Origin of the sequence: Comamonas koreensis (assembly GCF_021026195.1) — a bacterium.
GTDB lineage: Bacteria > Pseudomonadota > Gammaproteobacteria > Burkholderiales > Burkholderiaceae_C > Comamonas > Comamonas koreensis.
The window spans coordinates 57,029-151,169 of record NZ_JAJNCT010000005.1 but is presented as its reverse complement, the minus strand read 5'-3'; the positions used below and the strand labels follow the sequence as shown (position 1 = coordinate 151,169).

The 94,141-nt window shown below is 63.6% G+C and carries 80 protein-coding genes, 4 tRNA genes and 1 riboswitch (1 of these 85 only partly in view); of the genes, 58 read left to right on the top strand and 26 right to left on the bottom strand.

Going from position 1 to position 94,141, the window contains the following annotated elements; all coding sequences use genetic code 11:
- The coding region (locus tag LPW39_RS02840) for an SMP-30/gluconolactonase/LRE family protein (RefSeq protein ID WP_230771158.1) at positions 1-746 on the bottom strand (746 nt) is incomplete at its 3' end.
- 305 nt (positions 747-1,051) lie between these two features.
- Between LPW39_RS02840 and LPW39_RS02835 the strand changes: the two genes are divergently transcribed.
- The 11 genes from LPW39_RS02835 (at position 1,052) to LPW39_RS02785 (ending at position 12,650) form a co-directional block, all read left to right on the top strand.
- A complete protein-coding gene (locus LPW39_RS02835) occupies positions 1,052-1,822 on the top strand; it encodes an enoyl-CoA hydratase/isomerase family protein (RefSeq protein ID WP_230771156.1) in 771 nt (256 codons plus the stop codon).
- A gap of 2 nt (positions 1,823-1,824) precedes the next feature.
- Entirely contained in the window at positions 1,825-3,960 is a 2,136-nt protein-coding gene (locus LPW39_RS02830) for an acetate--CoA ligase family protein (RefSeq protein ID WP_230771153.1), read from the top strand.
- A gap of 37 nt (positions 3,961-3,997) precedes the next feature.
- Positions 3,998-5,197: an acyl-CoA dehydrogenase family protein gene (locus tag LPW39_RS02825; RefSeq protein WP_230771151.1), complete on the top strand. Its 1,200-nt coding sequence runs from the start codon at positions 3,998-4,000 to the stop codon at positions 5,195-5,197.
- 4 nt (positions 5,198-5,201) lie between these two features.
- Positions 5,202-6,173 carry an acyl-CoA dehydrogenase family protein gene (locus tag LPW39_RS02820; protein WP_230771149.1) on the top strand — a complete coding sequence of 324 codons (972 nt, stop codon included), beginning with the start codon at positions 5,202-5,204 and terminating at the stop codon, positions 6,171-6,173.
- A gap of 20 nt (positions 6,174-6,193) precedes the next feature.
- Entirely contained in the window at positions 6,194-6,940 is a 747-nt protein-coding gene (locus tag LPW39_RS02815) for an SDR family NAD(P)-dependent oxidoreductase (RefSeq protein WP_230771148.1), read from the top strand.
- 5 nt (positions 6,941-6,945) lie between these two features.
- The gene (locus LPW39_RS02810; RefSeq protein ID WP_230771146.1) at positions 6,946-8,226 is read left to right on the top strand and encodes an SDR family oxidoreductase; all 1,281 of its coding nucleotides are present in this window, start codon (positions 6,946-6,948) and stop codon (positions 8,224-8,226) included.
- Positions 8,219-8,917 (top strand): carboxymuconolactone decarboxylase family protein, encoded by a 699-nt coding sequence (locus tag LPW39_RS02805; RefSeq protein WP_230771144.1) that lies wholly within the window; start codon positions 8,219-8,221, stop codon positions 8,915-8,917. The genes LPW39_RS02810 and LPW39_RS02805 overlap by 8 nt, the downstream gene beginning before the upstream one ends.
- A 23-nt stretch (positions 8,918-8,940) precedes the next feature.
- On the top strand, positions 8,941-9,933 hold the full coding sequence (locus LPW39_RS02800) for a Bug family tripartite tricarboxylate transporter substrate binding protein (RefSeq protein ID WP_230771142.1): 993 nt from the start codon (positions 8,941-8,943) through the stop codon (positions 9,931-9,933).
- A gap of 119 nt (positions 9,934-10,052) precedes the next feature.
- The gene (locus tag LPW39_RS02795) at positions 10,053-11,042 is read left to right on the top strand and encodes a Bug family tripartite tricarboxylate transporter substrate binding protein (RefSeq protein ID WP_230771140.1); all 990 of its coding nucleotides are present in this window, start codon (positions 10,053-10,055) and stop codon (positions 11,040-11,042) included.
- A 134-nt stretch (positions 11,043-11,176) separates the two neighbouring features.
- Positions 11,177-12,163, top strand: a complete 987-nt coding sequence (locus LPW39_RS02790; protein ID WP_230771138.1) for a tripartite tricarboxylate transporter substrate binding protein — start codon at positions 11,177-11,179, stop codon at positions 12,161-12,163.
- 70 nt (positions 12,164-12,233) lie between these two features.
- Complete coding sequence (locus tag LPW39_RS02785) at positions 12,234-12,650, top strand: DUF4124 domain-containing protein (protein WP_230771136.1); 417 nt, start codon at positions 12,234-12,236, stop codon at positions 12,648-12,650.
- Between the two features lie 52 nt (positions 12,651-12,702).
- On the opposite strand, the gene LPW39_RS02780 is transcribed toward LPW39_RS02785, so the two are convergent.
- Positions 12,703-13,683: a thymidylate synthase gene (locus tag LPW39_RS02780; protein ID WP_230771134.1), complete on the bottom strand. Its 981-nt coding sequence runs from the start codon at positions 13,681-13,683 to the stop codon at positions 12,703-12,705.
- A 344-nt stretch (positions 13,684-14,027) separates the two neighbouring features.
- Here LPW39_RS02780 and LPW39_RS02775 point away from each other — a divergent pair, with 344 nt between their 5' ends.
- Positions 14,028-14,501: a hypothetical protein gene (locus LPW39_RS02775; protein WP_230771132.1), complete on the top strand. Its 474-nt coding sequence runs from the start codon at positions 14,028-14,030 to the stop codon at positions 14,499-14,501.
- A 69-nt stretch (positions 14,502-14,570) separates the two neighbouring features.
- Here the strand turns inward: LPW39_RS02775 and LPW39_RS02770 are convergent, their stop codons facing one another.
- Both LPW39_RS02770 and LPW39_RS02765 read right to left on the bottom strand, forming a co-directional pair.
- Positions 14,571-15,992 (bottom strand): FAD-binding oxidoreductase, encoded by a 1,422-nt coding sequence (locus LPW39_RS02770; RefSeq protein WP_230771130.1) that lies wholly within the window; start codon positions 15,990-15,992, stop codon positions 14,571-14,573.
- A 32-nt stretch (positions 15,993-16,024) separates the two neighbouring features.
- Positions 16,025-16,468, bottom strand: coding sequence for a DUF2069 domain-containing protein (locus LPW39_RS02765; protein WP_230771128.1), 444 nt, complete (start codon positions 16,466-16,468; stop codon positions 16,025-16,027).
- 20 nt (positions 16,469-16,488) lie between these two features.
- Between LPW39_RS02765 and LPW39_RS02760 the strand changes: the two genes are divergently transcribed.
- Positions 16,489-17,883 (top strand): YihY family inner membrane protein, encoded by a 1,395-nt coding sequence (locus LPW39_RS02760; protein WP_230771127.1) that lies wholly within the window; start codon positions 16,489-16,491, stop codon positions 17,881-17,883.
- A 77-nt stretch (positions 17,884-17,960) separates the two neighbouring features.
- Here the strand turns inward: LPW39_RS02760 and LPW39_RS02755 are convergent, their stop codons facing one another.
- From LPW39_RS02755 to LPW39_RS02740, 4 genes are all read right to left on the bottom strand, one after another.
- A complete protein-coding gene (locus LPW39_RS02755) occupies positions 17,961-18,746 on the bottom strand; it encodes a PoNe immunity protein domain-containing protein (RefSeq protein WP_230771125.1) in 786 nt (261 codons plus the stop codon).
- Between the two features lie 297 nt (positions 18,747-19,043).
- Positions 19,044-19,880 (bottom strand): alpha/beta fold hydrolase, encoded by an 837-nt coding sequence (locus LPW39_RS02750; RefSeq protein ID WP_230771123.1) that lies wholly within the window; start codon positions 19,878-19,880, stop codon positions 19,044-19,046.
- A gap of 17 nt (positions 19,881-19,897) precedes the next feature.
- Positions 19,898-20,320: a GNAT family acetyltransferase gene (locus tag LPW39_RS02745; RefSeq protein WP_230772870.1), complete on the bottom strand. Its 423-nt coding sequence runs from the start codon at positions 20,318-20,320 to the stop codon at positions 19,898-19,900.
- Positions 20,320-21,618, bottom strand: coding sequence for an O-acetylhomoserine aminocarboxypropyltransferase (locus LPW39_RS02740; RefSeq protein WP_230771121.1), 1,299 nt, complete (start codon positions 21,616-21,618; stop codon positions 20,320-20,322). The genes LPW39_RS02745 and LPW39_RS02740 overlap by 1 nt, the downstream gene beginning before the upstream one ends.
- Before the next feature lie 139 nt (positions 21,619-21,757).
- Between LPW39_RS02740 and LPW39_RS02735 the strand changes: the two genes are divergently transcribed.
- Positions 21,758-22,210, top strand: a complete 453-nt coding sequence (locus LPW39_RS02735; protein WP_230771119.1) for a CBS domain-containing protein — start codon at positions 21,758-21,760, stop codon at positions 22,208-22,210.
- Between the two features lie 99 nt (positions 22,211-22,309).
- On the opposite strand, the gene LPW39_RS02730 is transcribed toward LPW39_RS02735, so the two are convergent.
- Positions 22,310-23,620 carry a citrate synthase family protein gene (locus LPW39_RS02730; protein ID WP_230771118.1) on the bottom strand — a complete coding sequence of 437 codons (1,311 nt, stop codon included), beginning with the start codon at positions 23,618-23,620 and terminating at the stop codon, positions 22,310-22,312.
- A gap of 204 nt (positions 23,621-23,824) precedes the next feature.
- Between LPW39_RS02730 and LPW39_RS02725 the strand changes: the two genes are divergently transcribed.
- Both LPW39_RS02725 and aroC read left to right on the top strand, forming a co-directional pair.
- Positions 23,825-25,300 (top strand): CoA transferase, encoded by a 1,476-nt coding sequence (locus LPW39_RS02725; RefSeq protein WP_230771116.1) that lies wholly within the window; start codon positions 23,825-23,827, stop codon positions 25,298-25,300.
- Between the two features lie 48 nt (positions 25,301-25,348).
- Positions 25,349-26,452 carry a chorismate synthase gene (gene aroC / locus LPW39_RS02720; protein WP_230771115.1) on the top strand — a complete coding sequence of 368 codons (1,104 nt, stop codon included), beginning with the start codon at positions 25,349-25,351 and terminating at the stop codon, positions 26,450-26,452.
- 78 nt (positions 26,453-26,530) lie between these two features.
- On the opposite strand, the gene nrdR is transcribed toward aroC, so the two are convergent.
- The 4 genes from nrdR to LPW39_RS02700 form a co-directional block, all read right to left on the bottom strand.
- Positions 26,531-27,022, bottom strand: coding sequence for a transcriptional regulator NrdR (gene nrdR / locus LPW39_RS02715; RefSeq protein ID WP_230771114.1), 492 nt, complete (start codon positions 27,020-27,022; stop codon positions 26,531-26,533).
- Positions 27,023-27,042: 20 nt separating this feature from the next.
- Positions 27,043-28,287: a serine hydroxymethyltransferase gene (gene glyA, locus LPW39_RS02710; RefSeq protein ID WP_133855611.1), complete on the bottom strand. Its 1,245-nt coding sequence runs from the start codon at positions 28,285-28,287 to the stop codon at positions 27,043-27,045.
- A 57-nt stretch (positions 28,288-28,344) separates the two neighbouring features.
- Positions 28,345-28,507: riboswitch (ZMP/ZTP riboswitch) on the bottom strand.
- Between the two features lie 137 nt (positions 28,508-28,644).
- Positions 28,645-29,619 (bottom strand): lytic transglycosylase domain-containing protein, encoded by a 975-nt coding sequence (locus LPW39_RS02705; RefSeq protein WP_230771112.1) that lies wholly within the window; start codon positions 29,617-29,619, stop codon positions 28,645-28,647.
- A gap of 682 nt (positions 29,620-30,301) precedes the next feature.
- Positions 30,302-30,604, bottom strand: a complete 303-nt coding sequence (locus LPW39_RS02700; protein ID WP_230771111.1) for a hypothetical protein — start codon at positions 30,602-30,604, stop codon at positions 30,302-30,304.
- Positions 30,605-30,813: 209 nt separating this feature from the next.
- Here LPW39_RS02700 and LPW39_RS02695 point away from each other — a divergent pair, with 209 nt between their 5' ends.
- The gene (locus LPW39_RS02695; protein WP_230771109.1) at positions 30,814-34,788 is read left to right on the top strand and encodes a DUF748 domain-containing protein; all 3,975 of its coding nucleotides are present in this window, start codon (positions 30,814-30,816) and stop codon (positions 34,786-34,788) included.
- A 227-nt stretch (positions 34,789-35,015) separates the two neighbouring features.
- Positions 35,016-37,769 carry a DUF349 domain-containing protein gene (locus LPW39_RS02690; RefSeq protein WP_230771108.1) on the top strand — a complete coding sequence of 918 codons (2,754 nt, stop codon included), beginning with the start codon at positions 35,016-35,018 and terminating at the stop codon, positions 37,767-37,769.
- A 173-nt stretch (positions 37,770-37,942) separates the two neighbouring features.
- Here the strand turns inward: LPW39_RS02690 and LPW39_RS02685 are convergent.
- The 4 genes from LPW39_RS02685 to LPW39_RS02670 form a co-directional block, all read right to left on the bottom strand.
- Positions 37,943-38,027: transfer RNA gene (locus tag LPW39_RS02685), tRNA-Leu, on the bottom strand.
- A gap of 172 nt (positions 38,028-38,199) precedes the next feature.
- Positions 38,200-38,284 (bottom strand) — tRNA-Leu (locus LPW39_RS02680).
- A 341-nt stretch (positions 38,285-38,625) separates the two neighbouring features.
- Positions 38,626-38,710 (bottom strand) — tRNA-Leu (locus LPW39_RS02675).
- A 115-nt stretch (positions 38,711-38,825) separates the two neighbouring features.
- Positions 38,826-38,910: transfer RNA gene (locus LPW39_RS02670), tRNA-Leu, on the bottom strand.
- A gap of 19 nt (positions 38,911-38,929) precedes the next feature.
- Between LPW39_RS02670 and rnr the strand changes: the two genes are divergently transcribed.
- Together rnr and LPW39_RS02660 are read left to right on the top strand one after the other, a co-directional pair.
- Positions 38,930-41,239 (top strand): ribonuclease R, encoded by a 2,310-nt coding sequence (rnr, locus tag LPW39_RS02665; RefSeq protein ID WP_230771106.1) that lies wholly within the window; start codon positions 38,930-38,932, stop codon positions 41,237-41,239.
- Positions 41,240-41,332: 93 nt separating this feature from the next.
- On the top strand, positions 41,333-42,091 hold the full coding sequence (locus tag LPW39_RS02660) for an SDR family oxidoreductase (RefSeq protein WP_230771104.1): 759 nt from the start codon (positions 41,333-41,335) through the stop codon (positions 42,089-42,091).
- Positions 42,092-42,104: 13 nt separating this feature from the next.
- Here LPW39_RS02660 and LPW39_RS02655 read toward each other — a convergent pair whose 3' ends face one another.
- Both LPW39_RS02655 and LPW39_RS02650 read right to left on the bottom strand, forming a co-directional pair.
- Entirely contained in the window at positions 42,105-43,682 is a 1,578-nt protein-coding gene (locus tag LPW39_RS02655) for an NAD(P)H-hydrate dehydratase (protein ID WP_230771103.1), read from the bottom strand.
- A gap of 48 nt (positions 43,683-43,730) precedes the next feature.
- Positions 43,731-44,987 (bottom strand): NAD(P)/FAD-dependent oxidoreductase, encoded by a 1,257-nt coding sequence (locus LPW39_RS02650; protein ID WP_230771101.1) that lies wholly within the window; start codon positions 44,985-44,987, stop codon positions 43,731-43,733.
- 407 nt (positions 44,988-45,394) lie between these two features.
- Between LPW39_RS02650 and rpsB the strand changes: the two genes are divergently transcribed.
- The 22 genes from rpsB to LPW39_RS02540 all read left to right on the top strand — a co-directional run bounded on the left by rpsB (position 45,395) and on the right by LPW39_RS02540 (position 67,848).
- Positions 45,395-46,147, top strand: a complete 753-nt coding sequence (rpsB, locus tag LPW39_RS02645; protein WP_133855603.1) for a 30S ribosomal protein S2 — start codon at positions 45,395-45,397, stop codon at positions 46,145-46,147.
- Between the two features lie 114 nt (positions 46,148-46,261).
- On the top strand, positions 46,262-47,152 hold the full coding sequence (gene tsf / locus LPW39_RS02640) for a translation elongation factor Ts (protein WP_230771100.1): 891 nt from the start codon (positions 46,262-46,264) through the stop codon (positions 47,150-47,152).
- Between the two features lie 80 nt (positions 47,153-47,232).
- The gene (gene pyrH / locus LPW39_RS02635) at positions 47,233-47,952 is read left to right on the top strand and encodes a UMP kinase (RefSeq protein ID WP_230771098.1); all 720 of its coding nucleotides are present in this window, start codon (positions 47,233-47,235) and stop codon (positions 47,950-47,952) included.
- A 49-nt stretch (positions 47,953-48,001) separates the two neighbouring features.
- Positions 48,002-48,562 carry a ribosome recycling factor gene (frr, locus tag LPW39_RS02630; RefSeq protein ID WP_021026558.1) on the top strand — a complete coding sequence of 187 codons (561 nt, stop codon included), beginning with the start codon at positions 48,002-48,004 and terminating at the stop codon, positions 48,560-48,562.
- 27 nt (positions 48,563-48,589) lie between these two features.
- The gene (gene uppS, locus LPW39_RS02625; RefSeq protein WP_230771097.1) at positions 48,590-49,303 is read left to right on the top strand and encodes a polyprenyl diphosphate synthase; all 714 of its coding nucleotides are present in this window, start codon (positions 48,590-48,592) and stop codon (positions 49,301-49,303) included.
- Between the two features lie 61 nt (positions 49,304-49,364).
- Positions 49,365-50,219 (top strand): phosphatidate cytidylyltransferase, encoded by an 855-nt coding sequence (locus LPW39_RS02620; protein ID WP_230771095.1) that lies wholly within the window; start codon positions 49,365-49,367, stop codon positions 50,217-50,219.
- 8 nt (positions 50,220-50,227) lie between these two features.
- Complete coding sequence (ispC, locus tag LPW39_RS02615; RefSeq protein ID WP_230771094.1) at positions 50,228-51,406, top strand: 1-deoxy-D-xylulose-5-phosphate reductoisomerase; 1,179 nt, start codon at positions 50,228-50,230, stop codon at positions 51,404-51,406.
- A 55-nt stretch (positions 51,407-51,461) separates the two neighbouring features.
- Positions 51,462-52,823, top strand: coding sequence for an RIP metalloprotease RseP (gene rseP / locus LPW39_RS02610; RefSeq protein ID WP_230771092.1), 1,362 nt, complete (start codon positions 51,462-51,464; stop codon positions 52,821-52,823).
- 104 nt (positions 52,824-52,927) lie between these two features.
- The gene (gene bamA, locus LPW39_RS02605; RefSeq protein WP_407928798.1) at positions 52,928-55,168 is read left to right on the top strand and encodes an outer membrane protein assembly factor BamA; all 2,241 of its coding nucleotides are present in this window, start codon (positions 52,928-52,930) and stop codon (positions 55,166-55,168) included.
- Positions 55,168-55,689: an OmpH family outer membrane protein gene (locus tag LPW39_RS02600; protein WP_021026564.1), complete on the top strand. Its 522-nt coding sequence runs from the start codon at positions 55,168-55,170 to the stop codon at positions 55,687-55,689. The genes bamA and LPW39_RS02600 overlap by 1 nt, the downstream gene beginning before the upstream one ends.
- A 13-nt stretch (positions 55,690-55,702) precedes the next feature.
- On the top strand, positions 55,703-56,689 hold the full coding sequence (gene lpxD, locus LPW39_RS02595) for a UDP-3-O-(3-hydroxymyristoyl)glucosamine N-acyltransferase (protein WP_230771089.1): 987 nt from the start codon (positions 55,703-55,705) through the stop codon (positions 56,687-56,689).
- Positions 56,690-56,701: 12 nt separating this feature from the next.
- Positions 56,702-57,142, top strand: a complete 441-nt coding sequence (gene fabZ / locus LPW39_RS02590) for a 3-hydroxyacyl-ACP dehydratase FabZ (protein WP_021026566.1) — start codon at positions 56,702-56,704, stop codon at positions 57,140-57,142.
- 6 nt (positions 57,143-57,148) lie between these two features.
- The gene (lpxA, locus tag LPW39_RS02585) at positions 57,149-57,949 is read left to right on the top strand and encodes an acyl-ACP--UDP-N-acetylglucosamine O-acyltransferase (protein ID WP_230771085.1); all 801 of its coding nucleotides are present in this window, start codon (positions 57,149-57,151) and stop codon (positions 57,947-57,949) included.
- Between the two features lie 17 nt (positions 57,950-57,966).
- The gene (gene lpxB / locus LPW39_RS02580) at positions 57,967-59,130 is read left to right on the top strand and encodes a lipid-A-disaccharide synthase (protein WP_230771083.1); all 1,164 of its coding nucleotides are present in this window, start codon (positions 57,967-57,969) and stop codon (positions 59,128-59,130) included.
- Positions 59,102-59,737, top strand: coding sequence for a ribonuclease HII (gene rnhB / locus LPW39_RS02575; protein ID WP_133855592.1), 636 nt, complete (start codon positions 59,102-59,104; stop codon positions 59,735-59,737). The genes lpxB and rnhB overlap by 29 nt, the downstream gene beginning before the upstream one ends.
- A 50-nt stretch (positions 59,738-59,787) precedes the next feature.
- Complete coding sequence (locus tag LPW39_RS02570; protein WP_230771081.1) at positions 59,788-60,576, top strand: TrmH family RNA methyltransferase; 789 nt, start codon at positions 59,788-59,790, stop codon at positions 60,574-60,576.
- Between the two features lie 309 nt (positions 60,577-60,885).
- Positions 60,886-62,073 (top strand): glutamine-hydrolyzing carbamoyl-phosphate synthase small subunit, encoded by a 1,188-nt coding sequence (gene carA / locus LPW39_RS02565; protein ID WP_230771080.1) that lies wholly within the window; start codon positions 60,886-60,888, stop codon positions 62,071-62,073.
- A gap of 61 nt (positions 62,074-62,134) precedes the next feature.
- Complete coding sequence (locus LPW39_RS02560) at positions 62,135-62,494, top strand: hypothetical protein (RefSeq protein ID WP_133855591.1); 360 nt, start codon at positions 62,135-62,137, stop codon at positions 62,492-62,494.
- Between the two features lie 66 nt (positions 62,495-62,560).
- A complete protein-coding gene (gene carB / locus LPW39_RS02555; RefSeq protein ID WP_230771078.1) occupies positions 62,561-65,809 on the top strand; it encodes a carbamoyl-phosphate synthase large subunit in 3,249 nt (1,082 codons plus the stop codon).
- 180 nt (positions 65,810-65,989) lie between these two features.
- Complete coding sequence (gene greA / locus LPW39_RS02550; RefSeq protein ID WP_027010824.1) at positions 65,990-66,466, top strand: transcription elongation factor GreA; 477 nt, start codon at positions 65,990-65,992, stop codon at positions 66,464-66,466.
- A 31-nt stretch (positions 66,467-66,497) separates the two neighbouring features.
- Positions 66,498-66,917, top strand: coding sequence for a DUF4149 domain-containing protein (locus LPW39_RS02545; RefSeq protein ID WP_230771076.1), 420 nt, complete (start codon positions 66,498-66,500; stop codon positions 66,915-66,917).
- Between the two features lie 46 nt (positions 66,918-66,963).
- Positions 66,964-67,848 (top strand): Kdo hydroxylase family protein, encoded by an 885-nt coding sequence (locus LPW39_RS02540; RefSeq protein ID WP_230771074.1) that lies wholly within the window; start codon positions 66,964-66,966, stop codon positions 67,846-67,848.
- A gap of 86 nt (positions 67,849-67,934) precedes the next feature.
- Here LPW39_RS02540 and LPW39_RS02535 read toward each other — a convergent pair whose 3' ends face one another.
- Positions 67,935-68,654 (bottom strand): glycosyltransferase, encoded by a 720-nt coding sequence (locus tag LPW39_RS02535; protein ID WP_230771072.1) that lies wholly within the window; start codon positions 68,652-68,654, stop codon positions 67,935-67,937.
- Positions 68,655-68,679: 25 nt separating this feature from the next.
- Positions 68,680-69,153 (bottom strand): YhbY family RNA-binding protein, encoded by a 474-nt coding sequence (locus tag LPW39_RS02530; RefSeq protein ID WP_021026578.1) that lies wholly within the window; start codon positions 69,151-69,153, stop codon positions 68,680-68,682.
- Between the two features lie 32 nt (positions 69,154-69,185).
- Here LPW39_RS02530 and LPW39_RS02525 point away from each other — a divergent pair, with 32 nt between their 5' ends.
- The 6 genes from LPW39_RS02525 to LPW39_RS02500 all read left to right on the top strand — a co-directional run bounded on the left by LPW39_RS02525 (position 69,186) and on the right by LPW39_RS02500 (position 76,520).
- Entirely contained in the window at positions 69,186-69,854 is a 669-nt protein-coding gene (locus LPW39_RS02525; RefSeq protein ID WP_230771070.1) for an RlmE family RNA methyltransferase, read from the top strand.
- A gap of 189 nt (positions 69,855-70,043) precedes the next feature.
- Positions 70,044-71,966, top strand: a complete 1,923-nt coding sequence (gene ftsH / locus LPW39_RS02520) for an ATP-dependent zinc metalloprotease FtsH (protein ID WP_230771068.1) — start codon at positions 70,044-70,046, stop codon at positions 71,964-71,966.
- Between the two features lie 66 nt (positions 71,967-72,032).
- Positions 72,033-72,890 carry a dihydropteroate synthase gene (gene folP, locus LPW39_RS02515; RefSeq protein ID WP_407928775.1) on the top strand — a complete coding sequence of 286 codons (858 nt, stop codon included), beginning with the start codon at positions 72,033-72,035 and terminating at the stop codon, positions 72,888-72,890.
- A gap of 107 nt (positions 72,891-72,997) precedes the next feature.
- Positions 72,998-74,332: a phosphoglucosamine mutase gene (gene glmM / locus LPW39_RS02510; RefSeq protein ID WP_230771066.1), complete on the top strand. Its 1,335-nt coding sequence runs from the start codon at positions 72,998-73,000 to the stop codon at positions 74,330-74,332.
- Between the two features lie 188 nt (positions 74,333-74,520).
- Positions 74,521-75,351 carry a GNAT family N-acetyltransferase gene (locus LPW39_RS02505; protein WP_230771064.1) on the top strand — a complete coding sequence of 277 codons (831 nt, stop codon included), beginning with the start codon at positions 74,521-74,523 and terminating at the stop codon, positions 75,349-75,351.
- Between the two features lie 194 nt (positions 75,352-75,545).
- On the top strand, positions 75,546-76,520 hold the full coding sequence (locus LPW39_RS02500; protein WP_330166585.1) for a 2-hydroxyacid dehydrogenase: 975 nt from the start codon (positions 75,546-75,548) through the stop codon (positions 76,518-76,520).
- Positions 76,521-76,566: 46 nt separating this feature from the next.
- On the opposite strand, the gene LPW39_RS02495 is transcribed toward LPW39_RS02500, so the two are convergent.
- Positions 76,567-78,087: a Ppx/GppA phosphatase family protein gene (locus LPW39_RS02495; RefSeq protein WP_330166584.1), complete on the bottom strand. Its 1,521-nt coding sequence runs from the start codon at positions 78,085-78,087 to the stop codon at positions 76,567-76,569.
- Between the two features lie 411 nt (positions 78,088-78,498).
- On the opposite strand from LPW39_RS02495, the gene pstS reads away from it, so the two are divergent.
- The 7 genes from pstS (at position 78,499) to phoR (ending at position 85,229) form a co-directional block, all read left to right on the top strand.
- Positions 78,499-79,536: a phosphate ABC transporter substrate-binding protein PstS gene (gene pstS / locus LPW39_RS02490; protein ID WP_230771060.1), complete on the top strand. Its 1,038-nt coding sequence runs from the start codon at positions 78,499-78,501 to the stop codon at positions 79,534-79,536.
- Between the two features lie 113 nt (positions 79,537-79,649).
- On the top strand, positions 79,650-80,621 hold the full coding sequence (pstC, locus tag LPW39_RS02485) for a phosphate ABC transporter permease subunit PstC (protein WP_230771058.1): 972 nt from the start codon (positions 79,650-79,652) through the stop codon (positions 80,619-80,621).
- Positions 80,618-81,499, top strand: coding sequence for a phosphate ABC transporter permease PstA (gene pstA, locus LPW39_RS02480; protein WP_230771057.1), 882 nt, complete (start codon positions 80,618-80,620; stop codon positions 81,497-81,499). The genes pstC and pstA overlap by 4 nt, the downstream gene beginning before the upstream one ends.
- Before the next feature lie 19 nt (positions 81,500-81,518).
- Positions 81,519-82,310 (top strand): phosphate ABC transporter ATP-binding protein PstB, encoded by a 792-nt coding sequence (pstB, locus tag LPW39_RS02475; RefSeq protein WP_230771055.1) that lies wholly within the window; start codon positions 81,519-81,521, stop codon positions 82,308-82,310.
- A gap of 42 nt (positions 82,311-82,352) precedes the next feature.
- Positions 82,353-83,054 (top strand): phosphate signaling complex protein PhoU, encoded by a 702-nt coding sequence (phoU, locus tag LPW39_RS02470; RefSeq protein ID WP_230771053.1) that lies wholly within the window; start codon positions 82,353-82,355, stop codon positions 83,052-83,054.
- 10 nt (positions 83,055-83,064) lie between these two features.
- Complete coding sequence (gene phoB / locus LPW39_RS02465) at positions 83,065-83,772, top strand: phosphate regulon transcriptional regulator PhoB (RefSeq protein ID WP_021026591.1); 708 nt, start codon at positions 83,065-83,067, stop codon at positions 83,770-83,772.
- A gap of 107 nt (positions 83,773-83,879) precedes the next feature.
- The gene (phoR, locus tag LPW39_RS02460) at positions 83,880-85,229 is read left to right on the top strand and encodes a phosphate regulon sensor histidine kinase PhoR (RefSeq protein ID WP_230771050.1); all 1,350 of its coding nucleotides are present in this window, start codon (positions 83,880-83,882) and stop codon (positions 85,227-85,229) included.
- Here phoR and LPW39_RS02455 read toward each other — a convergent pair.
- The 3 genes from LPW39_RS02455 to LPW39_RS02445 all read right to left on the bottom strand — a co-directional run bounded on the left by LPW39_RS02455 (position 85,226) and on the right by LPW39_RS02445 (position 88,767).
- Positions 85,226-86,605, bottom strand: a complete 1,380-nt coding sequence (locus tag LPW39_RS02455; RefSeq protein ID WP_230771048.1) for an MATE family efflux transporter — start codon at positions 86,603-86,605, stop codon at positions 85,226-85,228. The two genes, phoR and LPW39_RS02455, sit on opposite strands and share 4 nt — an antisense overlap.
- Before the next feature lie 8 nt (positions 86,606-86,613).
- Positions 86,614-88,326 carry a hypothetical protein gene (locus tag LPW39_RS02450; protein WP_230771046.1) on the bottom strand — a complete coding sequence of 571 codons (1,713 nt, stop codon included), beginning with the start codon at positions 88,324-88,326 and terminating at the stop codon, positions 86,614-86,616.
- 195 nt (positions 88,327-88,521) lie between these two features.
- On the bottom strand, positions 88,522-88,767 hold the full coding sequence (locus LPW39_RS02445; protein WP_021026595.1) for a type B 50S ribosomal protein L31: 246 nt from the start codon (positions 88,765-88,767) through the stop codon (positions 88,522-88,524).
- A 700-nt stretch (positions 88,768-89,467) separates the two neighbouring features.
- Between LPW39_RS02445 and LPW39_RS02440 the strand changes: the two genes are divergently transcribed.
- From LPW39_RS02440 to LPW39_RS02430, 3 genes are read left to right on the top strand one after another with little or no spacing between them, the layout of a single operon-like run.
- On the top strand, positions 89,468-90,655 hold the full coding sequence (locus LPW39_RS02440) for an efflux RND transporter periplasmic adaptor subunit (RefSeq protein WP_230771044.1): 1,188 nt from the start codon (positions 89,468-89,470) through the stop codon (positions 90,653-90,655).
- A 1-nt stretch (position 90,656) separates the two neighbouring features.
- A complete protein-coding gene (locus tag LPW39_RS02435; RefSeq protein ID WP_230771043.1) occupies positions 90,657-92,606 on the top strand; it encodes a MacB family efflux pump subunit in 1,950 nt (649 codons plus the stop codon).
- A 3-nt stretch (positions 92,607-92,609) separates the two neighbouring features.
- Positions 92,610-94,010, top strand: a complete 1,401-nt coding sequence (locus LPW39_RS02430; protein WP_230771041.1) for an efflux transporter outer membrane subunit — start codon at positions 92,610-92,612, stop codon at positions 94,008-94,010.
- 54 nt (positions 94,011-94,064) lie between these two features.
- Here LPW39_RS02430 and rho read toward each other — a convergent pair whose 3' ends face one another.
- Positions 94,065-94,141, bottom strand: the end of a protein-coding gene (gene rho / locus LPW39_RS02425; protein WP_230771038.1) for a transcription termination factor Rho. 1,186 nt of this gene lie beyond the right edge of the window; only the last 77 of its 1,263 coding nucleotides appear in the window; its start codon lies off the right edge, out of view — the gene reads right to left on this strand; its stop codon occupies positions 94,065-94,067.

Here is a 94,141-nt window from a genome sequence, read left to right as displayed (position 1 = left end):
TCCGCCAGATCCGGCCCGCCAAAGCAGAGCGCGCTGGGGTGGGCCACCGGCAGGCTGATCAGCTCGCTCAGCGCCCCTTGGGCATCGTAGCGGGCGAGCTGGCCGGTACGCACCAGGGCGGTCCAGAGGCCGCCATCGCGGTCCCAGCAGCAGCCATCGGGCGCGGATTGCTGGGGCTGGGTGCTGATGAACAGCTGCTGGTCTTGTGCTTGCCCGCTGCTGATATCAAACGAATAAATGCTTTGCGCGGCGCTGTCGGCAATAAAGAGGCGGCCGTTGTGGGGGTGGAACAGCGGGCCATTGGCAGTTTTGAGGGCTGGGCCTATGCGCGCCAGCTGGCCATCCCGCTCCAACACATAGATGCCGCCCTTGGGCGCTTCGCCTGCTTCCAGATGCAGATGCATGCTGCCGACCAGAAAGCGGCCATCGGGCAGCGCGCAGCCATCGTTCAGGCGCAGATGGGGCAGGTGCTCGTCCAGCTCGGCCAGGGTGTGCAGCTGGCGGCTGGCAGGGTCGTACAAGCCAAGCGCCTCCTTCATCGCGATGACGATCCTGCCATCGGCATTCAGCGCAAAGGATCCCGTGGGCGCTGGCAGCAGGTGCAGTTCGGTCCGGCCGCTGGCCGGATCAATGTGCAGCAGCTGGCCACGCCGGCAGTCCATGGCCCAGAGCTGGCCGGTGGCGGCATCCCAGTTGGGGCATTCACCCAGGGCCAGGCGTTGCGGGATCAGGGGCTGTATATGCATGGGGTGGCTTCAGGTTGGGGCTCCGGGGATGGAGCCGCGCTGCACGTAGGTTGCTGTCCATCATAGGGTTGCCCCAGGGCGCCACTACCCCGGGGAACGCAGAACAGATTCAACCAATCGGGGGGAAATCATTTGCAGGGTTCCTTCCTAGAATCAAACACAGATTCGAAACAGGCGCTCGCCATGAGCGGCCAAGATCCAAGGAGACAACATGCAAGTGATAGCGCCTATTGCGCAGGCTGCGCCCTGCGCCGCCTTCCAGCCAACGGTTACCGCCGCTGTAACCAATGTCCGGGGAGGCCGCCATGTCTGAGCCATCCGTTTTGCTGGAAGTCGCCGATGGCGTGGCCCTGGTGACCTTGAACCGCCCACCCGTCAATGCCCTCAACCGTGCGATGCGGCGCGAGCTGGTGGCCATTTTTGATGCCATATCCGAGCGTGAGGATGTGCGCTGCGCGGTGCTGACCGGCTCCGGCTCGGTGTTCTGCGCTGGCGCTGATCTGAAGGACCGCCCCAATGCCGAGGTGGCCGGCGATTTTCTGGAACACAACCGCATCACCCGCGAAACCGGCAATGCGATCAAGGAATGCGCCAAGCCGGTGATTGCAGCGGTGAACGGCACGGCCCTGGGCGCAGGCATGGGCCTGGCTGCGGCCTGCGACATTCTCTACGCCTCGTCGAACGCGACCTTTGGCATGCCCGAGATCAATGTGGGCCTGGCCGGCGGGGCATCGATGCTCAAGACCTTGCTGGGTCGCTCGACGATGCGCCGCATGTTCTTTACCGGCCAGCGACTGACCGCCCAGGAGATGCTGCAGCGCAATGTGGTCGAAGAAGTGCTGGCGCCCGAAGCGCTGCTGCCCAAGGCCATGGAGATGGCACGCGAGATTGCGTCGAAGGCACCGCTGGCGGTGATCTACGCCAAGCGTGCCGCCAACATGGTGGACCTGATGCCCCAGCGCGATGCCTACCGCTTTGAGCAGGAGTTCACGATGGCGCTGGCCAAGACCGACGACGCCAAGGAAGCGCGCATGGCCTTCCTGGAAAAGCGCGCCCCTGTTTTCAAAGGACGCTGAGCATGCTGCAAACCACCCGCCTGCAGCCCGGTGCAGGTCTTGATCCGTTTTTCAATGCGCGCGCGATTGCCATCATTGGTGCCTCTGACGATCCCACCAAGATCGGTGGGCGGCCCGTGCATCTGCTCAAAAAGCATGGCTTTGCCGGCGCGGTGTTCCCCATCAATCCCAAGGGCGGCAGCATCCAGTCGCTGCCCGCCTATACCAGCGTGCGCGATGTGCCGCAGGTGCCTGAGCTGGCCATCATCGCGGTGCCGGCGGCCATGGCGCCCGCCGCGCTGAGCGACTGCGCCGACAAAGGGGTGCAGGCAGCGATTGTGCTGTCGTCCGGATTCATAGAAGCAGGGGAGGAGGGCGCAGCGCTGCAGCGGCAGTTGAGCCAGATTGCGCGGGAGCGCCAGATCCGCGTGCTGGGCCCTAATTGCCTGGGTGCAGTGGGTATCGAGGAGCGGGTGATTGGCTCTTTCTCGGTGGCGCTGGAAGAGAAGCTGCCAGCCGCCGGCCATGTGGGCATCGTCTCGCAGTCGGGCAACCTGGGCAGCTTCACGATGCAGTCGGTGGTGCGCCGGGGCATGGGCATCAGCCGCTTCATGGCGACCGGCAATGAGGCCGATGTGGACATTGCCGACGGCATTGCCGCGCTGGCCCGCGACAGCCAGACCCGCATCATCCTGTGCTGCATGGAAACCTGCCGCGATGGCAGCAAGCTGCTGCAGGCGCTGGAAGCAGCCCGCGCCGCCGGCAAGGTGGTGGTGGTGCTCAAGATCGGTTCGACCGAGCAAGGCCAGGCAGCTGCTGCCTCGCACACCGGCGCGCTGACCGGATCGAATGCCGTGATCGAAGCGGCGCTGACCCGCGCCGGTGCGCTAACGGTGCAGTCCATCGAAGACATGGTGGAGCTGACGGCGGCGCTGTCGGTGGTGCCGCAGGCACTGCTGCCGCGCAACCGGGGCGTGACCCTGGTGGCGGCATCGGGCGGCTTTGGCGTGATGATGGCCGATGCGATGGTGCAGGCGGTCCTGGACCTGCCCGAGCTGTCGGACGCCACCCGTGCCCGTATCCAGGAAGCCGTGCCGGTGGCCGGCACCCGCAACCCGGTGGATGCGACGGCGCAGATGTCCAGCCGGCCCGATATCTTGTACAAGCTGCTCACCGCTTTGCTGGAAGACGCATCGCGCAGCACCCTGGTGCTGCTGCTGTCGCTGTCCTTGCACAACCCGCGTTTGAGCGGTGTGTACCAGGAGGCACTGGCCCAGATCCGGCGCGACTACCCCGACCGCCTGATCGTGCTGATTGGCCAGGGCCCTGCCGATGTGACCGAGCGCATTGCCAACGCGGGCATTGCGATCTTCCCGACCATTGATGCGGCAGCCCGTGGCTTGGCCGGTATGGTGCGCCTGGGCCAGACGCTGGGCCAGCCCCCAACCGCGCCCGCTGCCGTGCAGAACTGGGAGGCGCTGGATGCCCAGGTCTTCCGCAACGAGTTCCATGCCAAGGCCTTTTTGGCGCGGGCCGGTGTGCCGGTGACGCAGGAGCAGGTGGTGCAGTCCGCCGATGCAGCGGTGGCTGCGGCCGAGCAGATCGGCTTCCCGGTGGTGTTCAAGATTGTCTCGCCCGACATTGCCCACAAGACCGAAGTCGGCGGCGTGGAGCTCAACATCCGCAGCGCCGCGCAGGCCCGCACGGCCCATGCACAGCTGTTGGCGCGGGTGGCCGAGCGCGCACCGCAGGCGCAGATCGATGGCGTGCTGGTGGCGCCGATGGTGGGTGGCGGTGTCGAGATGATCACCGGCATATCGCATGACGCGGCCTTTGGCCCGGTGGTGATGGTGGGCATGGGCGGCATCTATGCCGAGGTGCTGAAGGACGTGGCGGTGCAGGTGGCACCGGTGACGCAGGCCGAGGCGCTGCAGATGATTGCCTCGCTCAAGCTCTACCCGCTGCTGCAAGGGGTGCGCGGCCAGCCCGCTGCCGATGTGCAGGCCATGGCCGCCACGGTGGCGCGCCTGTCGGAGCTGGCGCTGGCCTATGCCGGCGAGATCGCGGAGATCGACCTGAACCCGGTGCTGGTCCAGTCCGCCGGCGAGGGCGTGATTGCGGTCGATGCACTGATGGTGGCGGCCCAGCCGCAGGCCTGATGTGCAACGCCACGGAGACTTTGATCGGAACTATGCGATGAAACAGGAAGAGAATTTCGCCCGCCCCGATGCCGCATCGGGCCCGGGTGCCTACCGGCAATATGCGCGTGAATGGCTGCACAGCCATTTGCCCGCCCATATGCGCGCCGACAGCGTGGACTACCGCACGCCCAGCCTGGACGAGTGCCGCGACTGGGAAGCGCGCATGTACCAGGCGGGCCTGGCTGGCATGACCTGGCCGACCGCCTATGGCGGCCATGGCTTGAGCCTGCGCGAGCACCTGGCGGTGAACAAGGAAGTGGGCGCGCTGGCCATGCCCGAGAGCGTCAGCTCGATCGGCAAGGAGCTGGCCGGCCCCATCATCATGGCCGTGGGCACCGAGGCGCAAAAACAGGCCTTTCTGCCCGCGATTCTGGAGATGCGCGAGTACTGGTGCCAGGGCTTTTCCGAGCCCGAGGCCGGATCGGACCTGGCGCGGCTGCGCACCAAGGCCACGCCCGATGGCGATGACTGGCTCATCCAGGGCCAGAAGATCTGGACCAGCGGCGCCGCCAAGGCCCATTACTGCCTGCTGCTGACCCGCACCGGCACGGTGGCCGACAAGCACCGGGGCCTGCTGATGTTTGCGGTGCCGATGGACACGCCCGGCATCCGCGTGGTGCCGATCCGCTCCATCGACAACAAGCAGTCCTTTGCCGAGGTGTTTTTTGACCAGGTGCGTGTGCCCGATTCGGCCCGCCTGGGCGCTGCCGATGAAGGCTGGAGCGCGGCTATCCGCGTGCTGTCGATCGAGCGCGCCACCAACCGCATGTACCGCGCCTGGCGTTTTGAGTGCGAGCTGCGCCAGTTGGTGCGGGCCTACCAGTCCGAGCCCGCACTGCGTGGCCGCCTGCAAGAGCCGGGCCTGCGCCAGGCGGTGGGCCAGGTGGTCAGCCAGATCGATGGCCACAAGGGCCTGGTCGAGCGCAGCGTGGAGCAGTTGCAGGCCGGCGAGCCGATTGGTGCGCGCGGATCGCTCACCAAGCTCTACTGGTCGGAATGCCACCAGGCCTTTGCGTCGCTGGCGCTGGCGCTGGTGGCCGATATCAACCCTGGCCACAGCGCGCTGGCGCAACGCGCCAAGGCCCATTTCACACAGGCCTACCTGTTCTCGCGCGCCGAGAGCATCTATGCCGGGACCACCGAAGTGCAGCTGGACGTCATTGCCCAGCGCATTCAACAGCTGACCAAGGACTGAGGGGATGACGATGCAAAGTGAAGAGCTGCAGCCCGAGGAGTTTGGGCAGGCGGCGCAGGCGGTCATCGCAGCGCTGCAAGGGCAAGGCCCGGCCGAAGCGGCTGCCGCCATGGCCGATGCCGGCCTGTTTGGTATCTGCGCCGATGAGGAGCAGGGCGGCCTGGGCCTGCCGCTGGCATTCGCGATGCCGGTGGTGCGGGTGGCCGGGCAGATGCAACTGTCCTACCCCCTGCCCGAGCAGATTGCCGCCAGCAAGGCGCTGCAGGGCACGCAGGCCGGTGGCCAGCTGCTGCGCGGTGAGAAATCGCTGTGCGTGGTGATGGCCGCGCAGGCCGCTGGCGACTGGAGCGGGGTGGCGCGCAATGGCCTGCAGGCCGACTATGTGCTGGTGCAGAGCGATGCCGGTTTTGCGCTCTACGACAAGGCGGCCCTGCGCTGCCAGGAAGAAGCAATGCTGGATCCGGAAGTGCCCCAGCTGTGGGTATCCACCACCGGTGCCACGCCGCTGCTGAGCCTGGACGCGCAGCAGTCGCAGGCCTTTTGTGCCGATATCAAGCTGCTTTGGGCCGAGTATGTGAACGGGCTGTGCGCCGGCGCGCTGGAGCGCACTGCCGATTACCTGCAGGCGCGCGTGCAGTTTGGCCGGCCGCTGTCGGCCAAGCAGGCGGTGCGCCACCACCTGGCGCGCATGCGCCTGCTGCTGGAGGCATCCAGCGCCCAGGCTTGGCGTGCGCTGCGCCCGGATGAGTGGGGCAATCCGCGCCAAGCGGACAGCGCCTTGGCCGCTGCCTTGAACCAGGGCGCCTGGGTGCTGGAAAAGGCCATCCACCTGCATGGCGGCATGGGCTTTACCTGGGAGCTGGGGCTGCACCGCAGCCTGCGCGAGCACAAAAAGCTCGACGCCAGCCTGGGTGCCGGTGCGCTGATGCGCGCCGTGGGAGCTGACTTTATCGACCGTTGTGAGGTGACGCAATGACAGGGGTAATCGCGAGAGATATGGAAGGCCGCGTGGCCCTGATCACCGGCGCCGGTGCCGGTATTGGCCGTGCCACGGCGCTGCAGCTGGCTGCGCGCGGTGCGGTGGTGGCGGTGAATGATTTGAAGGAGGCGCTGGTTGAAGAAACCGTGGCCGCGATCACCGCGCAAGGCGGCCAGGCCTTTGGCGTGGTGAAGAACGTGGCCACGCGGGAAGAGATGACCGCCGCCGTGGACGAGGCCTATGCCCGCCACCAGCGGCTGGACATTCTGGTCAACAACGCCGCCTGGGTGCGCTACCAATCGGTGAGCGAGATCATGCCCGAGACGGTGGATCGCATGCTGGACATCGGCTTCAAGGCCGTGCTCTGGGGCATTCAGGCCGCCGCTGCCCGCATGGATGCGGATCGCGGTGGCGCCATCATCAATGTGGCCTCGGTGGCGGCGCTGCGCTCTGCCGGCAGCTCGATGGTGTATTCGGGCATCAAGGCTGGCGTGCTGGGCATTACCCGCGCTGCGGCGGCGGAGCTGGGCGAGCGCAACATCCGCGTCAATGCGGTTTGCCCCTCGGCCGTGCCGACCGAGGGCACGCAACGCAACCGCAATGCCGAGCGCGATGCCGGCCGCGTGGCCAAGACGCCGATGGGGCGCCTGGGCACGGTGGACGACATTGCCGGCACGATCTGCTTCCTGGCCAGCGATGCTGCGCAGTTCACCACCGCGCAGGCGTTGGTGGTGGATGGCGGCATTACCTTCACCAACATCTGAAGCCTATGCCCGCTGTCTTGATCACCGGTGCTGCCTCTGGCATTGGCCGCGCTGCCGCGCTGCAGTTTGCGCAGCAGGGCTGGGACTGCCTGCTGGTCGACATCAGCCCCGCGATTGCCGAGCTGCCCCAGCACTGCCTGGCGCAAGGCGCGGCCAGCGCGCAGGCCTTTGCGCTGGACCTGACCGATGCGCAGGCGCTGGCCGAGTTGGGCCGCCAACTGGCGGAGCTGCCAGCGCTGGATGCCTTGGTCAACAACGCCGGTATCTCGGACAGCAGTGGCCGGCCGCTGTCCGGGCAGGCGCCCGCACAGTGGCAGCGCCTGCTGCGGCTGAACCTGCAGGCACCGCAGGCCTTGTTCGACACCTGCCTGCCGCGACTGAAGCCGGATGCGCGCGTTGTCAATGTGTCCTCCGGCGCGGGGCACAAGGCCATTCCCTGGCGCGGGCTCTACAGCCCCAGCAAGGCCGGGCTGATTGCCTGGTCGCACAGCCTGGCACAACGCTACCCGCAGCTGAGTGTGAGCACCTTGTGCCCCGGCTTTGTGCGTACCGAGCTGGTGCAGGGCCTGATGGACGCCGGCCGCCTGGCACTGGCCGATGCCGTTGCCAAGATCCCCCTGGGCCGCCTGGCCGAGCCCGAAGAAATGGCCGCAGCGCTGGTGTTCTTGGCGCAGCCGCAGGCGCATGTGCTGTCGGGCCAGGTCCTGTCGGTCGATGGCGGATCGGGCATTTACGGCGGCAGCAGCCGCTGCGCGCTGAGCACGGCCGTGCCTGCGCCTTTACAGACGCCGCTGCATCTGCAGCTGCAAGCAGGTCGTGATGCCGCTTGTGACGGTGCCTGGTTGCAAGCGTTGAAGGCGGATGCGCCTGCGCATGCGGCTGCAACAGGGGAGCGATGCCAAGGGGTGGTCAGCACCCAGGCGCTGGCGCCTGCTGTCGGCGATCTGCTGGAAGCGGTGCTGAACGCCGGCCAGCAGTTTGCAGCCACCCATGCGCGCGATGCCAGCCTGCTGCTCTTGCTGCCGGCTAGCGCCCCTCAGGGCGTTCCCGCCTGGCAGCACCAGACGGCGCTGGCTGCAGCGCGCATGTTGGTCGCCACCCTGGCCTGCGAATGGGCTACGCAGGGCCTGCGCATCAATGCGCTGCTGCTGTCGCCTGAACAGACCACGGGGGCGGCAGTGGCGCAACTGCTGCCGCTGGTCCGTTTTCTGACCGGTGCGCAGGCGCAGTTTGTGACCGGGCAGAGCCTGGATATCTCAGGCAGCAAGGAGAGCCAGCATGGCTGAACTGGACACCGCCGCCGTCGAGGCGCTGTACCGCCAGGAGCGTGGCTACTGGCGGCCCTGGAATGCGCAACTGCTGGCCCGCCGCCCGGCGTTTTTGCAGGCCTATGCGCACTATGCCGGCTACCCGGCGCGCAGCGGCGGCCTGAGCGAGCGCATGGTGGAGCTGGTCTATGTGGCGCTCGATGCTTCTGCCAGCCACTTGTTTGCCAGCGGCTTGAAGCTGCACATGCAAAAGGCGCTGGCCTGCGGCGCCAGCGATGAAGACTTGCTGGATGTGCTGACCTTGGTTTGCCTGCAAGGCGCAGGAGCGACAGCGGCGGCGCTGGACCAGGTAGCCCAGGTGTATGGTCTGCCACCCCAGGCCGACAGCACCGTGGACGGCCAGCAGCCCGACCTGTGGGCGCGGCTGCAGGCCATGGACCCAGCCTACTTTGGCCATCTGCAGGCGCTGGCCAGCACCGCAGAAAACGGCCAGGGCCTGAGCGCTGGCGAGCGCTGCCTGATCACCATTGCGCTGCATGCCTGCTTTACCGCCAGCCAGCCCGAGGCCTTGCGCGCAGCGCTGCAGCAGGCCCGGAGCCTGGGCGTGGCGCGCGATGCGGTGGTGCAAGTTATTCAGATGGGCGCGCACCTGGCGGTGCATGGCACGGCGCTGGGCATCACGGTGCTGGCTGAGCTGGAGGCGGCATGACATCGAACGACAAGGAGACAACCATGAACCAGTTGCGTAGCGAACGCCGCACCCTGCTGATGGCGGCCATGGCTGCCGCACTGCCTGCAGCCCTTCCGCTGGCGCGGGCGGCCGCGCCCTGGCCGAGCAAGCCGGTGCGCCTGGTGGTGACCAGCTCGCCCGGATCGGGCGGCGATGTGTTTGCCCGCTTGCTGGCGCCCGGCCTGCAGTCGGCGCTGGGCCAGCCCTTCTATGTAGAAAACAAGGTGGGTGCCAACGGCATCATCGCCAATGACTTTGTCGTCAAAAGCAATGATGCGCATACGGTGCTGTTTGCGCCGTCGTCGGCCATCGTGATCAACCCCTTTATCCAGCCCAAGCTGCCCTATGACACGCAGCGTGATCTGCTGCCGGTGGGCCAGATTGGGCTGTCGGGCATTTTTCTGGTCGCCAATCCGGAGACCGGCATTGCATCCTTGGCCGACCTGGTGCGCTATGCCAAGGCCAACCCGGGCAAGCTGTCCTGCGGCTCCTGGGGCAATGGCTCCTCGGGCCATCTGGCGCTGGAGGGCCTCAAGGCCCATTACGGCATCGACATCCACCATGTGCCCTACAAGGCGCTGTCCACCGAGCTGTCCGACATCATCGGCAACAACATTCCCATGGGCTTCATGGACATCGCGTCTCCCGTGCCGCATATCCGCAATGGCAAGCTGCTGGCCGTGGGTGTGACGGGCACACAGCGCGCACCGGCCACGCCGCAGGTGCCCACGTTCACCGATCAGGGCTTCAAGTTTGATGCGGACGGCTGGTATGGCATGTTTTTGCCCGCTGGCAGCTCCAACCCCGAGATGGTGGAGCGGCTGAACCAGGCCCTGGTGCAGGTGGCGCAGAGCGCCGATATCCGCAAAAAGTTTGAAGACCAGAACATGGCACTGCCTGCCGTCAAACCGGCGGCAGAGTTTGCCCGCTCCATCCAGTCCGACATGAAGATCTGGGGTGGCCTGGCCAAACTGGCCGATCTGAAGATGTCGTAACGAGCGCGCTGGCAGCTGCACCGGGCGCCACAAGCCCGGGCAGCGCTGACATGGCCAGCGATAGAACCAGGTGGTAGCTGCGGCAAGGGCCGGCTATCCGCAGTCAACAGGAGACAAAAATGACCGATTCATGCGCAAACTTCAACCGCCGGCAGATGCTGCTGGGCCTGCTCGCCGCAGCGGGCACCGGCACGGCCTGGGCCAATACGGCCTGGCCCAACAAGGCGATCCGGATGATTGTGCCGGGGCCGGCCGGATCGGGCGGCGACATCTTTGCGCGCATGCTGCTGCCACCGCTGCAGAGCTCGCTGAAGGAAAGCCTCTACGTCGAGAACAAGGCCGGCGCCAACGGCATCATCGGCAATGACCATGTGGCCAAGGCCCAGGCCGATGGCTATACCTTGCTGTTCTCGCCGTCGTCCTCGATTGCGATCAACCCCATCATCCAGCCCAAGATGCCCTATGACGCCATGCGCGACCTGGCGCCCGTGGCGCAGGTGGGTGCAGCGGGCGTCCTGCTGGTGGCCAACCCTGCGACCGGCTTCAAGAACCTGGCCGACATGGTGCAGTACGCCAAGGCCCACCCGGGCCGCCTGGCCTATGGCTCCTGGGGCAGTGGCTCGACCGGCCACCTGGTGATGGAAGGCATCAAGGCCCACTACGGCCTGGACATGCCCCATGTGCCCTACAAGGGCACCGCTGTGGAGCTGGGCGATCTGCTGGCCAACACGATTGGCGTGGGCTTTATGGACATTGCCTCGCCGATTCCCCATGTCCGCAGCGGCAAGCTGCGTGCGCTGGGCGCCTCCGGATCGGCGCGCGGCCCTGCATTGCAGGATGTGCCGACCCTGACCGAGCAGGGCTACACCTTCGACGCCGACGGCTGGTACGGCGTGTTCGCCCCCGCCAAGACGGACCCCAAGATCATCGACCGCCTCAATGCCGATCTGGGCCAGGCGCTGGGCAGCCCCGAGATGAAGGCCAAGTTTGCCGAGCAGAACATGCTGATCCCTGCGCACAAGTCGGCCGCCGAGTTCAGCCGGGTCGTCAAGCGCGACATGGCGCTGTGGCAACAACTGGCCAAGGTGGCCAAGCTCAAGGTCGATTGAGCGCCACCCCGGGGCATGCTGCGGGGCTGAAGGCGCTGCAGCCTGCCCAGGGACCCTCTGTGCCGCAACGGCACAGCCCACTTTTGCAATGGTCTGGCAATTGCCCGGCAGACAGGCTGGGCAAGGAAGGTCTTATGTCCATACCCATACGGATTTCTTGGCGCGCTACAGCCCTGGGGCTGGGCTTGGCTTTGTGCACGGCAGCCGCGCCGGCAGCTGAGGCGCAGGCCGCTTTCCCCCACAAACGCGTGACGATCGTGGTGCCGTATTCCGCCGGCGGCATCACCGATACGCTGGCCCGCACTTTGGCGGCCAAGCTGGCGACGCTCTGGGGCCAGCCGGTGGTGGTGGAGAACCGCGATGGCGCGGGTACCATCATAGGGACCAGCGCGGTGGCACGCACCCCGGCCGATGGCTACACGCTGCTGTTCACCAGCTATGCCTACACCTCCAACCCGGTGCTGCGCCGGCAGTTGCCCTATGGGCCCGATGCCTTCCGGCCCGTCGGCTTGATGGGCTCCAGCCACAATGTGCTGCTGGTCACCAACCGCTTGCGCGGGCAGTCGCTGCAACACTTGATCGACCGCGCCAAGGCCGAGCCCGGTTCGCTGAAGCTGGCCTCATCCGGCCCCGGGTCGAGCCCGCATCTGGGCGCCGAGCTGTTTGCGACGAAGGCGGGTATCGGCTTTACCCATGTGCCTTACAAGGGGCAAGGCCCGGCGATGACCGATCTGATGGCCGGTGTGGTCGATGGCATGTTTGACGGCATGTCGTCGTATGCACTGGTCAAGTCCGGCAAGGTGGCGGCGGTGGCCATCGCCTCCGAGCAGCGCCACCCGGACGCGCCCGAGATTCCGACCTTCAAGGAGCTGGGCATGGACTTTGTCAGCGGCAGCTGGTTTGGCATGCTGGCACCGGCCGCCACACCCGATGCGGTGGTGCAGCAGATCAATGCCGATCTGCATCGCGCGGTGGAAGACCCTGCAGTGCGCGCGCAGATTGCCAAGACCGGTTTGCTGGTAGCGCTGTCCACCCCCGAGGCCTTTGGCCAGTACCTGCAGGCCGAAACCAAAAAGCTGCAGGCCCTGGTCAAGAGCGGCGTGCGCATCGAGTTGAATTGAGGATGGGACTACAGGGCGCCGTGGTGGCCTGCCGCATAATGGGCTTTTTGCCATTTGTCTGGACTGCCCCATGCCCCATGCCCGCCCCACCTTTGCTGCCGGATTGCTTGCGGCAGCGTGCTGCTTGAGCGCACCGGCCTGGGCCATCAACAAATGCGTCGATGCCCAGGGCCGCACCAGCTTCCAGGACGAGCCCTGCGCTGCCGGGCAAAAGGCGGAGGCGATCACCGTGACGCCCTCCAGCCAGGGCATCAACCCGCGCGAGCATGACCGCCCGGTTACCAGCCGCCCGGCGGATAACCCACCGCCATCCACAGCACCGGCAGCAGCACCCGCGGATGCCCCCGAGCCCCGGCCTGCCGATTGCCCCGACCCGGAGCGCATGAAAAGCATGCAGATCGAAGCCGAGTCGATCGCGCTGCCGCTGCCAATCCGCAAGCAAAAGCGGGCGTCGTTTGAAGAACTGAAGGCGCGCTGCGGGGGCTGAAGGCCCTGTGGCTCCCACCTAAGCAAACGCCCGCGATAGCGGGCGTTTCTGTTTATACGGCCATAGGCGCCGTCAGCGGCGCATGGTGCTGGTAGCCTTCCAGCCAGAAGTCCGAAGGCTCGACCTTCTCCAGCCATTCAGGTTCGTACTGGCCGGTCACCGCATAGTCGGGGATGCGGTCGGACAGCACCAGCTTGGGGGATTCAAAGGGTTCGCGCTTGAGCTGCTCCTGCAACATGTCCAGGTGGTTCTCGTAGATGTGGGCATCACCGATGAAGTAGGTGAACCAGCGCGGCGTGTAGCCACTCAGGCGCCCCATCAGGTGCAGCAGCGCGGCGCCTTCGGTCAGGTTGAAGGGGGTGCCCAGGCCGACATCATTGCTGCGGATGTACAGGCACAGCGAGATCTCGCGCTTGCTCTGGTCGACGAGGAACTGGTAGAGCAGGTGGCAAGGTGGCAGTGCCATTTCTTCGAGCTGGGCCCAGTTCCAGCCGTGGAAGAGGATGCGGCGGCTGCCTGGGTCGGTCATGATGGTGTCCAGGCACTGGCGCAGCTGGTCGATGGCCTTGTAGAGCACGATCTGGCGCTTGCCGTCTTCGGCCACTTCGCCGATCTGGGTGTAGCCCTTGGCCAGTGCATCGGCCACCTGGGCGGCGCCTTGGGGCTGGGCCTGGTCGATGAGCTTGTAGGCCGGCCATTGGCGCCATTGCACGCCGTAGACGGGGCCCAGGTCGTCGGCCTCCAGGCGGTAGGGGTTGGCCAGCCAGGCCTGGTTTTCATTGGCGTTCTGGTCCCAGACCTTGCAGCCCAGTGCGCGGAAATCGGCGGCGCTGCGCGCGGCGCGCAGAAAACCCACCATCTCGCCGATGGCGGATTTGAAGGCCAGCTTCTTGGTGGTGACGGCCGGGAAACCTTGCTGCAGATCAAACTTGAGCATGGCGCCGGGCATGCTGAGCGTGCGGATGCCTGTGCGGTTGGACTGCCAGGAGCCTTGGTCCAGGATGTTCTGGACGAGTTGGAGGTATTGCTTCATGTTCTTCTGGGGCTGTTCGGGGGGCCTGGACGCACCGCCGCCCGGTGGAGGGCGCCTGGCCCGGCGCGGAGCATGCGCGCAAAGGCGACGGGGCAGGTGGCAAGGCCCAAAGGACGTACTGTACGACGGTCGCCTTGCTTGCGTAGGCCGTAAGGATAAGCGCCTGTGGGAGATACCTGCGATGGCCATTGCCACGCAAAAATTGGTGTAGGGTGTCGGCTTTGGCGCCCGGGCCCACCGGAGCCGGCGGCACGCCGCCGTGGCCCAAGCCGGTGGGCGCCGGGACATCGACAGTTTGCCGGGCGCAGGAGAGGGCGCTGCAAACGCAACAAGGACAGCTAACTATGTGGACGATGACGAAGAAATGGGGCCTGGCCCTGGGCGCTGCTGCGGCGCTGGCACTGGCCGGCTGCCAGACGACGCCCGCAGGCGTGGACCCCAACGGCCAACAGGCCTGGAACCAGCTGCAGGCCCAGGTGGGACAGTATCCGCACGATGCCGCTTTCCTGCAGCAGGGCGTGATGGCTGCGCGCATGCAGCATTTGCTGGGTGAGCACCGTGCAGCCTTCATGCAGAACCTGCAGGTGACCGGGCCGCTGAGCAAGCAGGGCTCCGTCTACTACATCACCGGCAACCGCCAGCACGACGGCGGCCAGAATGCCGCCGCCGTGGCGCTGGATGCCAAGAGCAACACCATGCGCATCTGGTGGCTGCAGAACGGCCAGCCGCGCGTGGTGCAGGACCCGGGCGCGGCCTTCTCCTGGCCCAAGGATGTGAACCAGATGATCAGCAACGCGGTGGGCACGCCGGCGTCCTGATCCTTTGATGCGCAAAAAACAGGGCGGCACCTCATCGAGGGCCGCCCTGTTGGGTTGTGCGCAGCTTATTTAACCGCGTGTGACCATCGCATGCGGGTTCATGATGTTCTGCGGATCGAGCGCGGCTTTGACCGCACGCATCATCGACAAGGCCACCGGCGACTGGTACTGCGGCAAGGTATCGACCTTGAGCGTGCCGATGCCGTGCTCGGCCGAGATGGAGCCGCCAAAGGCGGCGACTGCGTCATAGACGATGTGGTTGACCTCGTGCTCGCGCTCATCGAGGAACTGCTTGGCGTCGACGCCCTCGGGGGCCTGCACATTGAAGTGCAGATTGCCATCGCCCAGGTGGCCGAAATTGACCAGGCGCATGCCCGGCACCTTGTCGTTGAGCACCTGCGTGGCATGCTCGACAAACTCGGGGATGCGCGAGATGGGCACCGAGATGTCGTGCTTGATGTTGAGGCCTTCCTCGACCTGAGCGAGTGGAATGCTTTCGCGGATATGCCAGAGGTTGTGGGCCTGGCCCAGGTTCTCGGCCACGACGGCGTCCAAGACGATTTCCTGCTCGAATGCGGCTTCCATCAGCGCCTCAAAGCGACTGCGGGCATGTTCTTCCGATTCGCTGTCGGAGTTTTCCAGCACCACGGCGTAGGGGAAGGCGGGGTTGTCGATAAAGGGCACGCGCAGCTGGGGCATGTGCTTGTCCACCAGCGTCAGCGCAAAGCGGTTCATCACCTCAAAGCCGGTCAGGCCTGCGCCCAGGTACTGGTGCGCCAGTGCCAGCAGGCGCACGGCGGCATCGAACGAGGGCATCGCCGCCCAGGCGGTGAGCTGGCTGGCGGGCATCGGGTAGATCTTCATCGTCGCGGCGGTGATCACCCCCAGGGTGCCTTCGCTGCCGATGAAGAGGTTGCGCAGGTCATAGCCGGTGTTGTCCTTGCGCAGGCCCTTGAGGCCGTTCCAGATCTCGCCCTGGGCATTGACCACTTCCAGACCCAGGCAGAGTTCACGCGTATTGCCATAGCGCACGACCTGGGTGCCGCCGGCATTGGTGCCCAGGTTGCCGCCGATGGTGCAGCTGCCTTCGGCTGCCAGCGACAGCGGGAACAGGTAGCCCTGGCTTTCGCAGCGCTCCTGCAGGGTTTGCAGAATGCAGCCGGCTTCGACCGTGACGGTGAGGTTGTCCTTGTCGATCGCGCGGATGGCCTGCATTCGGCCCAGGTTCAGCACCACTTGCTGGCCCGAGGTGTCAGGCGTGGAGCCCACGACCAGGCCGGTGTTGCCGCCCTGGGGCACGATGGAGGTGCCGTTGGCCGCGCAGGCCTTGACGACGGCCGCCACTTGCTCGGTCGTGGCGGGGCGCACCACCGCCAGCGCTTTGCCGTGGACGCGGCGGCGCCAGTCCTGTTCGTAGGCTGTCAGGTCGCCATCGGTAAGCACATGGGCATCGCCCACAATCTGGCGCAAGCTCGCAATCAGGTCGGTCATTGGATGTCTCAGCAAATGAAAAGAAAAAGAATCTAGGAGGCGGCAGCGACCGGCTTGGAGGCCGGGGCCACGGCGCGCTGGCGGCCCCGGATATGCAGCACGCAGGCGGCAAACAGCAGCAGACACAGGGCGACTTCGGCCAGCGCGCACCAGCGGCTGGGCGCTGCGTCGCCCCAGGCGCGCACCACGCCTTCGACAAAATACAGCCAGACCAGAAGGCTCAGCCAGCGGTAGGTATACATGCGGTGCTTGAGCAGGCCGGCCAGCGGAAGGCACAGCGGCAAGGCCTTGAGCACCAGCCAGGAGCCGCCGGGCCGCAACGGGGCCAGCCACAGCTCCCAGGCCAGGCAGAGCAATATCAACCCCAACAAGGCCGCAACGGCCAGCCAGCGCGAATACTGCGCAGCCGCGCCCGCAGCGGCAGGCGTTACCAAATCAGGCAGATTTGCGGCGGTTTCAGGGGTAGATGCAGGCATGGAAATGGCATCATATCGGTATGTACGTAAGTGATGAGAAAAACGCGGCAACTTTGCAGGTGCATCCGCGCCAGGGGTGGGCGCTGTGGTGGCAGCAATTTGCAGCGTTTCCCTGGCGCAATACCGTCAATACCTTGCGCACGCGCTTTGGTGAGGACCGCCTGGGCCTGACGGCCAGCAGCCTGACCTTTACCACCATGCTGGCACTGGTGCCCTTTTTCACGGTGGCGCTGGCCTTGCTCACCGCCTTCCCGATGTTTGCGACGGTCGAGGCGCAGCTGCAGCGCTGGCTGATCGAGAGCCTGATCCCCAGCACCATTGCCAGCCAGGTGCTGGGCTATATCACGCAGTTTGCGTCCAAGGCCAGCCGCTTGGGCCTGGCGGGGCTGAGCTTTTTGCTGGTGACGGCGCTGGCGCTGATCCTGACGATGGACCGCACCCTGAACAATATCTGGCGCGTGCGCCAGCTGCGACCGCTGGGCCAGCGGGTGCTGATCTACTGGGCGGCCATGTCGCTGGGCCCGCTGGTGCTGGCATCCAGCCTGGTGCTGACCTCGTCGGTGGTTGCGGCATCGCGCAGCGCCTTTGGCGAGCTGCCGTACCTGATCCGCCTGGCCTTTGATTCGCTGGAGTTTGTGTTGCTGGCATCGGGCGTGACTGCGATGTACCGCTATGTGCCCAACACCCATGTGCGCTGGCGCGATGCGCTGGCCGGCGGCCTGTTCGTGGCCCTGGGCATCGAGGTGGCCAAGAAGGTGCTGACCCTGTACCTCGTGCATGTGCCGACCTATTCCACCATCTACGGCACCTTTGCCACTTTGCCGATCTTGCTGATCTGGATCTATGTGGCCTGGGTGATTGTGCTGCTAGGGGCTGTGGTGGCCGCCTACCTGCCCAGCCTGCTGGCCGGCGTGGCGCGCCTGCCGCTGGCACAGAGCTGGGATTTTCAGCTGGCGCTGGAATGCCTGCGCGCCCTCAACCTGATGCGCTACCAGCCGGAGAAGGGCCTGTACCTGCACCAGCTTGCCACCCGCCTGCAGGTGGAGGATGTGCAGCTGCACCGCGCGCTCGATGTGCTGTGCCAGCTGGACTGGGTGGGCGCCGTCGTCGATGTGGATGAGCGCCGCACCAGTACGGGTGCCCCCGAGAGCCAGCATGACATGCGCTATGTGCTGCTGATCGAGCCCGCGCAGACGCTGGCTGCCCCATTGGTCTCTGCGCTGATGTTGGACCGCAACGAGGCCACCGAGCCGCTGTGGTGGCACAGCGGCCTGGACCAGATCGCGCTGATTGCGCTGCTGGAGCGGCGCCAGTGGTTGGCGGAGGAGATGCCGGCGGAAGAGGTGGAAGCAGTAGCGCAGGAGTTGGAACCCGCGTTGGCTGATACGGTGCAGGCGGACGCAGCCAAGGCTTGAGCGCAGTTTGATCGCTGAAAGGGGCTGCCCATCCGGCGGCCTACCTGATGGCCATCCGCCGAGATCGCTGAAGCCGCTCAGTGCGCGGCGAAGCTGGCCTCATTGAACGCCAGACGCTGGCGGGCCAGCGCCACCATATCGGCGGGGTAGCAGGTGTAGGCCGTCAACGGGCTGTCGTCCAGCTCATACAGCACCACCAGGGCGGCCACTTCCCAGGCCCAGCGGGGATGGTGGTCGCCCATACCAATCAGCCGGCCAATGGCGGCCAGCGCCGGGTGCAGCTGGCGGCTGTAGTTCTCGTCCAGATAGGCTTGCAAGGGCTCGGTGCCCAGCTCGGATTGCTCAAAGAAAGCCATCAGATCGGCATAGGGCTTGGGGCAGAACACCTGGGCGGAGGCCTCGTCTTTTTCGCAGGCGACGGCGCTCAGGTAGTCGAGCAGGCAATCGCAGCGGTTGCCCAGCAGCCGCTCGACGATGCCGGGGATGAGTTCCTGGCGCTCCAGCAGCACAGGCAGTGCCAGCAGTTGCACGGCGGCCGGGTAGCTGTTGGAGGCGGGGTTGATCGGTTGCCGGCCCTGCGCCGGCACTGCCGCATCGCTGCGCATGAAGATGGCGTATTCGTTGCACCAGTGCAGCACATGCTCGAACAGGCTTTCCATCGCACGCGGCGGCAAACCACGGCTGTAGGCCAGATCCAACAGTGCCAGCGATTGCAGTGCTGCGCGGCACCAGCCGGCGCGCGCAGCGCGTTGGCTGTCAGCGTCCAGATCCTGCACGTCCAGACCATAGTAGCCATGGCTGGAGAATTCATGCAGGCTCGACAACTGGTCTGCCCAGGTCTCTGCCCATCGCTCCAGGTCCATGTCCACGCGCGGCCGCAACAAATGCCAGGGTTGCGACTGGCAGTGTTGCAGCAAACAGGGAAGGGCCTTGTATTGCATAAGTCGTATGTATCCGGTCTGCAGCTTCTCAGATGCAGCTGTCTGGGCCTCCATCGGCCTAGTGGATAGGCTAACGCATTTGCCGCCTAGATTGCGGCATTTTTTAGAGAGGCTTACGCCTGCTTACGCCAGATACATGCGTGATCTACTGCTACAAAAATTAAAGCAATATTGCAATAGCAAAGCTGATAGGCCTACCTGCTGCGCTGCAACAGCCTCTCACGCAGGGGCTGAGGCTTTGGCGGGCTGCGTCTGGAGAAAGTGGTGAATGGCAAACAAGGTGGCGTCGGGCGACTCGGTCATCTGGTTGTGGCCGCAGGGCACCATCTCGACCTGCACCTGCTTGCCGGCAGCCTTGGCGGCGTCCACCAGGCTGCGTGCGGCGCGGGCCGGGGTCATCTGGTCTTGCTCGCCCAGCACGAACAGTACCGGGCAGGCCAGCGCGGCCATGGCAGCCTGGCCGTTGCGGTAGCTGTCGCAGGCGACAAAACCGGTGTGCAGCAGGTTGGTATCGCTGTTGCTGGCCTGCACGCGGCGGGCCAGCGCCATGCCAGCGCCAAACACCCAGCTGCCGGCACCCGAAGGGGGGGCCAAGGTCGCGCGCGAGAAGGTCTGCACCATGCCAATGGCCTGGTGGGTGGCGTTCAGCGCTTGCTCCAGCAAGGCGGGCGCGACCTTCATCGGATCGGCAGTGCCGACCAGCACCAGGTGGCTGATGCGTTCGCCCAGGCGTGCGGCCGCCTCCATCGCAATCAGGCTGCCCCAGCTGTGGCCGATGAGGGCGGCGCGCTCCAGCCCGGCGGCATCGAGCAGCTGGGCGATGGTGTCGGCGGCCTGCTCCACACTCTGCGGCGCCGCGCCACCGCTCCTGCAGTGCCCCGGCAGGTCGATGGCCAGCACGTTCCAGCCATGGTTGGCCAGGTAGCGGCTTTGCAGCGCCCAGACGCTGTGGTCACACAGCACGCCGTGGATGAAGATGGCAGTGGGCTGGTGTGCATTGAGCGCCTTGCCGCCGGTGTAGGCATACAGGTCGGCACCTTGAACTTGGATTTGCATGTCGGTATTCCAATCGTCTAGAGGTCTGGAATCAAACGCTTGCCCAGGCTCACGGTCTGGTCGTCGCCATAACCCAGGCTTTCATAGAAGGCGATAACGGCCTCGTTGCCGGCGCGCACCTGCAGGTTGAGCTTGGGGCAGCCCAGCGCCGTCAGCTCGGCCTCAGCGCGCTGCATCAGCTGGCGCGCATGGCCCTGGCGCTGGTGCTTGGGGTGCACGGCCAGGTAGTTGATCCAGCCCCGGTGGCCGTCATAGCCGACCATGATGCTGGCCATCACCTCGCCCTGTTCATCGACACCGACCCAGAACAGCTCGGGCGAGACGCTCAGCTTGCGCGCAATGTCCTTGTGCGGATCGTTCCAGGGGCGGTAGAGGCCGCAGTCATGCCACAGCTGCACAACGGCTTCGGAATCCTGCAGTGCAAAGACACGGATTTTCATCATGCGGCCTTCTCTGCGGCCTTGAGCGCGCGCTTGAGGTCGTCGATCAGGTCGTCGGCGTCTTCCAGGCCGATAGACAGGCGGATCGTGCCCTGGCTGATGCCCGCCTGCGCCAGCGCATCGTCGTGCATGCGAAAGTGGGTGGTGCTGGCCGGGTGGATGACCAGCGAGCGGCAGTCGCCGACATTGGCCAGGTGGCTGAAGACCTTGAGCGTCTCGATGAACTTCTTGCCCTGGTTGCGGTTGCCGGCAATGTCAAAGCTGAACACCGAACCCGCGCCGCGCGGCAGCAGCTTTTGCGCCAGCACGTGGGAGGGGTGGCTCTCCAGCATGGGGTGGCCCACGCGGCTGACCATGGGGTGGCTGGCCAGGAACTGCACCACCTTTTCGGTGTTGCGCATATGGCGCTCCATGCGCAGCGGCAAGGTTTCGATGCCTTGCAGAATCAGCCAGGCGCTGTGCGGGCTCATGCAGGCACCAAAGTCGCGCAGGCCTTCGCGCCGTGCGCGCAGCAAGAAGGCGCCGGTCGTTGATTCCTCGCTGAACACCATGTTGTGAAAGCCGTCATAGGGCTCGGTCAGCTCGGGGAAGCGGCCGGATTTTTCCCAGTCAAAGCTGCCGCCATCGACCACGATGCCGCCGATGACGGTGCCGTGGCCGGAGAGAAACTTGGTGGCCGAGTGGTAGACGATGTCGGCGCCATGGTCAAAGGGCTTGATCAGCCAGGGCGAGGTCAAGGTGGAGTCGACCAGCAAGGGCACGCCGGCCTCATGGGCGATGGCCGAGACGGTGGGAATGTCCAGCACATCGAGGCCGGGGTTGCCGACGGTCTCGCCAAAGAACAGCTTGGTGTTGGGCCGCACCGCAGCGCGCCAGCCGTCGATATCGCCGGGTTTGACAAAGGTCGTCTCGATGCCAAAGCGGGCCAGCGTGTAGTGCAGCAGGTTCTGGCTGCCACCGTAGAGCGCGGTACTGGCGACGATATGGCTGCCTGCGCCCATCAAGGTCGCGATCGACAGGTGCAACGCGGCCTGGCCGCTGGCCACCGCGATGGCACCTACGCCCCCTTCCAGTGCGGAAACGCGCTGCTCCAGCACGGCGTTGGTAGGGTTGCTGATGCGGCTGTAGACATGGCCGGGCCGCTCCAGATTGAAGAGACTCGCCGCATGGTCGCTCGACTCGAAGACGAAGGAGGTGGTCAGGTGGATCGGGACGGCACGGGCGCCGGTGGCCGGGTCCGGCTGGGCGCCGGCGTGCAGACTCAGGGTGTCAAAGCCGGGATCGGTATAACCGGGCATGGCGTATCTCCGCGATGTTGTCGTTCTGGACGGGCATTGTCGGCTATATTTAGCAGACCCGGACTGGCAGGCCTGTCGCCGATGCGTTTGCATGCAGGCGGGTCCCACCCGCATCGGAGAACGGTACAAGGAGACACCCATGAAAGTCAGCGATATCCTCCGCCTCAAAGGCAACACCCTCTACACGGCCAGCGTCAATGACCCTCTGGGCGACGCGATCCAGACCATGGCAGAGAAGGACATTGGCTCGCTGGTGGTGATGGAGCACGGCGACGTCGTGGGCATGTTGACGTTCCGCGAGGTGATCGTCGCCATCGTCAACAACGGCGGTACCGCCGGCAGCATCCTTGTGCGCAGCGTGATGGATGACGCACCTTTGACCTGCACGATGGAGACCGACATGGACGAGGTGCGCCGCATGATGCTGGACCGCCATGCGCGCTACATGCCGGTGATGGACAAGAAGATGCTGATGGGGGTGATCAGCTTCTATGACGTGGCCAAGGCCGTCGTCGACAGCCAGAACTTCGAGAACAAGATGCTCAAGGCTTATATCCGCGACTGGCCGGTGGAAGGCGAGACGGATTCCTGATGCACCGCCGGCGCAGCATGCGGTGCGCCGGCTTTGATCAACACCCGCAACACGGGCGGCCCGCGAGGCCGCTTTTTTGCGCCTGGGCTTGGATACTGGTCAGAAACGGATGATCCGCCCGGGGATGTTGCCGACGGCGTTGTCGGTGGCGGCAGCGGCTTGAGGCTGGGAAGTGGTTTCAGCCGGCAAGCCCACATACTGCGCGCGGGGGCGGATCAGCTGGCCGCTGTCGCGCTGCTCCAGCGCATGGGCCAGCCAGCCTGCCGTACGGCCCAGCGCAAACAGCACAAAGGCGGCACCCGCTGGCAGGCCCAGGCTGCGCTGGATGGCGACCAGCGCATAGTCCAGACTGGGGTGCAGGCCGGTGTGGCGGTGGACGCTGGCCAGCAAGGCGCTGCGGGCCGCATCGGCAGGCAGCAGGCTGAGCAGGCGCTCGCTGCGCGGGTCGCCGGCCGGGTAGAGCGGGTGGCCAAAGCCTGCGCAGTAATGGGGGCTGCCGTTGATGCGGGTGTCGGCCAGCAACTGTGCGAGTGAGCGCGGCAGCGTGCCGTCGGCCTGCGGCGCCGCATGCCAGGCATCCCAATGCTGGTCGATCACCGCCGTCATCCCGCCGTGCAGCGGGCCGCTGAGTGCCGCCAGGCCGGCGCCGAGGCTGGCATGCAGGCTGGCGCCTGTGGAGGCCACCACCCGGGCCGCAAAGCTGGAGGCATTGAGCTCATGGTCGGCGCAAAGCACCAAGGCCTGGCGCAGGGTGTCTTCGCCCGCTGCATCCACTTGCCAAAGGGCTGCGAGCTGCTGGTGGATAAGCGGTCCGGCCAGGGGCTGGGCTTGATCGGTAGAGGGCAGCCCCGTCAGTACCTCCAGCATTTGCTGCAGCAACGGCCGGGGCCAGCCGGGTTGGTCCAGGTGGGGTTCGTTGGCGGGCAGACTGTGCCAGGCGCGCAGTGCCTGCTCGGGCGGGCGGGGATGTGGGATGGCTGCGGTGCTGCTTGCCCTGTGGGCGCTGTGGGCGTCTGCCGTGATGGGCTGGTCCAGCAGCAGCGCAGCCGTGTCCTCCAGGCTGGCATGCTGCGCCCATTGCAGCGCATTGCGGCCCCGGTAATACAGCTGGCCCTGGCTGACCTGGGTGATGGCCGAGCGCAGCACCGGTGCGCCCCAATCCAGCGTGGAGCGGGCCAGCTGCGCGGGGTTGCGTACCGCTTGCCGCTGGCGCGCCAGGCGCTGCACATCGATACGGGCGTAGACATGCCCGCGCGTGCCCGGTTGGCTGTGCGCCCGCAGGAGTCCCCGGCTCACATAGGCATAGAGGCTGGCGCGCTGCACGCCCAGCATCGCGGCGGCCTGCTGGCTGGTGAGCCAAGGGCTGTCGTCGTCGGCAGGCGGGGTGGGGGCGGGGTATGCGGGGACCATGGGCCATGCTACTGCAGTGCGGCGTAACTAGGGATCCTTTGCAAGACCCTCGCCGAATGGCATGGACGTGGATCGCCCGAGTCCGCGTTCAGACCACGGCAGGGCGTTTTGCAGAGGGCCCCTTATATGTACTGGCCCAATCAAGATTGACCCGAGCGGGCGCGAGGTATGCAATGGCGGCCATGTGTCCACCAGGAGAACGCCTTGCCAACCGCTGACCACAACACCGCCACCAGCCACCCTCTGGCGCAGCAGCCGCTGTATGCCGCCATCCAGGCCAGCGTGCACACGCTGTGGCAGCAAGCGGGCCTGCCACCGCAGGCCTTAGAGCCGGGCGCTTTGGCACTCAGCGGTGATGGCGCTGCCTACCCTTCCAGTTTTTGCCTGGATGTGGCAGCCCCAGCTGCAGTGGCTGCCAGCGGCCTGGCCAGCGCCTTGATCGACCAGCGCCGCCAGCAGCAGCCCATGCCCCGGGTCAACGTGGATGTGGGCCATGTGCTGGCCGAATGCAGTGGCTATTTCACGGTAGACGGTGAGCAGCCCAACCTGTGGGCTCCCATTTCGGGCCTGTATGCCTGTGGCGCCGATGTGGGCGAGCCGGGCTGGCTGCGCATCCATGCCAATTTTGCGCACCACCGTGATGGCGTGCTGCGGCTGCTGGGCCTGCCCACGGGCGAGGCGACCCCGCGCCAGGCAGTGGCGGATGCGCTCAAAGGCTGGACAGCGCAGACGGTGGAGGCGCGCGCTGCCGAACTCGGACTGGTGGTCGCAGCCGCCCGCAGCCCGCAGGCCTGGCAGGGCCACCCCCAAAGTGCGGCAGTGGCAGCGCAGCCCTTGGTCGCCATCACACAGCTGGACAGCGACCAGCCCGCCGCCGCCCGCGATTGGCCGGCGCCGGCCCAGCACCGGCCGCTGAATGGCCTGCATGTGCTGGACCTGACCCGCATTCTGGCCGGGCCCGTGGCCGCCCGCAGCCTGGCAGCGCAAGGGGCCGATGTGCTGATGCTCAATGTGCCAGGCCTGCCCAACATCGAGGCCATTGCCGATATGAGCCGGGGCAAGCGCTCGGCCTTGCTGGACCTGAAAACCCCGGCAGGCCAGCAAAAGATGGCTACGCTGCTGGACCAGGCCCATGTGCTGCTGCAGGCCTACCGGCCCGGCGCGCTGGATGCGTTGGGGCTGGAGCCGCAGTCTGTGGCCCGGCTGCGGCCCGGTATCGTGTATGCCAGCTTGTCTGCCTATGGGCGCAGCGGACCCTGGGCCGACCGGCGTGGCTTTGATTCGCTGGTGCAGACCGTCTGCGGCATCAACTGGGCCGAGGGCGAGGCTTTTGGCAGTGGGGGGCTGCGGGCGCTGCCACTGCAGATTCTGGATTACAGCGCGGGATTTTTGCTGGCCTTTGGCATCCAGGCGGCCTTGTACCGCCAGGTGACGCAAGGCGGCAGCTGGCATGTGCAGGTATCGCTGGCGCGGGTGGCGCAGTGGCTGCAGTCCATGGGGCAGCGGCTGGTATCGGCTGCGCCGGCACCCGCCAGCGTGCCGCCAGCGGCCTATCTGGAAACGATGGACACCGGTTTTGGCCGCCTGCGCGCGGTGCGCCACAGTGCGGTGCTGCAAGGCCTGCCCAGCAGCTGGCCCCATGCCGGCCAGCCGCCCGGAGGTGACCAGCCCGGCTGGTGAGCCCTGCGGGGCTGTGCGGGGCACTGGCATCAGTGATAATGGCGGGCTATGAGCGGCAATACCTTCGGCACCTTATTTACTGTTACCAACTTTGGCGAATCCCATGGCCCGGCGATTGGCTGCGTGATTGACGGCTGCCCACCGGGCATGGCGTTGAGCGAGGCAGACATTCAGCTGGACCTGGACCGCCGCCGCCCCGGCACCAGCAAATTTGTCACCCAGCGCAATGAGCCCGACAGCGTGGAGATTCTCTCGGGCGTTTACGAGGGCAAGACCACAGGCACGCCGATTGCGCTGCTGATCCGCAATACCGACCAGCGCAGCAAGGACTACTCCAACATTGCGCAGAGCTTTCGCCCCGGCCATGCCGACTATGCCTACTGGCACAAGTACGGCATCCGCGACCCGCGTGGTGGTGGCCGCTCCTCGGCCCGGCTGACGGCGCCCACCGTGGCAGCTGGTGCCGTAGCCAAGAAGTGGCTGAAAGAGAAGTTCGGCACCGAATTCCGCGCCTGCATGCTGCAGGTGGGCGAGGTGGCCCTGCCGTTCGAGGACTGGGCGCATGTGCCCAACAACCCGTTTTTTGCACCGGTGGCCGATGTCAGCCGCTATGAAGACTATATGGATGCGCTGCGCAAGGCCGGCGATTCCTGCGGCGCGCTGATCCGCGTGCAGGCCAGCGGCGTGCCGGTCGGCCTGGGCGAGCCGCTGTATGACAAGCTCGATGCCGACATCGCCTACGCGATGATGGGCCTCAATGCCGTCAAGGCGGTGGAGATTGGCGCCGGTTTTGACAGCGTGGGACAGCGTGGCACCACGCACGGTGATTCGCTCAGCCCCCAGGGCTTTCGCAGCAACAATGCCGGCGGCATTCTGGGCGGTATCAGCACCGGTCAGGACATCGAGATCCGCATCGCCATCAAGCCGACCAGCTCCATCATCAGCCCGCGCGAGTCCATCGACACCGAAGGCAACAGCACCGAGGTCATCACCAAGGGCCGGCACGACCCCTGCGTGGGCATCCGTGCCGCACCGATTGCCGAGGCCTTGCTGGCCATGGTGCTGATGGACCATGCACTGCGCCACCGTGCCCAGAACAGCGATGTGGTGCAGGCCGTGGGCCCGATTGCCGCCGAGGCGCCGCAAGACTGACGGGGCGCAGCCCGGGCTGGCTCTGCGGCCGGCCCCCAAACAAAAATGCGAACCCTGGGGTTCGCATTTTTTGTTGGCTCAGTCCTTTTTACGGGCGCCGTCTTTTTTGGCAGCCGGCGGCGGGGTGGTCACCTCGTCGACGATGGACTTGAACTGGTCAATGTCCTCAAAGCTGCGGTACACGCTGGCGTAGCGGATGTAGGCCACCTTGTCGAGCTTTTGCAGCTCGGCCATGACCAGCTCGCCGATCAGATGGGTCTGCACCTCGCGCGCGCCCAAGGTGCGCAGCTTGTCTTCGACATGCTCGAGCGCCAGGTCCACCTTGTCAATCGGAACAGGGCGCTTGCGCAGCGCCAGGCTGAAGGAGCCGCGCAGCTTGCTGCGGTCGTAGTCGATGCGCCGGCCGTCCTTCTTGACGATCACCGGCAGGCTGACTTCGGGGCGCTCATAGGTGGTGAAGCGCTTTTCGCAATGGCCGCACTGGCGCCTGCGCCGTACAAAGCCGCCGTCTTCTGCAACACGGGTCTCCACCACCTGGGTATCGGGATGGCTGCAGAAGGGGCATTTCATAGGCGCGGGCGCTGGTCAGATCAACGGTAGACGGGGAAGCGTGCGGTCAGGGCGTTGACCTTTTCGCGCACGGCGGCGATGTTGGCCTCGTCACGGGGGTTGTCCAGCACATCGGCGATCAGGTTGGCGGTCAGGCGCGCTTCTTCGTCCTTGAAACCACGGGTGGTCATCGCAGGCGTACCGATACGGATGCCGCTGGTGACCATTGGCTTTTCCGGGTCGTTGGGGATGGAGTTCTTGTTGATCGTCATGTGGGCAGCGCCCAGCACGGCTTCGGCTTCCTTGCCGGTGATGCCCTTGGCACGCAGGTCCACCAGCATCACATGGCTTTGCGTGCCACCGGAGATGATGCGCAGGCCGCGCTCGGTCAGGGTCTCGGCCACGATGCGGGCGTTGGTCTTGACTTGCTGGGCGTAGGTCTTGAACTCGGGCGTCAGCGCTTCCTTGAAGGCCACAGCCTTGGCCGCGATCACGTGCATCAGCGGGCCGCCTTGCAGGCCGGGGAACACGGCCGAGTTGATGGCCTTTTCGTGCTCGGCCTTCATCAGGATGACGCCGCCACGTGGGCCACGCAGGCTCTTGTGGGTGGTGGTTGTCACCACATCAGCGTGGGGCACGGGGTTGGGGTACTCGCCTGCGGCGATCAGACCGGCATAGTGGGCCATGTCCACCATGAAGATCGCGCCCACGTCCTTGGCCACCTTGGCAAAGCGGGCGAAGTCGATTTCCAGCGAGTAGGCCGATGCACCGGCGATGATCAGCTTGGGCTTGGTCTCGTGCGCCTTCTTTTCCATGGCATCGTAGTCCAGCTCTTCCTTGGCGTTCAGGCCGTAGGAGACGACGTTGAACCACTTGCCGGAGATGTTCAGGGGCATGCCATGGGTCAGGTGACCGCCTTCGGCCAGGCTCATGCCCATGATGGTGTCGCCGGGCTTCAGGAAAGCCAGGAACACTGCTTCGTTGGCGGAGGCGCCGCAATGGGGCTGCACGTTGGCCGCTTCAGCGCCAAACAGCTGCTTGACGCGGTCGATGGCCAGTTGCTCGGCGATGTCGACAAATTCGCAACCGCCGTAGTAGCGCTTGCCTGGGTAGCCTTCGGCGTACTTGTTGGTCAACTGGGTGCCCTGGGCCCACATCACGGCGGGGGAGGCGTAGTTCTCGCTGGCGATCAGCTCGATGTGCTGCTCTTGGCGTTGGTTTTCGGCCTGGATGGCCGCAAAGAGTTCTGCGTCGGTCTGTTCGACAAGGATGTTGCGTTGGTACATGGCGGTCGTTGGAGTCAGAAGTGAGCCCTGCCTGCCAACAGCGTGGTTGGCGGAAACAGGGGCTGCCCAGGCGCACGGCTAACACGTGGCGGGTGCGGGGGACGGTGGGCCCGCCCTGGCACTGCACGGTACGCTCCCCGGTGGTTGCTGCAGGCCGGGCCTGCATTCCACGTCAACAATCCGGTCATACAGATGTCTATCGCCAGTCGCGTACCCGGCTAGTGTAGCCGAGGCTGCACCGGCCTGGGGCAATGGGTTTATCGCTGAGGCAGGATAAAAACAGCTTGTCAGGCCCGCAAAAACAAAAGCACCCAGGAGGGTGCTTGTGCTTGAAGAGTGAGAACGCGATGGGGCTGATCAGGACCCCATGGCCACGGCGGTGCCCTCGGCCTTGGCGGCGGCAGGCAGCGCAGCCTGCTTGTCGGCCAGGGCCACGGTTTCAGAAGCGTTGCCCGCAGCGGCGCTGTTGCTGGCAGCCTTGGCCTTGTCAACCACGGTACCGGCTGCGGCGGGCGTATCCGCCTGGGCCGACAGCGAAGGCTTGGCGGCAGGCGCCACAGGGGCCTTGGGTGTGCTGCTGCGGCCTTCGGCCACTTGCTTGATGCGGAAGTGCTCGGCCATCACCTTGGCGGCATAGCCACCGTCGGTCGGCAGGTTGGCAGCGCCCACATAGTATTTGAGGCCGCCTTCGAGGGAACCGGCGCGCTGGATGCATTCCTGCAGCACCTTGACGCCCACGCGCAGGTTGGTCACCGGGTCAAAGGCCGCAAAGTGGCCGCCGAAGTGCTCGTACTTGTCGGTGTGGATCTTGGTCATCACCTGCATCAGGCCTTGCGCACCTACCGAGCTTTGGGCAAAGGGGTTGAAGCTGGATTCGACCGCCATGATCGCCAGGATCAAGGTGGGGTCGAGCTTGGTTTCTTTGCCAACCAGGTAGGCTTCAGAGACGAGCACGGCCAGCGGCTCAGGCGCTACGCGGTATTTCTTGGCCAACCAATAGGCCACATTGGCCTGGTTGCGGGGCAATTGCTGGGGGTTGCTGGCGGTGGCACGGTCAACGGCAGCCACCATGGCGGCATCGTCGCTCGCAGATGCATCGGCATCGGCCACTGCCAGGTCGTCCACCGGGGCATGCGTGCGGGCCTGCAGCCAGCTGCGCAATTGCGCCTCGCCAGCATGGCGCAGGTCATCACGCGACACCAGGGTGAGGGCGCAGAACGCCACCACCAGACCAATCAAAGCAAAACTGTTGTGTGCCATGGTCATCAGACCACGGCTGATGGTGGCGCTCAACGAGCGCACACCGGCATCCACTTGCGCGGGAGCCGTCATAGGGATTTTTCCTTTCAAAGTCCCACCACCTCCAATAGCCCGGTGGTTGTGCACCGGGCTGGGGTCTGGCAGGGTGGGGCCACACTGTCCTGTGTGGCCACCGGCAGGCCATCTGCGCAGCAGACGGCCCTTGTCGTTTCATGCACGCTCTTGCGTGTCAGGGGCTACGATCAAAACACCGGGAGGGTGTTGACTAAAAAATCAGCAATCAATGCAATGGGCTGAATTCTAGAAGCTTGCTTAATACCCAGTCAACACTATTGAATGTGGAAATTAGAAAAAAAAGTAATAAAAAAACGTGTATAGCGGGCCCGTCCAGCACCCCATCCGGTCTGCAACAGTCCCTGTTCATTCCGCTCCAAGGCCAGGCAGAAATGGCGCCGGATGGTTGCCCTCGTTGGAACTGCTTTTTATAGTCTCAATAGCTTGTATTTAATGTTTCTAATGCATTGATTGATATAAAGGATGCTGCAAAAAGTCAATCTTTTTCAAATGCTGCGCGGCCTGGATGCTCTTTTTTTGACCTGTTCAACTGCCTCAAGTGTGTTTCAGCAGTGACAACTGACACCAGAACGCTGCGTGCGAAGGCCGTCCAAGAACCCTCGCGACTTGCGCAAAACCCTGGCCTGATTTGGGCAAAGGTGCTTGCGTCATCAGGCGGTCATCTGAACGCACGCCAACTTCACATCAAATTTCCAAAAAACTGTATAAAAACCAGGATAAAAGGGTCAATAACCTGTCGTTCCTCCGGGTTTTTGGGGTTTATACCTGGGTATAAGTAGAAAAGATGCAAAAAGGCAGGTTTTGGCGTTGTGTTTTCGCAGGCCGTTGGGGTCGCTGGGTGTGCCGTGGTTTGAAAAGCTGGTTCATTCTTGATGCGCACGGATGGCAGATGCCGGGCCTGCTGTTGGATAGGAGCGTCATGGTCGTGTGGGTCGTTGCGCGCGGCCTTGTCTAGACACTGTGCCCAGAGGGCTTCCGCCATGGAAACTGGGTTCATCCTCTATATATATATAGAGGTGTGCAATTTCCATAGAAGCTCTTAAGCTTTGAACGATTGTGAACCAGCCACCAATGCGGGTTTTGTGTGCTAGGCCAGCGCCGCTGCACCTGCATATTTGGGCACAATGGCTTTGGGGTCCGTCACCAATGCTGGGTGGCGGGCCGTGCTGACTCAGAGTAAGGATCAACGCCGTGAGCGAAACGCAAGAAACAAACAAGAAAAAGCTCGTCGCGATGCGCTGGTTGCGCCGGCTGGGCTGGTGCCTGCTGGCGCTGTTGCTGCTGTGGGCATTGTCGTGGCTGTTGCTGCCCTGGCTGTTGCGCACCCAGGGTGAGAAGCTGGGCACGGAAAAACTGGGGCGAGCGGTGCATATCGGCGCGGTGGAGTTCAAACCCTGGTCGCTGGAGCTGACGGTGCGCGACCTGCAGATCGCAGGCCCCCAGCCCGGCAGCCCCGCCATGCTGGCGGTCGAGCGCATCTATGTGGATGCCGATATCCAGTCCGTTTTCCGGCTGGCACCGGTGCTTGATGCCATCCAGGTCGTCAAACCCGTAGTGCATGTGGCGCAAACGGCGCCCGGTCAGTTCGATTTTGACGATGTGCTGCAAAAGCTCCGCAGCCCCCAGCCCCAGCCCCAGCCCGACAACGGCAAGACGGCGCACTTTGCGCTCTACAACATCGAGCTCAAAGACGGGCAGCTCGCCTTCCGCGACGACACCGTGCGCCAGACGCATGAGCTCAAGGATCTGCAGCTGGGTATTCCTTTTCTGAGCAATCTGGAGTCCAAGCGCGAGATCAAGGTGCTGCCCCAGCTGGCCTTTGTGCTCAATGGCAGCCAGTTTGCGAGCCATGCCGAGGCCACGCCTTTTGCCGACGACCGCAAGGCCGAGGCCAAATTTGCGATCAAGGACCTCGACCTCAAGCCCTATCTGGCCTATATCCCGGCGTCGCTGCCCGTCAAGCTGGCCGCTGGTGTGCTCAATGCTGACCTGGCGCTCGCCTTTGAGCAGCAGGAAAAAACACAGGTGCGCCTGAGCGGCGAGGTGCACGCCAGCGGTGTGCAGGTATTGGACGCTGCCCATGGCGAGCTGCTGGGCTGGGAGCGGCTGGATGTGCAACTGGCCGATGTGCAGCCGTTGTTGGGGCAAGTGCATATTGCCCAGCTGGCGCTGGATGGCGCACAGCTGTCGCTCAAGCGCGGCAAGAATGGCAAGCTGAGCCTGCTCGATGCCCAGGGCCAGGCGCTGCCCGGGAGGGGAGATGCTGCCGCTGCCACGGAAGAGGCGGAGCCTGCCAGCTCCGTCGCCACTTCGGACGCTGCAAGCATTGACGCCCATGCCGAAAAGGCCGAGCCCCAGGCGGTCGCAGCCGAATCTGGCGCATCTGCTGGCAAAGCCAGCGCTGACCAACCCAGTTGGTCGGTGCAGATCGATGCGCTCAAGCTCAGCCGCCTCAAAGGCGTGTGGGTCGATGAAAGCGTGCCGCTGCCAGCGCGCGTGCAGCTGGATGACTTCCATATGGAGGCCCAGCACATTGCCTGGCCCTTCAAGGAGCCCTTCAGTTTTGAGGGTTCGTCGGGGCTCTCAGGTGCGCAGGGCGTGCCGTCTACCGGCCGCCTGGTGTTCTCGGGCAAGGCGACGGACCAGATGGCTGAGGTGGATGTGCGTACCACGGGCCTGCCGCTGCAGCTGGGCGCCTCTTATTTGACCGGGGTGATCGAGCCCGGCCTGCTGGGCACGATCGACAGCGAAATGCACCTGAGCCGCGAGGGCGCCGCCCTCAAGGTGGCGCTGGCGCAGATGCGCGTGTCCGATGTGGCCCTGCAGTGCAATAGCACGGCCAACTGCGCGCCGCCCCATGGCCCGGCTATTGGCCTCAAGGGCAAGAACAACCTGCTGGAGCTGCGCCAGTTGCTGGTCAAGGATGCCGTGCTGGATACCGCAACCCAGCATGTCAAGCTGGGTTCGGTGCAACTGGTCGAACCGGTGCTGGGCGTCTCGCGGGCCAAGGATGGCCGCATGATGTTTGAAGACTGGCTGGTGGCATCGCGGGCCCGCAAAGCCGATGATCGCAAGCCGGCATCAGCTCCGGCAGCCAGCAAACCCTGGGATGTGCAACTGGACTTGGTGGCCATCAAGGGCGCCCAACTGGCGTTTCAAGATGAATCCACGGCCCGCAAGGTCACCTTTCGCCTGACGGGCTGGGATCTGGAACTGCGCGACTATGCCCCGCTGGCGACCAAGGCCAAGCCCTCGCCGCTCAAGTTCTCTGGCCGGGTCGGCAGTGGCCGCTCCGAACCGGGCCGCATCGCCTATGACGGTAGCCTGGGCCTGGCGCCTTTGTCGGCAGCCGGGCGCCTGAATGTGAGCCAGTTGCCAGTCCATGCCTTTGTGCCTTATGCGCAAGCCATGCTGCCTGTGCGCCTGGTGCGGGCGGATGCCAATTTCCGGGGTACGGTGGATTTCAGCCAATCGGACAAGGGGCCGGTGCTGCATCTGAAGGGCGATGCTGGCATGGACGATGTGCGCGTGCGCCCCCTGGTGGCCGCCGTGGTACCAGCCCGTAGCGAGGACGCCAGCGATGACGATGGCAAGCGCGCCAGCGAGACCGTCCGCAAGGCGGCTGCACCTGCGGCCAGCCGGGGAGCGGGTACGTTGGGTATGGGGCTGATGGGCGCAGGCGATGACCTGCTGAACTGGAAGCTGCTGAGCCTGCGTGCCCTGGCCGTGGACATGGTGCCCGGCCAGCGCATGAAGGTACAGGTCGGCGAGACGGCATTGACCGACTTTTACGCCCGCCTCGTGGTTCAGGAGAACGGCAAGCTCAATCTGCAGGACCTGGGCAGCAACCGGGGTGCGGACCTTGCCGATGCGGCAGCTCCGGCTGACGGCGTGGTGGTCGAAGCATCGGGGGGCGCGGCGGTAACCCCACCGGCCACGCCAGCGAGCCCCGATCCGGCCACGGGGCCGATCATCGACATGGGCCCGATCACCCTGGCCGGCGGCACCGTCAAGTTCAGTGACCAGTTTGTGCGGCCCAACTACTCGGCCGACCTGTCCGAGCTGGCCGGGCGCATGGGCGCCTTCTCGTCCGAGCCGACCGGCGGCCAGTTGCAACTGGCCGAGCTGGAGCTGCGCGGCAAGGCCGAGGGCACGGCGTCGCTGGAGATCACCGGCAAACTCAATCCGCTGGTCAAGCCGCTGGCGCTCAATATCCATGGCAAGGTGCGCGATCTGGAGCTGTCGCCGCTGACACCCTACAGCATCAAGTACGCCGGCCATGGCATCGAGCGCGGCAAGATGAGTGTAGATGTGCAGTACGACGTCACGCCCGAGGGCCTGCTGACGGCCAGCAACAAGCTGGTGCTGAACCAGCTGACCTTTGGCGATGCGGTGCCGGGCGCGCCGGCAAGCCTGCCGGTCAAGCTCGCCGTGGCCTTGCTGGCTGATCGCAATGGCGTCATCGACCTGGACCTGCCCATCAGCGGCTCGCTCAACGATCCGCAGTTCCGTCTGGCGCCGATCATCTTCAAGGTCATCGGCAACCTGATCATGAAGGCGGTGACTTCGCCGTTTGCGCTGCTCTCAGGTGCCTTTGGTGGCGGCGGCGAGGCCAGCCATGTCGCTTTCGCCCCGGGCAGTGCGGTGTTGGATGCGGACAGCAAGCAAAGCCTGGACAAGGTGGCCAAGGCGCTGGAAGACCGCCCGGCGCTGCAACTGACCGTTGCCGGCCAGGCCGACCTGGAGCGTGAGAAGGACGGCTGGCGCAAGGCACGCATCGATGACCTGGTGCTGGCCCAAAAGCGCCGTGTTACGGTGCGCGCTGGCGGCAAGCCCGAGGACGTGCAGGCCGTGAGCGCTGCCGAGTACCCGGCCTTGCTCAAGGATGTGTACAAACGTGCCGATATCCAGAAGCCGCGCAACCTGGTCGGCATGGCCAGCGACATCCCCGTGGCCGAGATGGAAACCCTGCTGCTGACCAGCATCAGCGTGCCCGACAATGCCATGCGCGAGCTGGCACTGGCCCGGGGTGTGACCGTGCGCGACTACCTGGCCAGCAAGGGCGTCAAGCTGGAGCGGCTCTTTCTGGGCAATGCCAAGACCGAGGGTTTTGGCGAGGACAAGGACTGGACACCGCATGCCGAGCTGAGTCTGGCACCACGCTGAGCGCTCACATGCCATCGAACAAGGGCTGGGCCGCTGGGCGCCAGCCCTTTGTTTTTGGCCATACTTCGGTTGAATTACCTTATAGCGATGCCGGTGTGCTTGGAGTCCTCGCCAAACCCGGTCAAAATAGCACTTGGAGACGGGCCTCTGCCTGCCTCCCCCTTTTTTATGTGCCAATGGCTGCATTGCCCCGCGATGCAGGCCGTATTTACGACTGAACTGACTCCATGTTCCCCTTTATCTCGCGCAACAAGACGCCCGAAACCCCTGAGCCCGCACCCGCACCCGCCAAGGCGGCCGCTGCCCCCCATCCCCTCGATGGCGTGACCGGTGGCGCTTTTTCGGCTGCCACCTCGGGTGAGCGTGCAGCCAAGGTGCGCGAATGGCTGGCGACCAACCCCGGTGCCGAGCAGCTGCAGGAAGTGTTCAAGGAACTGTCTGCCCGCGACAAGGGTGCCGCCAAGGCCATCCGTGAGCGCATGGACGAGATGCGCCGAGCCAAGGGCCAGGAAGCCATCGCTGCGGAATGGGCTGAAAAGGCCGAGAAACTGCTGGGCGCTTCCAAGCTGAACATTGCCGACGCCCTGGCCTGGCAGCGCGATGCCGCGAAGGCCGGCGCGCCACTGTCGCGCGAGCCGCTGTCTGCGCTCAAGACCCAGGTGGCCGACCGTGTCAAGACGATTGAAGACCTGCAGCACCGCGTGCAGGTGCAGCGCGAGGCGGCGGTGCTGCTGGCCCAGCGCGTCGAAGTGCTCTCCACCAAATCCTACAAGGACGCCCAATCCGCCGAGGCGGCACTGGCCACCGATGTGCAGCACTGGCAGGACCAAGCCGCAGTGCTGGAAGGCGATGCCAGCTGGGGCAGTGTGGAAGCGCGCTACCCCAGCATGCTGGAGGCCTCCAAGTCGCAGCTGCTGCTGGTCTGGGATGCGTTCCAGTCGGCCCTCAAGCAAACGCTGGCGGCCGCTGAAGACGCGCAGGCCCCGCTGCCCACGGTGCCCGTCTGGGCCGATGAGATCCGCGCCGGTCGCGGTCTGCCCACCGAAGTGGAACAGGCAGCGGCCCGTGCTGCTGCTGCCAAGCCCGCTGCCGACCCACAGGAATCCAAGCGTGCCAAGCAAGTGGTGCAGGAAGCGCTGAAGGCCCTGCAGGCCCACACGGCCGAAGGCCATGGCAAGGGCGCATCCAGCGCGGCGCAGCAGCTGCGCGCTGCCCTCAAGCAGCACGGCAAGCTGATCGACCAGGACCTGGAGTCCCAGGTCAATACCGCGCTGATTGCTGCCGGTGAACTGGAAGGCTGGCAACGCTGGAGCGCCGACAAGGTGCGCGAAGAACTGCTGGCCAAGGCCCAGGGCCTGCTCGCCCGCCCCGAAGGCCAGGAGTTGGGGGGCCGCAAGCTGCAAGAGGCGCTGCGCCAGCTGCGTGAGGATTGGAAGAAGGCCGACCAGAGCGGCCCCACCAACCATGCGCTGTGGAAAAAGTTTGATGAGGCCTGCAACGCCGCCTACAAGCATGTCGAGGTCTGGTTGGCCAAGGTGCGCGAAGAGGGCGCCAAGCACCGCGCCGAGCGTGAAGCGCTGATCGCCGAACTCAAGGCCTGGGTGGAAGCGCACAAGCCTTCGACCGACTGGAAGCGCATTCAGCGGGACCTGTTCCAGTTTGGTGACCGCTGGCGCGCCAGCGGCCATGTGGGCGAAAAGGCCTATGCCGAACTGCAAGAGGCCTGGAAGTCTGCGCTGCACGATGCGTCTGCACCTTTGCATGCAGCCCAGAAGCAGAGCATTGCCCGCCGCGAAGCCATGGTGGCCCAGGCGGTGGAACTGGCTGCTGCGCCCAACCTGAACATCGACGCCGTGCGAGAGCTGCAGCGCCAATGGCAGACCGAAGCCCAGTCCGTGCCGATGGACCGCCGCCATGAGCAAAAGCTCTGGGACGCCTTCCGCAAGCCCCTGGATGAAGCCTTTGCCCGCAAGACGCAGCAGCGCGAGCGCGTGCAGCACCAGCTGAGCGCCCGTGATCAGGCCGTACTCGATGCCTCCAAGGCGCTGGAAGCGGCCAACCACAGCGGCGATGCCGCGCGAATCCAGGCTGCGCTGGACGGTTTGCAGCAAGCGCTGCAGGCCCAGCAAGCGCCGGTGTCGGCGGAGCCGGCAGCCGCTGCACCCGCTCCAGCAGCCGTACCTGCAACGGACACGGACGCTGCTGCTGAGGCGGCTCCGGCAGAGGAAGCGGCCGCTGAAGACGGTGGCGGTGCGGGCGGCGCAGAAGTGGCGGCGCCGGCCCCCGCACCTGTGCCGCCCAAGCCCGTGATTGCCCAGCGCAGCGGCGATGACCGCCCTGGCATGCGCCGTGATGCACCCGCAACTGCTGGCCGCACGGGCAAGCCCGGCGGCGACCGCCGTGACGGCCGGGATGGACGCGACAGCCGTGGCCCGCGCAGCGACCGTGGCCAGGAGCGCCGTGGTAGTGACGACCGTTTTGGCCGTGGTGACCGCATGGACCGCGCGCCGCGTGAAGACCGTGGCCCGCGTCTGGGCGATGCCGCCTTCCGCGCCCAGCGTGATGCGGTGGAGCACGCCCAGGCGGCGCTGCGCAAGCTGGCCACCCAGGCCCACGGCCAGGCACTGACGCAGATGATGGAGGCCTGGAGCAAGCGCGATGCTGCGCTGCTGCCCCAGGCGCAGGATCTGGGACGCTTGGCCGGCGGCTCGCGCAACAGCTGGAGCCAGGCCATTGCGGCGCCTGCCGCCGGTGATGGCAGCGAAGCGATGCTGCGCCTGGAGATGGCCGCCGAGGTGCCCACCCCGGCTGAGCACATCAATGCCCGCCGTGCGCTGCAATTGCAGTTGCTGACGCGCCGCAATGATCCTTCGCCGCAAGAGACCTGGCAGCAGGATGTGGCCAAAGTACTGGCTACCGGCAGCGACGAAGCCTCGGCCCGCCGCCTGCAAAATGCCTTGAAGGCCTTGCTGAAGAAGTAAAGCTTCTGCAGCGCCCCTCAACAACGCCCTGTGCTTCAACGCCAGGGCGTTTTTTCATGGGCTTGTTTGGGGGCAGGGGTGAGGGCGGAGCCCTGTGCGGGGCGAGGCCCAGCAGCCTGCTAGCGAGCAGACAACAAAAAAGCCATTGCACGTGGGTGCAATGGCTTGATGTTTGGTGCCCAGGAGAGGACTCGAACCTCCACGATGTTACTCGCTAGTACCTGAAACTAGTGCGTCTACCAATTCCGCCACCTGGGCTTTCAGGATGGTGCAATTATAGGGGTCGGTTGCAGGCGGTTTTAGAAAAAGTGCAAAATTTTTCTCAAAAAAGATAGCGTGAGAGTGTGGGTGGCTGAGCGCTGCCGAGTTTCAGCTCCGCTCCAAAGCGAAAAAGCTGCTGCACATCGTGTGTGCAGCAGCTTTTGCTGTTTGGTGCCCAGGAGAGGACTCGAACCTCCACGGAGTTACCCGCTAGTACCTGAAACTAGTGCGTCTACCAATTCCGCCACCTGGGCTTTCAGGGAAGCCGCAATTATAGGGTCGATTTTTGGCAGCTGTGGGACAAATGCGGAAAATTTTTCAGAGAGCCGGGTTGGCAGGATTTCTCAGTGCGGCTCATGCGGGTGATGAGGCCGGTTCCCATGGATCGCTTGGTGGCGCAGTGTCTTGCATAGGATGCCGGAGGGTAGGGCTTGCTGGGGTGTAGAGGGGTGATGGCCGATGGGCTGCGGTGGTGTGGCTGCACGCGCTGGGGGGTGTGCGAAGAGGGCTTGCGCACGTGGCCGGTGCTTGAGTGATGAACGTCCGTCGCGGGCAAAGAAAAAGCCGCTGCACAAAAAGTGCAACGGCTTATGTCTGGTGCCCAGGAGAGGACTCGAACCTCCACGATGTTACTCGCTAGTACCTGAAACTAGTGCGTCTACCAATTCCGCCACCTGGGCTGATGATGCAGGGCTATGCCCTTTATCGACTTTCCTAAAAAACCACTGTAGAACCAGCCCGCTAAGACTGATTTTTCACCGTTTTCACAAAACAAGTGATACTTGTCGTTAAACTTGGTGCCCAGGAGAGGACTCGAACCTCCACGGAGTTACCCGCTAGTACCTGAAACTAGTGCGTCTACCAATTCCGCCACCTGGGCATTTCAGGAAAGAATCAGATTGTATATCAAAAAAACGGCTTCCAAAACAGGAGCAGATAATTTGTCAGAAGAAATTGAAGGTGTAGTCCAAGGCCACCGTGAAGGCCACGGCTTTGTGATCCGGGATGACAACGAAAGCGACATCTACATCCCCGCCAATGAAATGCGCGCCGTACTGCACCGCGATCGGGTCCGTGCCCGCATCGTGCGCACCGACCGCCGGGGCCGTCCCGAAGGTCGTATTGTTGAAATCATCGAGCGCTCTGCGCAGCCCATCATCGGCCGCCTGCTGCAGGAAAGCGGCGTCTGGCTGGTGGCGCCTGAGGACAAGCGCTACGGCCAGGATGTGCTGATCCCCAATGGCGCCATCGGCGCTGCCAAGACCGGCCAGGTAGTGGTGGTCGAATTGACCGAGCCGCCGGCCTTGTTCGGCCAGCCGGTGGGCCGCGTGGTCGAGGTGCTCGGTGAGATCGACGATCCCGGCATGGAAATCGAAATCGCGGTGCGCAAATATGGCGTGCCCCATGAGTTCTCGGACGAGTGCCTGGCCTTGGCCAAGAAGCTGCCCGACAAAGTACGCCTGGCCGACCGCAAAGCCCGCATTGACCTCACCGATATCCCGCTGGTCACCATCGACGGTGAAGACGCGCGTGACTTTGACGATGCGGTGTACTGCGAACCGGCCAAGATCGGCCGCACCAAAGGCTGGCGTTTGCTGGTGGCGATTGCCGATGTGAGCCACTATGTGCAAAACGGCAATGCCATCGACGTCGACGCCTATGACCGTGCCACCAGCGTCTACTTTCCGCGCCGCGTGATCCCCATGCTGCCGGAGAAACTCTCCAACGGCCTGTGCTCGCTGAATCCGAATGTGGACCGCCTGTGCATGGTGGCCGATATGCTGGTCACCGCCGATGGTGAGCTGCAGGCCTACCAGTTTTACCCTGCCGTGATGCACAGCCATGCGCGCTTTACCTATACAGAGGTGGCGGCCATTCTGGCCAACACCCGGGGCCAGGAAGCGATCAAGCGCAAGGAGCGCGTGGCCGACCTGCTGAACCTGCACGATGTGTACAAGGCGCTGCTGTCGGCGCGGGGCCGCCGCGGCGCGGTGGATTTCGAGACCACCGAAACCCAGATCATCTGTGACGAGAATGGCCGCATCGAGAAAATCGTTCCGCGCACCCGTACCGAAGCCCACCGCCTGATTGAAGAAGCCATGCTGGCAGCCAATGTCTGCGCGGCGGATTTCATCCAGCAAAGCGGCCAGCCCGGGCTGTTCCGCGTGCACGAAGGCCCCACGCCCGAGAAGCAGGACATTCTGCGCGGCTACCTCAAGGCCATGGGTGTGGGGCTGTCGATCAGTGACGACCCGAGCCCGGCCGAGTTCCAGGCCATTGCCCAGGCCACCAAGGACCGGCCCGACGCCCAGCAGATCCACACCATGCTGCTGCGCTCGATGCAGCAGGCGATCTACACGCCGATCAACAGTGGCCACTTTGGCTTGGGCTACGAGGCCTATACCCACTTCACCAGCCCGATCCGCCGTTACCCCGATTTGCTGGTGCACCGCGTCATCAAGGCCGCGTTGCTGGGCAAGCGCTACCAGTTGCCGCTGCTGCCCACGCCGGGCGAGGCGGAGGCCAAGCTCGCCAAGCGCCTGGCCAGCCGCGTGGCGGCACCCAAGCAGAAGCTGCAGGCCGAGCGCGTGCAACGCGTGTCACGCGAAGTGCAGGCCTGGGAAGCGGCCGGCCTGCATTGCAGTGCCAATGAGCGGCGTGCCGATGAGGCCAGCCGCGATGTCGAGGCCTGGCTCAAGTGCAAGTACATGCGCGAGCACCTGGGCGAGGAATACAGCGGCATGGTGTCTGCGGTTACCTCGTTCGGCCTGTTTGTGACCTTGGACCAGCTCTATGTCGAGGGTCTGATCCATATCACCGAGCTGGGTGGCGATTACTTCCGCTTTGACGAAATGCGCCAGGAACTGCGTGGCGAGCGCACCGGCATCCGCTACACCATCGGCACCCGCCTGCAGATCCAGGTCAGCCGCGTGGATCTGGATGCGCGCAAGATCGACTTCCGCCTGGTGCGCGAGGGTGAGGATGCGGCCCGTGCCCCGGCCTCCAACGCCCGTGCGGCAAACAAGGTGGCATCGTCGCCCTCCAGCCGCCAGCGCGAAGGCCGCGATGAGGCCTATGACGCGCAACGCGCCAGCCTCAAGCGCAAGGCCAAGGGTGCCACGCACGGTGCCGGCAAACCGCGTGGCAATGACCGAGGTGCTGGCGCCAGCAAACAACCGGGACAGAAGACCCCGCGCAAACGCCGCTGATCTGCTGTGAATTCACTATGATCCAAGCCAGGCCATCCCAGCGATGGCCTGGCTTTTTTGTTCACAGAGCTGAATACTTTCCAAGGAGTACGGATGACCGAGAAGACGCGCAAGATTGCAGTGGTGACCGGTGCGGGCACCGGGATTGGCCGCGCAGCGGCGCTGGCATTGATGAAGGATGGCTGGTCCGTCGTGCTGGCGGGCCGCCGCGAGCAGCCCTTGCAGGAAGTGGCCAGCCATGCCGCAGATGCAGGCCAGGCCTTGGTGGTGCCCACCGATGTGGCAGACCCGGTGGCGGTCAAGGCCTTGTTCGATGCGGCCGTGGCCCGGTTTGGCCGCGTGGACATGCTGTTCAACAACGCCGGACGCGGCGCGCCTGCGGTGCCGATCGATGAGCTGCCGGTCGAGACCTGGCAGGATGTCGTCAATGTCAACCTCAATGGCATGTTCTATTGCCTGCAGCAGGCCTTCCGCGTGATGCGGCAGCAGTCGCCGATGGGCGGCCGCATCATCAACAATGGCTCGATCTCGGCCCATGCACCCCGGCCCATGTCGATTGCCTACACTGCCACCAAGCATGCGGTGATGGGCCTGACCAAGACTGCCGCGCTCGATGGCCGCAAGTGGAATATCGCCGTGGGCCAGATCGATGTGGGCAATGCCGGCACCGAGCTGGCGATGCGCATGACCCAGGGCGTCATGCAGGCGCATGGCGAGATTGCACCCGAACCGCTGATGGATGTGGATGTTGTGGGCCAGTCGGTGCTCTACATGGCCAATCTGCCGCTGGAATGCAATGTGCTGTTCCACACGGTGATGGCCACCAAGATGCCGTTTGTGGGGCGCGGCTAAGGCTGATTAATGGCTAGCCGGGCCGTTGCAGGCTGCGGGCCAGCCGCGATGCCGTCAGCATTCGCTGCGGCGGCCAGGTATCGGCTGCATGGCCATGCAGCCAGACGGCGTTGAGCAGTGGTTGCCAGGCCTGCGCCCAGCCGCTGCCTGGCGGTAAAGCAGCCAAGTGTGCACCGATGCAGCCGGCCAGCACATCGCCGGTGCCGCCAATCGACAGGCGGGCATTGCCGCTGTGGTTGATCGCATAGCGCCCATCCGGCGCTGCCACTACCGAGCCGCTGCCCTTGAGCACCACCAGGCACTGCCATTGCTGTGCCGCCTGGCGTGCAGCACCAATGCGGTCGCGCTGAACCTGTTCGGTGCTGCTGTCCAGCAGGCGGGCCAGTTCCAACGGATGGGGTGTGAGTACCGTGGGCCCGGTTGCATGGGCTTGGGCTGCCCTTTGCAGCAGTGCCTGTTGCAGTGCCGGTTGGGCGGCCATGGCGTTGAGCGCATCGGCATCCAGCACCAGGCTGCCTGCATGCTGCAAGGCCTGGGGAATGACCCCCGCCACCAGGCCGCCGCCACCGCAGCCGCACACCAGGCTGCCGCGCAAGCCGGGTATGACCTCCAGCGACCGGAGCATGATGTCCGCCGCAATGCCGGCGGGCCTGGGGGATGCAGGGTTGCTGCCCAGCAAATGCAGCATGACCCTGCCAGCGCCCGCATGCAGCGCCGCGCTGGCGGCCAGCATGGCGGCGCCTTCCATGCCCTGGCCATCGTGGCTGGCGCTTTGGCCGCCGATCACCGCGACATCGCCAAACAGGCCTTTGTGGCTGTTGTGGCTGGTCGAAGGGTTTTGGGCCTGGGTGACCAACTGGCCTGTGTTTGAGGCGGTATCGATGTCGGCAACGGGGATCTGGTCGCAGCGCCAAACCGGGTTCTGCGCCAACAGCGGTGCCAGCCAGACCTCGCCCGCCCAGTCGCGCCCCTGCAAGGTGAACAGCCCCGGCTTGAGTGCCAGCATGCTGAGTGTGAGGCGGCGTCCTCGTGGTGCTTGCGGCACCAGCGGTGCCAGCCAGGGCAGCCAGGCGCCGGTATCGGCCAGCAGGCCCGAGGGGGTGTCGATGCACAGCACATCGCGATCGGTGTCCAACAGGCGCTGCAGCCAGCCCAGAACGGGGCCTTCGGTTGGGTTGCTGCGGTCGGCACGCAGGCCAATACCCCAGATCGCATCGATGGCCAGGTCGAAATGCGCGGGTGGCTGGCCGCTGATGGCCAGGCCTGCTGCCTGGGCGCGTTGCAGTGCATGGGCGGCATCGGTGGGCAGGGCTTTGCTGGCGGTGGGTTGCAGGCTGATGTGCACGGTCTTGCCGGCGGCCTGCAGATGGATGGCAGCCTCGAGGCCATCGCCGCCGTTGTTGCCGGCGCCGCAGGCTACCCAGATGTGCCGGGCATGCGGCGCGATTGCCAAGGCCAGGCGCGCCGTGGCTTCGCCGGCGCGGGCCATCAGGCTGTAGTGGGGCAGGGCGTTGGCCAGTGTTTGCTCGCGTGCGCGAACCTGGTCACTGGAGAGTAAGGCGGGGTAGGGCAGTGCGGCGGTGGCAGGCATGGCGCTATCGTAGCGCAGGCCCTGGCTGCGGGCCGCTCGCCGAAGCGCTCAGCGCAGGCGCTGCAGGTCCAGGGCTTCGGGGGCGGTGGTGGTGCTCTGGCCCATGATCAGCTGGCGCACATGGTGGGCGCAGCCCATCGACAAGCCCCAGCCAAAGCCGCCGTGTGCGGTATTGAGCCAAACGCCCGGGATGCCGGAGGCGCCTGCCACCGGCAGGCCATCGGGAACGGTCAGGCGCGCGCCCCGCCACATCTGCAATATGGATTGGCTGGGCTGGATGCAGCCCGGGAACCATTCCAGCAGCACGCTGATGAGCGCATGGCGGGCGTCTTCGCTGCGCTCGGGGCTGTCGGGGTAGCCCAGTTCGGCGCCCCCGCTGATGCGCAGGCGTGAACCCTGGCGGGTCAGGATCATGTTGTTTTCCAGATCGATGACCGCGCGGCGCGGTGCCAGGGACTCTTCACTGATCTGGATGCTGGCGCTGTAGCTATGGATAGGGGCACTGGGCAGCTGCACATGGTGCGGGCGCAGCAGCTGGTTGGTGTGGGTGCCGGCGCAGAGTACTACGGCATCGAAATCCTGCGTGCCACTGGCCAGTTGCAGGCGCACGCCATGGTCTGCACTCTGGATGCCGCTGACGGCCTGCTGGGTATGGAGCTTCAGCCCATGTGTTTGCAGCGCCTGCAGCAGGCCTTGCGAGAACAGCCGCCCATTGCCTGACCAGGCCTCGGGCAGGTGCAGCGCGCCGGCAATCTGTATCTCGGTGGCCAGGCCGGGCTCGATGGCGCGGGTTTCTGCTTCGTTGCAGCGCTGGTAATCAATATGCGCGGCCGACAGGCGCCGGGTCAGCTCGTAAAGTGCGGCGGCGCTGGGCTCCTTGCGCAGCGGCAGCAACAGGCCCTGGCTGAACTGGCCATTGATGTCCAGAATCTCCTGCACATGCTGCATGCGCTGCATGGCCAGCAGCTCCAGCGATTGCAGCGCGGGCAGGGTTTCGCTGTCGCGCAGCTTCTTGGCCACCGCTCGCTGGCGGCGCGCCCAGCGGCGCGGAGAGGAGAGAACGCCGCCCTGGATCTGCAGTTCGGAGAAAGCCGGGCGCGTCATGCCAAGCTGCAGCGCATGTTGGAACGCGGTGGCGCCCCAGGGGTTGATGGCGCAGGGCCACATCAGCCCGGAAGGGGCAAAACTGGCTTCCTCGCCTGCTGCTCGGTGCTGTTCGAAAACACTGACCTCGTTGCCGGCCTCCATCAGCTCGAAGGCGGTTGCTATACCTGCAATGCCTGCTCCAACGATCGCAATCTTCATAACAACAAAAACAGGGGGCCGTTCATAGAGTGGGGCACGGCACATGCAAGCATTTGCACAAGCCGTGCGTTCGAGTGCCAGATTGTGCCTAGTTTTTTGCGATGCCCGTTGTAAGGGGCGCCACAGTGGCTCAAAAAACGCAAGCAATCGTCAAGCTTAGAACCGACGGCTTACGTCCCGCTTGCACCGGTGGGCAGGCCAGCGACTTGCCGCCAGGGGCCGGGTGACTTCGTTGCGCCCGCTCCAGACTATGTTAGAATCCTAGGGTTTTGCCGAGTGTGGCCTGCCACATCGGTTCAAAACGAAATCGCAAACCTGCCTACCTAAGGTGTTGCGGCATGCGGCGCATAGGCGCCGCAGCCGTGATAGTTGGGCAGAATTTTAGACCTAACCTTCGGAGAAGATATATGTCCGTTACGATGCGCGAGATGCTGGAAGCCGGCGTCCACTTTGGCCACCAAACCCGTTTCTGGAACCCCAAGATGGGCCAGTACATTTTCGGTAGCCGCAACAAGATTCACATCATCAACCTGGAAAAGACCCTGCCTCTGTTCCAGGACGCACAAAAGTTCATCAAGCAGCTGTCGGCCAACCGTGGCACCATCCTGATGGTGGGCACCAAGCGCCAAGCGCGCGAAATCCTGGCTACCGAAGCACAACGTGCTGGCGTGCCTTACGTCGACCAACGCTGGTTGGGCGGCATGCTGACCAACTTCAAGACCGTCAAGACCTCGATCAAGCGTCTGAAGGACATGAAGGCGCAGCAAGAAGCGGGTCTGGAGTCGATGAGCAAGAAAGAGCAACTGATGTTTGCTCGTGAGCTGGAAAAGCTGGAAAAGGACATCGGCGGCATTCAAGACATGAACGCTCTGCCTGACGCCATTTTCGTGATCGACGTGGGCTACCACAAGATTGCTATCGCTGAAGCCAAGAAGCTGGGCATTCCTCTGATCGGCGTGGTTGATACCAACCACAACCCAGAAGGTATCGACTACGTGATCCCTGGTAACGATGACTCGGCCAAGGCTGTTGAGCTGTATGCTCGCGGTATCGCCGACGCCATCCTGGAAGGCCGTGCCAACGCCGTGAACGAAGTGGTCAAGGCTGCTTCCGGCGAAGAAGGCGACGAGTTTGTGGAAGTGGAAAACACCGCTGCTTAATCCACAGGGCTGCCCATTGGGCCGCGAATGAAAAGCGGGGCTCCACATTAGCCCCGTTTTTTTTACCTACGTTTCCACAATCACCCCAACTGAACTGAATACGGAGAGAGAAAAATGGCAATTACCGCAAGCATGGTGGCAGAACTGCGCGCTAAGACCGACGCGCCCATGATGGAATGCAAGAAGGCTCTGACCGAGGCTGATGGCGACATGGCCAAGGCTGAAGAGCTGCTGCGCGTCAAGCTGGGCACCAAGGCCGGCAAGGCAGCATCGCGTATTGCCGCTGAAGGCGTGATCGCCGCTGTTGTTGAAGGCAACAACGGCGCGATCATCGAAGTCAACAGCGAAACCGACTTCGTCTCCAAGAACGACAGCTTCATCGCTCTGGCCAATGCAGCGGCCAAGCTGGTGTCCGAAAAGAACCCTGCCGACGTGGCAGCCCTGAGCGCTCTGGCTTACGAGCAAGACGGCTTTGGCCCCACCCTGGAAGACGTGCGCAAGGGCCTGGTTGGCAAGATCGGTGAGAACATGTCGTTCCGCCGCTTCAAGCGCTTCGAAGGCACCAACCTGGCACTGTACCTGCACGGCACCCGCATCGGCGTGGTGGTGGAGTTCGAAGGCGACGCGCAAGCTGCCAAGGACGTGGCAATGCACGTGGCTGCGATGAAGCCCGTGGCGCTGACCAGCGCTGACGTGCCTGCCGAGCTGATCGAAAAGGAACGCACCGTTGCTGCAGCCAAGGCTGAAGAGTCGGGCAAGCCTGCTGACATCGCTGCCAAGATGGTGGACGGCGCTGTGCAGAAGTACCTCAAGGAAGTCTCGCTGTTCAACCAGGTCTTCGTGAAGGCCGCTGACGGCAAGCAGACCGTTGAGCAAATGCTCAAGGCCGCCAACACCTCGATCAAGGGCTTTACGCTCTACGTGGTGGGTGAGGGCATTGAGAAGAAGGTGGATGACTTCGCTGCCGAGGTCGCCGCGCAGGTTGCGGCCGCCAAGGGCCAGTAATCATCCTGACAAAGGGGCTACGGCCCCTTTGTTTCACCTATCGTTTTTTCACCCATCCCCCACACCTGGAGCTCCCCACCATGTCCCAAAGCCCTGCCCACAAGCGCATTCTTCTCAAACTCTCCGGTGAAGCTCTGATGGGGGATGATGCTTTCGGCATCAACCGCGCAACCATTGTGCGGATGGTCGAGGAGATTGCCGAGGTGACGCGGCTGGGCGTGGAAGTCGCTGTCGTGATCGGCGGCGGCAATATTTTCCGTGGTGTGGCTGGCGGCTCGGTCGGCATGGACCGTGCCACTGCCGATTACATGGGTATGCTCGCGACGGTGATGAATGCGCTGGCGCTGGCCGATGCGATGGACAAGCAGGGCCTGACCGCCCGCGTGATGTCGGCCATCGGTATCGAGCAGGTGGTGGAGCCCTATGTGCGCCCCAAGGCGCTGCAGTACCTCGAAGAGGGCAAGGTCGTGGTGTTTGCCGCTGGTACTGGCAACCCCTTCTTCACCACCGATACCGCAGCGGCGCTGCGCGGCGCTGAAATTGGCGCAGAATTGGTGCTCAAGGCTACCAAGGTCGATGGCGTCTACACGGCCGATCCGATGAAGGATCCCAATGCCACGCTCTACACCAAGCTGAGTTTTGACGAGGCCATGAACCGCAACCTGGGCATCATGGATGCCACGGCCTTTGCCCTGTGCCGCGATCAGAAACTGCCTATCCGTGTATTCTCGATCATCAAGAGCGGCGCGCTCAAGCGCGTGGTGATGGGCGAAGAAGAGGGCACGCTGGTGTACGCCTGATCGGCAGCTGGCGTGTGCAAGTGCAGAATGTGGTAGTTAGGAGTTGACAATGACAGTCGCAGAAATCAAGAAGAATCTCGAAGGCAAGATGGACCAATCGATTGCCGCGTTCAAGAACAACCTGACCAAGATCCGCACCGGCCGCGCCAATCCCGCGCTGCTGGACACCATCCAGGTTGATTACTACGGCTCGATGATGCCGCTGTCGCAGGTGGCCAATGTGGCCTTGATCGACAGCCGCACCATCAGCGTGACGCCTTGGGAAAAGGCCATGGCCGCCAAGGTGGAAAAGGCCATCCGCGAAAGCGACCTGGGCCTGAACCCCGCGTCCATGGGCGACCTGATCCGCGTGCCCATGCCTCCGATGAGCGAAGAGCGCCGCAAGGAGATGACCAAGCTGGTCAAGGCCGAAGGCGAGAACGCCAAGATCGCCATCCGCAACCTGCGCCGCGATGCCAACGAAGGCGTCAAGAAGCTGGTCAAGGACAAGGAAGCATCGGAAGACGACCAAAAGCGCTCCGAAGCCGAGGTGCAGAAGATCACCGACAAGCACATCCAGCTGATCGACCAGCTGGTGGTCGAAAAAGAAAAAGACATCATGGCGGTCTGATCCAGATCTGGATCTGCTTTTCCGCGCATGACTGCTGCTGTATTACCGCACCACATTGCCATTGTGATGGATGGCAATGGCCGGTGGGCCAAACGCCGTTTTCTGCCTCGCCTAGCGGGCCACAAGCAAGGCGTGGACTCGCTGCGCCGCTGCGCGAAGGCCTGTGCCGAGCGCGGCGTCAAGGTGCTGACTGTGTTTGCCTTTTCTTCCGAGAACTGGAACCGGCCCACCGACGAGGTCGATGGCCTGATGAACCTGTTGGCCGGCGCGCTGGCCAAGGAAGTGCCATCGCTGGCCCGGGACGGCATCCGCCTGTTCTTTGTCGGCGACCGGGCCTCCCTGTCTGCCAAGGTGCAAGCGGGCCTGGCGCAAGCCGAGCAGGCCACCGCCCACAATGACCGCATGGTGCTCAACGTCTGCTTCAACTATGGCGGCCGCTGGGATATTGCCCAGGCGGCAGCCAAGCTGGCGGCAGCGGGCCAGGCTATCACCGAAGTGGCGCTCAACGATGCGATGGCGCTGGCCCATGTGCCAGATCCCGATCTGCTGATCCGAACCGGCGGCGAGATGCGCATTAGCAATTTTCTGCTGTGGCAATCGGCCTATTCGGAGCTGTATTTCAGTGACAAGTGGTGGCCTGATTTTGACGAGCAGGCCCTGGACGAAGCGATTGGCGAATTCCAGCGGCGTGAGCGCCGCTTTGGCAAGACCTCCGAGCAGCTGGTTCAATCCCCCTCGTAGTGCGCCTACCTGCTGATGTCTGGCACCCCAGGCATCAGTTTTCTTTTTTCAGGAGATCAATTTGCTCAAACAACGCATCATCACGGCCATTGTTCTCCTGCTGATCCTGGTGCCCGCGATTGCTGCGGGCAATCCCGTTCCGTTTGCGGCGCTGATGCTGTTGGCCGTGGTCGCCGCTGCCTGGGAGTGGGGGCGCCTGAACGGTCTGCAAGGCATGGCCGCCTATGGCTTGGGTGCCGTGGCACTGCTGCTGTGCGGCGCCGCCTGGGCACTGGGCTGGACCCAGGCCGCCCTGCCGGCCGTGTGGCTGGTGGCCGGCGCCGCCTGGGTGCTGCTGGCGGCCTTTCTGCTCAAGGGCGGTGTGCCTGGCTGGGCGCCTATCCCCCGCGCGCTGCGCCTGGTGGTGGGCGTGCTGGCACTGTGGGTGGCCTGGCTGGCCATCGCGCAGGCCAAGTGGATCGGCGTCAACTTCCTGCTGTCGCTGTTTGCGCTGGTGTGGATGGCCGACATCGGTGCCTATTTTGCAGGCCGCCAGTTCGGTCTGCGTTTTACCAAGAATAAGCTGGCGCCCGCCATCAGCCCTGGCAAAAGCTGGGAAGGGGTTTGGGGCGGCGCGCTGGGCGTGTTGCTGATGGCCCTGGTGTGGAGCTGGGCGGACCGCCATTTTGGCGCGCAGGTGCCCAGCTTCTACAGCCGGCTCTGGGATTTCTCGCCGTGGCTGATGGCGCTGTCCTGCGTGTTTCTGGCCGGCATGAGCGTAGCTGGCGACCTGGTGGAATCTCTGGTCAAGCGCAGCGCCGGCATGAAGGACAGCAGCAACCTGCTGCCAGGCCATGGCGGCGTGCTCGACCGCATCGATGCCATCTTGCCGACCGTGCCGCTGGCGCTGATGCTGTTGCAATTTTTGGATAAGTGAACCTCGCGATGACCATGCAAGTTACCGTGCTCGGATCGACGGGCTCAATTGGAACCAATACGTTGGATGTGGTGGCGCGCCACCCCGATCTGTACCGCGTCTTTGCGCTGAGCGCGCATTCGCGCGTGGACCTGATGCTCGCGCAATGCCTGCAGTTCCAGCCGCGCTATGCGGTGATGACCAGTGCCACGGCCGCCTCGGCATTGCGTGAAGGCCTGCGGGCCGCTGGCAGCCGGGTCGAAGTGCTGGAAGGTGAGGCAGCGCTGGAGATGGTGGCCTCCCACAGCGATGTGCATGCGGTGATGGCGGCCATTGTGGGCGCGGCAGGCCTGCGCCCTGCGATGGCTGCGGCCAAGGCCGGCAAGCGCCTGATGCTGGCCAACAAGGAAGCCCTGGTTGTCGGCGGTCAGCTCTTCATGGATGCAGTTGCCGATGGTGGCGCAACCCTGCTGCCCATCGACAGCGAGCACTCGGCCATCTTCCAGTGCCTGCCGGAAGACCCTGCGGTCTGGCCCCAGCGGGTGGACCACATCATCCTCACGGCATCGGGCGGCCCGTTCCGCACCCGCGAGCCATCGAGCCTGCGCGATGTGACGCCGCAGCAAGCCTGCAACCACCCCAATTTTGCAATGGGCCGCAAGATCTCGATCGACTCGGCCACGATGATGAACAAGGCGCTTGAGGTCATCGAGGCGCGCTGGCTGTTCAACCTGCAGCCCGATCAGATCAAGGTGGTGATCCATCCGCAGCAGATCGTGCATTCGATGGTGCAGTTCCGCGATGCCTCGGTGCTGGCCCAGCTGGGTACGCCCGATATGCGCGTGCCGATCGCCTGTGGCCTGGCCTGGCCCGAGCGTGTGGCCAGCGGTGCTGCGCCGCTGGATTTCGTCAAGCTGTCAGCGCTGACCTTTGAAGAGGCCGATGCACAGCGCTTTCCAGGCCTGCACCTGTCCTGGCAGGCGCTGCGGGCGCCCCATGGCACGACCACCGTGCTCAATGCCGCCAATGAGGTGGCCGTGGCCGCCTTTCTGGATGGCCGCATGCGCTTTGACCAGATCTACCAGGTCAATGCGCAGGCGCTGGAAGGCGTGCAGCCGCAGGCGCCGGACAGCATCGATGCGCTGCTGGCGCTCGACGCCGAGGTGCGCGCCTATACCGAAGGCCTTATTTCGGAGCTGGCCGTTTGACAGGGCTATTGTCCGGCTCAGTAGAATCGCTTTTTTCATAGCAAGGGCTTGAGCAATGTTGACCGTTGTTGCATTTGTCGTTGCGCTGGCCGTTTTGATCGCCGTGCACGAATATGGCCACTACCGCGTGGCGGTGGCTTGCGGCGTGAAAGTGCTGCGTTTCTCCCTGGGGTTTGGCCGCCCCTTGCTGCGCTGGAAGAAAAAGGGCGCAGACACCGAATTTGTCATCAGCGCCATTCCGCTGGGCGGCTATGTGCGCATGCTCGATGAGCGCGAGGCTCCGGTTCCCGCGCATGAGCGCCATCTGGCCTTCAATGTGCAGCCGCTGCGTTCGCGTGCCGCCATCGTGGCCGCCGGCCCGCTCGCCAACCTGCTGCTGGCCGTGCTGCTCTACGCCTGTGTGAACTGGGTGGGCGTGCGCGAGCCCGCTGCCATCATCGGTACGCCACCCGCTGCAAGTCTGCTGGCCCAGGCGGGCATGCAAGGCGGGGAAGAGATTGTGTCCATGGGTTTCCCGGATGCGGATCCTGAAGCTGTGCGCTCACTGGACGATCTGCGCTGGTTCGTGGCGCAGGCTGCACTGGGCGGCAAGGATGTGGTGCTCAGCGCGCGCCCAGGTGCTGGCGCCGCTGAGCGCAGCTACCGCTTGCCGCTGTCCAGCATCGATGCCCGCGAGGCCGATGCCAAGCTGGTCGAAAAGATTGGTCTGACCCACCCTTGGTCGGATGCCGTGCTTGGCGACTTTGAGGCCGGCAGTGCAGCCGCACAATCGGCGCTGCGTAGCGGTGACAAGGTGCTGTCCATCAATGGCGTGCGCGTGGGCGATGGCGGCGAGCTGCGCCGCATGATTCGCGCATCGGGTGAGCAGGGCGTGCCTGCCTTGCAGGACTGGCTGGTGTCGCGCAATGGCGCGCAACTGCATGTGCCGGTGCAGCTGACGCAGAGCGAGGACAAGGGCAGCAAGATCGGCCGCCTGGGTGCCTTTATCGGCGCGCCGCCTGCGATGGTGGATGTGCGCTACGGCCTCTGGGAAGGTTTTGCCCGGGGTGTGCAAAAGACCTGGGAGGTCTCGGCGCTGACGGTCAAGATGATGGCCAAGATGGTCATCGGCCAGGCCTCGCTGCAGAACATCAGCGGACCGCTGACGATCGCCGAATACGCAGGCAAGTCCGCCGAGGTTGGCATCACCCAATACCTGGCCTTTTTGGCCCTGATCAGCGTCAGTCTGGGCGTGCTCAATCTGCTGCCGCTGCCGGTGCTCGATGGCGGTCACCTGATGTATTATCTTTGGGAGGCTGTCACTGGCAAGCCACCCACCCTGCAATGGATGGAGCGCTTGCAAAAAGGCGGTATAGCCGTTTTGCTGCTCATGATGTGCATTGCGTTCTTTAACGATTTGTCTCGGCTCTTGGGCTGACTTTCTTGCCCCTGCTGCATAATGAGCGGCTCTGGTTGCTATCACAAATGACATATTCCATCCCTTCTTCGCTTCTTCGCAAGACCACGGCTGCAGCTGCGTTGATGCTGCTTGCCAAGCTGTCGTGGGCTTTGGACCCATTCACCATCCAGGACATCCGTGTTGAAGGCCTGCAGCGCGTAGAGCCCGGCACCATCTTTGCCTCCATGCCGCTGCATGTGGGCGACGACTACAACGACGAAAAGGGCTCGGCAGCCATTCGCTCTTTGTTCGCGCTGGGCCTGTTCAAGGACGTACGCCTGGAGGCCAATGGCAATGTGCTGGTCGTCGTCGTGGAAGAGCGTCCCACCATCGCCAATGTCGACTTCCTGGGAACCAAGGAATTCGACAAGGACGCGATGAAGAAGGCCATGCGTGATGTGGGCCTGACCGAAGGCCGCCCTTATGACAAGGCACTGACCGACCGCGCCGAGCAGGAGCTCAAGCGCCAGTACATCAACAAGAGCCTGTATGCCGCCGAAGTGGTGACCACGGTCACGCCCATCGAGCGCAACCGCGTGAACCTGACCTTCACCGTCACCGAAGGTGATGCGGCCAAGATCAAGGAAATCCACATCTCCGGCAACAAGGACTTCAAGGAATCGACCTTGACCGACCTGTTCGACCAGGACACCGGCGGCTGGCTCAGCTGGTACACCAAGAGCGACCGCTACTCCAGCTCCAAGTTCAACGCCGATCTGGAAACGCTCAAGTCCTACTACCTCTCGCGTGGCTACCTGGAGTTCCGCATTGATTCGACCGAAGTGTCGATCTCGCCGGACAAGGAGCGCATCTCCATCAATCTGCAGATCCACGAAGGCCCCAAGTACGTGGTCTCGGGCATCAAGCTCGAAGGCAACTACCTGGAGCGTGAGGACGAGTTCAAGTCGCTGATCTCGATCAAGCCCGGTGAGCCCTACAACGCCGACCGCGTGACCGAAACCACCAAGCGCTTTACCGACCACTTTGGCAGCTTTGGCTATGCGTTCTCGCGCGTCGAAGCGGTGCCCGAGATCGACCGCGAAAACAACCGCGTCGATCTGGTGCTGAAGGCTGAACCATCGCGCCGCGCCTATGTGCGCCGCGTGAACGTGGCCGGCAACAACCGCACCCGTGACGAAGTGGTGCGCCGCGAAGTGCGCCAGTACGAAGCCTCCTGGTACGACTCGGACAAGATCAAGCTCTCGCGTGACCGCGTTGACCGTCTGGGCTTCTTCAACGATGTTGCGATCGACACGCAAGAAGTGCCCGGCGCGCCTGACCAGGTCGACGTCAACGTGACCGTGCAGGAAAAACCCACCGGTTCGCTGCAGCTGGGTGCCGGTTACTCCAGCGCTGAAAAAGTCTCGCTGACCTTCGGTATCAAGCAAGAGAACGTCTTTGGCTCAGGCAACTACCTGGGTATCGACGTCAACACCAGCAAGTACCACCGCACCCTGGTGGTGAGCACGACCGACCCGTACTTCACGCCGGACGGTATCTCGCGCACCTATGACATGTACTACCGTACTGACCGTCCCTATGACGAGCAGGGCGGCAACTACCAGATCATCACCACCGGTGCCAGCGTGCGCTTTGGTATTCCGTTCAGCGAGCTCGATACCATCTATGTGGGCGGCGGCTTGGAAAACACCCGCATCAAGCTGGGCACCAACATGCCCGCAGCCTACCTGGACTACGCCACCCGCTACGGTGACACGAGCCTGAACTTCCCGCTGACCCTGGGCTGGTCGCGCGACAGCCGCGACAGCGCGCTCGCGCCCAATTCGGGCCGCTTCCAGAAGCTGAATTCCGAGTGGTCGCTGTTCGGTGATGCCCGCTACCTCAAGGGCAACTACCAGATCCAGCAGTACCTGCCTCTGAACAAGCGGTACACCATTGCGCTCAACGGTGAGGCAGGTTGGGGCAAGGGCATGGGAGGCAGGGCCTTCCCTGTTTTCAAGAACTACTTCTCGGGTGGTCTGGGCTCGGTGCGTGGCTTTGAGCAAAATACCCTCGGTCCCCGCGACGTGACCGGTGCTACCCTGGGTGGTGCGAAAAAGGTCACGCTCAATGCGGAGTTCATCGGCCCGATGCCAGGTACCGGCAATGACCGCACCTTCCGCTGGTTCGCATTTGTGGATGCGGGCAATGTCTGGGGTGATGAGCAGGATTTGAAACTGAATGAAATGCGTGCGTCTGCAGGTATCGGGTTGAGCTGGATTTCCCCACTGGGACCGCTGCGTTTGGCTTATGCTCAGCCAGTTCGCAAATTCGCAGGCGATAAAATCCAGAAATTGCAATTCCAAATCGGAACATCTTTCTAATGAAAACCGTATCTCGTTCTTTCCCATTGCTGGTGTTGGCAGCAGCGCTGTCTTTTGGTGCTGCGGCGCAGGCCCAAGAGTTCAAGGCAGGGTTCGTCAATACAGATCGCATCTTCCGCGAAGCCAATGCTGCCAAGGCAGCGCAAACCAAGCTGGAGGCCGAATTCTCCAAGCGTGAAAAAGACCTGCTGGACCAGGGCAACGCCCTGAAGACCGCTGGCGAGAAGTTCGAGCGCGACGCGCCTACGCTGTCCGAAAGCCAGCGTGTGACGCGCCAGCGCCAACTGGTGGACCAGGACCGTGAATTCCAGCGCAAGCGCCGCGAATTCCAGGAAGACCTCAGCGCCCGCAAGAGCGAAGAGCTGTCCCAGGTGCTCGAGCGCGCCAACAAGGTCGTCAAGCAAGTGGCCGAGCAGGAAAAGTACGATGTGGTGCTGCAAGAAGCGGTCTACATCAACCCCAAGTTCGACATCACCGAAAAGGTTCTGAAGGCCCTGAACGCTTCTGCCCCTGCCAAGTAAGACAGAGGTACGCGTGAGCCTGCAGCTAGTTCAGATCATTGAGGTCCTGGGAGGGGCGCTTGAGCAAGGAGATCCAGCGATGGAGATCCAGGCGATTGCCTCGCTCGAAGATGCCGGTCCCCAGGACTTCAGTTTTCTCAGCAATCCCAAGCTGCAGGTCCAGATGCTGGCCTCCAAGGCCGGCTGCATTGCGGTCAGTGCGCAGATGCAGGAGCAGGCACGCCAGCGTGGCGGCGCCTTTGTGGTGGTGGACAACCCCTACCTTTACTTTGCGCGGCTGACGCAGCTATGGCGCAAGCACCATGCGATACGCCCGGTGCCTGCCGGTATCCACCCTTCTGCGGTGGTAGAAGAGGGTGCCATCGTGCACCCTTCTGCATCCATTGGGCCGCTGTGCCATGTGGCCCGTGGTGCCGTCATCGGTGCCGATTCAGTACTGACCTCGCGCGTGACCGTAGGGGCGGACTGTGTGCTGGGCGAGCGTGTGCTGGTGCAGCCAGGTGCGGTTATCGGTGGTGACGGCTTTGGCTTTGCCAACGAGCGCGGGCGCTGGATCAAGATTGAGCAGCTCGGCGGAGTGCAGATCGGTGACGATGTCGAAATCGGCTCCAACACCTGCATCGATCGCGGTGCGCTGCGGGACACCATCATTGCCAATGGGGTGAAGATCGACAACCAGGTGCAGATTGGCCATAACGTCGAGATTGGCGAGCATTCGGCCATGGCTGGCTGCGTCGGCATCGCCGGAAGCGCCAAAATCGGACGCCAATGCACGATTGGAGGCGCCGGAATGATTCTGGGCCACCTGGAAATCGCCGACAATGTACATATTTCGGCGGCCACGGTAGTCAGTCGTTCGATCAGGCAGCCGGGTCAGTACACCGGCTTCTTCCCCATCGACGACAATGGCAGCTGGGAAAAGAACGCCGCTACCCTAAAACATCTCCATGCGTTGAGGGACCGAATCAAGGCCTTGGAGCAAACTCAGAAAAACGGCTAAGCCGAGTTCACAATGATGGATATTCAAGCAATTCTCAAGCAGCTGCCTCACCGCTACCCCTTCTTGCTGGTGGATCGCGTGCAAGAGCTTGAGCGCAACACCCGCATCAAGGCGATCAAGAACGTCACGTTCAACGAGCCGTTCTTCACCGGTCACTTTCCTGGCCGCCCCGTGATGCCAGGCGTGCTGATCCTGGAAGCGCTGGCCCAGGCGGCCGGCCTGCTGGCCTTTGATGCCATGGGCCAGGTGCCCGATGAGAACAATATCTACTACTTCGTCGGTATCGACTCGGCGCGCTTCAAGCGCCCGGTGGTGCCAGGAGACCAGCTGGTGCTGGAGATCACCATTGACCGCGTACGCGGCGGTATCTGGAAGTTCAATGCCGTGGCCAGCGTGGAAGGCGAAGTCGCCGCAGAAGCACAGCTGATGTGCACCATGCGCCACGTGGAATAACGGTAGATGACGGCGGTCAGTCCCATCCACCCCACTGCGATCGTTGACCCTGCGGCCCAGTTGCACCCTACGGTGTCAGTTGGGCCGTACGCAGTTATTGGCCCCCAGGTTTGCATCGGCGCCCACACCAAGGTGGGTGCGCATACGGTGATCGAGGGCATCACCACGATCGGTGAATCCAATGTGATCCATTCGCATGCTGCACTGGGCGGCGTGCCGCAGGACAAGAAATATGCTGGCGAGCCGACCCGCTTGGAAATTGGCGACCGCAACACTATCCGCGAGTTCTGCACCTTCAACACCGGCACCGCCCAGGATGGTGGCGTGACCCGTGTCGGCGACGACAACTGGATCATGGCCTATGTGCATATTGCGCATGACTGCCAGGTCGGCAACCAGACCATTCTGGCCAACAATGCCACTCTGGCCGGTCACGTGCATGTGGCTGACTGGGCCATCATTGGCGGCCTGTCGGGCGTGCACCAGTTCACCAAGGTGGGTGCGCATGTAATGGCCGGTTTTGCCAGCCATATCAGCCAGGATGTGCCTCCGTTCTGCATGGTCGATGGCCATCCATTGGCGGTGCGCGGCCTCAACCTGGAAGGCTTGCGCCGGCGCGGTTTCAGCGCCGAGCGGCTGGCGGTCATCAAGCAGGCCTACCGGCTGGTGTACCGCAGCGGCCTGACCTTGCAGGCGGCGGTTGAAGCGCTGGACAACTTGCAGGGCAGCTGCGAGGCTGAAGCCCAGGCCGATGTGCAGCTGATGCTCGACTTTCTGCAGCAATCCAAACGCGGCATCGTGCGCTGATGCCCGCGCCTGCTGCTATGAACCCGCACCAAGACCTGTTTTTGGCCATGGTGGCTGGCGAGACCTCGGGTGACCTGCTCGCTGGCTTGGTGCTGCAGGGCCTGGCTGCGGATTTTCCCGGCATGCGCTCGGCCGGTATTGGCGGCCCGCGCATGGCCCAGGCCGGGTTTGATGCGTGGTGGCCCAGCGAGCGCCTGGCCGTGCACGGCTACAGCGCCGAGCTGCTGCGCCGTATCTGGGGTATTTTGCGCATCCGCAAGCAGTTGGTGCAGCGTCTGACGGCGGAGCCGCCCCGGCTGTTTGTCGGCGTCGATGCGCCCGATTTCAACCTTGGCGTGGAAGAGCGCTTGCGCGCCCAGGGCATCAAGACGGTGCATTTTGTCTGCCCGTCGATCTGGGCCTGGCGCCCTGAGCGGGTTGAGAAGATCCGGCGCTCGGCCGACCATGTGCTGTGCATCTTTCCGTTTGAGCCGGCCTTGCTGGCCCAGCACGGTATTGCCGGCACCTATGTCGGCCATCCGTTGGCCAATGTGATTCCGCTGCAGCCTAATCGTGCAGCGGCACGCCAGCAGCTTGGCTTGCCGCTGGAGGGCGAGGTGCTGGCCGTGCTGCCCGGCAGCCGTGCCTCGGAAGTCAGCTACATCGCCAAGCCATTTTTTCTGGCCGCTGCGCGCCTTTTGCAGGCGCGACCTTCGCTTACAATCGTCGTCCCTGCCGTTCCGGCTTTGCGCGCACGCATTGATGCGCTGGCTGCTGAATGCGGGATATTGGATCGCATCCGTGTGCTCGATGGCCAGTCGCATCTGGCGCTGGAAGCCTGTGACTGCACCTTGATCGCCAGCGGTACCGCCACCTTGGAGGCGGCGCTGTTCAAGCGGCCCATGGTCATCAGCTACCACATGCATGCCATCAGCTGGCGTTTGATGCGCCGCAAGCAGCTGCAGCCCTGGGTGGGCTTGCCCAATATCCTGTGCCAAGACTTTGTCGTGCCCGAGCTGCTCCAAGAGGCGGCGACGCCCGAAGCCTTGGCCGATGCGGTGGCGCAATGGTTGGACGCGCCACGCCTTGATCCAGCACGCCTGGCCCAGTTGGAGCAGCGTTTTCATGACCTGCACCTGGAACTGCGCAGGGATACCCCAAAGCTTGCTGCCGATGCCATCCAAAAAATTCTCTCTGCCTGACCAGGCCTCCTTGCCCTGGCATCCGCCGGGCTTGGTTGCGGGTGTGGACGAGGCAGGGCGGGGCCCTTTGGCGGGCCCGGTGGTGGCTGCGGCCGTCATTCTGGATGAGCGCTCTCCCATTGCCGGTCTGGCAGATTCGAAGAAACTCACGGCACGTGCCCGCGAGCGCCTCTACGATGAGATCTGTGGCAAGGCGCTGTGCTGCTCGATTGCGCAGGCGACGGTCGAAGAGGTCGATGGCCTCAATATCCTGCAAGCTACGATGCTGGCCATGCAGCGCGCAGTCAATGGTCTGCGCCTCAAGCCGGTGCGGGTGCTGGTCGACGGCAACCGCATTCCGCGCCTGGACATGCCAGCCGAGGCCATCGTCAAAGGCGATGCGCTGGTGCAGGCCATCTCGGCCGCATCGATCCTGGCCAAGGTGCACCGGGATCGCTGGTGCCAGGATATCGACCGGCTCTACCCGCAGTACGGCTTTGCCGCACACAAGGGCTATGGCACTGCGGTGCACTTGGCGGCGCTGCAGAGTTTTGGCGCCTGTCCGGAGCATCGGCGCTCCTTCTCGCCGGTGGCCCAGGTGATGGCCGTCGTCAAGACTGGCGCCTGAATCTCCGTCAACGCTGTTGCAGGCGGCATGCCTGCGCAAAGGAATCATCTGTGTCCCCTGCTGAGCACCCACCCGTTTTTATCCAGTCGCGTGACAATGCCTTGGTCAAGGACCTGCGCCGTTTGATGGAAGAGGGCGCGGCCTACCGCAAGCAGGGGCGCTACTGGATTGAAGGCGACCACCTCTGCCGTGCAGCGCTGACGCGTGGCGTCAAGCCAGCGGTGGCTGTGTTCTCCGAGAAATTCTGGCAGTCGCCCGAGAACGTCTTTGCCCGTGCGGCCGCCCGCAACATCGTCATCGACACCGCCTTGTTCGCCAGCCTCAGCCCGCTGCCATCGCCAGCGCCCTTCGGCTTTTTGATGGACCTGCCCACGCAGCAAGCGGGTATCCAGCCGGGTGTGGCTGCGGTGGTGCTGGATCGCGTGCAGGATGCCGGCAATGTGGGTTCCATCTTGCGCAGTGCCTCGGCCTTTGGTTTTGGCCAGGTGATCGCGCTCAAGGGATCGGCGGCGCTGTGGAGCGGCAAGGTGCTGCGTGCCGGCATGGGCGCGCATTTTGCGCTGCACCTGGTCGAGAATGCCTCGCAGGAGGACGTGCTGGCCTTGCAGCAACCGCTGTTGGTCACCAGCTCGCACCAGGGGGACTGGCTGCACCGCGCCGCCTTGCCCTGGCCCTGCACCTGGGTCATGGGGCATGAGGGGCAGGGCGTGTCCGAGTCGCTGCAGGCGGCTGCACAGCACCATATCCGCATCACCCAGCCCGGTGGCGAGGAGTCGCTCAATGTGGGTGCAGCTGCGGCCATTTGCCTGCATGCCAGTGCGGCAGCACGTGCGGATTGATACGGCGATGGGCGGGTGCTGAGGCGCAGGTAATTCAGTGATAACGAGTATGCGCTTTGCGTATTTTCCCTGTTGCTACTACGCTCTGTGTTGGTGTGCTGCTGCGCAGAGTGTGTAATTTTTAGCGATTTGGCCCTCAAATCATCCCCTGCGCTCACTCAGATTGCAGCTTGCACGCTACAATGGGTGGCTTTCAAGTAATCACGTCGCCCGGCTGCACTCAAAGCAATCTCTCATAAGCACAGTCTTCGCGGTGATCCTCAGGGACACCACAGACTCCGGGCGACCCGTAACCATCCGGAGAACCCAGTGTTTTTGTCTCAACAGAGCGCGTTTCCTCCCGCCATCCTGGCGCTCGCAGACGGCACGGTCTTTATTGGCAACTCAATCGGTGCGCAAGGCACCACGACCGGCGAAGTGGTGTTCAACACCGCAATGACCGGTTACCAGGAAATCCTCACGGACCCCAGCTACTGCCAGCAGATCGTGACACTCACGTATCCGCACATCGGCAACTACGGGATCAATGCTGAAGATATTGAGTCCGACAAAGTCTTTGCTGCTGGCCTGATCATCAAGAATCTGCCACTGCTGGCCAGCAATTTCCGAAGCACGGAAACCTTGTCGGAATACCTGGTCCGCAGCAAGACGGTCTCCATCGCCAACATCGATACCCGCAAGCTCACCCGCCTGCTGCGCGACAAGGGTGCGCAAAACGGCGCCATCGTCGGCCTGGCTGCTGGCGAGCAAGTCTCGCAAGCGCGCATCGATGAAGCCATTGCCGCCGCCCAGGCAGCGCCCAGCATGAAGGGTCTGGACCTGGCCAAGGTGGTCAGCGTGTCGCAGTCCTACGAATGGGTGCAGACCGAGTGGCAACTGGCGCGCGCCGATGGCACGCCTGGCTACGGCAAGCTGCAGGACCATGCCTTCCACGTGGTCGCCTATGACTACGGCGTCAAGAAGAACATCCTGCGCATGCTGGCCGAGCGTGGCTGCCGCGTGACCGTGGTGCCAGCGCAGACCCCTGCGGCCGACGTGCTGAAGTACCAGCCCGATGGCGTGTTCCTGTCGAACGGCCCCGGCGATCCAGAGCCTTGCGACTACGCGATTGACGCAGCGCGCACGATCATGGACAGCGGCGTGCCGACCTTCGGTATCTGCCTGGGCCACCAGATCATGGCGCTGGCCTGCGGTGCCAAGACCTTCAAGATGCAAAACAGCCACCACGGTGCCAACCATCCGGTCAAGGATCTGGACTCGGGCCGCGTCTGCATCACCAGCCAGAACCATGGCTTTGCCGTGGATCTGGACACCCTGCCGGCCAACACCCGCGCCACGCATGTGAGCCTGTTCGATGGCACCTTGCAGGGCATGGAGCGCACCGACCGTCCAGCCTTCTGCTTCCAGGGTCACCCCGAAGCCTCGCCAGGCCCGCATGATGTGTCGTACCTGTTCGACCGTTTTGTGAAGCTGATGCGCGAGCACAAGAAGGCCTGATGCCAGGCGCCTTTCGCCACCGCGTAAGCCCGCGCACGATGAACCCAAGGAATATGCTGCCGTGAAACTGTTTTCTTTTCCTGTCGCCACCCTCGAGAAAGCGATCAGCAAGCGCATCATGACCTTGTCGCCCGAGCACAAGGAATGGTTCATGGCGCGCTGGCAGCAAAAGCCCTATAAAAAATCTTTCCTCGACAACAAGGCCTTGCCCCTGGTGACCATCGTGTCCAAGTGCAAGTCCATGTCGGATGAGGACTTCGACCAGGTGATGGCCGAGTGGGACGCCAAGTTCTACGAAGCCGAGGCGCAGGTACTGCGCCCCATGGTGCAAGGGGATGGTCTGCTGCAGCTGATGCAGAAGAACCTGCCCGAGGCCCGTGTCCTGGCCATTTTGAACAAATTAGATACCGACCGCGTATAAACCCCAGCGCTCGGCGGCTGCCCATCAGGACAGCCAGCCAGCGCGCGCGATTGCAAGGCGAGCCTCATGTCTAAACGCACCGATCTCAAAAGCATTCTCATCATTGGCGCTGGCCCGATCATCATCGGCCAGGCCTGCGAATTCGACTACTCCGGCGTGCAAGCCTGCAAGGCGCTGCGCGAGGAGGGCTACAAGGTCATCCTGATCAACAGCAACCCTGCGACGATCATGACCGACCCGGCCACAGCCGATGTAACCTATATCGAGCCCATCACCTGGCAGACGGTCGAGAAGATCATCGCCAAGGAGCGCCCCGATGCGATCCTGCCCACCATGGGTGGCCAGACCGCGCTGAACTGCGCGCTGGACCTGTGGAAGAACGGCGTGCTCGACAAATACAAGGTCGAGCTGATCGGCGCCAAGCCCGAAGCCATCGACAAGGCCGAAGACCGCCTCAAGTTCAAGGACGCGATGACCAAGATCGGGCTGGGCTCGGCCCGCTCGGGTATCGCGCACAGCATGGACGAGGCCTGGGATGTACAACGCCAGGTGGGCTTCCCCACCGTGATCCGCCCCAGCTTCACCCTGGGCGGTACAGGCGGCGGTATTGCCTACAACCCCGAAGAATTCGAAGTCATCTGCAAGCGCGGTCTGGAGGCGTCGCCGACCAACGAGCTGCTGATCGAGGAATCGCTGCTGGGCTGGAAAGAGTACGAGATGGAAGTGGTGCGTGACACCGCCGACAACTGCATCATCGTCTGCTCGATCGAGAACCTGGACCCCATGGGCGTGCACACCGGTGACTCGATCACCGTGGCCCCCGCACAGACCCTGACCGACAAGGAATACCAGATCCTGCGCAATGCCTCGCTGGCCGTGCTGCGCGAGATCGGTGTGGACACCGGTGGCTCTAACGTGCAGTTCTCGATCAACCCCAAGGATGGCCGCATGGTCGTCATCGAGATGAACCCGCGCGTCTCGCGCTCGTCGGCACTGGCCTCCAAGGCCACGGGCTTCCCGATTGCCAAGATCGCCGCCAAGCTGGCCGTGGGCTTCACCCTCGACGAGCTGAAGAACGACATCACCGGTGGCAAGACCCCCGCGTCGTTCGAGCCGACCATCGACTATGTGGTCACCAAGATCCCTCGTTTCGCCTTCGAGAAATTCCCGACGGCCGACAACCGCCTGACCACGCAGATGAAGTCCGTGGGTGAAGTGATGGCCATGGGCCGTACCTTCCAGGAGTCCTTCCAGAAAGCGCTGCGCGGCCTGGAAGTGGGCGTGGATGGCATGAACGAAAAGACCCAGGACCGCGAGATTCTGGAAAAGGAACTGGGCGAGCCCGGTCCCGACCGTATCTGGTATGTGGGCGATGCCTTTGCCGCCGGCTGGTCGCTGGACGAAGTGCACAACATCACCAAGATCGACAAGTGGTTCCTGGTGCAGATCGAAGAGATCATCAAGCTGGAACTGGCGCTGGACAAGCACACCGAAGCCCAGGGCGATGACAAGGCGCTGGCCGCACTGTCGGCCGACGATCTGCGCAGCCTCAAGCAAAAGGGCTTCTCGGACCGCCGCCTGGCCAAGCTGCTGCACACGACCGACAAGGCCGTGCGCGAAGCGCGCCATGCGCTGAATGTGCGCCCCGTGTTCAAGCGCGTCGATACCTGCGCGGCCGAGTTCTCGACCAACACGGCCTACATGTACTCGACCTACGACGAAGAGTGCGAAGCCCAGCCCAGCGACAAGAAGAAGATCATGGTGCTCGGCGGCGGCCCCAACCGCATTGGCCAGGGTATCGAGTTCGACTACTGCTGCGTGCACGCGGCGCTCGCGATGCGCGAAGATGGTTATGAAACCATCATGGTCAACTGCAACCCCGAAACCGTGTCTACCGACTACGACACCTCGGACCGCCTGTACTTCGAGCCGGTGACTCTGGAAGACGTGCTGGAAATCGTGGCTGTTGAAAAGCCCGTGGGCGTGATCGTGCAGTACGGTGGCCAGACCCCGCTGAAGCTGGCGCTGGCGCTGGAAGAGGCCGGTGTGCCGATCGTCGGCACCACCCCCGACATGATCGACGCGGCCGAAGACCGTGAGCGTTTCCAGCAGATGCTGCAGACCCTGAACCTGCGCCAACCACCGAACGCCACCGCGCGTACCGAAACGCAGGCGATGGAACACGCCCGCGAGCTGGGCTACCCGCTGGTGGTGCGCCCCAGCTATGTGCTGGGTGGCCGCGCGATGGAGATCGTGCACGAGGAGCGCGACCTGGAGCGCTACATGCGCGAAGCGGTCAAGGTCTCCAACGACTCGCCCGTGCTGCTGGACCACTTCCTGTCCAACGCCATCGAATGCGATGTGGACTGCGTGCGTGACCGCACCGGCAAGGTCTTCATCGGCGGCGTGATGGAGCACATCGAGCAAGCGGGCGTGCACTCCGGTGACTCGGCCTGCTCGCTGCCCCCTTACTACCTGAGCAAGGCGACGGTGGACGAGATCAAGCGCCAGACCGCAGCCATGGCTGAAGGCCTGAACGTGGTGGGCCTGATGAACGTGCAGTTCGCGATCCAGGAGCGCGACGGCAAGGACATCATCTATGTGCTGGAAGTGAATCCTCGCGCTTCGCGTACCGTGCCTTTTGTCTCCAAGGCCACCGGCATCCAGCTGGCCAAGGTGGCGGCACGCTGCATGGTGGGCGATACGCTCGAGGAGCAGGGCATCACCAAGGAAGTGACGCCACCGTACTTCAGCGTCAAGGAAGCCGTGTTCCCCTTCGTCAAGTTCCCCGGTGTGGACACCATCCTCGGCCCCGAGATGAAGTCCACCGGTGAAGTGATGGGTGTGGGCAAGACCTTTGGCGAAGCCTATGTGAAGAGCCAACTGGGTGCAGGCACCAAGCTGCCGCGCTCGGGCAAGGTGTTCCTGACCGTGAAGAACGGCGACAAGCCACGCGCTGTGCAAGTGGCCAAGGAACTGGCCAGCATGGGCTTCCAGCTCTGCGCCACCCGGGGTACCGCTGCTGCGATTGCCGATGCCGGCATCGAGGTGCAGACGGTCAACAAGGTGACCGAGGGCCGCCCGCACATCGTGGACATGATCAAGAACAATGAAATTGCGATGGTCATCAACACCGTGGAAGAGCGCCGCAACGCCATTGCCGACTCGCGAGCCATCCGTACCAGCGCGCTGCTGGCCCGCGTGACCACGTTCACGACCATCTTTGGTGCCGAGGCTGCGGTAGAAGGCCTGCGCAACATGGATGACCTGGATGTGCACTCGGTGCAGGAGCTGCACGCCAGCCTGCAGCACTGATCGCATCGCCGTTTGCCGATTTTTGTTGCAAGGCTCAAAAATCGGCATAATAGAGACTGCCTCGCAACCGCCGCGCTCCCCAGCGCGGCGGTTTGCTTTTGAACCCCCGCCGCTTAGCAGGCGGATGCCTACCAGGTGCCAGCCATAGTGCTGGCATCTTGACTGTTTGTGGAGACCGAGATGGCCACTATCCCCATTACCAAGCGTGGTGCAGAAAAGCTCAAAGAAGAGCTGCAACGCCTCAAGACCGTGGACCGCCCAGGCGTTATTGCGGCCATTGCGGAAGCCCGCTCGCATGGCGATCTGAGCGAAAACGCCGAATACGATGCGGCCAAAGACCGCCAAGGCTTTATCGAAGGCCGTATCCAGGAAGTGGAGGCCAAGCTGTCGGCCGCCCAGATCATTGACCCCTCGCAGCTCGACGCGGGTGGCAAGGTGGTGTTTGGCGCTACCGTCGATCTGGCCGATGAGGACAGTGGCGATCCGGTGACCTACCAGATCGTGGGCGAAGACGAGGCCGACCTCAAGCAAGGTCTGATCAACGTCTCTAGCCCCATTGCCCGCGCACTGATCGGCAAGGAAGAGGGCGATACCGCCGTCGTTCAAGCCCCGGGTGGCGAGCGCCGCTACGAAGTCGTAGCCGTGCGCTACCTCTAAAACCCAATCGCCGCCGCGCACCGAGCCCGCTATGAAAAACCGCCTGCCCGTCTTTGCCGCTGCCCTGTGGTGGGGCAGTCTGTCGGCCATTGGCTTCATGGCCGTGCCCATGCTGTTTGCCAACCTGCCGCAGGCATCGATGGCTGGCTTCATGGCTGCCAAGCTGTTTGCGGCGCAGACCTGGGTGTCGCTGGCCTGCGGCCTGGTGCTGCTGGTGCTGGCCAAGGACAAGGCCAGCAACACCATCCAGCCCTGGGCCCGTGCGGCGCTGGGCTTTGTGCTGGCCGGCATGCTGATGGCACTGGTGGTGCAATACGGCGTATCGCCCAAGATCGTGCAGCGCGAGAACCTCAAGTTCTGGCATGGCCTGGGCACCTTGCTGTATGCGCTGCAGTGGCTGTGCGCAGCCCTCGTGCTGTGGCGGACATCCGCACTCGCACCACGGGCTTGATCTGGCCCAAGGCGATCGCCTGCCGGCGCGCTACACTGGGCGGGCCATGCAATCTCCCATCGTTTCCATAGACGCCAATGACTGGCGCAACACACCGGGCCGTCCGGAATGGACGGCCGCCGTTGAATCCGGCAAGGTGCTGTATTTCCCCCAACTCGCGTTTGCGCTCTCCGACCAGGAAAAGACGCTGCTGCGCCCCGATGTGCGCGACCCCAAGTCGCGCAACATCAGCCTGAATGTGGACGGCAGCATCAAGGGCGTGGCCGGCGATGCTGCCACGCAGGCGGCCGTTGCGGCCATGGTCACCCGTTTTCGGGAGCAGACTACCGCGCTGATCGCCGGCCTGTTCCCCGACTACATGCCCCTGGTGCGCATGGCGCCCACGAGCTACCGGCCGTCACAGGTGGAGACCCGTGCCCAATCTTGGCGTGCCGATGACAAGCGCATGCATGTGGACGCCTTTCCATCGCGGCCCAACTACGGAGAGCGTATTCTGCGTGTGTTCAGCAATGTGAACCCCGATGGCCAGCCCCGGGTCTGGCGCGTGGGTGAGCCTTTTGAGGATGTGGCGCGCAAGTTCTTGCCACGCGCCAAGCCCTATGTGGCTTGGCAGGCCAAGGCGCTGGCCATGCTGCATGTGACCAAATCACTTCGCAGCGAATACGACCACCTGATGCTGCAGCTGCACGATGGCATGAAAGGCGACATGGACTACCAGCGCAACGCGCCGCAGGAGACCGTGCCTTTTGCCGCCGGCTCCAGCTGGGTCTGCTTCTCGGACCAGGCAGTGCATGCCGTCATGTCCGGCCAGTACATGCTGGAGCAGACGTTCTTCCTGCCGCCGGGCAAGGAGTACAACCCGGATGCGAGCCCGCTGGCGATTCTGACGCGCATGCAAGGCCATGCACTGGTGGCAGCGGACCAGCGCTAAACCGGCTGAATCAAAGCCGCTTACGGGAAACAAAAAAGGCGTTGATCTGAGAGATCAACGCCTTTGGTTTTTATGCGCAGGGCGGTTCAGCCCCAGGCCTTTTCAATCCAGCGGGCGGGCTGGATATGGTGGAAGCGCTTGTTGCGCAAACCTTGCAAGGCATCGGGCGGGTTGACCTCGCCGTGGAAGATGACGATGCGCGCATCGGCGGGTGGCAGCGGCTCTTTCCAGTAGTTGCTCGGCCAGGCAGGGATGCAGTAGTACTTGAAGCTCGGGCACCAGGCGGCAGGCCAGTAATCGAGCTTGCCCTGCTGGTGCAGAAAGTGCGACAGGTACTCCTGCTCATTGCGGTACTCGGCACGCAACTGCTCGGTGTTGGCACGGAAGTTGGCCAGCACATCGGCATGGGCACCCAGGGTAAAGCGGTAGACCGAGGAGTTGCCGACAATGCGTTTGCCAAAGCGCCAGAAACGCGGGTAGTCATGGATGATGCGAAATTCACCGGGCAGGGTAAAAAACTCATCGATGCTGCCGACGATCACCACATCCAGGTCCAGGAACAGCGCCTGGCCTTGGAGGCCATACAGATCCTGCTCGAAGGTGGTGAGCTTTTTCCAGGCGCCATCGCGCTGGCCGGGGGCCAGCTGGATGTTCAGGTCCGGAATCGGGTGGCATTCCACTTCGCTGCGAATCCCTTGCGTGTCATCGGTCAGGCAGACAAAGCGAAAATCGCCACTCAGATGGCGGCGAACCATGGCGTACAGCCGATTGACATAGTCGGGGCCATATTTGGTACCCCATTTCATGCAAAGGATGTGGCGATCGGTCACACTAGCTGCCCTGCTGCTTTTTGATCGACTTTTGCTTGGGCTTGGCGCGCTTGACCTGGCCGCCGGCCGTCAGGCGCTGGTTGCCCAGGATGCGGATCTGCTTGACCTCGGGCTTTTGCCAGACGTTCTTGCTGAACTTGAGCACCTTGACTTCGCGCGGACCGGCCTTGCGGTCTTCGTCAAGCTGCTTTTCCTTCTCGGGCATCGGGCGCCACAGGACCAGCAGCTTGCCGATGTGCTGAATAGGCGCTGCATTGAGCGAGTCGGTCAGCTTCAGGAAGATGGCTTCGCGGTTGGCGCGGTCATCGGAGAAAACACGGATTTTGATCAGGCCATGGGCATTCAGGGCCAGGTCGACCTCTTTTTCGACGGCTTCGGTCAAGCCGTCACCGCCAATCAGAACCACGGGGTCAAGGTGGTGGGCTTCGGCGCGGTGCTCGCGACGTTGGGCGGGAGTAAGTTGTATTTGGGGCATAGCCCGTATTATCGGGGCTCCCGGGAGAAAACATGAAAGTAAGTACTAAAACCAAGAAGGTCAACAAGACTTGGCTCAATCAGCACATCAATGATCCCTATGTGCGGGCAGCGCAAAAGGACGGTTACCGCGCCCGTGCGGTCTACAAGCTCAAGGAAATCGATGAGCACTTCAAGCTGATCCGGCCGGGTGATGTGGTGGTCGATCTGGGCTCCACGCCGGGCGCCTGGAGCCAGTATGTGCGCCGCCGCCTCTCGCCCGATGGCGCTGCGGTGGGCGAACTCAATGGCGCCATCATCGGGCTGGACATGCTGCCGATGGAGCCGATCGAAGGCGTGGACTTCATCCTGGGCGATTTCCGCGAGCAGGAAGTGCTGGACCAGCTGGAGAGCACCTTGGCCAAGCGCCGCGTCGATGTGGTGATCTCGGACATGGCCCCGAATCTGTCAGGCGTGGAAAACGTGGATGCTGCCCGCATCGCCCACCTGATCGAGCTGGCGGTGGACTTTACCTGCCAGCACATGAAGCCCGAAGGTACCTTGGTGGTCAAGCTGTTCCATGGCAGTGGTTACTCGCAACTGGTGGATTTGTTCAAGCAGACCTTCCAGGTGGTCAAGCCTTACAAACCCAAGGCCTCGCGCGACAAATCCTCGGAAACCTATTTGATCGGCATCCGTCTCAAACCCGAGGCGCAGCGCTGAGCAAAAACGCCCTGACCGGGAGCAGGGATGTTTTGAAGCCGCTTAAACACTGAGACAATAGGCTTACTGAGCATTCCTGCGTGCCACCAAGGGGAAAGCGCAAGCCATTACCCTTGAAAGTCCTAAAATAGTGCATATCTGACATAGCAGATTCTGTGTCTTTCCTGATTTCCTACTACTGGAGCCCCCTTGAACAATCAGTGGTTTTCTAAGATCGCCGTATGGCTTGTCATTGCCATGGTGCTGTTCACCGTGTTCAAGCAATTGGACAACCGTTCAGGCGCCAGCGCGAACAAGATCCCGTATTCCGAGTTTTTGCAAGACGTCCGCAATGGCCGCATCAAGACCGCGACCCTGCAGGAAAGCCCTGCCGGCACGGTGATTACGGCGACCACGGGCGACGATCGCAAGCTCCAGACCACCGCTACCTACATGGACCGTGGCCTGATTGGCGACCTGATCAACAACAACGTCAAGTTTGACGTGAAGGAGCGCGAAGAAGGCTCCCTGCTGATGAGCCTGCTGATCAGCTGGGGCCCGATGCTGCTGCTGATCGGCGTCTGGGTCTACTTCATGCGCCAGATGCAGGGCGGCGGCAAGGGAGGTGCGTTCAGCTTTGGCAAGTCCAAGGCGCGCATGCTCGACGAAAACAACAACAGCGTCACCTTTGCCGATGTGGCCGGTTGCGACGAGGCCAAGGAAGAAGTCAAGGAGGTCGTCGACTTCCTGAAGGACCCGAACAAGTTCCAGAAGCTGGGCGGCCGTATCCCCCGTGGTCTGCTGCTGGTCGGCCCTCCTGGTACCGGTAAGACCCTGCTGGCCAAGTCCATTGCCGGCGAAGCCAAGGTGCCTTTCTTCTCGATCTCCGGCTCCGACTTCGTCGAAATGTTCGTTGGCGTGGGTGCTGCCCGTGTGCGCGACATGTTCGAGAACGCCAAGAAGAATGCGCCCTGCATCATCTTCATTGATGAAATCGACGCCGTCGGCCGCCAGCGTGGCGCCGGCATGGGTGGTGGCAATGACGAGCGCGAGCAGACCTTGAACCAGATGCTGGTCGAGATGGATGGTTTCGAGACCAATATGGGCGTGATCGTGGTGGCTGCCACCAACCGTCCTGACATCCTTGATGCCGCCTTGCTGCGTCCCGGCCGTTTTGACCGCCAGGTTTACGTGACCTTGCCGGATGTGCGTGGCCGCGAACAGATCCTGAACGTGCACATGCGCAAGATCCCCGTGGGCCAGGATGTGAACCCCAACATCATCGCCCGTGGCACGCCCGGCATGTCCGGTGCCGATCTGGCCAACCTCTGCAACGAAGCTGCGCTGATGGCTGCCCGCCGCAATGCACGCACGGTGGAGATGCAGGACTTTGAAAAGGCCAAGGACAAGATCTTCATGGGCCCAGAGCGCAAGTCTGCGGTGATGGATCCCGAAGAGCTGAAGAACACCGCCTACCACGAAGCCGGCCATGCGCTGATCGGCAAGCTGCTGCCCAAGTGCGATCCCGTGCACAAGGTCACCATCGTGCCGCGAGGCCGTGCGCTGGGTGTGACCTTCACCCTGCCTGAGAAGGACCGCTACGGCTACGACAAGGAATGGGCGCTGAGCCGAATCGCCATGCTGTTTGGCGGCCGGATTGCCGAAGAGGTCTTCATGAACCAGATGACCACTGGCGCATCGGACGACTTCAACAAGGCAACCCAGCTGGCACGTGACATGGTCACCCGCTACGGCATGACCGATGCGCTGGGCCCGATGGTCTATGCGGAGCAGGAGGGCGAGCCCTTCCTGGGCCGTTCGATGAGCAAGCCAAGCAATATCAGCGAAGAGACGATGCAGAAGGTGGACGCCGAAGTGCGCCGCATCATCGACGAGCAGTACAGCCTGGCGCGTCGCCTGATCGAAGAGCACAGCGACAAGATGCATGCGATGGCCAAGGCCATGCTGGAATGGGAAACCATCGATGCCGAGCAGCTCGATGACATCATGGCTGGCAAGGCGCCCCGTCCTCCGAAGGACTGGACGCCACGCAACCCCCCGTCGAGCAGCAATGACGGCGGCGCAGGCGGCAACCCCACCGTGGTGACGGAGCCTGCACACAACGCCGTCTGATCGCGATAGACAGCACCGAAAAGCGCTCTTGCCGAGCGCTTTTTTCTTTGAGACAAGGACCTCCTGATGCGCCACTGGCAAACCACCCGCTTTCGTATTGACCTGACCCAGCCGCAGGTGATGGGCATCGTCAATGTCACGCCGGATTCGTTCTCCGACGGCGGCAGCCACGAGGGCGTCTCTGCCGCGATGATCCATGCGGAAACGCTGCTGGCCGAAGGCGCACACATTCTGGACATCGGCGGTGAATCCACCCGCCCTGGCAGCCCTGCGGTGCCGCTGGAGGAGGAGCTGCGCCGCGTGCTGCCGGTGGTGAAGGCGGCAGTAGCGCTGCAGGTGCCCATCTCCGTCGATACCTACAAGCCCGAGGTGATGCAGGCCGTGCTGGACCTGGGTGCCGACATCATCAACGACATCTGGGCGCTGCGCCAGCCGGGCGCGCAGGCCGTGGTAGCCAGCCACCCGCAATGCGGCGTCTGCCTGATGCACATGCATGCCACCCCCCAGACCATGCACCAGCAGCATATGGGGGCTGAGGGTGATGTGGCAGCCGAGGTGCTGGACTTCCTGCAGACCCATACCCGCAGCCTGGAGGCACTGGGGGTGCAGGCCGATCGCATTGTGTGGGATGCCGGCACCGGCTTTGGCAAAAGTCTGGGCCAGAACTTTGCGTTGCTGCAACAGCAGCCGCGCCTGGCAGCGGCCGGCTACCCGCTGCTGGCGGGCTGGTCGCGCAAGGGCTCGCTGGGCAAGGTAACAGGGCGCGCCGTGGGTGAGCGTATGCCTGCCAGCATTGCAGCGGCGCTGCTGTCGGTCGAGCATGGCGCAGCTGTTGTGCGCGTGCACGATGTGCGCGAAACCTGCGATGCACTGGCCGTGCTGCAGGCCATGCGCGCGGCGCAAACTTTGGATACGCAGGGCTGACGCGGTTTGCGGCTGACACAGTTGGCCAAGCGCTACACTGCGGTAGCGCCATGCACCGCCGATGGCGCTTATGACTTTCTCCCAGGCCCCAGACAACGAAGAACACTATGGCACGACAGTATTTTGGAACCGATGGCATCCGTGGCACGGTAGGCAAGCCACCGATCACCCCTGACTTTGTGCTGCGCCTGGGCCATGCCGTGGGCCGGGTGCTGCGCCGCGAGCAGGAGCGTCCCACCGTGTTGATCGGCAAGGACACCCGCATCTCGGGCTATATGCTTGAAAGCGCGCTGGAGTCGGGTCTCAACTCTGCCGGTGTTGATGTAGTGCTGCTGGGTCCCTTGCCGACCCCGGGCGTGGCCTACCTCACGCGTGCGCAGCGCGCCAGCCTGGGCGTCGTCATCAGTGCCAGCCACAACCCCTTTGACGACAACGGCATCAAGTTCTTCAACGCCGAGGGTGCCAAGCTGCCTGACAGCTGGGAAGAGTCGGTGGAAGCGGCGCTGATGGAGGGCTTTGACTGGGTGCCATCCGTAGCACTGGGCAAGGCACGCCGCTTGGATGATGCGCCTGGCCGCTATATCGAGTTCTGCAAGAGCACCTTTGACCACCGGCTGACCCTGCGCGGTCTCAAGATCGTGGTAGATGCGGCACACGGCGCGGCCTACCATATTGCGCCCAAGGTGTTCCATGAACTGGGTGCCGAGGTCATCACCATTGGCTGCAACCCCGATGGCCTCAACATCAACCAGGATGTGGGTGCCACCCACCCCGATGCGCTGGTGCGCTCGGTGCGCTCCAATGGCGCCGATCTAGGAGTAGCGCTCGATGGCGATGCCGACCGGCTCCAGCTGGTCGATGCCAAGGGGCGGCTGTACAACGGCGACGAGCTGCTCTACCTGATGGCCATGGACCGTCTGCGCCGGGGCAAGAAGGTACCGGGTGTCGTGGGCACCTTGATGACAAATCTTGCGGTCGAGGCAGCGCTGCAAAAGCAAGGTGTGGAGCTGGTGCGTGCCAAGGTGGGTGACCGCTATGTGCTCGAAGAACTGCAGCGCCGCAACTGGGTGCTGGGTGGAGAGAGTTCAGGCCATCTGCTGGCGCTGGACAAGCACACCACCGGCGACGGCCTGGTCAGCGCATTGCAGGTGCTGCAGGCCTGTGTGAGCCGCAACCAGAGTGTGGCCGAGCAGCTCGATGGCGTGCGCCTGTGCCCCCAGGTGCTGCTCAATGTGCGCTTGCAGCCTGGGCAGGACTGGCGCCGCAACACCCGGCTGGCTGAGCTGGAGCGCAGCATCACGGCCGATTTTGCTGGCCAGGGCCGGGTGCTGATTCGTGCCAGTGGCACTGAGCCGCTGCTGCGGGTAATGGTCGAGGCCTTTGACGGGGCCCAGGCGAGCCGCTGTGCCGAGCAACTGGCCGAGGTGGCCCGCCAATCCTGAACCCTGCTAGACGAACGCTGGAGTGGCGTGAAATTGTGATATTTTTAATAAAGGTGTAATGCGCTGAACATCTTGCTGTCATGTGTGGATATGACACTGAAGTTGCTCTGTATCAGCCCGTAAGCAGGCGGGGCCGCACAGCGGTCTGGCAGCATCGGAGGGCGGCAGGGCGCTACAGGAGCTCTGCCATGCACAACAAACACAGCTTTTTCAGCGCATCCGAGACCGCCATTGTTACGCCCTCGGCGCAGAAACAGCAGGCGACCCTGCCTGCACCCGCTGCGGCGGTCAACCCCCTGGATATTGAGGTCTCCTGGGCCTGCCACCTCGACGAGGTGCGCGAAGCCCAGCGCCTGCGCCACCAGATTTTTGCCGGCGAAATGGGCGCCCAGCTGCAAACCAGCCTGGAAGGCCATGATGTCGACGGCTTTGATGACTACTGCGAGCACCTGCTGGTGCGCCAGGGTCAGAGCAAGCAGGTGATCGGTACCTACCGTCTGCTGACGCCCGCCCAGGCACTGCGCGCCGGCCGCACCTATTCTGACGGAGAGTTTGACCTCAGCGCTATTGATGCATTGCGCCCGCGCATGGTGGAGCTGGGTCGCAGCTGCGTGCATCCGGACTACCGCCAGGGCGGCGTGATCATGGCGCTGTGGGGCGCGCTGGCCAGCTTCATGCTGCGCAACAAGCTCGATGTGATGATGGGCTGCGCCAGCATTCCGATGTGGCACAACGGCATTGTCAGTGGCGACGCCGCTGCCAGCATCTGGCGCCAGCTGCTGGCCAAGGGCCAGATTTCCGAGGAATACAGCGTGGTGCCGCACCTGCCGTTGCCGCTGGAGCAGCTCAATGACCAGGTGGATGTCGAGCCACCCGCGCTGATCAAGGGCTATCTGCGCGTCGGTACCGAAGTGATCGGTGCGCCGGCCTGGGATCCGGACTTCAACACCGCCGATCTGCCCATGCTGATGCAGCTGGACCGCCTGCCGCCACGCTACCGCAAGCATTTTCTGGGTTGATGGCGAAAGCCGCTTGCCGGCGCCCAGCGCCCCCTCCGATGGACGCCCGGCGCAAGTGACGGTTCACCTCTCGGGTCCATTCCAAGGCGGCAACGTAGGCATACAGATGGGATTCATATAGGCCTAGTGGAAAGTCCTCATAATCAAAACACTGCTGGTGGTACAGGCAGTGTTTTTTGCTATCCAAAGGACTTATGGTGAGCTCTCTCTCGCAATCCCCACAATCGCCGATTAACTTGCTGGTATTCAATCCCATGGCTGAGCCGCTGCTCGACCAGATCCGTGCGCATGCCCACGTGGTGTATGCGCCAACGCCCGAACTGCGTGCCAGCGCCGTGGCTTCGCACGGCAGCCAGGCACAGGCGGTGCTGACCATCGGCTCGATTGGCCTCACGGCCGAAGAGATTGCCCAGATGCCCCAACTGTGCCTGGCCTGCACCTTGGGGGCGGGCTACGAAGGGCTGGCGCTGGACGCGCTGCGCGCACGAGGCATTGTGCTGGCAACTGGGGCGGGCACCAATGACACCAGCGTGGCCGACCACAGCTTTGGTCTGATCCTGGCGTCCATGCGCAATTTCCGTACCTTGGACCAGCAAGCCCGTGCCGGTGTGGACCGCTATAGCCTGGCCCATCCGCCCAGCGTGTCGGGCAAGAAGCTGGGGATTCTGGGCCTGGGCCATATCGGGCTGAAGATCGCCAGGCGTGCCGAAGGTTTTGACATGCCGGTGGGCTACCACAACCGCCAGCCCAAGGCAGGGGTGGCCCACCGCTATTTTGAGTCGCTCCAGGCGCTGGCCAGTTGGGCAGATATCCTCGTCTGCGCCACGCCGGGTGGTCCGGGCACCAAGCACCTGGTCAATGCCCAGATTCTGCAGGCGCTGGGGCCCCAGGGCTACCTGATCAACATCGCGCGCGGCTCGGTGGTGGATACGCAGGCGCTGGCTGCCGCGTTGAAGGACGGCACCATCGCTGGCGCTGGTATTGATGTGTACGAGAGCGAGCCGCATCGCCCTGAGCCGCTGATCGACCTGCCCAACATCATCATCACGCCCCATGTGGCTGGCTGGTCGCCCGAGGCGACCCAGGCAAGCCTGGAGCAGTTCATCGGTAACCTGACCGGAGTGTTCTCTGGCAAAGGCGCTGTGGCGCCTGTGGATCTGGGTGTTTGAGCCGCAAAAACACCCGTGCCGCTGCCTGCCTGGGTGAAAAGCGCATTTATTTGGCGGCGGTGCTCAGCGCCTGCTTGAACTGGAAGGCATAGGGCGTCTTCTGCCAGGCCAGCACTTCCTCCTCCAGCAGGTAGGCCGATTGCGGGAACTGCTCGGCCCAGCCGGGTGCGACCTTGAGTGACCATTTTTCGGTTTTGTCGCGCAGGCAGATCTGGTCCAGCGCCGGATCGCGGCGCGCATGGCACAGCAGGGTGGCCAGGCGCAGGCAAAGCAGTTCCAGCGCAAAATCACGGTCCTCCAAGAAGCTATCCACCTTGCGCAGCTTGCCGCGCTGCGCCAGTACCAGGGCTGCCAGGTGGGACAGCTCCGTTTGGGTAAAGCCTGGTACATCACTGTGGCCCAGCACATAGGCGCCGTGGTGGTGGTGGTCGGTGTGGGAGATGAGGCAGCCGATCTCATGGAGCTGGCTGGCCCAGTCCAGCATCGAGGACTGCAGCGTGGCCGGCTCGGTCGCCCCGGCGTAGCGGCGTGCCTGCTCGTACAGGGTCGCCGCAGTGCGCTGCACGCGGCCTGCCTGCGTGCGATCCACCTGGTAGCGCTCCTTGAGTGCGGCCATTGTGCGGTGGCGAATATCGCTGAATTCCTCGTGCTGCACCATATCGCGCAGCAGGCCCTGGCGCAGCGCGCCGCTGGCGATGCGCAGCTCCTTGATCTGCAGCAGGTCAAACACCGCGCAGAGCACGGTCACGCCGCCACCAATCACCGCGCGGCGTTCTTCCTTGAGGCCCTCAAGGCGCAGCTGGCTGGCGTTGCCGGCGGCCAGCAATTGCTCGCAGAGCCAGTAGAGCTGCTCGCGGGTCACCACATCGGGCTGGCCGCCATGCAAGGCCAGCACATCGGCAATCGCGTTGGCGGTGCCTGAGGTGCCATAGGCGCAGTCCCAGCTGCCGGGCACAAAATGGTGGGCTGCTTCTTCCATCACCGCCTGGGCGGCGATCTGGGCCGTTTTCAGCGCAGATTTGCTGAATTCACCCTGGGGGAAATAGCGCAGCGACCAGGCCACGCTGCCGACCGGGAAGGAAGCCACGCGCTGCGAGGTATAGCGCTGGCCCAGGATCAGCTCGGTGGAGCGGCCGCCGATATCGACCACCAGGCGGCGCTCGTCCGACGGGGGCAGCGAGTGGGCCGCGCCCTGGTAGATCAGGCGCGCTTCTTCGGGCCCGGAGATGATGCTGATCGGGTAGCCCAGAATCTGGTTGGCGCGCTGGATGAAGACATCGCTGTTGCGCGCCTCCCGCAAGGTTTGGGTGGCGACAGCGCGCACATGGGCGGCGGGAAAGCCTTTCAGGCGTTCGGCAAAGCGTGCCAGGCAGTCCCAGCCGCGCTGCATCGCGTCGGCGGTCAGCAGGCCTTGCTCATCGAGGCCGGCGCCCTGGCGCACCATCTCCTTGAAATATTGCACGCGTTCAACATGGCCAGCGGCATAGCGGCCAACTTCCAGGCGGAAACTATTGGATCCCAAATCCACCGCGGCAAGCAAGGTGCCATCAAGCATAAGTGTCGTCATCTATCGGTTCTGCAGTCGAGGCAGGCAGCATAGCACCAGAGGGCACTCCGCAAAGCTCCCTGCCGTGGTCTGAACGTGGTCTCGGGCGATTCGCTGCGTTGTCTTTCTTGTCAATAGCGCACTATTGGCTGCAAAAGACGCCTTGCGTCTCATCCCGATCCGCAGTCATCCCATGCGCAAAGGGCTTTGCAGCGGATCCCTCAGCGCTGTGAAGTACGTCCGCTGTACGGCGGCATGCTGACAAAACTTAAAAGTAAGTCTTTCGCGTGAATCTAATATGACAATCCTGTGCGGCGTTGTTGTGTGACATCGACCCCCGTACGAGGCAAATATGATGAAAAATGTCATATCAATGTCATATACCTTTTTTACAGTTCACTCCATTGCGTTTCATCACCAACAGGAGTTTTCATGAAAGTGTCCGCGATTCGAGTGCTGGTTGCCGGTCTGGTTGCCGCCGGTGCGTTTGCCCAGGTTCACGCCCAAGAGGCGACCGGTGCCGGCGCAAGCTTCCCAGCGCCACTGTATTCCAAGTGGGCTGCTGACTACAACAAGGCGACGGGCGTCAAGATTAACTACCAGTCGGTGGGTTCGAGCGCAGGCATCAAGCAGATCGATGCCAAGACGGTGGACTTCGGTGCCTCTGACATGCCTTTGAAGGACGAGGAGCTGGCACAAAAGGGTCTGGTGCAGTTCCCTACCGTGATCGGCGGCATTGTGCCTGTGGTCAACATCAAGGGCATTGCGCCCGGTCAGCTCAAGCTCAACGGCCAGGTGCTGGGCGACATCTACCTGGGCAAGATCACCAAGTGGAATGACCCAGCGATCACCGCGCTGAACCCAGGCGTGGCTCTGCCAGACGCCACCATCGCTCCAGTGCGCCGTGCTGACGGCTCGGGCACGACCTTCGGCTTCACCAACTATCTCTCCAAGGTCAACACCGAGTGGAAGGAAAAAGTAGGTGAAGGCGCTGCTGTGAACTGGCCTACTGGTGCAGGTGGCAAGGGCAACGAAGGCGTGGCCGCTTATGTGGGTCGCCTGCCCAACTCCATCGGCTACGTGGAATACGCCTACGTCAAGCAAAACAAGATGGTGTTTGCCCAGCTGCAAAACGCCGACGGCCACTTTGTCAGCCCAGAAAGCGCCAACTTCAAGGCCGCTGCTGCCGGTGCTGACTGGAACAAGAGCTTCTACCAGATCCTGAACAACCAGCCTGGCAAGGATGCATGGCCCATCACCTCGGCAACCTTCATCCTGATGCGCAAGCTGCAGGAAAAGCCAGCCCAGGGCACCACCTCGCTGAAGTTCTTCGAGTGGGCTTACACCTCTGGTGACGGCACCGCTGACGGCCTCGATTACGTGCCAATGCCTGCCAGCGTCAAGGACATCATCTACAAGTCCTGGGGCGAGATCAAGGACGGCAGCGGCAAGGCTGTGTTCGCCAAGTAAGTCGAAAAATGATGGGCCGCTCGGGTAGCGGCCCTTTTCCACACTGAATGGAATCAATCGTGTCGACATCCTTTCCTGTTCAAAACAAAACGGTTGCCGCCGGCAAAGCGCAGATGCAATCCAGCCAACCGCCAACGCGCAAGCCTTGGCTCTCCAACTCCGTCGCTGACGGCTTTTTTGCGTTGCTGGCCCGCGGTGCCGCAGTGCTGACCCTGACCCTGCTGTTGGCCATCATGGGTTCGCTGATCGTCGGCGCCTGGCCTGCCATCCGTGAATACGGCATCGGATTTTTCTTCAACAGCGAATGGGATCCTGTCCAGAACCGTTATGGCGGTCTGGTGATGATCTATGGCACCTTGGCCACGTCGTTCATCGCCATGTTGATTGCAGTGCCTGTCAGCTTTGGCATCGCGCTGTTCCTGACCGAACTCTCGCCCGTCTGGCTCAAGCGCCCGCTGGGAACCGCCGTGGAACTGCTCGCTGCGGTGCCGTCCATCGTTTACGGTATGTGGGGTTTGATGGTCTTTGGCCCCTTGCTGGCCACCTATGTGCAGCAGCCGCTGCAGAACCTGTTTCAAGGCGTTCCTTACCTGGAAGCCTTCTTCTCCGGCCCTCCCGTCGGTATCGGTATTTTCTCGGCTGGCGTGATCCTGGCCATCATGGTGATCCCCTTCATCGCATCGGTGATGCGTGATGTGTTCGAAGTCACCCCCGCGCTGCTCAAGGAATCGGCTTACGGCCTGGGTTCCACCACCTGGGAAGTGATGTGGAAAGTGGTGCTGCCTTACACCAAGACCGGTGTTTTCGGTGGCGTGATGCTGGGCCTGGGCCGCGCACTGGGCGAGACCATGGCCGTCACCTTCGTGATCGGTAACATGAACCAGCTCAACTCGCTGTCCATCTTTGAAGCGGCCAACAGCATTACCTCGGCGCTGGCCAATGAGTTCGCAGAAGCGGGCGAAGGTCTGCACCAGGCATCGCTGATCTACCTGGGCCTGGCCCTGTTTTTCATCACGTTCATCGTCCTGGCCTGCTCCAAATTCATGCTGAGCCGGCTGCAAAAGAATGAAGGAGCCCGTTCATGACCACGGGAGAGAGCTTGATTCAAGCATCCGATCTGGCCAGCCAGCGCGCTGCCAAGTACCGCGCACGCAACCGCGTCAACAAGGTCGCGATTGCCCTGTCCCTTGCAGCCATGGCTTTCGGCGTGTTCTGGCTGATCTGGATTCTGTGGGAAACCCTGCGACTGGGTGTGGGTGGTCTGAGCGTGGCCCTGCTCACCCAGATGACCCCTGCGCCCAATGAAATTGGCGGTATCGCCAACGCCATCTGGGGCTCGCTGGTCATGGTAACCCTGGCCACCTTCGTGGGCACCCCCATCGGTGTGATGGCCGGTATCTACCTGGCCGAGTACAACAAGACCGGCTGGCTCGCTTCGGTGACCCGCTTTGTGAACGACATTCTGCTGTCGGCTCCGTCGATCGTGATTGGCCTTTTCGTCTACTCGATGATCGTGATCCGCTTCAAGAGTTTCTCGGGTTATGCAGGTGTGGTTGCGCTGGCGCTGATCGTGATTCCCGTGGTCATCCGTACTACCGAGAACATGCTGATCCTCGTGCCATCGAGCCTGCGTGAAGCTGCCTATGCGCTGGGTACGCCCAAGTGGAAGGTCATCAGCATGGTGACCTTGCGTGCAGCCCGCGCAGGGGTGATCACCGGTGTGCTGCTGGCCGTGGCCCGTATCGCCGGCGAAACCGCACCGCTGCTGTTCACTGCTCTGAACAACCAGTTCTGGAACACCGATCTGTCCAAGCCGATGGCGAGCCTGCCGGTCACCATCTTCAAGTTTGCGATGAGCCCTTATGAAAACTGGCAGCAACTGGCCTGGGCAGGGGTCTTCCTGATCACGCTGGCCGTGCTGGGTCTGAACATTCTTGCGCGCAGCATGGCGCGCCAAAAATAAGCATTCACAGGTGAACCCTATGTTGACGAAAACCAATGCGGCAAATGCCAGTGCACTGAACTCCAAGATCTCGGTGCGGGACCTGAACTTCTACTACGGCAAGTTCCACGCGCTCAAGAACATCAATCTGGAAATCCCGGAAAACAAGGTCACCGCTTTCATCGGCCCATCGGGCTGCGGCAAGTCGACCTTGCTGCGCACCTTCAACCGCATGTTCGAGCTCTATCCCGAGCAGCGCGCTGAGGGTCATATCGGTCTGGACGGTGAGAACCTGCTGACCAGCAAGCAGGACGTGGCGCTGATCCGCGCCAAGGTCGGCATGGTCTTCCAAAAGCCCACCCCTTTCCCGATGTCCATCTACGACAACATCGCCTTTGGCGTAAAGCTGTTTGAAGACCTGAGCAAGAGCGACATGGAAGAGCGCGTGGAGTGGGCGCTGCGCAAGGCCGCACTGTGGACCGAAGTCAAGGACAAGCTGGGCCAAAGCGGCTCGGGCCTCTCTGGTGGTCAGCAGCAACGTCTGTGCATTGCCCGCGGTATCGCGATCAAGCCCGAAGTGCTGCTGCTCGACGAGCCTTGCTCAGCACTGGACCCCATCTCCACGGCCAAGATCGAAGAGCTGATCGCCGAGCTCAAGGACGACTACACCGTGGTGATCGTGACCCACAACATGCAGCAGGCTGCCCGCTGCAGCGACTTCACCGCCTACATGTACCTGGGCAGCCTGATGGAGTTCGGTGCCACCGAACAGATGTTCTTCAAGCCCCAGCGCAAAGAGACCGAAGACTACATCACCGGTCGTTTCGGTTAAGCCGCGTGGTCACGCCAACTCCTACAACGAAAAGAGCCTGATATGACAGAAAAGCATCTCTCATCGCAGTTCGACAGCGAGCTCAACAGCATCTCCTCCCGGGTGATGGAACTCGGGGGCCTGGTCGAATCTCAGATCCAGCAGGCCATCTACGCGCTGTCGCAGTTCAGCACCGAGGCCGTGGCGCGGGTGGAAGAGCAGGAAAAGCGCGTCAACCAGATGGAAGTGGACATCGACTACGAACTGTCGACGATCATTGCGCGCCGCCAGCCCACGGCCCGCGACCTGCGCCTGCTGATCGCATTCTCCAAGGCCACCGCCAATCTGGAGCGCATGGGTGACGAGGCCCACAAGATGGCCCGCATGGTCGGCTCCATCATCGACAGCGGCGCAGCACGCTCGCTGCCCACCTCGGACCTGCGTGTGGCCGCCGAGCTCGCCTCGGGCCTGCTGCGCAAGACCCTGGACGCCTTTGCCCGCCTGGACACCACCGCTGCCGTGTCCATCCTCAAGGAAGACGACCTGATCGATGCCGAGTTCGACGGTTTTGTGCGCAAACTGATCACCTACATGATGGAAGATCCCCGCAAGATCTCGCCCAGCCTGGATCTGTTGTTCCTGGCCAAGGCCATTGAGCGCATCGGCGACCACTCGAAGAACGTTGCCGAGCTCATCATCTACCTGGTCAAGGGTATCGATGTGCGCCACACCACGATGGACGAAATTGAATCGAGTGTTTTGTAAAGCCTGAGTTATGAAAAAACTGCCACGCGTACTCATTGTCGAAGACGAGCCCGCGATTGCCGAGCTGATCGCGGTGAACCTGCGGCACAACGGCTGCCTGCCGATCTGGGCAGAGGATGGTGATGCCGCACAGCGTGAATTGGACGCCGTGCTGCCCGATGTGATCTTGCTCGACTGGATGCTGCCGGGCCAAAGCGGCCTGTCGCTGGCGCGCAAATGGCGTGCCGATGCCCGCGTCAAGGGCATTCCCATCATCATGCTGACGGCCCGAGGCGATGAGCCTGACAAGATCGCCGGGCTCGATGCCGGTGCCGATGACTACATCACCAAGCCTTTCTCCACGCAGGAGTTGCTGGCCCGCATCCGTGCGGTACTGCGCCGGCGCATTCCCGAGCAGGTCAACGACAGTGTGACGATTGGCGAGTTGGTACTGGATGCGGCCACGCACCGCGTGACTTTCCAGGGTGAGTTGCTCAAGCTGGGTCCCACCGAGTTCAAGCTGCTGCACTTTTTGATGAAGCATGCCGAGCGGGTCCACTCGCGCTCGCAACTGCTGGACAAGGTCTGGGGTGACCATGTGTTCATCGAAGAGCGCACCGTGGACGTCCATGTCAAGCGTCTGCGCGAGGCCTTGGGTGCTGCCAACGTGATGGTCGAGACCGTGCGTGGTGCCGGCTACCGCATCACCGGCCAGCCCCAGGCTTTGCAGCGCGCTTAGCCTTGCACCGTGCCCCGGATGCAGAGATACTGCCGCATCCGGGCACCTTGGGTTTTGTGTAGGCTGCGCTGGTCGCAGCTTTTTTTGTTTTTGAGCGTTAGGCCTGCATGCTGTTTCGCATTGTCAGTTTTTTGGTTTTTCAGGCCCTGGGCGCGGCCCTGGGATGGTGGCTGGGCCAGTGGCACGGCGCACTGATAGCCGCCGTCATCGGTGCCTGGTGCTGGTTTGTCACGGATTTGTGGCGAGGTAACAAGGTGCTGGCATGGCTGAGGCGCGGTGACCCCGACAGTGCCCCGCAGCTGATGGGTATGTGGGGCGAGGCGGCCGACCGGGCGCGGCGCCTGGTGCGCCAGTTGCAAAAGAACGAGGCCCAGTCCGATGACCGGCTGCACCAGGTGCTGACGGCCATCCAGGCCTCGCCCAATGGGGTGGTGCTGCTCGATGAGCACAGCCATATCGAGTGGTGCAACCAGACCGCCTGTGACCACTTCGGCTTCAACCTGGAGCGCGACCACATGCAGGTCATCACCAACCTGGTGCGCGCGCCGGAGTTCATCGGCTATTTCAACGCCAACAACTTCAGCAAGGATGTGGTGATGATCAGTCCGGTGATGCGCGCGGCCAGCCCGATGCGCATGTCGGTACAGATGTTTCCCTACGGCGGCAACCGCAAGCTGCTGCTGTCGCGCGATGTCACCTCGATGGAGCTGGCGGACGCGATGCGGCGCGACTTTGTGGCCAATGTCTCGCACGAGATCCGCACACCGCTGACGGTGCTGACCGGCTTTATCGAAACCTTGCAGACCTTGCCGCTGAGTGCCGAAGAGCGCACCCAGTACCTGGGCCTGATGTCGAACCAGGCCCACCGCATGCAAGGCCTGGTGGTCGACCTGCTGACCCTCTCACGCCTGGAAGGCAACCCGCCGCCCAGCCTCAATGAATGGGTCAGCGTGGAAGGCTTGCTCAAGCGCTGCGAAGAAGATGCACGCGGCCTGGCGCGCATGATCGCCAAAGAGGGCGACAAGCCCCTGCAGCTGTTCTTTCCGGATGCGCAAGCCGATGCAGGCAGCTACGAGCTGGCCGGCGCCGGCAATGAGCTGCAAAGCGCGCTGTCCAACCTGGTCAACAATGCCGTGCGCTACACGCCGGCGGGCGGCGAGATCCGCGTGCAGTTCATGCGCCAGCCCGATGGATCGGGGCGTGTCAGCGTCACCGACACCGGCCCGGGCATTGCGCCCGAGCATATCCCGCGCCTGACCGAGCGCTTCTACCGCCTCGACCGCAGCCGTTCGCGCGACACCGGCGGCACGGGCCTGGGCCTGGCCATCGTCAAGCATGTGCTGCAGCGCCATGGCGCGCAGCTACAGATCCGCAGCACGATCGGCAAGGGCTCGGAATTCAGCGTGGTGTTTCCGCCATCGCGCGTGCGCAAGCAACTGACGGAAGAACTCGTTTAACGGCTCTGGCGTACTGCGCGAGCGGTCACCCGGTGCAGCAAGACCAGGAAGCAGGCGGCCGCCAGCATCAGCGCATAGGCGGCGCACATCCAGAAGGCGATCGGCGATGCCATCGCCGGGCGGCCCGCCAGACCGTGGTAGGCCAGCTGGAAGCCGCCCCACAGGCCCACACCCCAGAGCAGGCTGCAGTACACCAGCAGCGGCGTGACGGTGATGCGGTAGCTGCGCAGCACAAAGATGGACACGGTCTGGCTCGCATCAGCCAGGTGGTAGAGGCTCACCCAGCCCAGCAGGCCCAGCGCAATGGTGGCCACCTCCGGCGTTGCGGTGTAGATCGGTACGATCCAGCCCTTGGTCAGCCATACCAGCAGCGCCAACGTAGCTGCCAAGCCCATGGCGCTGAACAGGCCCAGAAACACCACCTGGCGTGCCCGCGCCTCATCGCCCGCACCGCGCCAGTAGCTGGCGCGTGCGCTGGTCGCAATCGCCAAGGACAGCGGCACCATGTACATCAGCGCGGTGACATTGGCGGCAATCTGGTGCGCAGCAGACGAGGCCGTGCCCATGCGCGCCACATAGAGCGCCATCAAGGTGAAGGAGGTGATCTCGACCAGGATCGACAGGCTCGCCGGCACGCCCAATTGCGCAAACTGCGCCAAGGTGGGCCAGTGCGGCCGCTCCAGGCGGCGCCAGATATCGGTCGGTGCATAGACGGACTGGCTGCGCAGCAGCCACCAGCCCAGGCCGCAGAGCAGGAAATTGACCACAAAGGTGGCCCAGGCGCAGCCCAGCACGCCCATCGGTGCCAGGCCCAGACCGCCAAAGGTGAACCAGACGGACAGCGGCAGCTTGACGAGCAAGGACATGGCCTGCAGCCAGGTGACCATCTTGGGTTTGCCCAGTGATTGGCTCAGGGTGCTGAAAATACGGAACAGCAGCGCGGCTGGCAGGCTCCAGCCGATGATGGCCAGGTAGCTTTTGACCAGCGCTTGCAGCTCTTGCGGCACCTCGGTCCAGCGCAGAATGGGCGCGGGGTTGAAGAGCACGGCCCAGCCCAGCAAGGTGGCCGCCAGGCAGATGTAGAGGGACTGGCGCAGCGAGGCGCCAATATCGGCATGGCGGCGCGCGCCGTGCATCTCCGACCAGATGGGCATCAGTGCCTGCAACAAGCCCATCAGCGAGACATAGACCGTCACAAAGATGGCCGAGCCCACCGACAGCGCCGCCAGCGAGGCTTCAGCATGGCGGCCGGCAACGATGGTGTCCACCACACCAAACCCCATCACGGCAATCTGGCCAACAAACACGGTGCCCGCATGTTTGGCCAGCACCCGCATATCGCGGCCTGCCAGCAGGCGCGTCAATCTCTCCCGCATAGGCACCGTCAATTCGCTTGACGACGGTAGATGACGATCTCCGCGTTCTTGTCGGTGGGGCGGGCCACGGCAGCCAGGCGTTTCCACTCTGGGCCCAGCACCTCGTTGCTCGGGGTGCGCTGCGATTCCAGCGGCATGGCCAGCCAGTTGCAGGATGCGCTGCTCGGGTCGGTCAAGGTCTTGAGCTGCCAGCCGCCCTGGGCCTGCATGGCCACAATCTGCGAGCGGCTCAGGCCCCAGGCAGCCACACAGCCAGCCGATGCCGGTGGCGGCAGGACCTTGGCCAACGCCTGCACCTGGGCGGTATAGCTGCGGCCATAGTCCAGCATGGGCATCCAGATGCTCATCAGCAAGATCCAGCTGAGCACGGTGCCGCCGGCAGGCAGCACCAGGCTGCGCCAGATCTCGGGCCGGTTGCGGCGGGCACGCCAAAAGGCCAGCGCGCACCAGGCCAAGGTGGCCAGTGCGGCAATGACAAACTGCGGCAGCGAGAACTGCGCGACAAAATCAGGGGCGATGCGGGCTACGTTGGCTGCTGGCTTGGCCGGCGTGCCGGTGTAGACCGCCAACCAGATCACCCAGATGGTGATGGCTGCCGCGCTGAAAAACAGCAGGGTGAACCAGTCGATCAGCGCCGCCATCGCGCGGCGGAAGGTGGGCAGCGCAAAGGCGGCCAGTGCCGCAAACGCGGGCAGGCCCAGCAGCAGCGCGCGATCGGATGGCGTGGTGATGACGGTGTTGACCAGCGCCAGGGCACCCAGCAGGATGGGTAGCCAGAGATGGCGGTGCACAAAGCGCCAGTCGGCCACCTGGCGGCGCCAGATCCACAGCGACCACAGCGCCAGCGGCCAGGCCGGCCAGACATACCAGACCACCAGTTCGAACAGCGGACGCAGCTGGCGGAAGTTTTCGGCCGGCAAGATGCGCCACTGCCACTGGTGCAGATAGACAGCCAGCAGCAACGCGGCCACGCCGAGGATTGCAAAGGCACCGGCCGCCTGCAGGCTGCGCGCGCGCAGCTTGGCATCGACGGGGGTGAGCGCCAAAATCAGGGCCACGCCCAGGCCCAGGCAGACCGCATAGGTGGGCGCGCCGCTCAGCGCCAGCATCACCAGGCCTATTGCACCAACGCACAGCGGTGTGGCAAAGCGGATCGGAATGCAGGCGGCGGCGTAAAACACGAAACAGACGCCCGACAGTTGCACCACATAGCTGCTGGCTTCGTGCGAAGGCTGGGCCAGACCCAGGCAGGCAATCAGTGCGAGCAGGCCGCCATCGGCCATCGCGCGCGCATAGTCAATCTCGTTGGCTTCGCCACCAAAGGCAAAGGCCACCGGGCCTGCACCCGGGCTGCGGGCGAGGTAGTACACGGCATACCAGGTGGCCATCAGGGCCAGCCAGAGCAGGGCGGCAAACGGCAGGCGGCTGGCTAGCTCGGGCGACATGAAGTCGCCAAAAGCCTGGATCGCCCAGGCGCCCAGCCAGTAAGGAACCAGCCCCTCGGTGTCCGGGCTCAAGCCCAGAATCTCCGGTGCCAGCCATGGTGTCCGTCCCTCCGCCAATGCCAGCGCGTAGCCATAGCTGGTGATGTCCAAGGTCTTCCAGGGCCCGCGGGCTACAAAGCCGGGCACCACATAGGCCAGGCACAGCAGCAGCAAAAGCGCACGCGGCAGGGGGCGTACAGCGGCTTGGGGGACGATGGCTGGGGTCGGAAAATTCACACGGGGCTACCAGAGGAGGCAAGGCTCAGCAGCTTATCAGGCGCTGCGCCAGAAATGTAGGAGAACCGCGCATTGTCTGCGGGTCGAACAAGCGGGTCAATAAAAAAAGGCAGTACGGTGTCGCACTGCCTTTAGGTTGCCGAGACAAAAAGGGCCGCAGGCCTTGCAGCCCGAAGCCTTTTTGCAACAAGCAAATTACTTCTTGCCGAAACGGTTGCGGAAACGCTCCACACGGCCGCCCATGTTGTCCACCGACTTTTGGGTGCCGGTGTAGAAAGGGTGCGACTCAGACGAGGTATCCAGCTTGAACAGCGGGTATTCCTTGCCTTCGAAGGTTTCGGTTTCCTTGGTGTTCACGCAGGAGCGGGTCACAAACTTGAAGCCGTTGGACAGGTCCACGAACAACACTTCGCGGTAGTCTGGGTGAATGCCTTCTTTCATGATTCTTCCTTAGGTCAAGTGCGGGAGCCGTGCCAAGCCGGATGCAACCTCTGCATCCCAGTAAACTGGGCGTACTTTCCGCAATAAAAGCCCTCCATTATTGCATAAGGTGGCTTTCTATTGTGCAAAACCTGTGGTTTCAGTCGACTGAGGGCTTCTTTGGCCCGAGGCTGAAGCATCGCAGAGCTCTGGTGGATGGGGCCTTGGGACTGGCGGGCGCCCCACTTGCTGCCTGCCCCGCGCTATTGGAAAAACCAGCGGCCCCGGCACACAATTCTGCGCAGAATCGGCGGTCGCACTATGCCGGGGCCATGTCCTCCGGGCAGGGCGGGCAATGGCCGCGCAGCACCGGGCTGGCACAAAAGGGCCAAACGCAGACAGCCACCGGCGGAGCATCGGATCTTGGGGCCTGCCAGATGGACTCCCCGCAGGTCCAGGGACTCTGGGCGCCCCCTTCGGCCAGCCGCTGACAACTGCGGCTGGCGGCCGCCGGGTGGGGCGAAGCGGGTTGTGCAGCGGCGCGACCAGTTGCTTGCACTTATCGCTTTATAGGTAGGCCTTGTGTTGTGGTCATCGAATGTCCATAGAAATTACAAACTAATCCCAATATTTGCCACCAGACTGCAGGCTTTGTTTCAAGACCCCTGCTGGCGCGGCAATGGCTGCGCCTGAGAGGGTCACAGACATGGAAGGAGCAGGGGTGTCCAAACGCAATGGGGTGGTAGTGGCAGCGCTGGTTGCCGCCGGTGTGCTGGTTGCGGGCTGCGTCTGGTTGTTGGCCAGATCGGCTGCAGCGCCGCAGTACGCCACCGCAGCGGTGACCACCGCCGACCTGCGCCAGACCGTGTTGGCTGTAGGCCGTTTGCGTGCGAAAGAGCTGGTGGCCGTGGGTGCGCAGGTCTCCGGTCAGGTTCAGCATCTGCATGTCGCATTGGGCCAGCAGGTCAAAGCGGGCGACCTGATTGCCGAGGTGGATGCCCAGCCCCAGCAGGTGGCGCTGAGCAATGCCAGGGCGGCGCTGGCATCGCTTCAGGCCCAGCTGGCGGCCCGAGAAGCGGCCAGGCTGCAGGCGCAACTGGGTTACCAGCGTGAGCAAACGCTGCTGCGAGGCGAGGCGACTGCCCAGGCCACCTACGAAGCGGCCAAGGCCGCCTTGGTGACTGCCCAGGCGGAGGTGCGTTCGCTGGGCGCGCAGATCGAGCAGGCGCGGCTGCAGGTGGAGACGGCACGCATCAATCTGGGCTACACCCGCATCGTTGCACCGATGGATGGCATGGTGGTGGCGGTGGTCACCAAGCAGGGCCAGACCTTGAACGCGTTCCAGACCACGCCCAATATCGTCATGCTGGCCAAGCTGGATGTAATGACCGTGAGGGCGGAGATATCGGAAGCCGACGTGCACAAGATTGCACCTGGCCAGGCGGTGACATTTACCACCCTGGGCCAGCCCGGGGTGGCGCACCAGGCGACTGTTGAGCTGGTCGAGCCCGCGCCGGAATCCATCGTCAACGATGTGGGGACAGGCACCAGTCCCAGCGGCAACGAGGGTGCCGCGACACGGGCGGTTTACTACAACGCGCTGTTCGATGTGGCCAATCCGGATGGGCAATTGCGACCGTCGATGACGGTGCAGGTGACCATTCTGGTGGATGAGGCGCTGCAGGCGCTACAGGTGCCCAATGCCGCCCTGGGGGCACGTGATGCCGATGGTTGGTACAGCGTGCGGGTGCGCGATGCGGCGGGTGGAGTTGCAAGCCGCCAGATCCGCATCGGCCTGCAAACCCATTCGCAGACGCAGGTGCTGGAAGGGCTGGCGCCAGGCGAAGAGGTGGTGTTGGGCGAGGCCGTGCCCAGCGATGTGCCGGTCGGCGGACTGCTGGGGTTCTGATATGCGCGCAGCACTTCTGGAGATGCGCTGCCTGCGGCGCGAGTTCCCGGCAGGCGATGGCGCGGTGACAGTGCTCAAGGACATCAACCTGCGCATTGATGCCGGTGAGATGGTGGCCATCGTCGGCGCCTCGGGTTCGGGCAAGTCGAGCCTGATGAATATCCTGGGCTGTCTGGACCGTGCCACGAGCGGCAGTTACTGCATTGCCGGGCGCGATGTATCGGCACTGGCGCCCGATGCGCTGGCAGCGCTGCGCCGTGAGAGCTTTGGCTTCATCTTTCAGCGCTACCACCTGCTGGCCGATCTATCGGCCCAGGGCAATGTCGCACTGCCAGCGGTCTATGCGGGCATGGCTACGGCGGATCGCCAGGCGCGGGCCCAGGCGTTGCTCAAGCGCCTGGGTCTGGCAGACCGCATGCAGCATCGGCCAGCGCAGCTCTCCGGTGGCCAGCAGCAGCGGGTATCGATTGCCCGGGCGCTGATGAATGGCGGCACCGTGATTTTGGCGGACGAGCCCACTGGCGCGTTGGACAAGGCCAGTGGCCAGGAGGTCATGCGCATTCTGCAGGAGCTCCATGCCGAGGGTCACACCGTGATCCTGGTCACCCACGACATGGGTGTGGCCGCGCATGCCGAGCGCATCATCGAGCTCAGTGACGGTGAAGTGGTGGCGGACCGGCAACTGCGCCCAGCGCAGCCTGGGCGGTCTGTAAAGGCCATCGCTGACCAGCCTGGCAGCTCGCGGCTGCAAGCCTGGAGCCTTCGCCTGTTTGAGGCGATGCATATGGCGATGCGTGCGCTAGCCGCCCATCGCCTGCGCAGCTTTTTGACGATGCTGGGCATCATCATCGGTATTGCGGCGGTGGTCTTTGTCGTGGCGCTGGGGCGAGGCGCGCAGGACCAGGTGCTGGCACAAATCGATAGCCTGGGCACGAGCACGCTGGAGATCTACCCCGGCCGGGACTTTGGCGACTCCAAAGCTGCATCGGTGAACACTTTGGTCGCTGGCGATGTGCAGGCGCTGGCCGCGCAAACCTATGTCGACAGTGCCTCACCCAGCCTGTCGGTGCCAGTCACCGCGCTCTACAGGGAGCTTTCTGCGTCAGCTCAGATCAATGGCGTGGGCGCGGAACACTTGCGCGTGCTCGGGCTGAGGCTGGCCGCCGGGCGTTTCTTCAACGAGGGCGAGGTCGAGCGCAATGCCCAGGTCACAGTGATCGACCAGCGGGCTGCGCGTGCGCTGTTTCCGTATCAGCCGTCTCCTTTGGGTGCGACCGTGTTGCTGGGCAGTATGCCGGCGGAGGTCATTGGCGTGCTGGCACCGGAGACCAACAGCTTTGCAGGTCCTACGCCGAACTTTTTGGTGCCCTACACCGCCGTGTACGCGCGCCTGGGCGGAAAGCACCACCTTGACAGCATCCGGCTGCGCATTGCCGATACGGTGCCCCTTGAGGCGGCCCAGCAGGCAGTGACGGCCTTGCTGACCGCGCGCCACGGCAGCCAGGATTTCTTTATTTTCAACGCCGACCAGATCCGCCAGGCGGTGAGCCGCACTGGCCAGGTGCTGACCTTGCTGATTTCGTCGATCGCAGCCATTGCACTGCTGGTCGGCGGTGTGGGGGTGATGAACATCATGCTGGTATCGGTGACGGAGCGCACACGCGAGATCGGCGTGCGCATGGCCATCGGGGCCCGCCAGTCGGACATCCTCCAGCAGTTTCTGATCGAGGCCATGCTGGTGTGCCTGGTGGGCGGTCTGCTGGGCATTGGGCTGGCGCTGGGTTTGGGCGCGCTCGTCAGCTTGCTGAATGCGCAGTGGCAGCTGTCGTTCAGCACCACTGCCATCGTGGGGGCGGTGGCCAGCGCGTCGCTGATTGGCGTTGGCTTTGGCTTTTTACCCGCGCGGGCGGCAGCGCGCCTTGATCCTGTCCAGGCACTGGCGAGGGACTGACCCATGCGGCTTATTGCGTTGATCACCATATTGTTAGGCAGTGCGCTGGCGGGCTGTGGGTCGCTCACCCGCACGCCCTATGTGGCACCAGCGGTGGCCTTGCCTGCGCAGTTTGTGCATGCGGGCCCAGAGGCGGGCGCACCGCAGGACTCAGCGTGGTGGCGCGCATTTGCTGATCCCCAGCTGGATGCCTGGATCGATCTCGCGCTGGCCCGCAATAGCGACCTGGCTGCCGCCGCCATCCGCGTGCGCCGTGCGGCGCTGGAGGCGCAACTGGCAGCGCGTGCGCTTGCGCCAACGCCGTCACTATCGCTGGCTGGCAATGCCACGCAGCCTTTGTCGGGTGATGCCCGGGGCCTCACGACAAACGCCAATGCGCAACTGGGACTGGGTTGGGAGCTCGATCTTTTTGACCGCCTCGGCGCGCAGCGCGATGCTGCCGCATGGGAGGCGCAGGCCAGCCGTGAGGATCTGGATGCGGTGGCTCTGTCCATGGTCGGCTCTGTAGCCAATCTGTACTGGCAGGTGGGATGGGCGAATGAACGCATAGGCCATGCGCAGGACAGCCTGGCCTATGCCCAGCGGGTACAAGCCTTGGTGGCTCTGCGTTACCGCAGTGGCGCAGATTCTCGTCTGGCCTTGCGCGAGGCGGAGCAGGCAGTGGCGCAGCAGCAGGTGGCACTTAGCCAGCTGTTGCACACCAGGGCAGAGCTGCGCCAGACACGGATGGCGCTCTTCAACGGCGCGCCCCCAGACCTTGAGACCGAGCCACAGCGCTTACCGGCTATGGCCCTGCCGCCTGTCAGCGCAGGACTGCCTGCCGAGCTGCTGGGCCGCCGGCCGGACCTGCGCGCGGCCGAGCTGCGGCTGCGGGCCGCACTGGCGGCCAGCGATGCCGCTGCAGCGCGCCTGTATCCGACGCTGTCGTTGACGGGGTCGCTGGGCACATCCAGCCAGGCACTGTTGCAGGTGCTGGCCAACCCCGTGGCCAACTTGGGCGCCAACCTCAGCTTGCCTTTCCTCAACGCACGCGAGCTTGGCCTGGCCGCCGACATCGCCCGCACCCGCCATGAGGAGGCGGCGCTGAATTTTGGCAAGACCCTGTATGACGCGCTGGCCGAAGTCGACAAGGCCCTGTCGGCGCGCGCACAGCTGACACAGCAATTGGACTGGTTGCGCCTGGCGCTTGAGGAGAGCCAAGAGATCGAGCGCCTCTACGCCATGCGCTACCGCGCTGGCCAGGTGCCGCTGCGTGACTGGCTCGATGCCCAGGAGCGCCTGCGCAGCAGTGAATTGGCCCATGCGTCGGCACGCCTGGCGCTGTTGCAAAGCCATCTGGGTTTGCAGCAGGCCTTGGGCGGTGGCGTGGGCGGTGTGGCCGAGGGCCTGAGCGCTGCACCATGAAAAAACCCTCCGTTTGAGCGGAGGGTTGGCAGGCCGGATGGCGCTGAGCGGGGCTTAGCCGCCTCGGCGCATCATGTCGAAGAATTCGACATTGCTCTTGGTCTGCTTCATGTTCTTGATCATCAGCTCCA

What these genes read in the sequence shown, in the direction of transcription:
- LPW39_RS02835 (WP_230771156.1), top strand. Translation starts at nt 1,052, where the DNA reads ATGTCTGAGCCATCCGTTTTGCTGGAAGTCGCCGATGGCGTGGCCCTG.
- LPW39_RS02830 (WP_230771153.1), top strand. Translation starts at nt 1,825, where the DNA reads ATGCTGCAAACCACCCGCCTGCAGCCCGGTGCAGGTCTTGATCCGTTT.
- LPW39_RS02825 (WP_230771151.1), top strand. Translation starts at nt 3,998, where the DNA reads ATGAAACAGGAAGAGAATTTCGCCCGCCCCGATGCCGCATCGGGCCCG.
- LPW39_RS02820 (WP_230771149.1), top strand. Translation starts at nt 5,202, where the DNA reads ATGACGATGCAAAGTGAAGAGCTGCAGCCCGAGGAGTTTGGGCAGGCG.
- LPW39_RS02815 (WP_230771148.1), top strand. Translation starts at nt 6,194, where the DNA reads ATGGAAGGCCGCGTGGCCCTGATCACCGGCGCCGGTGCCGGTATTGGC.
- LPW39_RS02810 (WP_230771146.1), top strand. Translation starts at nt 6,946, where the DNA reads ATGCCCGCTGTCTTGATCACCGGTGCTGCCTCTGGCATTGGCCGCGCT.
- LPW39_RS02805 (WP_230771144.1), top strand. Translation starts at nt 8,219, where the DNA reads ATGGCTGAACTGGACACCGCCGCCGTCGAGGCGCTGTACCGCCAGGAG.
- LPW39_RS02800 (WP_230771142.1), top strand. Translation starts at nt 8,941, where the DNA reads ATGAACCAGTTGCGTAGCGAACGCCGCACCCTGCTGATGGCGGCCATG.
- LPW39_RS02795 (WP_230771140.1), top strand. Translation starts at nt 10,053, where the DNA reads ATGACCGATTCATGCGCAAACTTCAACCGCCGGCAGATGCTGCTGGGC.
- LPW39_RS02790 (WP_230771138.1), top strand. Translation starts at nt 11,177, where the DNA reads ATGTCCATACCCATACGGATTTCTTGGCGCGCTACAGCCCTGGGGCTG.
- LPW39_RS02785 (WP_230771136.1), top strand. Translation starts at nt 12,234, where the DNA reads ATGCCCCATGCCCGCCCCACCTTTGCTGCCGGATTGCTTGCGGCAGCG.
- LPW39_RS02780 (WP_230771134.1), bottom strand. Translation starts at nt 13,683, where the DNA reads ATGAAGCAATACCTCCAACTCGTCCAGAACATCCTGGACCAAGGCTCC.
- LPW39_RS02775 (WP_230771132.1), top strand. Translation starts at nt 14,028, where the DNA reads ATGTGGACGATGACGAAGAAATGGGGCCTGGCCCTGGGCGCTGCTGCG.
- LPW39_RS02770 (WP_230771130.1), bottom strand. Translation starts at nt 15,992, where the DNA reads ATGACCGACCTGATTGCGAGCTTGCGCCAGATTGTGGGCGATGCCCAT.
- LPW39_RS02765 (WP_230771128.1), bottom strand. Translation starts at nt 16,468, where the DNA reads ATGCCTGCATCTACCCCTGAAACCGCCGCAAATCTGCCTGATTTGGTA.
- LPW39_RS02760 (WP_230771127.1), top strand. Translation starts at nt 16,489, where the DNA reads ATGTACGTAAGTGATGAGAAAAACGCGGCAACTTTGCAGGTGCATCCG.
- LPW39_RS02755 (WP_230771125.1), bottom strand. Translation starts at nt 18,746, where the DNA reads ATGGACCTGGAGCGATGGGCAGAGACCTGGGCAGACCAGTTGTCGAGC.
- LPW39_RS02750 (WP_230771123.1), bottom strand. Translation starts at nt 19,880, where the DNA reads ATGCAAATCCAAGTTCAAGGTGCCGACCTGTATGCCTACACCGGCGGC.
- LPW39_RS02745 (WP_230772870.1), bottom strand. Translation starts at nt 20,320, where the DNA reads ATGAAAATCCGTGTCTTTGCACTGCAGGATTCCGAAGCCGTTGTGCAG.
- LPW39_RS02740 (WP_230771121.1), bottom strand. Translation starts at nt 21,618, where the DNA reads ATGCCCGGTTATACCGATCCCGGCTTTGACACCCTGAGTCTGCACGCC.
- LPW39_RS02735 (WP_230771119.1), top strand. Translation starts at nt 21,758, where the DNA reads ATGAAAGTCAGCGATATCCTCCGCCTCAAAGGCAACACCCTCTACACG.
- LPW39_RS02730 (WP_230771118.1), bottom strand. Translation starts at nt 23,620, where the DNA reads ATGGTCCCCGCATACCCCGCCCCCACCCCGCCTGCCGACGACGACAGC.
- aroC (WP_230771115.1), top strand. Translation starts at nt 25,349, where the DNA reads ATGAGCGGCAATACCTTCGGCACCTTATTTACTGTTACCAACTTTGGC.
- nrdR (WP_230771114.1), bottom strand. Translation starts at nt 27,022, where the DNA reads ATGAAATGCCCCTTCTGCAGCCATCCCGATACCCAGGTGGTGGAGACC.
- glyA (WP_133855611.1), bottom strand. Translation starts at nt 28,287, where the DNA reads ATGTACCAACGCAACATCCTTGTCGAACAGACCGACGCAGAACTCTTT.
- LPW39_RS02705 (WP_230771112.1), bottom strand. Translation starts at nt 29,619, where the DNA reads ATGACGGCTCCCGCGCAAGTGGATGCCGGTGTGCGCTCGTTGAGCGCC.
- LPW39_RS02700 (WP_230771111.1), bottom strand. Translation starts at nt 30,604, where the DNA reads ATGGCGGAAGCCCTCTGGGCACAGTGTCTAGACAAGGCCGCGCGCAAC.
- LPW39_RS02690 (WP_230771108.1), top strand. Translation starts at nt 35,016, where the DNA reads ATGTTCCCCTTTATCTCGCGCAACAAGACGCCCGAAACCCCTGAGCCC.
- LPW39_RS02660 (WP_230771104.1), top strand. Translation starts at nt 41,333, where the DNA reads ATGACCGAGAAGACGCGCAAGATTGCAGTGGTGACCGGTGCGGGCACC.
- LPW39_RS02655 (WP_230771103.1), bottom strand. Translation starts at nt 43,682, where the DNA reads ATGCCTGCCACCGCCGCACTGCCCTACCCCGCCTTACTCTCCAGTGAC.
- LPW39_RS02650 (WP_230771101.1), bottom strand. Translation starts at nt 44,987, where the DNA reads ATGAAGATTGCGATCGTTGGAGCAGGCATTGCAGGTATAGCAACCGCC.
- rpsB (WP_133855603.1), top strand. Translation starts at nt 45,395, where the DNA reads ATGTCCGTTACGATGCGCGAGATGCTGGAAGCCGGCGTCCACTTTGGC.
- tsf (WP_230771100.1), top strand. Translation starts at nt 46,262, where the DNA reads ATGGCAATTACCGCAAGCATGGTGGCAGAACTGCGCGCTAAGACCGAC.
- pyrH (WP_230771098.1), top strand. Translation starts at nt 47,233, where the DNA reads ATGTCCCAAAGCCCTGCCCACAAGCGCATTCTTCTCAAACTCTCCGGT.
- frr (WP_021026558.1), top strand. Translation starts at nt 48,002, where the DNA reads ATGACAGTCGCAGAAATCAAGAAGAATCTCGAAGGCAAGATGGACCAA.
- uppS (WP_230771097.1), top strand. Translation starts at nt 48,590, where the DNA reads ATGACTGCTGCTGTATTACCGCACCACATTGCCATTGTGATGGATGGC.
- ispC (WP_230771094.1), top strand. Translation starts at nt 50,228, where the DNA reads ATGACCATGCAAGTTACCGTGCTCGGATCGACGGGCTCAATTGGAACC.
- rseP (WP_230771092.1), top strand. Translation starts at nt 51,462, where the DNA reads ATGTTGACCGTTGTTGCATTTGTCGTTGCGCTGGCCGTTTTGATCGCC.
- bamA (WP_407928798.1), top strand. Translation starts at nt 52,928, where the DNA reads ATGCTGCTTGCCAAGCTGTCGTGGGCTTTGGACCCATTCACCATCCAG.
- LPW39_RS02600 (WP_021026564.1), top strand. Translation starts at nt 55,168, where the DNA reads ATGAAAACCGTATCTCGTTCTTTCCCATTGCTGGTGTTGGCAGCAGCG.
- fabZ (WP_021026566.1), top strand. Translation starts at nt 56,702, where the DNA reads ATGATGGATATTCAAGCAATTCTCAAGCAGCTGCCTCACCGCTACCCC.
- lpxA (WP_230771085.1), top strand. Translation starts at nt 57,149, where the DNA reads ATGACGGCGGTCAGTCCCATCCACCCCACTGCGATCGTTGACCCTGCG.
- lpxB (WP_230771083.1), top strand. Translation starts at nt 57,967, where the DNA reads ATGAACCCGCACCAAGACCTGTTTTTGGCCATGGTGGCTGGCGAGACC.
- rnhB (WP_133855592.1), top strand. Translation starts at nt 59,102, where the DNA reads ATGCCATCCAAAAAATTCTCTCTGCCTGACCAGGCCTCCTTGCCCTGG.
- carB (WP_230771078.1), top strand. Translation starts at nt 62,561, where the DNA reads ATGTCTAAACGCACCGATCTCAAAAGCATTCTCATCATTGGCGCTGGC.
- greA (WP_027010824.1), top strand. Translation starts at nt 65,990, where the DNA reads ATGGCCACTATCCCCATTACCAAGCGTGGTGCAGAAAAGCTCAAAGAA.
- LPW39_RS02545 (WP_230771076.1), top strand. Translation starts at nt 66,498, where the DNA reads ATGAAAAACCGCCTGCCCGTCTTTGCCGCTGCCCTGTGGTGGGGCAGT.
- LPW39_RS02540 (WP_230771074.1), top strand. Translation starts at nt 66,964, where the DNA reads ATGCAATCTCCCATCGTTTCCATAGACGCCAATGACTGGCGCAACACA.
- LPW39_RS02535 (WP_230771072.1), bottom strand. Translation starts at nt 68,654, where the DNA reads ATGAAATGGGGTACCAAATATGGCCCCGACTATGTCAATCGGCTGTAC.
- LPW39_RS02530 (WP_021026578.1), bottom strand. Translation starts at nt 69,153, where the DNA reads ATGCCCCAAATACAACTTACTCCCGCCCAACGTCGCGAGCACCGCGCC.
- LPW39_RS02525 (WP_230771070.1), top strand. Translation starts at nt 69,186, where the DNA reads ATGAAAGTAAGTACTAAAACCAAGAAGGTCAACAAGACTTGGCTCAAT.
- folP (WP_407928775.1), top strand. Translation starts at nt 72,033, where the DNA reads ATGCGCCACTGGCAAACCACCCGCTTTCGTATTGACCTGACCCAGCCG.
- glmM (WP_230771066.1), top strand. Translation starts at nt 72,998, where the DNA reads ATGGCACGACAGTATTTTGGAACCGATGGCATCCGTGGCACGGTAGGC.
- LPW39_RS02505 (WP_230771064.1), top strand. Translation starts at nt 74,521, where the DNA reads ATGCACAACAAACACAGCTTTTTCAGCGCATCCGAGACCGCCATTGTT.
- LPW39_RS02500 (WP_330166585.1), top strand. Translation starts at nt 75,546, where the DNA reads ATGGTGAGCTCTCTCTCGCAATCCCCACAATCGCCGATTAACTTGCTG.
- LPW39_RS02495 (WP_330166584.1), bottom strand. Translation starts at nt 78,087, where the DNA reads ATGACGACACTTATGCTTGATGGCACCTTGCTTGCCGCGGTGGATTTG.
- pstS (WP_230771060.1), top strand. Translation starts at nt 78,499, where the DNA reads ATGAAAGTGTCCGCGATTCGAGTGCTGGTTGCCGGTCTGGTTGCCGCC.
- pstC (WP_230771058.1), top strand. Translation starts at nt 79,650, where the DNA reads ATGCAATCCAGCCAACCGCCAACGCGCAAGCCTTGGCTCTCCAACTCC.
- pstA (WP_230771057.1), top strand. Translation starts at nt 80,618, where the DNA reads ATGACCACGGGAGAGAGCTTGATTCAAGCATCCGATCTGGCCAGCCAG.
- pstB (WP_230771055.1), top strand. Translation starts at nt 81,519, where the DNA reads ATGTTGACGAAAACCAATGCGGCAAATGCCAGTGCACTGAACTCCAAG.
- phoU (WP_230771053.1), top strand. Translation starts at nt 82,353, where the DNA reads ATGACAGAAAAGCATCTCTCATCGCAGTTCGACAGCGAGCTCAACAGC.
- phoB (WP_021026591.1), top strand. Translation starts at nt 83,065, where the DNA reads ATGAAAAAACTGCCACGCGTACTCATTGTCGAAGACGAGCCCGCGATT.
- phoR (WP_230771050.1), top strand. Translation starts at nt 83,880, where the DNA reads ATGCTGTTTCGCATTGTCAGTTTTTTGGTTTTTCAGGCCCTGGGCGCG.
- LPW39_RS02455 (WP_230771048.1), bottom strand. Translation starts at nt 86,605, where the DNA reads ATGCGGGAGAGATTGACGCGCCTGCTGGCAGGCCGCGATATGCGGGTG.
- LPW39_RS02445 (WP_021026595.1), bottom strand. Translation starts at nt 88,767, where the DNA reads ATGAAAGAAGGCATTCACCCAGACTACCGCGAAGTGTTGTTCGTGGAC.
- LPW39_RS02435 (WP_230771043.1), top strand. Translation starts at nt 90,657, where the DNA reads ATGCGCGCAGCACTTCTGGAGATGCGCTGCCTGCGGCGCGAGTTCCCG.
- LPW39_RS02430 (WP_230771041.1), top strand. Translation starts at nt 92,610, where the DNA reads ATGCGGCTTATTGCGTTGATCACCATATTGTTAGGCAGTGCGCTGGCG.